104 protein-coding genes (1 of these 104 only partly in view) are annotated in these 112,166 nt (G+C 73.2%); 54 read left to right on the top strand and 50 right to left on the bottom strand.

The genetic code is table 11. The annotated features are described in order from the left end of the window. A protein-coding gene (locus tag ACFYM2_RS00910) for a quinone oxidoreductase (protein WP_358994593.1) crosses the window boundary here: on the top strand, nucleotides 1-311 show its 3' portion. Its footprint begins 700 nt before the window's first position; the window shows 311 of its 1,011 coding nt (coding positions 701-1,011); its start codon lies off the left edge, out of view; its stop codon occupies nucleotides 309-311. Between the two features lie 168 nt (nucleotides 312-479). Here the strand turns inward: ACFYM2_RS00910 and ACFYM2_RS00905 are convergent, their stop codons facing one another. Next, nucleotides 480-854: a VOC family protein gene (locus tag ACFYM2_RS00905; protein WP_388459766.1), complete on the bottom strand. Its 375-nt coding sequence runs from the start codon at nucleotides 852-854 to the stop codon at nucleotides 480-482. A gap of 153 nt (nucleotides 855-1,007) precedes the next feature. Between ACFYM2_RS00905 and ACFYM2_RS00900 the strand changes: the two genes are divergently transcribed. Then, a complete protein-coding gene (locus ACFYM2_RS00900) occupies nucleotides 1,008-1,988 on the top strand; it encodes a WD40 repeat domain-containing protein (RefSeq protein WP_388832260.1) in 981 nt (326 codons plus the stop codon). 102 nt (nucleotides 1,989-2,090) lie between these two features. Here ACFYM2_RS00900 and ACFYM2_RS00895 read toward each other — a convergent pair whose 3' ends face one another. Continuing rightward, on the bottom strand, nucleotides 2,091-2,744 hold the full coding sequence (locus tag ACFYM2_RS00895; protein ID WP_388832257.1) for a DUF4360 domain-containing protein: 654 nt from the start codon (nucleotides 2,742-2,744) through the stop codon (nucleotides 2,091-2,093). Between the two features lie 305 nt (nucleotides 2,745-3,049). Between ACFYM2_RS00895 and ACFYM2_RS00890 the strand changes: the two genes are divergently transcribed. Together ACFYM2_RS00890 and ACFYM2_RS00885 are read left to right on the top strand one after the other, a co-directional pair. Beyond that, nucleotides 3,050-3,205, top strand: coding sequence for a hypothetical protein (locus tag ACFYM2_RS00890; protein ID WP_388459768.1), 156 nt, complete (start codon nucleotides 3,050-3,052; stop codon nucleotides 3,203-3,205). An 87-nt stretch (nucleotides 3,206-3,292) separates the two neighbouring features. Continuing rightward, complete coding sequence (locus ACFYM2_RS00885) at nucleotides 3,293-3,838, top strand: EF-hand domain-containing protein (RefSeq protein WP_388459769.1); 546 nt, start codon at nucleotides 3,293-3,295, stop codon at nucleotides 3,836-3,838. Between the two features lie 55 nt (nucleotides 3,839-3,893). Here ACFYM2_RS00885 and ACFYM2_RS00880 read toward each other — a convergent pair whose 3' ends face one another. The 3 genes from ACFYM2_RS00880 to ACFYM2_RS00870 all read right to left on the bottom strand — a co-directional run bounded on the left by ACFYM2_RS00880 (nucleotide 3,894) and on the right by ACFYM2_RS00870 (nucleotide 7,005). Then, a complete protein-coding gene (locus tag ACFYM2_RS00880; RefSeq protein WP_388832254.1) occupies nucleotides 3,894-5,534 on the bottom strand; it encodes an AMP-binding protein in 1,641 nt (546 codons plus the stop codon). Continuing rightward, nucleotides 5,531-6,646, bottom strand: a complete 1,116-nt coding sequence (locus ACFYM2_RS00875; protein ID WP_388832251.1) for a cytochrome P450 — start codon at nucleotides 6,644-6,646, stop codon at nucleotides 5,531-5,533. Before ACFYM2_RS00875 ends, ACFYM2_RS00880 begins: the two co-directional genes overlap by 4 nt. 83 nt (nucleotides 6,647-6,729) lie before the next feature. Beyond that, nucleotides 6,730-7,005, bottom strand: a complete 276-nt coding sequence (locus ACFYM2_RS00870; protein WP_388459772.1) for a phosphopantetheine-binding protein — start codon at nucleotides 7,003-7,005, stop codon at nucleotides 6,730-6,732. Between the two features lie 89 nt (nucleotides 7,006-7,094). Here ACFYM2_RS00870 and ACFYM2_RS00865 point away from each other — a divergent pair, with 89 nt between their 5' ends. Then, complete coding sequence (locus tag ACFYM2_RS00865) at nucleotides 7,095-7,823, top strand: SDR family oxidoreductase (protein ID WP_388459773.1); 729 nt, start codon at nucleotides 7,095-7,097, stop codon at nucleotides 7,821-7,823. A gap of 166 nt (nucleotides 7,824-7,989) precedes the next feature. Here ACFYM2_RS00865 and serC read toward each other — a convergent pair whose 3' ends face one another. The 7 genes from serC to ACFYM2_RS00830 all read right to left on the bottom strand — a co-directional run bounded on the left by serC (nucleotide 7,990) and on the right by ACFYM2_RS00830 (nucleotide 14,825). Further along, nucleotides 7,990-9,108, bottom strand: a complete 1,119-nt coding sequence (serC, locus tag ACFYM2_RS00860) for a phosphoserine transaminase (protein ID WP_358994604.1) — start codon at nucleotides 9,106-9,108, stop codon at nucleotides 7,990-7,992. A 410-nt stretch (nucleotides 9,109-9,518) separates the two neighbouring features. Continuing rightward, a complete protein-coding gene (locus tag ACFYM2_RS00855; protein ID WP_388459775.1) occupies nucleotides 9,519-10,760 on the bottom strand; it encodes a cytochrome P450 in 1,242 nt (413 codons plus the stop codon). Beyond that, on the bottom strand, nucleotides 10,757-11,986 hold the full coding sequence (locus ACFYM2_RS00850; protein ID WP_350231065.1) for a cytochrome P450: 1,230 nt from the start codon (nucleotides 11,984-11,986) through the stop codon (nucleotides 10,757-10,759). The genes ACFYM2_RS00855 and ACFYM2_RS00850 overlap by 4 nt, the downstream gene beginning before the upstream one ends. Next, nucleotides 11,983-12,600, bottom strand: a complete 618-nt coding sequence (locus ACFYM2_RS00845; RefSeq protein ID WP_350231064.1) for an ATP/GTP-binding protein — start codon at nucleotides 12,598-12,600, stop codon at nucleotides 11,983-11,985. The genes ACFYM2_RS00850 and ACFYM2_RS00845 overlap by 4 nt, the downstream gene beginning before the upstream one ends. After that, entirely contained in the window at nucleotides 12,581-12,928 is a 348-nt protein-coding gene (locus tag ACFYM2_RS00840) for a DUF742 domain-containing protein (RefSeq protein ID WP_358994610.1), read from the bottom strand. Before ACFYM2_RS00840 ends, ACFYM2_RS00845 begins: the two co-directional genes overlap by 20 nt. Further along, on the bottom strand, nucleotides 12,925-13,326 hold the full coding sequence (locus tag ACFYM2_RS00835) for a roadblock/LC7 domain-containing protein (protein ID WP_350231062.1): 402 nt from the start codon (nucleotides 13,324-13,326) through the stop codon (nucleotides 12,925-12,927). The genes ACFYM2_RS00840 and ACFYM2_RS00835 overlap by 4 nt, the downstream gene beginning before the upstream one ends. Continuing rightward, the gene (locus ACFYM2_RS00830) at nucleotides 13,323-14,825 is read right to left on the bottom strand and encodes a sensor histidine kinase (protein ID WP_388459777.1); all 1,503 of its coding nucleotides are present in this window, start codon (nucleotides 14,823-14,825) and stop codon (nucleotides 13,323-13,325) included. The genes ACFYM2_RS00835 and ACFYM2_RS00830 overlap by 4 nt, the downstream gene beginning before the upstream one ends. Nucleotides 14,826-15,088: 263 nt before the next feature. Here ACFYM2_RS00830 and ACFYM2_RS00825 point away from each other — a divergent pair, with 263 nt between their 5' ends. Together ACFYM2_RS00825 and ACFYM2_RS00820 are read left to right on the top strand one after the other, a co-directional pair. Further along, nucleotides 15,089-17,965: an FAD-binding and (Fe-S)-binding domain-containing protein gene (locus ACFYM2_RS00825; RefSeq protein ID WP_388832246.1), complete on the top strand. Its 2,877-nt coding sequence runs from the start codon at nucleotides 15,089-15,091 to the stop codon at nucleotides 17,963-17,965. A gap of 158 nt (nucleotides 17,966-18,123) precedes the next feature. Beyond that, a complete protein-coding gene (locus tag ACFYM2_RS00820; protein ID WP_388459779.1) occupies nucleotides 18,124-19,074 on the top strand; it encodes a DMT family transporter in 951 nt (316 codons plus the stop codon). A 710-nt stretch (nucleotides 19,075-19,784) separates the two neighbouring features. Here the strand turns inward: ACFYM2_RS00820 and ACFYM2_RS00815 are convergent. Further along, nucleotides 19,785-20,462: a DUF4232 domain-containing protein gene (locus ACFYM2_RS00815; RefSeq protein WP_358994620.1), complete on the bottom strand. Its 678-nt coding sequence runs from the start codon at nucleotides 20,460-20,462 to the stop codon at nucleotides 19,785-19,787. 440 nt (nucleotides 20,463-20,902) lie between these two features. Between ACFYM2_RS00815 and ACFYM2_RS00810 the strand changes: the two genes are divergently transcribed. The 8 genes from ACFYM2_RS00810 to ACFYM2_RS00775 all read left to right on the top strand — a co-directional run bounded on the left by ACFYM2_RS00810 (nucleotide 20,903) and on the right by ACFYM2_RS00775 (nucleotide 31,843). Further along, nucleotides 20,903-21,730, top strand: a complete 828-nt coding sequence (locus ACFYM2_RS00810; protein WP_388832242.1) for a TIGR03084 family metal-binding protein — start codon at nucleotides 20,903-20,905, stop codon at nucleotides 21,728-21,730. After that, nucleotides 21,727-23,481 (top strand): acyclic terpene utilization AtuA family protein, encoded by a 1,755-nt coding sequence (locus ACFYM2_RS00805; protein ID WP_388832239.1) that lies wholly within the window; start codon nucleotides 21,727-21,729, stop codon nucleotides 23,479-23,481. The genes ACFYM2_RS00810 and ACFYM2_RS00805 overlap by 4 nt, the downstream gene beginning before the upstream one ends. Before the next feature lie 521 nt (nucleotides 23,482-24,002). After that, the gene (locus tag ACFYM2_RS00800; RefSeq protein WP_388832236.1) at nucleotides 24,003-25,604 is read left to right on the top strand and encodes an acyl-CoA carboxylase subunit beta; all 1,602 of its coding nucleotides are present in this window, start codon (nucleotides 24,003-24,005) and stop codon (nucleotides 25,602-25,604) included. A gap of 41 nt (nucleotides 25,605-25,645) precedes the next feature. Further along, nucleotides 25,646-27,532, top strand: coding sequence for an acetyl/propionyl/methylcrotonyl-CoA carboxylase subunit alpha (locus ACFYM2_RS00795; protein WP_388833055.1), 1,887 nt, complete (start codon nucleotides 25,646-25,648; stop codon nucleotides 27,530-27,532). Beyond that, on the top strand, nucleotides 27,529-28,662 hold the full coding sequence (locus ACFYM2_RS00790; RefSeq protein ID WP_358994631.1) for an acyl-CoA dehydrogenase family protein: 1,134 nt from the start codon (nucleotides 27,529-27,531) through the stop codon (nucleotides 28,660-28,662). The genes ACFYM2_RS00795 and ACFYM2_RS00790 overlap by 4 nt, the downstream gene beginning before the upstream one ends. A gap of 141 nt (nucleotides 28,663-28,803) precedes the next feature. Further along, entirely contained in the window at nucleotides 28,804-30,474 is a 1,671-nt protein-coding gene (locus ACFYM2_RS00785) for an AMP-binding protein (RefSeq protein ID WP_388832233.1), read from the top strand. Continuing rightward, nucleotides 30,471-31,205 (top strand): enoyl-CoA hydratase family protein, encoded by a 735-nt coding sequence (locus ACFYM2_RS00780; RefSeq protein WP_358994637.1) that lies wholly within the window; start codon nucleotides 30,471-30,473, stop codon nucleotides 31,203-31,205. Before ACFYM2_RS00785 ends, ACFYM2_RS00780 begins: the two co-directional genes overlap by 4 nt. Further along, the gene (locus ACFYM2_RS00775) at nucleotides 31,193-31,843 is read left to right on the top strand and encodes a TetR/AcrR family transcriptional regulator (protein ID WP_388832230.1); all 651 of its coding nucleotides are present in this window, start codon (nucleotides 31,193-31,195) and stop codon (nucleotides 31,841-31,843) included. Before ACFYM2_RS00780 ends, ACFYM2_RS00775 begins: the two co-directional genes overlap by 13 nt. Before the next feature lie 90 nt (nucleotides 31,844-31,933). Here the strand turns inward: ACFYM2_RS00775 and ACFYM2_RS00770 are convergent, their stop codons facing one another. After that, on the bottom strand, nucleotides 31,934-32,341 hold the full coding sequence (locus tag ACFYM2_RS00770) for a rodlin (protein WP_388832227.1): 408 nt from the start codon (nucleotides 32,339-32,341) through the stop codon (nucleotides 31,934-31,936). 169 nt (nucleotides 32,342-32,510) lie between these two features. Between ACFYM2_RS00770 and ACFYM2_RS00765 the strand changes: the two genes are divergently transcribed. Continuing rightward, on the top strand, nucleotides 32,511-32,705 hold the full coding sequence (locus ACFYM2_RS00765) for a hypothetical protein (RefSeq protein ID WP_358994646.1): 195 nt from the start codon (nucleotides 32,511-32,513) through the stop codon (nucleotides 32,703-32,705). Nucleotides 32,706-32,846: 141 nt separating this feature from the next. On the opposite strand, the gene ACFYM2_RS00760 is transcribed toward ACFYM2_RS00765, so the two are convergent. Further along, a complete protein-coding gene (locus ACFYM2_RS00760; RefSeq protein ID WP_358994649.1) occupies nucleotides 32,847-33,257 on the bottom strand; it encodes a rodlin in 411 nt (136 codons plus the stop codon). Between the two features lie 319 nt (nucleotides 33,258-33,576). Here ACFYM2_RS00760 and ACFYM2_RS00755 point away from each other — a divergent pair, with 319 nt between their 5' ends. The 4 genes from ACFYM2_RS00755 to ACFYM2_RS00740 all read left to right on the top strand — a co-directional run bounded on the left by ACFYM2_RS00755 (nucleotide 33,577) and on the right by ACFYM2_RS00740 (nucleotide 37,364). Beyond that, the gene (locus ACFYM2_RS00755; RefSeq protein WP_350231047.1) at nucleotides 33,577-33,987 is read left to right on the top strand and encodes a rodlin; all 411 of its coding nucleotides are present in this window, start codon (nucleotides 33,577-33,579) and stop codon (nucleotides 33,985-33,987) included. A 286-nt stretch (nucleotides 33,988-34,273) separates the two neighbouring features. Next, the gene (locus ACFYM2_RS00750) at nucleotides 34,274-34,498 is read left to right on the top strand and encodes a chaplin (RefSeq protein ID WP_358994812.1); all 225 of its coding nucleotides are present in this window, start codon (nucleotides 34,274-34,276) and stop codon (nucleotides 34,496-34,498) included. Nucleotides 34,499-34,655: 157 nt separating this feature from the next. Next, nucleotides 34,656-35,855, top strand: coding sequence for a chaplin family protein (locus tag ACFYM2_RS00745; protein ID WP_388832224.1), 1,200 nt, complete (start codon nucleotides 34,656-34,658; stop codon nucleotides 35,853-35,855). Nucleotides 35,856-36,131: 276 nt separating this feature from the next. Beyond that, a complete protein-coding gene (locus ACFYM2_RS00740) occupies nucleotides 36,132-37,364 on the top strand; it encodes a glycoside hydrolase family 26 protein (protein ID WP_388832221.1) in 1,233 nt (410 codons plus the stop codon). Here the strand turns inward: ACFYM2_RS00740 and ACFYM2_RS00735 are convergent. The 8 genes from ACFYM2_RS00735 to ACFYM2_RS00700 are packed head-to-tail and all read right to left on the bottom strand — an operon-like array spanning nucleotide 37,350 to nucleotide 46,719. After that, complete coding sequence (locus ACFYM2_RS00735) at nucleotides 37,350-38,480, bottom strand: GNAT family N-acetyltransferase (RefSeq protein WP_388832218.1); 1,131 nt, start codon at nucleotides 38,478-38,480, stop codon at nucleotides 37,350-37,352. The two genes, ACFYM2_RS00740 and ACFYM2_RS00735, sit on opposite strands and share 15 nt — an antisense overlap. After that, nucleotides 38,480-39,145, bottom strand: coding sequence for a lipopolysaccharide biosynthesis protein (locus tag ACFYM2_RS00730; RefSeq protein WP_358994660.1), 666 nt, complete (start codon nucleotides 39,143-39,145; stop codon nucleotides 38,480-38,482). Before ACFYM2_RS00730 ends, ACFYM2_RS00735 begins: the two co-directional genes overlap by 1 nt. Beyond that, nucleotides 39,142-40,368, bottom strand: a complete 1,227-nt coding sequence (locus ACFYM2_RS00725; RefSeq protein WP_388832215.1) for a glycosyltransferase — start codon at nucleotides 40,366-40,368, stop codon at nucleotides 39,142-39,144. The genes ACFYM2_RS00730 and ACFYM2_RS00725 overlap by 4 nt, the downstream gene beginning before the upstream one ends. Further along, entirely contained in the window at nucleotides 40,365-41,150 is a 786-nt protein-coding gene (locus ACFYM2_RS00720) for a polysaccharide deacetylase family protein (RefSeq protein ID WP_388832213.1), read from the bottom strand. The genes ACFYM2_RS00725 and ACFYM2_RS00720 overlap by 4 nt, the downstream gene beginning before the upstream one ends. Next, a complete protein-coding gene (gene murJ, locus ACFYM2_RS00715; protein ID WP_388832210.1) occupies nucleotides 41,140-42,756 on the bottom strand; it encodes a murein biosynthesis integral membrane protein MurJ in 1,617 nt (538 codons plus the stop codon). Before murJ ends, ACFYM2_RS00720 begins: the two co-directional genes overlap by 11 nt. Next, on the bottom strand, nucleotides 42,753-44,066 hold the full coding sequence (locus ACFYM2_RS00710) for an O-antigen ligase family protein (RefSeq protein WP_388832207.1): 1,314 nt from the start codon (nucleotides 44,064-44,066) through the stop codon (nucleotides 42,753-42,755). The genes murJ and ACFYM2_RS00710 overlap by 4 nt, the downstream gene beginning before the upstream one ends. 2 nt (nucleotides 44,067-44,068) lie before the next feature. After that, nucleotides 44,069-45,502, bottom strand: a complete 1,434-nt coding sequence (locus ACFYM2_RS00705) for a sugar transferase (RefSeq protein WP_388459793.1) — start codon at nucleotides 45,500-45,502, stop codon at nucleotides 44,069-44,071. 50 nt (nucleotides 45,503-45,552) lie between these two features. Further along, the gene (locus ACFYM2_RS00700) at nucleotides 45,553-46,719 is read right to left on the bottom strand and encodes a glycosyltransferase (protein WP_388832204.1); all 1,167 of its coding nucleotides are present in this window, start codon (nucleotides 46,717-46,719) and stop codon (nucleotides 45,553-45,555) included. Between the two features lie 645 nt (nucleotides 46,720-47,364). Here ACFYM2_RS00700 and ACFYM2_RS00695 point away from each other — a divergent pair. From ACFYM2_RS00695 to ACFYM2_RS00665, 7 genes are all read left to right on the top strand, one after another. After that, complete coding sequence (locus tag ACFYM2_RS00695) at nucleotides 47,365-47,604, top strand: chaplin (RefSeq protein ID WP_358994678.1); 240 nt, start codon at nucleotides 47,365-47,367, stop codon at nucleotides 47,602-47,604. Between the two features lie 231 nt (nucleotides 47,605-47,835). Then, nucleotides 47,836-48,621 (top strand): hypothetical protein, encoded by a 786-nt coding sequence (locus tag ACFYM2_RS00690; RefSeq protein ID WP_388832201.1) that lies wholly within the window; start codon nucleotides 47,836-47,838, stop codon nucleotides 48,619-48,621. Between the two features lie 273 nt (nucleotides 48,622-48,894). Next, on the top strand, nucleotides 48,895-49,203 hold the full coding sequence (locus tag ACFYM2_RS00685) for a hypothetical protein (RefSeq protein ID WP_388832199.1): 309 nt from the start codon (nucleotides 48,895-48,897) through the stop codon (nucleotides 49,201-49,203). A gap of 246 nt (nucleotides 49,204-49,449) precedes the next feature. Beyond that, the gene (locus ACFYM2_RS00680) at nucleotides 49,450-49,950 is read left to right on the top strand and encodes a DUF5949 family protein (protein WP_350231034.1); all 501 of its coding nucleotides are present in this window, start codon (nucleotides 49,450-49,452) and stop codon (nucleotides 49,948-49,950) included. Between the two features lie 37 nt (nucleotides 49,951-49,987). Beyond that, a complete protein-coding gene (locus ACFYM2_RS00675; RefSeq protein ID WP_388832196.1) occupies nucleotides 49,988-50,638 on the top strand; it encodes a vitamin K epoxide reductase family protein in 651 nt (216 codons plus the stop codon). A 398-nt stretch (nucleotides 50,639-51,036) separates the two neighbouring features. Further along, a complete protein-coding gene (locus ACFYM2_RS00670) occupies nucleotides 51,037-51,576 on the top strand; it encodes a tyrosinase family oxidase copper chaperone (protein ID WP_388832193.1) in 540 nt (179 codons plus the stop codon). Further along, the gene (locus ACFYM2_RS00665; protein WP_358994693.1) at nucleotides 51,560-52,429 is read left to right on the top strand and encodes a tyrosinase family protein; all 870 of its coding nucleotides are present in this window, start codon (nucleotides 51,560-51,562) and stop codon (nucleotides 52,427-52,429) included. The genes ACFYM2_RS00670 and ACFYM2_RS00665 overlap by 17 nt, the downstream gene beginning before the upstream one ends. A 106-nt stretch (nucleotides 52,430-52,535) precedes the next feature. Here ACFYM2_RS00665 and ACFYM2_RS00660 read toward each other — a convergent pair whose 3' ends face one another. The 6 genes from ACFYM2_RS00660 to ACFYM2_RS00635 all read right to left on the bottom strand — a co-directional run bounded on the left by ACFYM2_RS00660 (nucleotide 52,536) and on the right by ACFYM2_RS00635 (nucleotide 56,373). Beyond that, complete coding sequence (locus ACFYM2_RS00660; protein ID WP_358994695.1) at nucleotides 52,536-52,814, bottom strand: chaplin; 279 nt, start codon at nucleotides 52,812-52,814, stop codon at nucleotides 52,536-52,538. 54 nt (nucleotides 52,815-52,868) lie between these two features. Continuing rightward, entirely contained in the window at nucleotides 52,869-53,216 is a 348-nt protein-coding gene (locus ACFYM2_RS00655) for a hypothetical protein (RefSeq protein ID WP_388832190.1), read from the bottom strand. 161 nt (nucleotides 53,217-53,377) lie between these two features. Then, nucleotides 53,378-54,334 carry a glycoside hydrolase family 26 protein gene (locus ACFYM2_RS00650; RefSeq protein ID WP_388832188.1) on the bottom strand — a complete coding sequence of 319 codons (957 nt, stop codon included), beginning with the start codon at nucleotides 54,332-54,334 and terminating at the stop codon, nucleotides 53,378-53,380. A 74-nt stretch (nucleotides 54,335-54,408) separates the two neighbouring features. Beyond that, nucleotides 54,409-54,672, bottom strand: a complete 264-nt coding sequence (locus ACFYM2_RS00645; protein WP_358994704.1) for a hypothetical protein — start codon at nucleotides 54,670-54,672, stop codon at nucleotides 54,409-54,411. A 58-nt stretch (nucleotides 54,673-54,730) separates the two neighbouring features. Further along, on the bottom strand, nucleotides 54,731-56,011 hold the full coding sequence (locus ACFYM2_RS00640; RefSeq protein WP_358994707.1) for a cytochrome P450: 1,281 nt from the start codon (nucleotides 56,009-56,011) through the stop codon (nucleotides 54,731-54,733). Between the two features lie 83 nt (nucleotides 56,012-56,094). Beyond that, nucleotides 56,095-56,373, bottom strand: coding sequence for a hypothetical protein (locus ACFYM2_RS00635; RefSeq protein ID WP_350231026.1), 279 nt, complete (start codon nucleotides 56,371-56,373; stop codon nucleotides 56,095-56,097). Between the two features lie 165 nt (nucleotides 56,374-56,538). Here ACFYM2_RS00635 and ACFYM2_RS00630 point away from each other — a divergent pair, with 165 nt between their 5' ends. The 3 genes from ACFYM2_RS00630 (at nucleotide 56,539) to ACFYM2_RS00620 (ending at nucleotide 58,287) form a co-directional block, all read left to right on the top strand. Beyond that, nucleotides 56,539-57,039, top strand: coding sequence for a hypothetical protein (locus ACFYM2_RS00630; RefSeq protein WP_388459800.1), 501 nt, complete (start codon nucleotides 56,539-56,541; stop codon nucleotides 57,037-57,039). A 77-nt stretch (nucleotides 57,040-57,116) separates the two neighbouring features. Then, a complete protein-coding gene (locus tag ACFYM2_RS00625) occupies nucleotides 57,117-57,746 on the top strand; it encodes a hypothetical protein (RefSeq protein ID WP_388459801.1) in 630 nt (209 codons plus the stop codon). A 244-nt stretch (nucleotides 57,747-57,990) separates the two neighbouring features. Further along, nucleotides 57,991-58,287, top strand: coding sequence for a hypothetical protein (locus tag ACFYM2_RS00620; protein WP_388459802.1), 297 nt, complete (start codon nucleotides 57,991-57,993; stop codon nucleotides 58,285-58,287). Between the two features lie 114 nt (nucleotides 58,288-58,401). Here ACFYM2_RS00620 and ACFYM2_RS00615 read toward each other — a convergent pair whose 3' ends face one another. Next, entirely contained in the window at nucleotides 58,402-58,623 is a 222-nt protein-coding gene (locus ACFYM2_RS00615) for a hypothetical protein (RefSeq protein WP_358994719.1), read from the bottom strand. 120 nt (nucleotides 58,624-58,743) lie between these two features. Further along, entirely contained in the window at nucleotides 58,744-59,889 is a 1,146-nt protein-coding gene (locus ACFYM2_RS00610; RefSeq protein WP_388832185.1) for a citrate synthase 2, read from the bottom strand. Nucleotides 59,890-60,193: 304 nt separating this feature from the next. On the opposite strand from ACFYM2_RS00610, the gene pdxH reads away from it, so the two are divergent. Together pdxH and ACFYM2_RS00600 are read left to right on the top strand one after the other, a co-directional pair. Next, nucleotides 60,194-60,817, top strand: a complete 624-nt coding sequence (gene pdxH / locus ACFYM2_RS00605; RefSeq protein WP_388833052.1) for a pyridoxamine 5'-phosphate oxidase — start codon at nucleotides 60,194-60,196, stop codon at nucleotides 60,815-60,817. 459 nt (nucleotides 60,818-61,276) lie between these two features. Further along, on the top strand, nucleotides 61,277-62,638 hold the full coding sequence (locus ACFYM2_RS00600) for a PAS domain-containing protein (protein WP_388832182.1): 1,362 nt from the start codon (nucleotides 61,277-61,279) through the stop codon (nucleotides 62,636-62,638). Nucleotides 62,639-63,160: 522 nt separating this feature from the next. Here the strand turns inward: ACFYM2_RS00600 and ACFYM2_RS00595 are convergent. After that, a complete protein-coding gene (locus ACFYM2_RS00595) occupies nucleotides 63,161-63,916 on the bottom strand; it encodes an SIS domain-containing protein (RefSeq protein WP_358994731.1) in 756 nt (251 codons plus the stop codon). Nucleotides 63,917-64,127: 211 nt separating this feature from the next. On the opposite strand from ACFYM2_RS00595, the gene ACFYM2_RS00590 reads away from it, so the two are divergent. Both ACFYM2_RS00590 and ACFYM2_RS00585 read left to right on the top strand, forming a co-directional pair. Then, nucleotides 64,128-64,820: a metal-dependent transcriptional regulator gene (locus tag ACFYM2_RS00590; protein WP_350231018.1), complete on the top strand. Its 693-nt coding sequence runs from the start codon at nucleotides 64,128-64,130 to the stop codon at nucleotides 64,818-64,820. Between the two features lie 644 nt (nucleotides 64,821-65,464). Beyond that, nucleotides 65,465-66,325, top strand: a complete 861-nt coding sequence (locus tag ACFYM2_RS00585) for an alpha/beta hydrolase (protein WP_358994734.1) — start codon at nucleotides 65,465-65,467, stop codon at nucleotides 66,323-66,325. Between the two features lie 524 nt (nucleotides 66,326-66,849). On the opposite strand, the gene ACFYM2_RS00580 is transcribed toward ACFYM2_RS00585, so the two are convergent. The 3 genes from ACFYM2_RS00580 to ACFYM2_RS00570 form a co-directional block, all read right to left on the bottom strand. Next, nucleotides 66,850-68,442 (bottom strand): transporter, encoded by a 1,593-nt coding sequence (locus ACFYM2_RS00580; RefSeq protein ID WP_388832179.1) that lies wholly within the window; start codon nucleotides 68,440-68,442, stop codon nucleotides 66,850-66,852. Further along, nucleotides 68,439-69,263 (bottom strand): ABC transporter ATP-binding protein, encoded by an 825-nt coding sequence (locus ACFYM2_RS00575; RefSeq protein ID WP_350231015.1) that lies wholly within the window; start codon nucleotides 69,261-69,263, stop codon nucleotides 68,439-68,441. The genes ACFYM2_RS00580 and ACFYM2_RS00575 overlap by 4 nt, the downstream gene beginning before the upstream one ends. A 64-nt stretch (nucleotides 69,264-69,327) precedes the next feature. Beyond that, nucleotides 69,328-70,035 carry a bifunctional DNA primase/polymerase gene (locus tag ACFYM2_RS00570; RefSeq protein ID WP_388832176.1) on the bottom strand — a complete coding sequence of 236 codons (708 nt, stop codon included), beginning with the start codon at nucleotides 70,033-70,035 and terminating at the stop codon, nucleotides 69,328-69,330. 258 nt (nucleotides 70,036-70,293) lie between these two features. Here ACFYM2_RS00570 and ACFYM2_RS00565 point away from each other — a divergent pair, with 258 nt between their 5' ends. Next, on the top strand, nucleotides 70,294-71,676 hold the full coding sequence (locus ACFYM2_RS00565) for a transcriptional regulator (protein WP_358994742.1): 1,383 nt from the start codon (nucleotides 70,294-70,296) through the stop codon (nucleotides 71,674-71,676). 112 nt (nucleotides 71,677-71,788) lie between these two features. Next, nucleotides 71,789-73,432: a hypothetical protein gene (locus ACFYM2_RS00560; RefSeq protein ID WP_388832173.1), complete on the top strand. Its 1,644-nt coding sequence runs from the start codon at nucleotides 71,789-71,791 to the stop codon at nucleotides 73,430-73,432. 63 nt (nucleotides 73,433-73,495) lie between these two features. Here ACFYM2_RS00560 and ACFYM2_RS00555 read toward each other — a convergent pair whose 3' ends face one another. Beyond that, nucleotides 73,496-74,875, bottom strand: a complete 1,380-nt coding sequence (locus ACFYM2_RS00555; RefSeq protein ID WP_388832170.1) for an ABC transporter substrate-binding protein — start codon at nucleotides 74,873-74,875, stop codon at nucleotides 73,496-73,498. A 182-nt stretch (nucleotides 74,876-75,057) separates the two neighbouring features. Between ACFYM2_RS00555 and ACFYM2_RS00550 the strand changes: the two genes are divergently transcribed. Together ACFYM2_RS00550 and purU are read left to right on the top strand one after the other, a co-directional pair. Further along, nucleotides 75,058-75,495 (top strand): hypothetical protein, encoded by a 438-nt coding sequence (locus ACFYM2_RS00550; protein ID WP_388832167.1) that lies wholly within the window; start codon nucleotides 75,058-75,060, stop codon nucleotides 75,493-75,495. Nucleotides 75,496-75,574: 79 nt separating this feature from the next. Then, entirely contained in the window at nucleotides 75,575-76,426 is an 852-nt protein-coding gene (purU, locus tag ACFYM2_RS00545; protein ID WP_358994748.1) for a formyltetrahydrofolate deformylase, read from the top strand. 66 nt (nucleotides 76,427-76,492) lie between these two features. Here the strand turns inward: purU and ACFYM2_RS00540 are convergent, their stop codons facing one another. Further along, the gene (locus tag ACFYM2_RS00540) at nucleotides 76,493-77,875 is read right to left on the bottom strand and encodes a zf-HC2 domain-containing protein (RefSeq protein ID WP_388459825.1); all 1,383 of its coding nucleotides are present in this window, start codon (nucleotides 77,873-77,875) and stop codon (nucleotides 76,493-76,495) included. Nucleotides 77,876-77,883: 8 nt separating this feature from the next. After that, complete coding sequence (locus ACFYM2_RS00535) at nucleotides 77,884-78,462, bottom strand: sigma-70 family RNA polymerase sigma factor (protein WP_350231010.1); 579 nt, start codon at nucleotides 78,460-78,462, stop codon at nucleotides 77,884-77,886. A 210-nt stretch (nucleotides 78,463-78,672) separates the two neighbouring features. On the opposite strand from ACFYM2_RS00535, the gene ACFYM2_RS00530 reads away from it, so the two are divergent. Together ACFYM2_RS00530 and ACFYM2_RS00525 are read left to right on the top strand one after the other, a co-directional pair. Further along, a complete protein-coding gene (locus ACFYM2_RS00530; protein WP_350231009.1) occupies nucleotides 78,673-79,047 on the top strand; it encodes an STAS domain-containing protein in 375 nt (124 codons plus the stop codon). 111 nt (nucleotides 79,048-79,158) lie between these two features. Next, nucleotides 79,159-79,707, top strand: coding sequence for an EF-hand domain-containing protein (locus tag ACFYM2_RS00525; RefSeq protein WP_350231008.1), 549 nt, complete (start codon nucleotides 79,159-79,161; stop codon nucleotides 79,705-79,707). A 43-nt stretch (nucleotides 79,708-79,750) separates the two neighbouring features. On the opposite strand, the gene ACFYM2_RS00520 is transcribed toward ACFYM2_RS00525, so the two are convergent. Together ACFYM2_RS00520 and ACFYM2_RS00515 are read right to left on the bottom strand one after the other, a co-directional pair. Next, entirely contained in the window at nucleotides 79,751-80,695 is a 945-nt protein-coding gene (locus ACFYM2_RS00520) for a phosphatidylinositol-specific phospholipase C domain-containing protein (protein ID WP_358994753.1), read from the bottom strand. 58 nt (nucleotides 80,696-80,753) lie between these two features. Then, entirely contained in the window at nucleotides 80,754-82,298 is a 1,545-nt protein-coding gene (locus ACFYM2_RS00515; RefSeq protein ID WP_388832164.1) for a class I adenylate-forming enzyme family protein, read from the bottom strand. A 216-nt stretch (nucleotides 82,299-82,514) separates the two neighbouring features. Here ACFYM2_RS00515 and ACFYM2_RS00510 point away from each other — a divergent pair, with 216 nt between their 5' ends. The 3 genes from ACFYM2_RS00510 to ACFYM2_RS00500 all read left to right on the top strand — a co-directional run bounded on the left by ACFYM2_RS00510 (nucleotide 82,515) and on the right by ACFYM2_RS00500 (nucleotide 85,494). Next, nucleotides 82,515-83,678 (top strand): acyl-CoA dehydrogenase family protein, encoded by a 1,164-nt coding sequence (locus ACFYM2_RS00510; protein ID WP_388832161.1) that lies wholly within the window; start codon nucleotides 82,515-82,517, stop codon nucleotides 83,676-83,678. Beyond that, on the top strand, nucleotides 83,678-84,535 hold the full coding sequence (locus tag ACFYM2_RS00505; RefSeq protein ID WP_358994759.1) for an acyl-CoA dehydrogenase family protein: 858 nt from the start codon (nucleotides 83,678-83,680) through the stop codon (nucleotides 84,533-84,535). The genes ACFYM2_RS00510 and ACFYM2_RS00505 overlap by 1 nt, the downstream gene beginning before the upstream one ends. A gap of 437 nt (nucleotides 84,536-84,972) precedes the next feature. Beyond that, nucleotides 84,973-85,494, top strand: coding sequence for an ATP-binding protein (locus ACFYM2_RS00500; RefSeq protein WP_358994762.1), 522 nt, complete (start codon nucleotides 84,973-84,975; stop codon nucleotides 85,492-85,494). A 275-nt stretch (nucleotides 85,495-85,769) separates the two neighbouring features. Here ACFYM2_RS00500 and ACFYM2_RS00495 read toward each other — a convergent pair whose 3' ends face one another. Beyond that, on the bottom strand, nucleotides 85,770-86,696 hold the full coding sequence (locus ACFYM2_RS00495) for a cyclase family protein (RefSeq protein WP_358994765.1): 927 nt from the start codon (nucleotides 86,694-86,696) through the stop codon (nucleotides 85,770-85,772). An 85-nt stretch (nucleotides 86,697-86,781) separates the two neighbouring features. On the opposite strand from ACFYM2_RS00495, the gene ACFYM2_RS00490 reads away from it, so the two are divergent. The 3 genes from ACFYM2_RS00490 (at nucleotide 86,782) to ACFYM2_RS00480 (ending at nucleotide 90,260) form a co-directional block, all read left to right on the top strand. Next, nucleotides 86,782-87,693 (top strand): SDR family NAD(P)-dependent oxidoreductase, encoded by a 912-nt coding sequence (locus ACFYM2_RS00490; protein ID WP_358994767.1) that lies wholly within the window; start codon nucleotides 86,782-86,784, stop codon nucleotides 87,691-87,693. Between the two features lie 315 nt (nucleotides 87,694-88,008). After that, nucleotides 88,009-89,148, top strand: coding sequence for an acyl-CoA dehydrogenase family protein (locus ACFYM2_RS00485; protein WP_388459813.1), 1,140 nt, complete (start codon nucleotides 88,009-88,011; stop codon nucleotides 89,146-89,148). Continuing rightward, nucleotides 89,145-90,260 (top strand): Zn-dependent alcohol dehydrogenase, encoded by a 1,116-nt coding sequence (locus ACFYM2_RS00480; protein ID WP_388832156.1) that lies wholly within the window; start codon nucleotides 89,145-89,147, stop codon nucleotides 90,258-90,260. Before ACFYM2_RS00485 ends, ACFYM2_RS00480 begins: the two co-directional genes overlap by 4 nt. Here ACFYM2_RS00480 and ACFYM2_RS00475 read toward each other — a convergent pair. Further along, nucleotides 90,224-91,213, bottom strand: coding sequence for a GlxA family transcriptional regulator (locus tag ACFYM2_RS00475; RefSeq protein ID WP_388832154.1), 990 nt, complete (start codon nucleotides 91,211-91,213; stop codon nucleotides 90,224-90,226). The two genes, ACFYM2_RS00480 and ACFYM2_RS00475, sit on opposite strands and share 37 nt — an antisense overlap. A gap of 166 nt (nucleotides 91,214-91,379) precedes the next feature. Here ACFYM2_RS00475 and ACFYM2_RS00470 point away from each other — a divergent pair, with 166 nt between their 5' ends. Further along, the gene (locus ACFYM2_RS00470; protein WP_358994779.1) at nucleotides 91,380-92,684 is read left to right on the top strand and encodes an MFS transporter; all 1,305 of its coding nucleotides are present in this window, start codon (nucleotides 91,380-91,382) and stop codon (nucleotides 92,682-92,684) included. 525 nt (nucleotides 92,685-93,209) lie between these two features. Beyond that, entirely contained in the window at nucleotides 93,210-93,485 is a 276-nt protein-coding gene (locus tag ACFYM2_RS00465; protein WP_358994782.1) for a hypothetical protein, read from the top strand. A 45-nt stretch (nucleotides 93,486-93,530) separates the two neighbouring features. Here the strand turns inward: ACFYM2_RS00465 and ACFYM2_RS00460 are convergent, their stop codons facing one another. From ACFYM2_RS00460 to ACFYM2_RS00445, 4 genes are all read right to left on the bottom strand, one after another. Continuing rightward, entirely contained in the window at nucleotides 93,531-94,121 is a 591-nt protein-coding gene (locus ACFYM2_RS00460) for a flavin reductase family protein (protein ID WP_388833050.1), read from the bottom strand. Between the two features lie 69 nt (nucleotides 94,122-94,190). Further along, nucleotides 94,191-95,000 carry an enoyl-CoA hydratase/isomerase family protein gene (locus ACFYM2_RS00455; protein ID WP_388459816.1) on the bottom strand — a complete coding sequence of 270 codons (810 nt, stop codon included), beginning with the start codon at nucleotides 94,998-95,000 and terminating at the stop codon, nucleotides 94,191-94,193. Nucleotides 95,001-95,057: 57 nt separating this feature from the next. Next, entirely contained in the window at nucleotides 95,058-97,283 is a 2,226-nt protein-coding gene (locus ACFYM2_RS00450; protein ID WP_388832151.1) for an acetate--CoA ligase family protein, read from the bottom strand. Nucleotides 97,284-98,464: 1,181 nt separating this feature from the next. After that, on the bottom strand, nucleotides 98,465-99,607 hold the full coding sequence (locus ACFYM2_RS00445; RefSeq protein ID WP_358994785.1) for an NAD(P)/FAD-dependent oxidoreductase: 1,143 nt from the start codon (nucleotides 99,605-99,607) through the stop codon (nucleotides 98,465-98,467). A 190-nt stretch (nucleotides 99,608-99,797) separates the two neighbouring features. On the opposite strand from ACFYM2_RS00445, the gene ACFYM2_RS00440 reads away from it, so the two are divergent. Beyond that, nucleotides 99,798-100,250, top strand: coding sequence for a DoxX family protein (locus ACFYM2_RS00440; protein ID WP_388832148.1), 453 nt, complete (start codon nucleotides 99,798-99,800; stop codon nucleotides 100,248-100,250). A gap of 92 nt (nucleotides 100,251-100,342) precedes the next feature. Then, a complete protein-coding gene (locus tag ACFYM2_RS00435) occupies nucleotides 100,343-100,768 on the top strand; it encodes a Zn-ribbon domain-containing OB-fold protein (protein ID WP_388833047.1) in 426 nt (141 codons plus the stop codon). Between the two features lie 21 nt (nucleotides 100,769-100,789). Here the strand turns inward: ACFYM2_RS00435 and ACFYM2_RS00430 are convergent, their stop codons facing one another. The 3 genes from ACFYM2_RS00430 to ACFYM2_RS00420 form a co-directional block, all read right to left on the bottom strand. Continuing rightward, a complete protein-coding gene (locus ACFYM2_RS00430) occupies nucleotides 100,790-101,446 on the bottom strand; it encodes a pyridoxal 5'-phosphate synthase (RefSeq protein WP_358994793.1) in 657 nt (218 codons plus the stop codon). Nucleotides 101,447-101,622: 176 nt separating this feature from the next. Then, the gene (locus ACFYM2_RS00425) at nucleotides 101,623-102,810 is read right to left on the bottom strand and encodes an alpha/beta hydrolase family protein (RefSeq protein WP_388459820.1); all 1,188 of its coding nucleotides are present in this window, start codon (nucleotides 102,808-102,810) and stop codon (nucleotides 101,623-101,625) included. A gap of 226 nt (nucleotides 102,811-103,036) precedes the next feature. Beyond that, nucleotides 103,037-104,185, bottom strand: a complete 1,149-nt coding sequence (locus ACFYM2_RS00420) for an acetyl-CoA acetyltransferase (protein ID WP_388832145.1) — start codon at nucleotides 104,183-104,185, stop codon at nucleotides 103,037-103,039. Between the two features lie 231 nt (nucleotides 104,186-104,416). On the opposite strand from ACFYM2_RS00420, the gene ACFYM2_RS00415 reads away from it, so the two are divergent. After that, complete coding sequence (locus ACFYM2_RS00415) at nucleotides 104,417-105,607, top strand: acyl-CoA dehydrogenase family protein (RefSeq protein WP_388832142.1); 1,191 nt, start codon at nucleotides 104,417-104,419, stop codon at nucleotides 105,605-105,607. Between the two features lie 844 nt (nucleotides 105,608-106,451). On the opposite strand, the gene ACFYM2_RS00410 is transcribed toward ACFYM2_RS00415, so the two are convergent. Beyond that, nucleotides 106,452-107,099, bottom strand: coding sequence for a TetR family transcriptional regulator (locus ACFYM2_RS00410; protein ID WP_388462097.1), 648 nt, complete (start codon nucleotides 107,097-107,099; stop codon nucleotides 106,452-106,454). A 348-nt stretch (nucleotides 107,100-107,447) separates the two neighbouring features. On the opposite strand from ACFYM2_RS00410, the gene ACFYM2_RS00405 reads away from it, so the two are divergent. The 3 genes from ACFYM2_RS00405 (at nucleotide 107,448) to ACFYM2_RS00395 (ending at nucleotide 111,667) form a co-directional block, all read left to right on the top strand. Continuing rightward, a complete protein-coding gene (locus ACFYM2_RS00405) occupies nucleotides 107,448-108,224 on the top strand; it encodes a VOC family protein (protein WP_359008028.1) in 777 nt (258 codons plus the stop codon). Nucleotides 108,225-108,463: 239 nt separating this feature from the next. Next, complete coding sequence (locus tag ACFYM2_RS00400) at nucleotides 108,464-110,842, top strand: PQQ-binding-like beta-propeller repeat protein (protein ID WP_388832139.1); 2,379 nt, start codon at nucleotides 108,464-108,466, stop codon at nucleotides 110,840-110,842. 33 nt (nucleotides 110,843-110,875) lie between these two features. Continuing rightward, on the top strand, nucleotides 110,876-111,667 hold the full coding sequence (locus ACFYM2_RS00395; protein ID WP_388832136.1) for a putative protein N(5)-glutamine methyltransferase: 792 nt from the start codon (nucleotides 110,876-110,878) through the stop codon (nucleotides 111,665-111,667). Nucleotides 111,668-112,166 lie beyond the last annotated feature (499 nt).

Genomic DNA, 112,166 nt, shown 5'->3' with positions numbered 1-112,166 from the left:
TGCTCTTCGGCGCGGCAAGTGGTGCCGTGCCGCCGTTTGATCCGATTCGGCTCGCCCACGGCGGTTCGCTGACCCTGATCCGCCCCAGCCTCGGGGACTTCATCGCCGATCGGTCCGAACTGCTCCGACGGGCCGCCGATGTGTTCGAGTGGGTGCGCTCCATGGCGCTTGAGGTCGCCATAACGGGCCGCTACGCATTGTCCGAGGCCGCCCAGGCCCACAGCGATCTGGAGGCTCGGCGTACCACCGGCAAGCTGCTCCTCGTACCCGATGCAGCCGCTCCTGGACGCCGCGAGGAGACGCAGAGCTGATCGCGGGTGACGAGGTCGGGGACCTTGGGGGCTGGGATGTCGAGGGCATGGCCGACCGTCATCGCCAAGATCCCCGACAGCGTCAGGCACCGACCTCGGCGTACGTTGTGCAGGGCCGGGAAGTGACTGACCCCGAGGCCCCGACCCCGACCCAGGTGTCGGTCCCTGTCAGTCCCGGACGAGACAGAACGGGTGACCCGCCGGATCGGCGAAGACGCGCCAACTGCGCTTCTCGTCCCCCTCATCGAGCAGCGAGGCGCCCAGATGGAGAACGTCCTCCTGGGCTCGGTTCAGGTCCTGGACACCCAGGTCGAGATGGAACTGCTGAGGCCGAGCGGGATCCGGCCACCGTGGCGGCTGATGGTCTTCCACCCGCTGGAAAGCCAGCACGAGCCCGTCGGTGTGCAGCGTCGCCCAGCCGTCGTCGAGAGACCACCGCGGATCCGGCTGGTTCACTACGCCGCCGAGAAGCGACTGGTAGAACCGGGACAGTTCAACGACGTCGGCACAGTCCAACACCACACACTGCAGCTTGGCGATCATGAAGGGCAGCGTCTCACGGCGCCCGATCACGATCTACAGCTCGAGTGCTGGTGCGTGATCGCCTCCCCGGGTCTTCAGGGCCTCCTCCCGCACGAGGGGGCCCTTCGTGATGTGCGGGCGCGGCGTGGCGGCGTCGCCGGGGACACTGGGGGGATGCGTTCGCTTCTGAGGGTGTGTGGGATGGCTGGGGTCGTCCTGGTGTGGGCGGCGGGGGCCGCGGTGGCCGATGACGGTGGGTTCACCATCAAGGATCCCCGGATCAAGGAGTCCAGCGGGCTTGCCGCGAGCCGCATCCACCCGGGGGTCTACTGGACGCACAACGACAGCGGCGACGGCCCCTATGTGTACGCCGTGGACGCGAAGACCGGGCGGACCGTCGCGCGGGTCACCCTGGAGGGGGTGGGACGGCCGCGCGATGTGGAGGCGATCTCGATCGGGCCCGACGGCGACATCTATGTGGGCGACATCGGCGACAACCTGGACGGTGCCTGGAGCCACGTCTGGATCTACCGCTTCCACGAACCGGCCCGCCTTCAGGACCAGACGGTCAAGGCCACGCAGTACGTCGTCCAGTACGCCGACGGGCCGCGCAACGCGGAGGCGCTGATGGTGCATCCGAAGACCGGCCGCGTCTACATCGCCTCCAAGCGCGAGAGCGGCGGCAACCTCTACGAGGGCCCGGCCACGCTGTCGGCCTCCGGTACGAACGTCTTCCGCAAGGTCGGTGAGGTGCCCTGGGTGACCGACGGCGCGTTCTCGCCCGACGGGACCAAGCTCGCCCTGCGGGGCTACTTCGCGCTGGCCGAATACGCCTGGAAGGGCGGGAGCGGGGACCCCCTGGGCGACTGGCACGCGGTGCCGGGCACGCCGGTGCAGCGCCAGTCCGAGTCGGTGACCTACACCCCCGACGGCGCCGCCCTCATGGTCGGCTCGGAGGGCGAGAACAGCCCGGTGGCGCGCGTCCCTCTTGGAGAGGGCGGCGCCAAGTCGCCTTCGGCGGGCGCGAGTTCCACCGGATCGGGTGATGGTGGCAAGACGGGGAACTTCGCGCTCGGCGCGATGGTTCTGGCGCTGGCCACGGCGCTCTGCCTGGGCGCGAAGCGCGTGCTGCGGCGGCGCGGGCGCGGCGCCTGAGGGCCGGGAGTGCCGGGAGTGCCGGAAGTCTGAAACACGGGCGGCCCGTTGGGGCACGCCGCCGAGGGGCCCACGCGTGGGGCGCGGGCCCCCCTCGTGCGCTCAGCGCTGTCCGGGGCACTCCTTCCACGCCAGGTGGTAGATGGTCTGGATGTCGCCGTCGGTGGAGTCCATGGTGATGAAGCTGTTGGTGTGCGGGTCGGAGGTGCCGGCGCTCGCGCGCAGCTCGGTGTTGATGTTGAAGTTGCGCTGCACGCCGCAGGGGGCCCAGACCAGCTGGCCCCAGTCGGTGGAGTCGGTGGCCTCCCAGTTGTCGTCGTAGGGGCCGGTGAAGGGGTGCGATCTGCTCGCCGTGTCCGGCGAGCCCTGGAAGTAGTACGAGGCCTTCTGGGTGGCACTCGCCCCGCTCTCCAGGTGGGCGTAGCCGCGGTAGTCGGCGCTCGCGACGGCGTAGGTGAAGCCCGATGGGACGTGCACGATCAGGTTGAGCTGGCAGTTCTTGCGGAAGTCGGTCGGCTTGGAGCCGGTGCCGACCTGCGCGAGGTACTGGCTGTAGGTGACGGTGAAGGCCGTGTTGTCCGGCGAGACGGCGACCGCGGCGGTGCCGAGCGGACAGCCCGAGCCGTTGACGGTGGCGATCTCGATCACGATCTTGTCGGGCGGTGCGGTGATGCCGGACGCGGCGGGTGTGGCGATGAAGAGCGAGGACGCGAGGAAGGCCGCGGTCGCGGCGCCCCCGAGAAGTGCACCGGGCATGATGCTCCGATCGGTTGTCGATGTCGGTGGCCGTGCGTCAGGTGGGGGGTCCAGCCGCATGTCCCTGCCGCCGCTGTGACCTGGTGGTCCAGTTGAGGCATGAACATGTCAAACGCCGTCGATCGGTCCGGCCCGTGGTGCGGAGCGCGCCGGATCGCTTTGGATGGTAGGGACCAAGGGGCGTACGCAATAGAGCGGTTATCGGCCGTGACGCGGGGCCCGGCGCGGGGGTGCGGCGGCGGCTTACCGGGTGCCGGGTGCGGGCCGGGGTGCGGCGGTGGTGCGCCGGGTGCCGGGTGTGCGACGTGCACGACGCGGAGCTCGCGATCCACGCGGCGGTGAACGTGGCCTGCCCGTGCGGCACCGGCCACGCCACCCATGACGTCGATGCCCTCGGGCGGCCGTTGTGTCCGCGCCGGGGCGGCCGGTTCCAGGCGGCGGTTCGCGAACTCCCCGGCTGACGCTATGCGTTCATGCATGTACTCTGCGTGATGACCTGGTTTGTTTCCGCAGCAATTCGCAGCACATCGCAGCAAGGAGAGCGTTCTATGTCCGCTGACGTCTTGACCCGCAAGATCTCCCGGCACTTCGACCTCATCGACACCAATGGTGACGGCAGGATCAGCCAGGAGGACTTCGACCTGATCGTCACCCGCATGGGGAAGGAGTTCGCGCAGACGCCGGAATCGCCGAAGTACCGCGCGCTCAGCGACGCCTACCGGGCGCTGTGGGAGGGGATGAGGCAGAGTCTCGACGCCGACGGTGACGGTTCGGTCAGCCGCGAGGAGTACGTGGCCGGGCTGCGCTCGGACGCCGCGAAGGGGGAGAGCTACCGGCAGCTCATCGAGCCGGTGGCCAAGGCGATCATCAGGCTGTGCGACACCAACGGCGACGGCAAGCTCGACAGTGAGGAGTTGGCCAAGGCGCACACCGGTCTGGGCATGGGGGACAAGGACCACAAGGCCGCGATGGCGCGCATCGACCTCGACGGCGACGGATACGTCAGCGAGGCCGAACTGGCGAAGGCCATCGAGGAGTTCTTCCTGAGCGAGGACGAGGACGCCGGCGGCAACCACCTCTTCGGCAAGATCTGACGCCCTGTGCCGTAGTGCTGCGCCTGTCGCTCATGCGGCAGGCGCAGCAGCGTTCTCACTCCTTGGCCGCTTCCCGGGCGACGAGTGCACGGGCCAGGTCGCGCTGCCATTTGCCGCTGGTGGTGCGGGGAAGGCGGCCGGGGCGCAGCGGGTGGACGCGTACGGCGGCCAGGCCCAGGCGGTCGGAGAGCATGCGGTGGAGCTGTCCGGTCACGGTGGCGGGATCGCCGCCCGGGGTGATCTCGACGGCGAGGGTGAGGTGTTCACCGGCCGTGTCCGCGTAGGCGACGCACCGGCCCTGGTGTACTCCTGGCTGTTCGCGGGCCAGGTTCTCGGCGTCTTCGGGGAAGTGGTTCTGCCCGTTCACGATGATCATTTCCTTGCGGCGTCCGGTGACGAAGAGGTCGCCGTCGAGCTGGAGTCCGAGGTCGCCGGTGCGCAGCCAGCTGCCGTCGAAGGCCTCGGCGGTGGCGGCCGGGTCCCCGTAGTAGCCGGTGGTGACCGCGGGCCCGGCGATCTGGATTTCGCCCAGCCGGCCCGGCTCGCACACCGTTCCGGCCGCGTCCACCAGCCGCAGCCGCATGCCCTGGACCGGCCGGCCGACGCTGACCAGGGACTTCGCCCGGGGGTGGTCCGCCGGCACGGCTACGGCGAGCTGGTCGTCGGCCAGATGACGGCGGTCCAGGTGCACGGTACGAGGGGCGGTGCCGGGGGGCGGGAAGGTGATGGCCAAGGTGGCTTCGGCCATCCCGTACACGGGGTACATCGTCGAGGGGGCGACGTGTGCCGGTGCCAGGCGGGTGGTGAAGGCGTCGACGGTGTCGGCCCGGACGGGTTCGGCCCCGTTGAAGGCCAGCCGCCACCGTGACAGGTCCAGTTGTGCGGCGAGTTCGGGGGTGGCCGCGGCGGCCAGGCGCTGGTAGGAGAAGTTCGGCCCGGTCAGCAGGGTGGCGCGGGTCTGGGCCAGCAGCCGCAGGACGTTGCCCGGGCGACGGACGAACTCCAGCGGCGAAAGCACGTACACGCTGCCGCCCGCGGCGAGGACCGCCAAGGGGCCGAAGAGGCCCATGTCGTGGAAGTGCGGTACCCAGGTCACCATCACGTCGTCGGCGTTCATCCGCGCGGAGGCGGTGATCGCGCGCAGCCCGGCCAGCACGGTGGCGTGCGTGAGCATCACCCCCTTGGGCGCCGACGTGCTGCCCGAGGTGAACTGGACCACCGCGAGATCATCGGGTGCGACGGGCGGCAGGGGCCCGGCGGGTGCCGGCCCGCGGGGCGTGTCGGTGTCCAGCACGGTCAGCGCGGGGCGCAGGTGCTCGAGGGCCCGCGCCGTGTCCGCGCAGTCCGGGTGCACGACGAGGTGGCGCATCCGGGCGGTGTCGACCGCGGGGGCCAGCCGCTGGGCCTCGCGCTCGGGCACAGCCCCGGTGGTCGGGAACAGGCTGGCCGCGGCCCCGGCGCGCATGATGCCCAGCAGACCCGCGAGGACCTGGGGGCCGGTCGGGGACAGCAGACCCACGACGTCCCCGGGGCGTACCCCGGCCGCCACCAGGCGGTGTGCGACATGTGCCGAGGCGGTGTCGAGGCCGGTGGCGTCCAGCCGTTCGCCGGTGCGCGGGTAGACCACCGACGACTGGGGGGCCAGGGCGCGCAAGGCGTCGCAGAGGGTGGGGTGGTCGAGCGTGTTCATGGTCATCCGCAGATCCGGTCGAGCCGGGCCAGGAGCGGCGCGGCGGGGGTGACAGTGGAGCCGTTGGAGGAGAGGTCGCCGATGTAGGGGCCGGGCGTGGCACTGAGCCGAAACTCACGGACCGTGCGGGAGACGATCAGTTTCGTCTCCAGGGTGCCGAGGTGGATGCCGACGCAGATCCGCCGTCCGGCGCCGAACGGCGTGAGCGCGAAGCGGCCGTGCCGCTCGCCGTCGGCAAAGCGCTGGGGGCGGAAGGCATGCGGTTCGGCGAAGAGGTCCGGATCACGCTGGGTGTCTGTGACGGAGTAGAAGGCCTCGGTGCCGGCCGGGATGCGCGTGGCGCCCAGGACGAGATCGGCGGTGGCCCTGCGGGGCAGCCAGGCCAGCGGCGGGTGCAGGCGGGCCGCCTCCTGGAAGGCCGCGTCCAGCCTCGGCGCAGCCGAAGGGTCGCCCGGCTCCGCACGGATGGCCTCCTGCTCCCCCGGATGGCGGGCCAGCAGCCACAGCAGCCGGGCGCTGAGGTATCCCGTGGTCTCGTACCCCGCGAGGATCAGGATGGCGATGTTCTCCCCGATCACGTCGTCCGGCGGCGGATCGGGCAGTGCGCGCAGCCGCCGCACCGGCCCGTCGGTGTGCTCCAGGCGGCCGACGGCACCGCGCAGCAGCTCGCGCACCCGGCGCCGCGCACGGCCCACCCGGCGGGCCGCGGCGTTCCCGCCGGGCGTGCCGAGATCTCCCGCAGGCGGTGTACGCAACTGGCCGAACAGGCCGTGGAGTTCCTGGGCCTCGTGCTCGTCCATCCCGGCGAACACACGCGCGGCGACCTTGAAGGCCAGCAACTGGGTGAAGGCGTGCAGGTCCACCGGCGTGCCCAGGGGCAGCGACAGCAGCGAGCGCTCCAGCAGCTCCGTGATGGTTCCCTGATGGCAGGTCACCGTGTTGCGGCGCAGCAGCGGCACGAGCGCCTGCCGGTAGGCGCGGTGAGGTTCACCGTCGAGATTGAGAACCCCCCGGCCAAACCTTCCTCCGAAGACCACGTCCCAGCCCTGCGCGTGGGACAGCTCGTCGTCCCCCGCGCCGAAGAACGGCTCCGCCGGCTCGGTTCCGCGCAGGTACACCCGCCGCTCGCCGCGGGGGCACCCTCCCCCGGGACCGGTCCGTTCCTCGCCTCCCCCGGCGGGGACGGTCACCGCCGCGGACGTCACGGGCAGACGTCCTCGGTGACCACGATCTGCTCGACCAGGGCGTTGATGGTCGCCGGCGTCATGAAGATCCTCGGGTCCACCTCGTCCTCGATCCCGAACTCCTCCTCCAGCACCACCAGCAGTTCCACCCGGGCCACCGAGTCCAGCCCCAAATCGGCGCTGAGGTGCTCGTCACCGGTGAGCGCGAGGCCGGCGAACTCGGGCTTCAGCTCCCGCACGGCGTCCACGAGAACGGCCCGGACCGCCGTCCTGCTCATCCGTCGATCGCTCAACGTGCGCTCCCCGTCCGTGAATTGTCCCGACCCCACGAATGCTACTCTATGCAACTCTAAGTCAACGCAGTGTAGTTGAGTGGGGTGTCATGGGAAGCCTGCAAGGGCGCACGGCCCTGGTCACGGGCGGCTCGCGTGGAATCGGCCGGGCCATCGTGGAACGGCTCACCACCGACGGCGCCCACGTGGCCTTCGGCTACCACCAGGCCGAACAGGACGCGAAAGAGGCGGCGGCCGCCACCGGCGCGTACCCGGTCCGCGCCGACCTCGCCGATTCGGCCCAGGTGGCCCGGCTCTTCGCCGAGGCGGAACGCGTCACGGGCGGCCTCGACATTCTCGTCGCGAACGCGGCGGTCTGGCTTCCCGACGCACGCATCGAAGAAGCCAGCGAGGAAACCTACGACCGCGTGATGGCCGTCAACACCAGAGGCACCTTCCTCGCTCTCCAGCACGCAGCCACCCGCCTGCGCGACGGTGGCCGCGTCATCACGATGTCCTCCATCGGTGTACGCCGCCCCACCCCCGGCAACGCCGTCTACGCTGCCAGCAAAGCCGCCGTCGAACAGTTCACCGCAGTGGCGGCCCAGGAATTCGGCCCCCGCCGCATCACCGTCAACTGCGTCGCCCCCGGCGCCACCGACACCGCGATGCTGCGGCAGTCCCTGCCCCCGAGACTCCTCGAACGCGCCGCCCGCAACACCGTCCTGGGCCGCCTGGGCACCGGAGGCGACATCGCCGGCATCGTCGCCTTCCTGGCCGGCCCCGACTCCGGCTGGATCACCGGACAGACCATCTCCGCCACCGGAGGAATGCTCTAGGTTCGTGTCTGCGCTTCGAGGACACGCTCGGCGACTGCGAGGACGTCGAGCTCGGCCCGCACTGCGGCCGGCTGCTTGGCCAACTCCGCTTCCCGTGGTGGCGCCGGGCCCTGCGCGGCGCACGCGCGGATCCGCTCGCGGCGGTCCCTCGCGTACGCCGGGATGCCTACAGCTGCTCGATGACGTAGTCCACGCAGGCCGTCAGGGCCTCGACGTCCGACGGGTCGATCGCCGGGAACATCGCGATACGCAGCTGGTTGCGGCCCAGCTTGCGGTACGGCTCGGTGTCCACGATGCCGTTGGCGCGCAGCACCTTGGCGACCGCGGCGGCGTCGATGCCGTCCGCGAAGTCGATCGTGCCGATGACCTGCGAGCGCTTGGCCGGGTCCGTCACGAACGGGGTGGCGTGCTTGGAGTCCTCGGCCCAGCCGTACAGGGCCTGGGAGGACGCGCGGGTGCGGCCCGTCGCCCAGTCGAGACCGCCCTGGCCGTTGATCCACTTCAGCTGCTCGTTGAGCAGGAACAGGGTGGACAGGGCGGGGGTGTTGTACGTCTGGTTCTTCAGCGAGTTGTCGATCGCGGTCGGCAGCGAGAAGAACTCCGGCACGTGCCGGCCGCTCGCGTGCACGCGCTGGGCGCGGTCCAGTGCGGCCGGCGAGAACGCGGCGAGCCACAGGCCGCCGTCCGATGCGAACGACTTCTGCGGGGCGAAGTAGTAGACGTCCGTCTCGGTGATGTCGACGGGCAGGCCGCCGGCGCCGGAGGTCGCGTCCACCAGGACCAGGGCGCCCTCGTCGGCGCCGGCCACGCGCTTGATGGGGGCGGCGACACCGGTGGAGGTCTCGTTGTGCGTGAACGCGTACACGTCCACGCCCGCTTCGGCCTTCGGGTCCGGGTGAGTGCCCGGGTCGCTGCTGATGACGGTCGGCTCGGCCAGCCAGGGGGCGGCCTTGGCGGCCTTGGCGAACTTGGAGGAGAACTCGCCGAAGTTCAGGTGCTGGGACTTGTTCTCGATCAGGCCGTGCGTCGCGACGTCCCAGAACGCGGTGGAGCCGCCGTTGCCCAGGATCACCTCGTAGCCCTCGGGGAGGGAGAAGAGGTCCCGGATGCCCTGGCGCACCTCGCCGACCAGGTTCTTGACCGGGGCCTGGCGGTGGGAGGTGCCGAGGAGGGAGGTGCCGGTGGCGGCCAGGGCGTCCAGCGCCTCCGTACGCACCTTGGAGGGGCCCGCGCCGAAACGGCCGTCGGCGGGCTTCATGTCAGCGGGAATCTGGATCTCAGCCACGTGCGCGAGCGTAGCGGGTCCTGCCGACCCCGGTCCCCCGGGTCCGCCCGATGAGACGGCCCCCCACCCCCCGGGGCTCCGCCCCAAACCCTGTTCGCACCCAAAGGGCGCTCGCCCTCAAACGCCGGGCAGGCTGAGGTATGCCGGTGTGGGCCAGCACGGACCCTGGCAGGGGCGCGGGGAACTGCGCGAGGAGCGACCACGGCCCGCAGCCGGGGTACCTGGGGCTCCGCCCCAGACCCCGTTCGGCCTGAAGGGCCTCGTCCTCAAACGCCGGACGGGCTGGGTATGCCTCAGCAGGAGCCCTGCCAGGGGCGCGGGGAACTGCGCGAGCGGCCACGCACGGTCCGCAGCCGGGGCTCCTGGGGCTCCGCCCCAGGGCCGTTCTCGCAGGGGGCCGGGGACCCGGGTCAGGTCAGGTGGACTGGGAGGGTGTGGAGGTCGTTCTGGGTGACTATGGGCTTGTTGCGCAGGGACGACGGGGGGACCGCGAGCCGCAAAGAGGGGAAGCGGGCGTACAGGGCCGGCAGGGCCACCCCGGCCTCCAGGCGGGACAGGGCCGCCCCGGGGCAGACGTGCGGGCCGTGGCCGAAGGAGATGTGGCGGTTCGGGGTGCGGGTCACATCGAAGTCGCCCGCCGTCGGCCCGTGCTGCGCCTCGTCCCGCCCGATCGCCCCGAAGGAGACGATCAGCGCCTCGCCCGCCGGCAGCACCCGGTCGCCCACCGGCACATCCTCCGTCGCGAAGCGGAACAGGACGTGCGACGTCGGCGTCGACCAGCGCAGGGTCTCCTCGATGACGTTCTCCCACGCCACCTTCCCCGCCAGCACCAGCGCGCGCTGCTCGGGATGCGTCTCCAGGGCCACCACCGCGTTCACGATGAGGCTGATCGTCGTCTCGTGACCCGCCGCGATCATCAACTGGAGCGTGTTGGTGATCTCCTCCGTGGTGAGGTGGTCACCGTCCTCGGACGCCGCGATCAGCGCGCTGGTCAGGTCGTCGCCCGGCGCCCGCCGCTTGGACTCCACGATCCGCCCGAACAGCTCGCTCAGATCCGCCATCATCTGCGGCACCTCCTCCGGCGGCGTCTGCGTGGAGAAGAACTTCTCGAACAGGGCCTTCAGGCGCGGGTGGTCGGCCGCGTCCACACCCATCAGCTCGCTGATCACGTTCATGGGGAGCGGATAGGCGAACTCCGCCTTCAGGTCCACCACTTCGCCCTCGGGGAGGGCCGCGAGGCGGTCCAGCATCGACGTCGTCAGCGCCTCGATGCCCGCCCGCAACCGCTCCACCCGCCGCACGGTCAGCGCCTGCGCGACCAGGGTGCGCAGCCGGCGGTGCTCATCGCCGTCGACGGTCAGCATCGAGCGGCCCGGGTTGGCGAGCCCGATCAGGGGCCAGTCCAGCGGGATCTCGCCGCGCCCCCAGGCACCCCAGCTGTTGATGTCCTTCACCAGGCGCGGATCGGTCAGCAGTGCCCGGGCCTCGGCGTGGTGCGTCACCGAGTAGCAGCCCACCCCGCCCGGCAGCACGACCCGTACCAGCGGACCCGCCGCGCGCAGCGCCGCGCTCTCCGCGTCCAGGTCGCCGACGAACGGGTCGAGGGTGATGGCACCGCTGTGGTCCACGGGGCACTGCGACGGTCTGCTCATCTGGCTGCTCCAAGGGCGGGAGTGGGCGTGAACGTGACGGGAAGCTCGGACAGGCCGCGCAGCCACGGCGACGGGCGACGCGCCAACTGCCCCTCGGGCACGGCGAGATCGACGTCGGGCAGCCGGTCGAGCAGCACCTCGATCCCGGTGCGCGCGATGACCTCGGCGACCTCCTGCGCGGGGAAGGGGCAGCGGTGCTCCCCGTGCCCGAACGAGAAGAACGCGCTGTTGCCGCCGGTCAGGGCGCCCGCGTCGGTGCGTATCTGGGGGTCGCCGTTGGCCGCCGCGAGGCCAAGGAGCAGCAGGTCGCCCGCGCGGATGTGCTGGCCGCCGAGCCGGGTGTCGCGGGCGGCCCAGCGGCCCGCCACGTTCTGCGTGGGGGTGTCCTCCCACAGCACCTCGTTCATCGCCTCGCCGACGCTGTGCCGCCCGCCCGCGAGCGAGGCCGCGAACCGGTCGTCGGTGAGCATCAGACGCAGCGAGTTGCCGATCCAGTCGGCGGTGGGCTGGTGGCCCGCGGCCATCATCACCATGAGGTCCTGGCCGACCTCCTCGACGGTGAAGCCGTACGGGTTGGCGAGCATCCGCGACGCCACGTCGTCACCCGGCTCCACCTGCTTGGCGGTGAGCAGCGCGTACATCGACTCCGCGAGGTGGCGCTGGCCCTCGAGGGCGCCCTCCCGGCCGTTGATCATGTCGTTCATCGCGGTGACCAGGCCGGGACCCTGCTCGTCGGCGAACCCGTACAGGCGCGCCAGGACCCGGACCGGCAGGAGCATGGCGTACTGGCCGACGATGTCGCAGCTGCCCGCGCCGCACAGCGCGTCGATGAGTTCGTCCGCGAACCGCTCGGCGTGGCGGCGCAGTTCGAAGGGGTCGACGGCCTCAAGGGCCTCGGAGACCATCGCCGCCCGCTCGCGGTGGCGCTCGCCGACGGTGTAGAGGATCGACGGCTGCTTGCGGCCGATCATCGGGAGCAGCGGCCAGTCGGCGGGGATGCGGTCCCACTGGTTCCACAGGTCGGAGTCGCGCGAGAAGAGCATCGGGTCGCTGGTGACCTGGTGCAGCTCGCGGTAGCCGAGCACCAGCCACGCCGGTACGTCGCCGTCGAGCACGACGGGCGCCACGGCGCCGTGGTCGCGCCGCAGGTCGCGGTAGAGCGCGTTCGGGTCGGTCTGGAAGCGGGGGCCGCTCAGCGGGACGGGGGCGGGGATCGGGCACGTCACGGTATGAGCTCCGGTGCTTGTCGCAGGCGCGCGAGATGTTCCACGAGGGTGATCAGGACGGTCTTGCTCGACTCGCGCGAGCGGGCGTCGCAGCGCAGCAGCGGCACCTCGGGCGGCAGGTCGAGCGCTTCGCGCACCTGCGCCTCGGTGTGCGCGGGGCCGCCGAAGTCGTTGCAGGCCACGACGAAGGGCGTGCCGTGGTGCTCCAGGCGGTCGATGGCGTACCAGGAGTCCGCCAGGCGCCGGGTGTCCACGAGGACGACCGCGCCGAGCGTGCCCGCGAACAGCCGGTCCCACAGGAACCAGAACCGCTCCTGCCCGGGCGCGCCGAACAGGTACAGGACGTTGTGCGCGTCCAGGGTGATGCGCCCGAAGTCGAACGCGACGGTGGTGGCCGTCTTGGTGCGCACCGCGTCGAGGTCGTCGACGGCCTCGCCCGCCTTCGTCATGGTCTCCTCGGTGTTCAGCGGACGGATCTCGCTGACCGAGCGCACCATGGTCGTCTTTCCGACGCCGAAACCACCGACGACGACGATTTTCAGGCCGTTGTCCGCGGTCCCCGCGAGGGCGGGCCGTTCGGAGCGTGCGGGCCGTTCAGAGATTTCGGAGGCCAACGAGCACCTGCTCCAGGATGTCGGAATCGGGAAGGCGGTGGCCGGCGCGCGGATGGCGGGCGCTGATCCGGCCGGTGTCGTGCAGGTCGGCGAGCAGGATGCGGACCACCGTGACGGGCAGGCGCAGCTCGGCGGCGATCTCCACGACCGCCGTCGGGAAGCGGCACATCCGCAGGATCGCCGCGTGCTCGGACTGCATGCCGGGCGTCGGGTCCGACTCGGTGACCACCAGCGTGACCAGGTCGAAGGCGGCCGAACCGGAGCGGCTGCGTCCGCCGGTGAGCGTGTAGAGCCGGTCCGGCGAGTCGTCCCGGCCCGGCCGGCTCATGCCCGCGGCTCGGCGCTGAGGTATTCGCCGAGCTGTTCCACCAGCTCGGACATGTTGTGCCCGACGAGCCCCGCGTCCGCGTCCTCGGCGGCGACCACCGCGAGATGGGCGCCCTCCCCGGCCTCGACGATGAACAGGATGCCGCCGTAGAACTCCGCCATCGCGGAGCGCACCCCGCCGCTGCCGTCGCCGAACTCCATGGACGCGCCGTGCGACAGGCTCTGAATGCCGGCGGAGATGGCGGCGAGCTGGTCGGCCTGGTCGACGGAGAGCTCGGGGGTGCGGCACAGCTTGAGGCCGTCGCGCGAGAGCACGAGGGCGTGGCGGGCGCCGGGGGTGCGCTGGAGCAGGTTCTCCAGCAGCCAGTTGAGCTTCTCGTCGGTGGTGGTGCCGGTCATTCTGTGGTGCCTTCCGGGGAGGGGGACTTCGCGCGTACGGCCTGGCGGAAGCTGCTGAAGCGGGCGGCGGCCTCGGATGCCGGGGCCGGCGTGGCGCGGGCCGGGGCGGCGGGGGCGCCGGGTCCCTGGGGATGGGCCGCGGCGAGGGCGCGGCCGCGCTTGCGCTTGGGCAGCCCGCTCTCGCCGAACTGCGGGAACTCACCGCTGGTCTCGGAACCGGAGCCGGAGCCCGAGCCGGAGCCCGAGCCGGAGCCCGAGCGCGAGCCGGACTCGGATTCGGCTGCTGTCTCCGCGGCCTCCGGGGCGTCCGGGGCGTTGGCCGGGGGCGCGGCCGTGACGGGCTCGGCGGCCGTCTCGTGCGTGGCCTCCGGCTCGGTGGAGCCGGTCCGCGCCGCGCGCTCTGCCGTCGCCAGGTCGTGCGGTACGTCGAGGACGGGCGCGACCGGGGCCGGGGCCGGCGCGGCGGTGACGTGCGAGATCAACTCGTGCGGCAGCAGCATCAGGGCGCCGGTGCCGCCGCGCGCGGAGGGCCGGAACGACACGGTGAGCCCGTGCTTGCGGGCCAGCCGCCCCACGACCGCGAGCCCGAGCCGGGTGCCCGAGAGCCCCGCCAGGTCCAACGACCGCCCGGACACGGCCTGTTCGGCGCGGCGCTGCTGCACCTCGCTCATGACGAGACCGCTGTCCTCGACGGTGATGATGACGCCGGCCGGCACTTCCTCCACGTACACATGGACCTCGGCGGTCGGCGGCGAAAAGTTGGCCGCGTTGTCGAGGAGTTCGGCCAGCGCGTGCATGACGCCCTCGGCGGCGTGACCGGCGACGGCCGCGTCACTGGTGGAGTGCAGCCGCACCCGCTGGTAGCCGCCGATGCGCCCCATGGCGCCGCGCAGAATGGACTCCATGACGATGGGCCGCGACCAGCGCCGGCCCGAACGCGCTCCGGTCAGCACGGCGATGGAGTCCGCGAGCCGGCCCGCCTGCGCGGTGCGGTGGTCCAGGTGGAGCAGGTCGCCGAGCACATCCTCGTCGGCGTGCCGGTGCTCCATCTCGCGCAGGTCGGCGAGCATGCCGGTGGCCAGCGCCTGCATGCGGCCCGCCGCGTTGGCGGTCGCGGCGAGGGCGGCGGCCCGGGCCGACTCGGCGCGGCGCAGCTCGGCGGCGTGCGCGGCGACCAGCGCCTTGCGCTCGGCGGCCCTGGCCGCGTCCAGGCGTACCGCGTCGGCGCTGCGCCGGGCGGCGTTGGCCTCCTGGGCGCCGATCTGGGCGTTGAGCGCGGCGAGCCGGTCGCGCAGGACGCGGTTGCGCACCGCGAGGTACGTCATGGCGTACGCGCCGGCGCTCAGCAGGACGGCCGCGGTGGCGAGGCTCCAGCCGACCAGGGCGCGGGAGGCGGGCTCTGCCGAGACCACCGCCGCCACGCAGAACGCGCCGGTGACCACCGCGGTGATGAGCAGGGCCAGCGCGGAGGGGCGGGTGGGAGAGGGCGACGCCGTCATTGATCAATGCCTTACAGCGCTTATGGCGGGCGAAGGGGGCGGGGTCGAGGGTCGGGCGAGGGGGAAGGACGCATTCCCGTTCACGGGGAACGAGGGGCAACTATAGGAGAGTTGGTGATCGAATTGGATAGTTCTTGGTGAACATTCCCGCTCATTGGGAGCGTTGACCAGCCGCATTCAGGTCAACAAGGCTTTTTCAGGACACGTTGGAGACAGTATCGCGACACCGTCCCCTTCCCTCACGGCAGGGGCATCCTGGGTCCATGGCTAAGCGTGCGCAGGGCCGAGGAAGCGATCGTGAGCTGTCCCGCGAGCTGGGACGCGAGCTGTCCCGTGCGGTGCGCGGCCGGGTGGACCTCGGGGTCACGGCCCGCGCCCTGACCACCATGGACGCCTCCAACTACCGCCGGGTGCCGCTGGGTGTGGTGGCCCCGCGCGACGCCGACGACGTGGCGGCGGTCCTCGCGGTGTGCCGGGCCCACGGGGTGCCGGTGGTGCCGCGCGGTGGCGGGACCTCGATCGCGGGCCAGGCCACCGGCGCCGGGATCGTCCTCGACCTCACCCGCTTCATGCGGTCGCTGATCGCGGTGGATACGCAGGCCCGAACCGCCGTGGTGCAGCCGGGACTTGTGCTGGACGTCCTGAGGGAGGCGGTGGCGCCCCACGGGCTCACCTTCGGGCCCGACCCCTCCACCCACAGCCGCTGCACGCTCGGCGGGATGATCGGCAACAACGCGTGCGGGGCGCACTCGGTGGCATGGGGGACGACAGCTGACAACATCTGTGATCTGAAAGTGGTCAGCGCACAAGGCAAACTTCACCATCTGTCACGCGGCTGGCAGAACTCGACAGCGCCCGAAGGCCTGCGCGCCTTCGTCGACCGCCACCTCGCGACGCTGCGCACGGGATACCCGCAGGACCTGCCGCGCCGCATCTCCGGCTACGCGATGGACGCCCTGCTCCCCGAGCGCGGCGCCGATCTGGCGCGGGCGTTCTGTGGCAGCGAGGGGACCCTAGGCGTGGTCACCGAAGCCACCGTACGCCTGGTGGAGACGCCGCGCGCCCGGGCGCTCGCGGTCCTGGGCTACCCCGACGAGAGCGCGGCGGCGGAGGCCGCGCCCGGCCTGCTTGCGTACCGGCCGCTGACCGTCGAGGGCATGGCCGCCGATCTCGTACGGGTGCGGGGCGGGGCCGGGCTGCCGCGCGGCGGGGCCTGGCTCTTCGTCGAGACCGGCGGGGCCACGGAGGCCGAAGCGCGCGCCAGGGCGGCCGAGTTGGTGCGCGCCGGCGCCGCCCAGGACAGCGCCGTGGTCGGCGACGCCGCCGGGATGCGCGCGCTGTGGCGGATCCGCGAGGACGCGGCGGGCACCGCGACCCGGATGCCCGACGGCACCGAGGCCTGGCCCGGCTGGGAGGACTGCGCGGTGCCGCCCGCCCGGCTCGGCGCGTATCTGCGGGAGTTCCGCGCCCTGCTGGCCTCCCATGGGCTGCGCGGCACCCCCTACGGGCACTTCGGCGAGGGTTGCGTCCACGTGCGCGTCGACTTCGACCTGGTGAGCGCGCCCGGCGTCGCGCGCTTTCGCGCGTTCTCCGAGGACCTGGCCGCTCTGGTGGTGGCGCACGGCGGTTCTCTCAGCGGCGAACACGGCGACGGCCAGGCCCGCGCCGAACTGCTTCCGAAGATGTACGGGCCCGAACTGGTGGACCTGTTCGGGCGGTTCAAGGACGTGTGGGACCCGGACGGCCTGCTCAACCCCGGCATCCTGGCCCGGCCGGCGCGGCTCGACGAGAACCTGCGCTTCGAGGTGCTGCCGAAGCGTGCGGTGGACGTGGCGTTCGGCTACCCGCACGACGGCGGCGACTTCAAGGCGGCGGTGAGCCGGTGCGTGGGGGTCGCCAAATGCCGTACGGCGAGCGATGGTTCGGCCGATGTCATGTGCCCGTCCTTCCGGGCCACGGGGGAGGAGGAGCACTCCACGCGCGGCCGGGCCAGGCTGCTGCACGAGATGCTGGCGGGCGAGGTGGTCACGGACGGGTGGCGTTCGCGCGAGGTACGCGACGCGCTCGATCTGTGCCTGTCCTGCAAGGGCTGCCGCAGCGACTGCCCGGTCGGGGTGGACATGGCCACGTACAAGGCGGAGTTCCTGGACCACCACTACCGGGGGCGCCGGCGCCCGGCCGCCCACTACGCCCTCGGCCGGCTCCCCGAGTGGCTGCGGCGGGCCGCGCCGCTGGCGGGCCCGCTGAACGCGGCCGCACGCGTCCGCCCGCTTGCGGCGCTGGCGAAACGGCTCGCGGGGATCGCGCCGGAGCGTACGATCCCGCCGCTCGCGCCGCGCACGTTCCTGGCCGGTCTCAAGAACCGGCCGGAGCCCGACGCGGCGGCGGTACTCCTGTGGCCGGACACCTTCACCAACCACCTGTCCCCGGGGGTCGGCCGGGCCGCGCTGCGGGTGCTCGCGGACGCGGGCGTGAGCGTGGCGCTCCCCTCCGGGCGGGTCTGCTGCGGGCTCACCCATGTCACCACCGGGCAGCTCGACCGTGCCAAGGCGGTGCTGCGCCGCACCCTGGACGTCATGGAGCCGCACCTGACCGGCGCAGGCGGCCCCGGTGTTCCCGGCCGCCCCGGTGTTCCCGGTGGCCCCGGTCTTCCCGTCCTCGTACTCGAACCGAGCTGCGCGGCCGCCCTGCGCACGGACCTGCCGGAGCTGCTGCCCGACGACCCGAGGGCCGCTCGCCTCGCCGCGTCGGTACGCACCTTCGCCGAGGCCCTTGAGGAGTGCGCGCCGCACTGGACGCCGCCGCGCCTGGACCGCCCGGTGGCCGGGCAGACCCACTGCCACCAGCACGCCGTCCTCGGTGACGCCGCCGAACGCCGTCTGCGCGAGCGGGCGGGCCTGACGGGCGAGCTCAGCGGCGGGTGCTGCGGTCTCGCCGGGAACTTCGGCTTCGAGCGCGGCCACTGGGAGGTGTCGCTGGGCTGCGCGGAGGACCAGCTGCTCCCCTCGGTACGGGCGGCGGCGCCCGGTACGGAGCTGCTTGCCGACGGCTACTCCTGCCGTACGCAACTGGCGCAGCTGGCGGGCCGGGAGGCCAGGCATCTGGCGGAGGTGCTGGCGGAGGGGCTGGGACGGTCATGACGGGGATGGGGGTGAGGGGCAGCGGGCACGGGCGCCGCTTACATTGGATGGACTGAGGCATTCCGGTTGGGGTCGGGAAAATGCTTGCGCGCGGCGAGCGCAGTGCAGAATACTGACCTGGAAAGTCCAATGTACTGATCTGACGGAGGTGGACGCGGGTGAATCCGGTCAAGGGCACGGGTACGGCCGAGCCGGTCGCGGCGGCCGCCGTCGCCGTACCGGAGGCGGCCGGCGCGCTGAAGGGGTCGGGGCGCGAGCGGCGCGGGGCGGCGTTCGCGCCGGTCGCGCTCGTGGTGGCGGGCGGCATGTCGGTGCAGTTCGGCGCGGCTCTCGCGGTGACGCTGATGCCGAGGGCGGGCGCGGCCGGAGTGGTGACGCTGCGGCTCGTCGCGGCGGCGGTCGTCCTGCTGCTGATCTGCCGGCCCGGGCTGCGGGGGCACTCGCGGGCCGACTGGGGCACGGTCGTCGCGTTCGGCGTGGCGATGGCCGGCATGAACGGGCTCTTCTACCAGGCGGTCGACCGCGTCCCGCTCGGTGTCGCCGTCACACTTGAGGTCCTCGGTCCCCTGACGCTGTCCGTGTTCGCCTCCAAGCGGCTGGTCAACGTGGTGTGGGCCGGACTCGCCCTGGCCGGTGTCGTCCTCCTGGGGGGCGGCGGCTTCGGCGGCCTCGACCTGGTGGGCGCGGCCTACGCCCTGGGGGCGGGGGTGTGCTGGGCGGTGTACATCCTGTTCAGCGCGCGTACGGGGCGCAGGTTCCCGCAGGCGGACGGGCTGGCGCTGGCGATGGCGGTGGGCGCGGTCGTGTTCCTGCCGATCGGTGTCGCGCAGGCCGGCACGGCGCTGCTCGTGCCCTCGACGGTGGCGCTGGGCGCGGCCGTCGCCGTCCTGTCGTCGGTCCTGCCCTACACCCTGGAACTCCTGGCCCTGCGGCGCCTGCCCGCCTCCACCTTCGCGATCCTGATGAGCCTGGAGCCGGCGATCGCGGCGGCGGCGGGCTTCCTCATCCTGGACCAGTCCCTGTCCTGGCCTCAGGCGCTTGCGATCGGGCTTGTGATCGGGGCGAGCGTGGGGGCGGTGCGGACGCAGATCCGGGTTGGCGGGGGGTAGGTGGCTGCGGGTGCGGCCGGGCGGGGTGGCTCCCTGACCCTGGGGGTCGCGCTTGGCCCGGGGTGGGGGTGCGGCTGCCTGGTTGCTCGTGGCCCGGGTTGGAGAGTGGCGGGTCCCTGGGGCTACGCCCCAGACCCCGGGGTTTTCCCACCCGCCCGCCCGTGCGGCGGGGTTGGAGGGTGCGGGTCCCTGGGGCTTCGCCCCAGACCCCGGGGTTTTCCCACCCGCCCGCCCGTGCGGCGGGGTTGGAGGGTGCGGGTCCCTGGGGCTGCGCCCCAGACCCCGGGGTTTTCCCACCCGCCCGCCCGTGCGGCGGGGTTGGAGGGTGCGAGTCCCTGGGGCTGCGCCCCAGACCCCCCGGAGGTGCCTCTGGCCCGGGTTGGAGGTTCCGCCCCCGCGACCTTGACCCCGGGGGTTGCTCGCGGCCCGGGTTGGAGAGTGCGGGTCCCCGGGGCTGCGCCCCAGACCCCGGGGCTGCTCATGGCCCGGGTCGGAGGGTGCGGGGCCTTGGGGCTGCGCCCCAGACCCCCGGGGGTTGCCTCTGGCCCGGGTTGGAGGGTTCCGCCCTCGGGGCTGCGAACTACCCGCCCCGGGCCGCGCGGGCTGCCCCGCCGGGCCGCGCAGGCACCCCGCCGGGACGGGGGCCGGGATCCGGGCCCGGGGTGCGAAAAGGGCCGGGGCTTCTGCCCCGGCCCTCACTTGTGCGGGGCTCAGTTGCCCTGGCCCGCGCTGCCGATCGGGCCGACCTTCACCTGGGACGTGGTGTCGTCCGTCACGGGCAGGGTCGCCTCGCCGGGCCAGGGGAGCGAGACCGTCTTCGTGTCGCCGGGCGGGGTCACCAGGAGGCCCGTGACGCGGACGCCCGAGCCGCCCGTGTCGTTGTGCGGGTAGGTGACCCCGAAGTACACCGACTTGCCGCTCTTGAGGGTGTAGGGGCTGGCCGGCTCGCCCGTGCGCTTGGCCGGCAGGGTGCCCTCGGCGAGCTTCAGGTCGACGCCCGCGAAACCGGCCACCGAGCAGTCGCGGCCGCTGACGTTCTTGAACTCCACCGCCACCGTGCGGTCCTTGTCACCGCCGACCGTGGCGTCCGTCGCCGAGATCTTCAGGTCCGCCGCGGTGCACTTGCCACCCTTGGCGCCGCTCCCCGAGCCTCCCGTGCCGCTCGCCCCCGTACCGGCGGTCGTGCCCTTGCCGCCGCTCTGGGCGCCGCCCGTCCCCGTACCCGTACCCGCGTTCGCGCCCGCCGAGCCCGAACCGCCTCCCGTCGACGCGCTGGAGGCGGACGACGGGTCGCTCTGTGCCGTGGAACCGTCGTCGTTCTGGCAGGCTGTGAGCGAGAGGCCCGCGGCGACGGCCAGGGCGGCGAAGGTGAGCTTGCGAACGCGCATCGGTTCTTCCCTCAGGATCGGTTGGCGGTGCGGGCCGCTCGGTACGGTCCGGCACGAGCGGGCGTCGGTATGACCATCAGGACCCCATGGCCCGGTGAACCGTTCCTCCATGCCGCGCCCCAGGACATTCCTGTTACACGCACAGACGGCGCACAGCGGGCCGCGCCCCCGGCCGCACTCCCGTCGAGCCGTGCCCCGGCCCGCCGGGGTGCCGGTTGCCGTGTCCCTGACGACCGGACGGGCGCCCGCCGTCCGCCGGTACGGACCCGTGACGCCGGAGGCCTTGACCGAACCAAGTCCCGCAGCCCCGCAGCCCCACCACCCCGCACGCAGCCACACCGCCCCGCAACGGCCAGAAAATACATGCAAGCACGCTTGCTTGTTTTCCGCGCCGCTGCCATGCTCCGTGGCACACCCGCTGTCCCGGAGGGGAGCGCACCGTGTCCGAACCGGCCGGTCCGACCGACGCCGTACTCGACGTGCTGGACGACCTGCGCGCGGAAGGGGGTGAACTGGACGTCCTCGTCGGCGAGTTGAGCCCCGCACAGTGGAGCACGCCGACCGCCGCGCCGGGGTGGACCATCGCCCATCAGGTCGCCCACCTCGCCTGGACCGACACCGCCGCCCTGCTCGCCGTCACCGACCCCGAGGCCTTCGCCGACGAGGCCGAGAAGGCGGCGGCGGCCCCCGACCGCTTCGTGGACGACGGGGCAGAGGCGGGCGCGCTGCTGCCGCCCGCCGAACTGCTCTCGTGGTGGCGCGACAGCCGCGTACGGCTCCAGGAGGAGTTGCGGGCCGCGCCGGCCGGGGCGCGTTTTCCCTGGTACGGGCCGCCCATGTCCACCGCGTCGATGGCGACGGGCCGGCTGATGGAGACCTGGGCGCACGGGCAGGACGTGTTCGACGCCCTGGGCCGCACCCGCAGGCCCACCGCCCGGCTGCGCCACGTCGCCCGCATCGGCGTCCGCGCCCGCGACTACGCCTTCGCCGTGCGCGGACTCGCGGCGCCGGACGAGGAGTTCCGGGTCGAGCTGACCGCGCCCGACGGCGACGCGGTGTGGACGTACGGGCCCGAGGTCGCCCAACAGCGCGTCACCGGGCCCGCGTTGGACTTCTGCCTCCTGGTCACCCAACGGCTGCACCGCGACGACACCGCCGTACGGGCCGAGGGCGCCGACGCCGACCGCTGGCTCGACATCGCCCAGGCCTTCGCTGGCCCCGCGGGACCCGGCCGCCCGCCCCGCGACGCGGCCGAGGACGCCTCATGAGCCGGGGCGGACCGACGGACCGGGCGGACCGGAGCGTACTGCGCGTCGGGAACGCCTCCGGGTTCTACGGCGACCGCTTCGACGCGATGCGCGAGATGCTGACCGGCGGCCCCCTGGACGTCCTCACCGGCGACTACCTCGCCGAACTCACCCTGCTCATCCTCGGCCGCGACCGGCTGCGCGACCCGAGGCTCGGGTACGCCAAGACGTTCCTGCGCCAACTGGAGGAGTGCCTGGGGCTCGCGCGTGAGCGCGGGGTGCGGATCGTGACCAACGCCGGAGGGCTCAACCCGGCCGGACTGGCCGACGCCATACGGCAGTTGAGCGACCGGGTCGGCGTTCCGGCGCGGGTCGCGCACGTCGAAGGGGACGCGCTCGCGCTGCCCGAAGGCGCCCTCACCGCCAACGCCTACCTCGGCGGCGGCGGCATCACGGCCTGCCTGCGGGCCGGCGCGGACATCGTGGTCACCGGACGCGTCACGGACGCGGCGCTCGTCACCGGTCCTGCGGCGTGGTGGTTCGGCTGGGGGCCCGAGGAGTACGACGCGCTCGCGGGCGCGGTCGTGGCCGGGCACGTCCTGGAGTGCGGCACCCAGGCCACCGGCGGGAACTACGCCTTCTTCACCGACTTCGCCCCCGGCGACCTGCTGCACCCGGGCTTCCCCCTCGCCGAGATCCACGCCGACGGCACGAGCGTCATCACCAAGCACCCCGGTACCGGCGGGGTCGTCGACACGGGCACGGTCACCGCGCAGCTCCTGTACGAGACCTCCGGCGCGCGGTACGCGGGGCCCGACGTCACCGCGCGGCTCGACACCGTACGGCTCGACCAGGACGGGCCGGACCGGGTGCGGATCAGCGGGGTGCGGGGCGAGGCGCCGCCGCCCACCCTCAAGGCCGGGATCACCCGGATCGGCGGGTGGCGCAACGAGGTCGTGTTCGTGCTGACCGGGCTCGACGTGGAGGAGAAGGCCGCGCTGGTGCGGGAGCAGGTCGAGGCGGCGTTCGGGCGGGCCAAGTCCCGTCCCCAGTCGGTGTGTTGGGAGCTGGCCCGCACCGACCGGGCGGACGCGGACACGCAGGAATGCGCCAGTGCCCTGCTGCGGCTCGTCGTGCGGGACGCCGATCCCGAGGCGGTCGGGCGGGTGGTGAGCGGCGCGGCGGTCGAGCTGGCGCTCGGCAGCTACCCCGGCTTCCATGTCACGGCGCCGCCGTCGAAGGGGGCGCCGTACGGGGTGTTCTCGGCGCGGTACGTGGACGCGGGGGACGTGTGTCAGGTGGCCGTACTCCCCGACGGCGTAGGGGAGTTGATACCCCCGGCGCCGCGCACATCTCCTCTGCGGCCCGTTCCGGAGCCGGTGCTGTCCGCGGTTGACGCGGCGGCGTTCGGTGTGGGGGCGTTCGGTGGGGGTGGGGTGGTTCGGCGGGTGCCCTTGGGGGCGGTGGCGGGGGCGCGGAGTGGGGACAAGGGTGGGGATGTGAACGTGGGGGTGTGGGCGCGGTCTGAGCGGGTGTGGGGGTGGCTGGCCGGGGCGCTGACCGTTGGGCTTTTCCGTGAACTCCTGCCGGAGTGCGGGGAGTTGCGGGTCACTCGGCATGTGCTGCCGAATCTGCGGGCGTTGAATTTCGTGGTGGAGGGGTTGCTGGGGGAGGGGGTTGCGGCGCAGGGGCGGTTCGATCCTCAGGGGAAGGGGGTGGGGGAGTGGTTGCGGAGTCGGGTGGTGGGTGTGCCGGTGGGGTTGGTGGGGTGAGTTTTCGCCCCGCCCCGCCCCTTCCCGAAACCCGCCGGGGGAGTGGGGCGGGGCCGGGCTGGCCGACGCCGGGAGTGAGCCGCGCAGTTCCCCGCGCCCCTTGAGGTGCCGGTGCGCGTGCGGGTGGTGCGTGGCTGGTCGCGCAGTTCCTCGCGCCCCTTGGGGTGCTGGTTCGTGTGCGGGTGGTGCGTGGCTGGTCGCGCAGTTCCTCGCGCCCCTTGGGGTGCTGGTTCGTGTGCGGGTGGTGCGTGGCTGGTCGCGCAGTTCCTCGCGCCCCTGTAGGGCAGCCCGGGTTGGGCAGAGTGCGGCCCGTTCCGCTGGCCGCGCCCTGTAGGGCACCCGGCGTCGCCCGGTGGCGGCTGGCTCTGGCTCGCTCTCACCCCCGGCGGGTTTCGGGAAGGGGCGGGGTGGGGGAATGCCCGCCGCAGGCGCCCCCACCCGCACCCGAATCGCGACCCACCCGCACCCGAATCGCGACCCCCTCCCCGGCCCTCCAACCCCCTCCTCAAGGAGCGCGTCCCATGCCGACCCTTCCCTCCGCTCTCGACCCCACCGCCCCCGCGTTCCGCCGGGCCGCCGAGGCCATGCGGGGAAAGCTCGACGAGCTGGCGGGCGAGCATGCCCGTGCCATCGCCGGCGGGGGTGAGAAGTACACCGAGCGCCACCGGCGACGTGGCAAGCTCCTGCCCAGGGAGCGCGTCGAGCTGCTGCTGGACGAGGACACCCCGTTCCTGGAGCTGTCGCCGCTCGCCGCCTGGGGGAGCGACTACCCCGTCGGCGCCTCGATGGTCACCGGCATCGGCACCGTCGAGGGCGTCGAGTGCCTGATCACCGCCAACGACCCCACCGTCCGGGGCGGCGCGTCCAACCCCTGGACGCTGAAGAAGGCCCTGCGCGCGAACGAGATCGCGTACACCAACCGCCTCCCCTGCGTCAGCCTCGTGGAGTCCGGCGGCGCCGACCTGCCCTCGCAGAAGGAGATCTTCATCCCGGGCGGCGCGATCTTCCGGGACATCACCCGGCTCTCCGCCGCCGGCATCCCCACCGTCGCCGTCGTCTTCGGCAACTCCACGGCCGGCGGCGCGTACATCCCCGGCATGTCCGACCACACCGTGATGATCAAGGAGCGGTCCAAGGTGTTCCTCGGGGGGCCGCCGCTCGTCAAGATGGCCACCGGCGAGGAGAGCGACGACGAGTCGCTGGGCGGCGCCGAGATGCACGCCCGCACCTCCGGGCTCGCCGACCACTTCGCCGTGGACGAGCAGGACGCGATCCGCCAGGCCCGCCGCATCGTCGCCCGCCTCAACCACCGCAAGGCGCACCCCGATCCGGCGGGGCTCGCCGAGCCGCCCAAGTACGACGAGGAGGAACTGCTCGGCATCGTCCCCGAAGACCTGAAGACCCCCTTCGACCCGCGCGAGGTCATCGCCCGCATCGTGGACGCCTCCGACTTCGACGAGTTCAAGCCGCTGTACGGGACGAGCCTGGTCACCGGCTGGGCCGCGCTGCACGGCTATCCCGTCGGCATCCTCGCCAACGCCCAGGGCGTGCTCTTCTCGGCCGAGTCGCAGAAGGCGGCCCAGTTCATCCAGCTCGCCAATCAGCGGGACATTCCGCTGCTCTTCCTGCACAACACCACCGGCTACATGGTCGGCAAGGAGTACGAGCAGGGCGGCATCATCAAGCACGGCGCGATGATGATCAACGCGGTGTCCAACTCCCGGGTGCCGCATCTGTCCGTCCTCATCGGCGCCTCCTACGGCGCCGGGCACTACGGGATGTGCGGGCGCGCCTACGACCCCCGGTTCCTCTTCGCCTGGCCCAGCGCCAAGTCCGCCGTGATGGGGCCCCAGCAGCTCGCCGGCGTCCTCTCGCTGGTGGCGCGCGCCTCCGCGGGGGCCAAGGGGCAGCCGTACGACGACGACGCGGACGCCGCGCTGCGCGCGATGGTGGAGCGGCAGATCGAGACCGAGTCGCTGCCGATGTTCCTGTCCGGGCGGCTCTACGACGACGGCGTCATCGACCCCCGTGACACCCGGACCGTCCTTGGCCTGTGCCTGTCCGCGATCCACACCGCCCCCGTCGAAGGCGCCCGTGGCGGCTTCGGCATCTTCCGGATGTGAGGGCCATGACCGAGCCGAAGACCATGACCGAACCGAAGACCATGATCACGTCCGTACTCGTCGCCAACCGGGGCGAGATAGCCTGCCGGGTCTTTCGCACCTGCCGTGAGCTGGGCATCGCCACGGTCGCGGTCTTCTCCGACGCCGACGCGGGCGCCCTGCACGTGCGGGAGGCCGACGTCGCCGTACGGCTGCCGGGGTCCACGCCGGGCGAGACGTATCTGCGGGCGGGCCGCGTCGTCGCGGCGGCGCTGGCGGCGGGCGCCGACGCCGTGCACCCGGGGTACGGGTTCCTCTCCGAGAACGCGGATTTCGCGCGGGCGGTCACCGCCGCCGGGCTCACCTGGATCGGGCCGCCCCCCGAGGCGATCGAGGCGATGGCCTCCAAGACCCGCGCCAAGGAACTCATGGGCCTTACGCCCCTGGAGCTCGCCGACGTCACGCAGAGCGATCTGCCGCTGCTCGTCAAGGCGTCGGCGGGCGGCGGCGGGCGCGGCATGCGCGTGGTGCGTCAACTGGAGGCGCTGGAAAGCGAGTTGGCGGCCGCTCGCGCCGAGGCGTTCGGGGCGTTCGGGGACGGGGACGTGTTCGTCGAGCCCTACATCGAGGGCGGCCGCCACGTCGAGGTGCAGATACTCGCCGACGCCCACGGCACGGTCTGGGTGCTCGGCACGCGCGACTGCTCCCTCCAGCGCCGCCACCAGAAGGTCATCGAGGAGGCCCCCGCGCCCGCGCTCGCCCCCGAGACGGAGGCGGAGCTGTACGCCCTCGCCGTGCGGGCCGCGAAGGCCACCGACTACCGGGGCGCGGGCACCGTGGAGTTCCTGGTCGCCGGCGGCACCGTCCACTTCCTGGAGATGAACACCCGCCTCCAGGTCGAACATCCCGTCACCGAGGCCGTGTTCGGCCTCGACCTCGTCGCCCTCCAGCTGCGGATCGCCGAGGGAGACGCCCTCGCGCCGGCCCCGCCCGCACCGCGCGGCCACGCCATCGAGGCCCGCCTGTACGCCGAGGACCCGGCCGACGGCTGGGCGCCCGGCACCGGCACCGTGCACCGTCTGGCCGTCGGCGGGGTGCGCCTGGACCGGGGGTACGCGGACGGCGACACCGTCGGCGTCCACTACGACTCCCTGCTCGCCAAGGCCGTCGCCCACGCGCCGACCCGCGCCGAAGCCGCCCGCAGGCTCGCCCACGCCCTGGAACGTGCCCGCGTCCACGGCCCCGCCACCAACCGCGACCTGCTCGTACGCTCCCTGCGCCACCCCGACTTCACCGAGGGCCCGGCCCAGGGGCGCCTGGACACCGCCTTCTACGACCGCAACCTCGCCGAGCTCACCGCGCCCCTGCCCGGCGCCCACCACGCCGCGCTCGCCGCCGCCCTCGCGGACGCGAGCGCGCGGACCGGACGTCTGGGCGGCGGCTGGCGCAACGTGCCCTCGCAGCCCCAGATCAAGCGGTACGGCGACCACGAGGTCCGCTACCGGCTCACCCGCCACGGCCTCGAAGCCGAGGACCACCCCGGCGTGCGGCTCGTGGCCGCCGCGCCCGATCGCGTACGGCTCGAAATCGAGGGCGTGGTACGGGAGTTCGCGGTCTGTCGTCATGGCGACACCGTGTACGTCGACTCCGCGTCCGGATGTCACGTCCTCGCCGTCCGCCCCCGTTTCACCGACCCCGGCGACCTGGTCGCGCCCGGCTCGCTGCTCGCCCCCATGCCGGGGGTCGTCGTGCGGGTGGCGGACGGGGTCGAGGAGGGCTGCCGCGTCGTCGCGGGGCAGCCGCTGCTGTGGCTGGAGGCCATGAAGATGGAGCACCGCGTCACCGCTCCGGCCTCCGGCACGCTCACCGCGCTCCACGCCGTCCGCGGCCGCCAGGTCGAGGTCGGTGCCCTGCTCGCCGTCGTCACATCGGAGGCCGAAGAAGCATGAGCGGTGTCATCGAAAGCCAGGAGAACCAGGACCTGCGGGCCGCCGTCGCCGCGCTCGGCGCGCGTCACGGACGCGCCTTCGACCGTCCGGCGCTGTGGGCGGAGGCCGCCAAGCTCGGCTACCTCGGCGTCAACCTGCCCGCCGAGCACGGCGGCGGAGGCTGCGGCATGGCCGAACTGTCCATCGTTCTGGAGGAGTTGGGGGCGGCGGGCTGTCCGCTCCTGATGATGGTGGTCTCGCCCGCCATCTGCGGCACGGTCATCGCCCGCTTCGGCACCGAGGAGCAGAAACGCACCTGGCTGCCGGGGCTCGCGGACGCCACGCTCACCATGGCGTTCGGCATCACCGAGCCCGACGCGGGCTCCAACTCGCACCGCATCACCACCACCGCGCGGCGCGACGGCGACGACTGGGTCCTGAACGGCCGCAAGGTCTTCGTCTCCGGCGTGGACATCGCGGACGCCACCCTCATCGTCGGCCGCACCGAGGACGCCCGTACGGGCCGCCTCAAGCCCTGCCTGTTCATCGTTCCGCGTGACACCCCGGGCTTTGAGCGCTCGATGATCGACATGGAACTTCACGCCGCCGAGAAGCAGTTCGAGCTGGTCCTCGACGAGGTGCGGCTGCCCGCCGCGTCCCTGGTCGGGGACGAGGACGCGGGTCTGCTCCAGCTCTTCGCCGGGCTCAACCCCGAGCGGATCATGACGGCGGCGTTCGCGATCGGCATGGGCCGCTACGCGCTCGCCAGGGCCGTCGAGTACGCCACCACCCGGCAGGTGTGGAAGCAGCCCATCGGCGGCCACCAGGCCATCGCCCACCCGCTCGCCCAGGCCCACATCGAGCTCGAACTGGCCCGTCTGATGATGCAGAAGGCGGCCGCGCTGTACGACGCGGGCGACGACGCCGGGGCGGGCGAGGCCGCCAACATGGCCAAGTACGCGGCGGCCGAGGCGTGCGTGAAGGCGGTCGACCAGGCCGTCCACACCCTGGGCGGCAACGGCCTGACCCGCGAGTACGGTCTGGCCGCGCTCATCACGGCCGCCCGGGTGGCCAGGATCGCGCCGGTCAGCCGCGAGATGATCCTCAACTACGTCTCGCACCAGACCCTGGGGCTCCCGAAGTCGTACTAGGCCCGGGCCTGGGCGGTCGGCCCGTGCGCGCCCGGCGTGCGTGCTTGCCGTGCGTGCTTGCCGGCGTGGGGCTCCCGCGCCCGCGCCCTCGCGCCCTCGCGCCCTCGACAAGTCCTGTCCGTCGTACTAGGAGACCCCTGCATGGACTCCCCTGACGTTCCCGCGCCCCAAGCGCCCCGTGTCCACCGCAGCGAGTACACCGATGTGCCCGTCCTCGACCTGCCCATCCACGAGGCGGTCCTCGCCCGCTCCACCGCCACCCACCCCGACGCAGTCGCGCTCATCGACGGCACCGATCCGACCGGCGCCGCGGCGATCACGTACGGCCAACTCGACGCCTGGCACCGGAGGTTGGCGTCCGCGCTCGCCGCCGCCGGGGTGCGCAAGGGTGATGTGCTCGCCCTGCACAGCCCCAACTCGATCCTGTACCCCGTGGTGCTCTACGGCGCGAGCCGCGCCGGTGCCGCCGTCACCACCGCCCACCCGCTGTGCACGGCCGAGGAGTTCGCCCGGCAGCTCACCGACTCCCGCGCGCGCTGGATCGTCACCGTCGCCCCGCTCCTCGCTACCGCCCGGCGGGCCGCCGAGCTCGCGGGCGGCATCCAGGAGATCTTCGTCTGCGACCGGGCGCCGGGACACCGCTCGGTCGCCCACGACCTGCTGGCCACGTACACCCCTGCGGACGCGGACACCACTGCGGGCGTCACCGCCGACCCCCGCGTCACGATCGACCCCGGCGAGGACATCGCCGTCCTGCCCTACTCCTCCGGCACGACCGGCGTCCCCAAGGGCGTCATGCTCACCCACCGCGGCATCGCCACCAATCTGGCGCAGCTCCACCCGCTGGTCCCGATGGCACCCGGCGACCGCATCCTCGCGATACTCCCGTTTTTTCACATTTACGGGATGACCGCCCTCATGAACGCCCCGCTGCGGGCCGGCGCCACCGTCGTGGTGCTGCCCCGCTTCGATCTCGACCTGTTCCTGCGGGCCATCGAGAAGCACCGCGTCACCGGCCTATACGTCGCCCCGCCCATCGTGCTCGCCCTGGCCAAACACCCCGCCGTCGCGCGCTACGACCTGTCCTCGGTCGAGTACGTCCTGAGCGCGGCCGCCCCGCTCGACCCCCACCTGGCGCAGGCCTGTTCGGACCGGCTCGGGCTGCCGCCGGTGCGCCAGGCGTACGGCATGACCGAGCTGTCACCGGCCACCCACGTCGTGCCCCTGTCCGCCCCGCACCCTCCGCCCGGCGCGGTCGGCAAACTGCTGCCCTCCACGGAGCTGCGGATCCTGCGCCTGGACGACCCGGCCCGCGACGCGGACCCCGGCGAGGCGGGCGAGATCGCGATCCGGGGGCCGCAGGTCATGAAGGGCTATCTGGGCCGGCCAGAGGCGACCGCCGAGCTCATCGATGCGGACGGCTGGGTGCACACCGGCGACGTCGGGCGCGTGGATGAGGACGGCTGGCTGTACGTCGTCGACCGGGTCAAGGAGCTCATCAAGTACAAGGGCTTCCAGGTCGCCCCGGCCGAACTGGAAGCGCTCCTGCTCACGCACCCGGCGATCGCGGACGCCGCCGTCATCGGGGTCACCGACGGGGACGGCAACGAGGTGCCGAAGGCGTTCGTGGTGCGCGCGCCCGGGGCGGGGGAGCTCGGCGCGGACGAGGTGATGGCGTACGTCGCCGAACGCGTCGCCCCGTACAAGAAGGTCCGCCGGGTGGGGTTCGTCGACCAGGTGCCACGGGCCGCGTCGGGCAAGATCCTCAGACGCGAACTGCGCGCACGCGACCAGAAGGAGAGCCAGGCGTGACCCTCGTCAAGGACACCCACGAGCGGGGCGTCACCACGCTCGTCCTCGACTCGCCCGCCAATCGCAACGCCCTGTCGGCGGACCTGGTGGCCGAGCTGGGCGCGGCGCTCGCGCGGTGCGCGGAAGATCCGGGCGTACGGGCCGTGCTGCTCACCCACGCCGGCGGCACGTTCTGCGCGGGCGCCGACCTGAAGGCGCCGCCCGACCCCGAGGCCTTCGTCGCTCTGATGCGGGCCGTGGTCGACCTGCGCAAACCGGTGGTGGCGCGGGTGACGGGACATGTCCGCGCGGGCGGCCTCGGGCTGCTCGCGGCCTGCGACATCGCGGTCGCGGGGCCGGCGTCCACGTTCGCGTTCACCGAGGCACGCCTCGGTCTCGCGCCCGCGGTGATCTCCATGCCGGTCCTGGTGCGCATGGACCCGCGCGCCGCGAGCCGCTACTACCTGACGGGGGAGCGGTTCGACGCGGCGGAAGCGGCCCGCAGCGGCCTTGTCACGGTGGCCGCCGACGACGTCGACGCGGCCCTCGCACCGGTCCTCGACGGGCTGCGCAGATCCTCGCCCGAGGGCCTGGCGGCGTCGAAGGCTCTGGTCACGGCTACCGTGGCGGAGACCTTCGACCGCTGGTCGACGGAGCTGACCGCCCGCTCGGCGTCCCTCTTCGCCTCCGCCGAGGCGCGGGAGGGAGTGACGGCCTTCCTCGAACGACGGGACCCCGCATGGGTGTTGTGACCCCACCGAATACCCCCGCGCTCCCACCGGCCACCCCCGCGCCCCCGCCGAAGACCCCGAAGCCTCCGCCGAAGACCCCCAAACAGGACCGCAGCCGGGCCACCCGGCAGCGCCTCCTGGAGGCGGCCGTCGCGTGTCTGGCCGAGCATGGCTGGGCGGGCTCCACGGTGTCGGTGGTCGCCGAGCGCGCCGGGGTCTCGCGGGGCGCGGCCCAGCACCATTTCCCCACCCGCGAGGACCTGTTCACTGCGGCGGTCGAGTACGTCGCCGAGCGGCGCTCCCACGCGCTGCGGGCCCTTGACCGCAGTGACCGCCGCGAGGTGGTCGCGGCCCTCGTCGGGCTCTACACGGGCCCGCTGTTCCGGGCCGCGCTCCATCTGTGGGTCGCCGCGTCCAACGAGCCCCAGCTGCACGCGCGGGTGACCGAGCTGGAGGCGCGGGTGGGCCGCGAATCGCACCGGATCGCGGTGGAACTGCTCGGCGCCGACGAGTCCGTGCCGGGTGTGCGCGAGACGGTGCAGGGCTTCCTCGACATGGCGCGGGGTCTTGGCCTGGCCAATGTGCTCACCGACGACGCGGCGCGCCGGGAGCGGGTCGTGGCGCAGTGGGCGGTGCTCCTGGACGAGGCGCTGCGCTGAGCCTGCCGCTCGGGGCCGGCCACGCGAAACGGCCGGACACGCCAAACGGCCGGCCCCGGGTGACCCGGGGCCGGCCGTCGAGGGGACTGCTCAGCTGCCGGCGGCGCCGTTGCCGGAGAGCACCGGGATGTCGTCCAGGATGTGCGACAGGGCCTCGTCGCGCTTGGCCTGGGTGGAGTTCTCGGTGCACTGCTGCGTCTGCGGCGAGGACAGGACGGGGATGTCCTGGACGCCGACGTTGACCAGGGCGACGATGTTCTGGATGTCGGCCTTGACCGGGAGGCCGACACACAGCTTGTTCAGGGAGCCCTGGACCAGGGTCATCTGGGGGCTCATGTCGCCGTCGGTCTTCGAGTTGCCGAAGGCCTGCTCGGCGCCGTTGCCGCTGAGCGACGTCGTGCCGCTGTCGTTGCCAATGGCCATCGCCTGCGGCGCGGCCATCATCGCGACACCGGAAACGGCGGCGGCGACGGCTGCGGCCGACCACAACTTCTGCATGTCTACTCCTGTTGGTCTGATTCCACTGATGGGGATCTGTGAAGAGAACGGTAGGAAATTCTTTTGGTTGCGCCCTGTCCCCCGGACAGAGCATTGCGGAATCGACTCCGCCCGGCCGTGGTAATGCCTTGTTAATGAGGCAGTGACCGCGGACCGATGGTGAGGAAACATGACCGAGACGCAGGGCGCCTGGCGCCGGGGGGCATTCGTCCCGATCACTCGGCGACGATTCGAGAGCCAGGCGGCGGCCGAACCCGTCTACGCGGACCTGGTGCGTTCCTGGGCCGCGGAAAAGCGTACGGTGCCTGGCCGGCCCGACTGGGAATGGAATGCGCTGGTCAACGGTTTTCACTGGCCGGACTGAAAAGCCGCGACGCCACCTTGTCGGGTGGCGGGCGTGAAAAAGCCGGATCGTCGGAGTGCGCCGGCGATCCGGCCTAGGACATCAGGGCGTCGGACCCCCGAAGGGATTGACAGCGGCCCGGCCGTCCTGACATCCCTGAACTCAGCTGTGCGAGGCGCCGTTCCCCGAGAGGACCGGGATGTTGCTCAGGATGTGCGACAGCGCCTCGTCGCCCTTGGCCTGGGTGGAGTTCTCGGTGCACTGCTGCGTCTGCGGCGAGGACAGGATCGGGATGTCTTGGATTCCGACGTTCACCAGGGCGAGGATGTTCTGGATGTTGGCCTTGGCAGGCAAGGCGATGCAGGGCTTGTTGAACGAACCCTGGATCAGTGCGATCTGCGGGCTCATGTTGCCGTACGTGGCGGAGTTCCCGTACGACTGCAACGCGTTGTTGCCGCTGACCGACGTGGTCCCGCTGTCGTTGCCGATCGCCATCGCCTGCGGCGCCATCGCCGCGGACGCGCCGACCACGGACACGCCGACGGCCGCTGCCGCCATAGCCTTCTTGATCACGCTGGTCCCTTTCTGGTGGATGCCCCAGACGGAGCCTCCTGACCAACGGCCCGCACGGCGGATCGGTTTCTTCCCTTCACTCTTTCGGCCGTACGAAAATAGGGCCGAACACGTCCCCGCGCCTGTGCGGTTTGGGATTGTATGGAGATCGTATGACGGTGTCCGCGGCGGGGTGTTCGGCATTCTCCGTCCCGCCTGAGAACCGTTCGGGTGATGTGGCGGAACCAAACCAGTTCGGTGAAGTTGACCAGGCAGTAGTACGGCGCAGTGGATATGGGCGCGGTACTGCACGTGCTCTCCACCAAGAAAAGGGAAGACCATGCTCAAGAAGGTTATGGCCGCGTCCGCCGCCGCCGTTTCGATTGTGGGCGCCACCGCCATGCTGGCCCCCCAGGCCATGGCCATCGGCAACGACACCGGCACGACCTCGCTCAGCGGCAACGGCGCGAAGCAGGCCTTCGGCAACTCGAAGACCGAAGGCGACATGAGCCCGCAGCTGTCGCTGGTCCAGGGCTCCCTGAACAAGCCGTGCATCGGCCTCCCGCTCAAGGCCGACATCCAGAACATCGTCGCCCTGGTCAACGTCGGCGTCCAGGACATCCCGATCCTGTCCTCGCCGCAGACGCAGCAGTGCACCGAGAACTCGACCCAGGCCAAGCGCGACGAGGCGCTGTCGCACATCCTGGACGACATCCCGGTGCTCTCGGGCAACGGCGCCTCCGGCAGCTGAGTCCCTGCCGCCGCTCGGGCCGCCGCGGTCCTCACATTGGGGCCGCGGCGGCCCGGATTCTTCGGCGCGCATCGCACGACGGCCGAGGGGGCGTGGCGCGAACAGCTGGTGCTCCTGCCATTTGGGTGAGGAAAGCGGCAGTGATGTTCCGTTTCGGTTTCCTTTGCCGGAATCAATCGTTACCAAGTCGTCAGCGGCTCCTTGGGCGAAAGCTCTGGCAACGCGCCGTGAGCAACGACTGGTTGCGCGACTTTTTGACTGAGGGAAGGAAAACCACGTGAAGTACATGAAGACTGCGACGGTTCTGACCGGCCTTGTCATCGCCGCGGGCGGTGCCGCCCCGGCGTTCGCCGACGCCGGTGCCGAGGGTGCGGCTGTCAACAGCCCGGGCGTTCTGTCGGGCAACCTGCTCCAGGTCCCGGTCCACGTCCCGATCAACGTCTGCGGCAACACCATTGACGTCATCGGGCTGCTGAACCCCGCGTTCGGCAACACCTGCATCAACAAGTGATGTAGCGCCAGGACTCTCCACTCTGATTTTGGGGCGTGCCCACCGCACGCCCCAAAGTCGGTTTCCCCCACTTTTCTCCGCGACGGAAGACAGTCCATTGCGCCAGGTCCTCAGTAAGACCCTGTTCACTGCCGTGGCAGCCACGAGCGTCCTTTCGATGAGCGCGAATTACGCGCAGGCCGCAGGCGCCGAATCCGAGAACGTGGGCTCGCCAGGTATCCTTTCGGGGAACACGATCTCGGCGCCCGTGGATGTCCCGGTCCAGGCGTGCGGGAATTCGGTGAACCCGGTCGGAGCGCTCAACCCGACCTTCGGGAACAACTGCGCGACGGTCTCGTCGTCCGCCGAGCGCGCGGCCGAGGCCGCCGAGACCGCCGAAATCGCCGCCGACCACGCGGGCGTGGGCGCCGACGACGGCCCGGGCGAGGACGCGGGGCGCCCCGGTGCCCCGTCGCAGGAGGCGTACGGCGACTTCCACGCGCGGGAGTACGCCGGGGCGTACGCCCCCGAGCGCCACCACCACCATCACCACGCGGGCGGCAGTCAGGCGCACAGCGTGACCAGCGGTTCCCCGGGTGTGGCGTCCGGCAACTCCGCGTCGGCGCCGGTCGATGTGCCCGTGCAGGCGTGCGGGAACACGGTGAACGTGGTGGGCCTGCTCAACCCGGCGTTCGGCAACCACTGCGCGACGCGGCCCGAGACCCCGCCCATGCACCGGTCCCACCACGCGTCCCCGCCGGTACGCCACGCCGCCCCGCCGGCCCACCGCGCGGCCCCGCCGGTCCACGCGGCCCCGCCCGTGCACCACGCGGCCCCGCCGGTTCACGCGGTTCCGCCCGTGCACCACGCGGCCCCGCCGGTCCACGCGGCACCCCCGGTTCACGTGGCCCCGCCCGTCCACGTGGCCCCGCCCGTGCACCACGCGGCTCCGCCCGTTTACCAGGCTCCGCCGGTCCGTCACGCGCCCCCGGCGCAGCACGCGCACCACGCGCCCCCGGCGTACGAGGTGGCCCCGCCCGCTCACCACGTGCTGCCGCCCCACCACTGCCCGCCGGGCCACGAGGTGCACCACGCGCCTCCGGAGCGGCACCTTCCGCCGGTTCACCAGGCCCCGCCCGTGCACCACGCGCCCCCCGTCCACGCGGCGCCCCCCGTGCACCACGGGACCCCGCACCACGCGCGGCACGCCGTGCCCGCGCAGCCCGTCGCCCGGGTCGTCGCGCCCGTGGCCGCCGCGCATCTGGCCGACACCGGGGCCGACCCCGCGCTCCTCGCGGCGGCCGCCGCCGGGGCTGCCGGGCTCGTGCTCGGCGGCGGCGTCCTCTACCGGCGCGGCCGGGCGATGGCCAAGGCCTGACCCGAGGCGTCCACCAGGACACCCGCACCGCGGCACATGACGGCCAAGGGCCCGGCTCCTCCCCAGGAGCCGGGCCCTTCGGCGTCCCCGCACGCACGCACGTCCGCACGCCCGCAACGCGCCCTGATGGCCCATCAGAGACAGTTTCCGCGGCGGCACATGGCGTACAGCCGTTCGGGGGGCTTCCGGCGTGGGCTGCTTAGCTTCCCTATCGGCGCAATAAGAATATTTTCCAACCGGGAACCCGGGGAGGTCCTTCGAACCAAGGGAGCGCGCATGCGTCGACGACGTCATCGAGCGGCCACCTTCACGACGAGCGTTCTGGTGGCGGGTGCTCTCTTCAGTCTCGCTCTGGCGCCCACGCCCACGCCCACGCCCACGCCCGACGCCCCGCCGCCGGCCCACCCCTCCGTCCAGAACTTCGGCGCGTTCCTGGACTCCGGCGTCCTCGGGGTGCGCCGGATCGCCGCCCTTGAGCAGTGGCTCGGCGGAGTGGACATCCGGGTCGGGCACACGTATCTGCCCGGCAACACCTGGAACGACATCGAAGGACGGGCCGGGTTCCTCGACGCCTGGGCCTCCTGGCGCAGGGAGCGCGACGACCGCACCCTCGTCCTGAACGTGCCGATGCAGGCGCTCAACGAGGCCGGGGTCCCCGACGTGCGGGTGCGGCGGCTGCTGGCCATGGGCGCGGAGGGGCAGTTCGACGAGCACTTCAAGCGGCTGGCCCAGCGGCTGGTCGACCTCAAGATCCCCGACACGGTGATCGTGCTCGGCTGGGAGATGAACGGCACGACGTACACCCACCGCTGCGGGCCCGACCCGGCGGCGTGGAAGGCGTACTGGAAGAACGCCGTGGCCGCCATGCGGTCGGTCCCGGGTCAGAAGTTCCGCTTCGACTTCGCGCCGAGCCGGGGCCGGGACGCGGTGCCGTGGACCGAGTGCTATCCGGGCGACGACGTCGTCGACATCATCGGCATGGACTCCTACGACCAGCCGCCGGGCCAGGACTTCGACCGGCAGGTCAAGGAGCCCTACGGCCTCCAGGAGCACGTGGACTTCGCCGCCGCGCACCACAAGCCCATCTCGTATCCGGAGTGGGGGCTTTTCCGCAACGGCGACAACCCCGAGTACATGCGCCGCATGCTGGCCTGGATGGACGCGCACAAGCCCGTCTACAACACCATCACCGACTACTGCCCGCACGGCGTGTGGGAGTGCGAGGACAACCCCCGTTCCGCCGAGGTCTACCGCACGCTCCTGTACGGCCGCCCCGCCGCCACCACGCAGCCTTCGGCGCCCGCGAGTGCGCAGCCCGCCGCCCCCGTGAGCCCGCCCTCGGCGCCGGCCAGCCCCCTGCCCTCGACCGCGCCGAACGCGAAGCCGGCCGCGCCGACGGCTCCCGAGGCGCCCGCCAAGTGCGCGCCGGTCGATCTCGGGTCGTGGGCGGAGTACTGGATCGGGGGCAAGCTGTGCCTGCGCTTCGACTGGTTCTCACGCAGGAGCTGAGGACCCGGCGGCGGGGCGGCTCCGCTCGTCCCGCCGCCTGCGCCAGGCGCGCGCCGCATCGCCCGCGCGGCGCCGCAGCCCCGCGTGCAGCGCGGCGGCCCACAGCAGCGCGACGGTGCGCCGCCGGGCGAGCAGGAAGCGCTGGTTGACCCGGACCTCGGGCCGCCAGTGCTGCTTGTACGGTTCGTTGCCGCGCAGCATGCTCAGCGCGCTCCGGCCGCTGCCGTCGACGCGCCGGGCGCCCGCTCGCAGCAGCATCGTGGCCACGTCCACCTTGCGGCCGCGCAGATCCGGGTGGGCCCCGTACAGGTAGCCGCCCGCGAGCGCGGGCGAGAGCAGGGTCAGATCGGATGCGACGACCTCGCCGTCGAGGCGGAACTCGGTGACCACCGCGTCCCCGTGCCGGGTCATCTCGCCCACCGCACGCGCCAGGTGCTCCTCGAAGCGCGGGCGGGTGTGCTCGGGGGTCACCCCGCGCCCCTGCCACTGGAGCCCGTGCAGGGCGAGCAGGGTGCGCAGGGCGCCGGGCACCTCGTCGGCCGGCACCTCGCGCTGCTCGATGCCCAGCGCGTCGATCTTCCGCAGCTTGGCGCGGGCGCGCTGGGCGCGGTTGGCGGGCAGCCGGGAAAGGAGGACGTCCATGCCGGCGGCGGGCAGTTCGAGACAGCCCGAATCCGTCAACCGGCGTTTGGGTCCTGGCCAGTTGGCGTGGACGCGTTCGGCTCCGGCGCCCTCGCGGACCTCGCCCAGGTCGATCAGGGCGCCCCGGGCCGAGCGCGCCAGGGCCTTCGTGAGAGCGGCCGCGGCCTCGTCGGCGTACGCGTCGTGCAGGAGGACGTCCGTGAAGTCGGAGATGGGCCCGCCGAGCGGCACCAGGGCGGGCAGCGGGCGCGGCACCCGCATCAGTGGCGCCGCGCCGACCAACTCCTCGCCCCGGTAGACCAGATGGACCCGAAGGCGCCCGGGCGTTCCGTACGAGAGCCACCACGAGTGCAGCCAGGCGTGACTCTGGAAAGGGGTGGCGGCGGCGCAACTGCGGTGCAGGCGGAGCCAGTTGGGCGCCAGGTCGGCGAAGGGCAGCTCCCCGGTGCACACCTCCACGCGGAGCTCGGACACTAGCCGACCTCCTGCGGTACGCAGGCCGCGCCGGCCGGTCCCGGGACCGACGCCATGAGCCCGGGCCCGGCGTCGTCGCGACGGCGGGGCCCGGTCAGCAGCGCGAGCCCGCCGAGCAGACCGCCCGCGCAGCCGCCCACCAGGGCGGTGAGCGAGGCCGAGGGGGAGGAGGGGGCGAGCGGCTTGGCGGCGCGCGAGAACTGCACCACGCGGACCCCGGTCTGCGCCTGGTTGTGCGTGCCGTTGACGCTCAGGGCGCGGGCCACCGCGTTGGCGATGCCCGCGGCGTCCGTGGCGCGCTCCGACGTGGCGGTGATCGCGATCATCGGCGCGTCGGGCGACGTCGCCGTCTGCACACTGTCGCGCAGGGTCGCGGCGCTGACCCCCGCCCACACCTGGGCGTCCCCGATGAGGGCGACCTCGGTCGCGACGCGTCCGTAGGCCTGCGCGAAGCCGAGCGCGACCGAGGGGTCCGCCTTCTGCGTGGGGGTGACCACGACATAGCTGGTCGCGCTGTACTCGGGCGTCTTCACCAGGCCGTACACGCCGCCCGCCATCGCACCGAGCAGCGCGCACACCGGCAACGGCCACCAGCGGGGCAGCGACCGGGCGCGCGGCCGGCCGCCGGTGCCGTGCGGCGGGCGCGGGCCTAGGGCTTGGCTCATCGGGTCTCTTCTTTCTCCGAGGTGTTCGTCGTGGGGTGCGCCGCGCCGGGAGCGGGCCCGGGCGCCGTGTCGTACGCCGTGTCGTACGCGGGTCGTGGCAGCGGCACGCGGGCCGCCGCCGCCTCGTACACCCGCACCAGCTGGGCGGAGGTCGTGGTGACGCAGTAGCGGCGCACCGCGTCGGGCACGGGCAGCCGGCCGGGGCCGGCCCGGCGCAGCTCGCGCAGGGCGCCGGTGAAGGCGGCGGCCGTGCGGCCGGTGCGCAGGGCGCCGGGCACGGATCCGGCCGGCAGGTCGTCGACGGCCGGGCAGGTCACGTACGCCACCGGGAGCCCAGCGGCGATCCCCTCCAGGACCGCGAGCCCGAACGCCTCGTCGCCCGAGGGCGAGGCCAGGCAGTCCACGGCGCTGAGCAGCCCGGGCAGGGCGGGGCCCGCACCCTCGGGGCCCGTGTCGTCCTGGGGGCACTCGCCCGCGAAGACCACCCGGCCGGCCACGCCGAGCCGGTCGGCGCGGGCCCGCAGGGCCTGTTCCTGGTCGCCGCCGCCCGCCAGCACCAGCCAGGCGCCGGGGAGTTCGGCGAGCGCGTCGAGCAGGACGTGGAAGCGTTTGCCCGCCGCGAGCCTGCCCACCGCGCCGATCGCGAACGCCCCGTCGGGCAGGCCCAGTTGATGGCGTACGGCCGTGCGCGCGGCGGGATCGAAGGCGAAGCGCGCCGCGTCGATGCCGTTCGGCACCACCTGGACGCGGTGCCGGGGCACGCCCCAGCGGACCAGGCGCCGGGCGATGGTGGGGGAGACCGCGACGGTCGCCGTGCCGAGCCGTTCGCTCGCCAGGTAGAGACCGCGCACGCCGGGGCCCAGCGGGCGGCCCTCCATGCGGGTCTCGCCCAGGGAGTGCTCGGTGGCCACGACGGTACGCACCCCGGCCAGCCGGGCCGCGAGACGCCCGTACAGGCAGGCCCGGTAGAGATGGGTGTGGACGACGTCGTAGTGGCCGCCCGCGATGAGCCGGGTCAGCCGGGGCAGCGCGGCCAGGTCGCGGTTGCCCGCCATGGCCAGGTCGCGCACCCGGCCGCCGTCGGCGACGATGGCGCGGGCCACGGCGCCGGGGTTGGTGAGCGTCACCACGTCCGCCTCGTAGGGCAAGTGCCGCAGCAGCAGCCGCAGTTGCTGCTCGGCGCCGCCGACGCCGAGGCCGGTGATGACGTGCAGGACCTTCACGAGCCCTCCGGCAGGTCGGTGGGGTCCTCGCGGCGCCAGCGGTGCAGACCGCGCTTGAGGCGCAGCCGCCAGGCGGTGTCGCGTTCGCCGACGTGGACGCGGGGCAGCGCGTAGCGGCCGGTGAGCGGGCCCGGGTCGATGGCGCAGGCGTACCGGTAGCCGGCCGCGCGGACCGCGTCGATGGCGCGTACGTCGACCGCGCCGTAGGGGTAGCAGAAGCCCGTCACCTCCTGCCCGGTGAGCTCCCCGAGCAGCCGGCGGCTGAGCTGGACCTCGCGGCGCAGGCTCTCCTCGTCGATGTCGGTCAAATCGAGGTGGCGCAGGCCGTGCGAGGCGACCTCCATGCCCCAGGTCGCGGCCCGCTGGATGCCGCGCTCATCGAGCAGGGGGCGGCGCGGGCCGAGCGGGTCCCATTCGTTGGTGGCGCCGAGCAGGCCCGGGAGCACGAACACCGTGGCCGTGTACTCGTAACGGCGCAGCAGCGCGAGGGCGTCGCCGGCGAAGTCGGCGTACCCGTCGTCGAAGGTGAGGCCGACCAGGCCCCGGGCGGTGCCGGCGGCGCGGGCCCGCAGCAGTTCGGCCATGCTCACCCCCCGCAGGCCCCGGTGGCGCAGCCAGCGCAGCTGGCGCTCGAAGCGGGGCGGCGAGACGGTGATGTGGTACGGATCGTCCGTGGTGTGGGACACCGAGTGGTACATGGCCACCCACAGCGGCGATGCGGGGCGGGGTCTCGAACCAGTCAGTGGACCCCGTGGGTCGCCGACTGCCGTGTCAACGGGCATGCCAGAGCTTTCGTGTGACGGGACGGAACAGCAGACAGAACTCCCTGACCCGCAGCAGACGGGCCACGACGGCGAAGGTGAGGACGGCGGCCGGCGCCCCGAGAGCGAGCGCGGCCAGCGGGTCGGACGAAGCGGACGCGCCCCACCAGCACGCGGCGGTCGCGCCGCACGCGGCCACCAGGAGACGGGCGAGCCCGCCGCCCACCCGGCGCACGGACAGAGCCGTACGGCGCCGCCCGCTGCCCCACAGGAGCAGCAGCGCGGTCAAGGTGATGCCGAGCGCGTTGGCGGCGGCGATGCCGGGCGCGCCCCACGCCGGGACGGCGAGCGCGCCGGCCACGGCGGTCGAGGCGAGCCCGGCCAGCATCGCGCAGGCCGGGAACCACAGGGGGCGCGCCTCGGAGAAGTAGGAGCGCGCCAGGACCCCGACGAGGGTCTGGCCGAGCAGACCGAGCGCGTAGACCCGCATCACGGCGGCGGTGGCCGCGGTGTCGTGGGCGGTGAACGCGCCGCGCTGGAACAGGAGATGGATGATCTGCGGCGCGCAGGCCACCACCACGGACGCGCCGGTCAGCACGATGGTGCCGGCCACGACCAGGTCGCTCTCCACGCGGCGCCTGGCCCGTTCGGTGTCGCCTGCGGCCAGGGCGCGCGCGATGACGGGGAAGGTGACCGTGCACAGCATCAGGGAGAGCACCATCGGCATCTGCGCCACCTTCTGCGCGTAGTTCAGATGCGAGATGGCTCCGGCGGGCAGCGGCGCCGCGAGGAAGCGCTCGATGAGGACTTGCGTCTGGCGGCTGAGCGCGAACACCACCACGGGCGCGACCAGCGCGAGCCGCAGAGCCCGCGCGGCGCTGTCGCCGGGCTCGCGGCGCGCGGCGGGCACAGCGGGCGGGCGCTCGCGGCGGCGCCAGCTGCGCCACAGCGCCGGGAGCTGTACGAGGATCATGAGGACGCCGCCGAGCGCGACCCCGGCGGCGGCGGCCCGCACCCCCCACACCCCGCCGAGCAGCAGGAGCAGCGCGATGATGCCCACGTTGTACGCGACGTAGATCGAGGCGGGCGCGAGGAAGCGGCCGTGGCCGCGCAGGGCGGCGCTCGCGTAGCCGGTGAGTCCGAAGGTGAACACGCAGGTCGCGGTCGCGCGGGTGCAGTCGACGGCGAGGTCGGCGCGGGGCAGCCCCGGCGCCAGGACCGCCACCACGGCGGGCGCGGCCGCGATCAGGGCGGCGGCGCCCACCATGAGGGCGAGCGTGAGCCGGGGCAGGGTGGCCGCGACCAGGGCGCGGACCGGATCGGGCCCGGGCCGCCCGCGCCGGACCAGGGCGAGGCTGAAGGCGGGGACCAGGACGAAGGCGAGCCCGTCCTCGATCAGCAGGGTCGCGGCGACCTCCGGGATCGTCCAGGCCACCAGGAAGGCGTCGGTGTCGGTGTCGGCGCCGAAGACGTGCGCGAAGGCCTGGTCGCGCAGGAGACCGAGGACGGCCCCGGCGACGGTGAGGGCGGCGGTCAGGAACGCGGCCCGCGCCAGCAGCCGCCCCGACGCGCCGGGTTCGGGGGGCGCGGCGGGCGCGGGAAGCAGCGGGGGAGCGGTCTCCGTCACGGCCGGGCCGCCTCTCGCGCCGCGAGCGCCCACCAGGCGGCGAGGCCGAGGACGAGCGCGGTCAGGGCGGTGGAGGGGCCGCCGATGTCCCCGTAGAAGAAGTCCACGAGGAGCCAGGTCAGCAGACCGGTGGCGACGAGCGCGCAGTCCAGCGGGGCGCCGTCGCGGCGCGCCAGGCGCAGCCGGCGCACCCCGGCGACCAGGAGCGCCGCCCAGCCGCCGACCAGGGTGACGACGCCGATGAGGCCCTGCTCGCTCAGGACCAGGAGGTACATGTTGTGCGGCGAGAGCAGGGGCTGGCGCTTGAAGGCGGCGCCGGCGCCCGCGGTGTCGCTTCCGGAGGACAGGGCGAGCGAGGAGTTCGCGTCACGGTGGGCGGGAAAACCCTTCAACCCGACGCCGGTGAGCGGAGATTGACGCCACATCAGTTCTGCCGCCGCCCACATCGTGTACCGGTCGGTGACGGACTGGTCGGGGGCGCTCTCGACCTGGGTGATGCTGGAGAGGCGTTCTTGGAGCATGTGGCTGCCCGAGCCGCTGGCGCCGACGAGGACGACGAGGGCGGCGGCGAGGGCCGCCAGGACGACGAGGGCGCGCCGGGCGCCGGAGAGGAACAGCGTCGCGCAGGACGCGAGGGCCGTGGCGATCCAGGCGCCCCGGCTGAACGACACTGCGAGCGGCAGGAGCAGCAGCGCGGCGCAGCTGAGCGCGGCGCCCCGGTGGGCGCGGCCGGCGCCGGGGTCGAGGGCGAGGCCGACGGCGCAGAGCAGCCCGCAGGAGACGACGGTGGCCATGCCCATGATGTCGGACGCGCCGAAGGTGCCGACCGCCCGGATGTCCTCGCCCATGTAGGAGGCGCCGGTGGACGTCAGGTACTGCTGGACGCCGATGCCGCCCTCGAACAGGGCGAGCGCCACCACGGCGCGGGCCGCGAGGCGGAAGTCGTCGCGGTCGCGCAGCAGGAGCAGCACGGCGAGCGGGACGAGCACGAAGATCTGGAGGTAGCGGCCGAGCCCGGCGACGGCGGTGGAGGCGTCGGCGGCGCCCGTCGCGGCGACGCAGATCCCGGTCACCGGGAGCCCCATGACGAGCGCGGCCCGCCGGCTCAGCGGCCGCTGCCCGCGGCGGACGACCTGGACCAGCGCCCACACCACGAGGACCCCGCACGCGGCGTCGGCGGCCGTCGCCGAGCCGTCGCCGCCCAGCGGTGGCGTGGCGAGCAGGACGATCACGGCGAGCAGGGGCAGCAGGCGCACGGCCCGGCGCGGGATCCTCGGGGAGAGCGGCGGCGCGGCCGCGAGGGCGTACACGCTCAGCTCCCGGTGGGACGGACGAGGCAGGCGGCGGTGCGCAGCAGGATGCACAGGTCCTGCCAGAGCGACCAGTGGTCGATGTAGTAGTTGTCGTAGCGGGCCCGGTCCTCGATGGAGGTGTCGCCGCGCAGCCCCTGGACCTGGGCGAGTCCGGTGAGGCCGACCGGCATCCGGTGGCGGGCCGCGTAGCCGGGGTGTGCGTTGCTGAACTGGGCGACGAAGAAGGGCCGTTCGGGGCGGGGGCCGACCAGGCTCATGTCGCCCCGGATCACGTTCCACAGCTGGGGCAGCTCGTCCAGGGAGGTGCGCCGCATGAACTGCCCGGCCCGGCTCATCCGGTGGTCGTCGGCGATGTTCCAGCGGGTGGCGGCCTCGTGCACGGTGTCGGGGCGCAGCGTACGGAACTTCAGAAGCGTGAACGCCTGCCCGCGCAGCCCGATGCGCTCCTGGCGGAAGAGGACCCCGGGCCCGTCGCTGCGGCGCAGGACCAGGGCGCACACCAGCAGGACGGGCGCTGCCGCGATCAGGGCGGGCACGGTGAGGGCCAGGTCGAGCAGGCGCTTGAGGCCGAGACCGACGGCGCCTGCGGGGCTGCTGGTGAGCGGCCGGCAGGGGAAGGCGGCCACTTCGTCGCTCTGCGTTCCGGGCGCGGTGTGGCCGGGGGCGCGGGTGTCGAGCTGCCACAGCGCGCAGCCCATGGCCTCAAGGAGCGCGGGCGCCACGGGAGTCGGCCCGCCCGCCTCGACGGCGTACGTGAGCAGGCAGTCCCGTACGCCGTTCTGGATGACGGCGCGCTGGACCTCCTCCACGCTGCGCAGGACCGGCACGGCCCCGGCCTCCACGCCCGTCTCGGACGGCGGCACGACGACGCCGACGGGACGGATGCCGCCTCGGGCCTGGCGCACCAGGGCGGCGCTGACGCGTACGGCGGTGGACGCGGGGCCCACCACCAGGGCGGGGCGCGGCCTGCGGGCCGCCTTGCGCCGCCGCAGCCACAGCGCGGCGCCGCGCCCGGCGCAGCTCGCCAGGATCTGCACCGCGCACCCGGCCGCCACCGCCGAGACCGCGAGCGGCACGTCGTCCGGCTCGCGCACCAGGACGCTGCGCTGGGTGAGCACGGCGGCCAGGACGCACCAGCCGGTCAGGGCGCGCGCGCAGAGCGCGGGCACGTCGCCGAGCACACCGCCCGCCATCACCGGCCGGTAGAGCCCGGCCTGGGCGTTGAGCGCGAGCACGGTGGCCACGAGCAGCCCTGCGGGCCCGGGCGGCAGTCCGGAGTAGGGCAGGACGAGGATGCCGAGCAGTCCGGCGGCGCAGTCGACGGCGAGCAGGACGGACACGAACGTGCCGCCCGTGCGCGGCCGTCCGGCCGGGGGGACGAAGTGGTCCGGCGCCTCGCGGGGCGTGACCACCGAGACGGTTCCCGTTGACATCCCGGTGCCGTGGGGCGGCCCCCCGGCGGACGGGACGATGCTTTCCGCGGTCACTGGCTGATGGGTTCCCTGTGCTCGGAGTGGAGCGGGGCGGCCACGTCGCGGTACACCTGCGCGATGCTCCGGGCCGTTCGCCGCACGTCATGGGTGGTGGTCACGTGCTCGTGCCCCTGGCGGGCGAGGCCGGCGCGCAGCGGGGCGTCCGCGAGCAGGCGGGTCAGGGCGCGCGCCAGCGCCCCCGGATCCTCGGGCGGTACGAGACAGAGCGGGGCGTGGCCCGGCGCCAGGCTCTCGGCGGAGCCCCCGACGTCGGTGACCACCACCGGCGTGCCGCACGCCATCGCCTCAAGCGGGGCCAGCGCCATCCCCTCCCAGCGAGAGGGCAGCACCACCAGGTCGGCCGCGCGGTACCAGGCGGCGGTGTCGGTGACCGGGCCGACCAGGGAGACCGAGCCGGGCGCCGCCGCGCGCAGCGCCGCCAGGTCGGGGCCGTCGCCGACCAGGACCAGATGGGCGCCGGGCACCGCGCGGCTCACGTCCCGCCAGGCCCGCAGCAGGACGTCCTGCCCCTTCTGACGGCACAGCCGCCCCACGCACACCACCAGGGGCGCGTCCGTGGCGGCGCGTGCCGTCTCGGGGGCGCGGTAGTGGTCGAGGTCGACGCCGTTGGGGACGACCGCGAACGACGCGAGGACCCCGGCGCGCTCCCCGGTGGCCCGCTCGCCCTCGCTGACGCACACCACGCGTGAGGTCCAGCGCACCGCCGCCCGCTCCCAGCCGCGCGAGAGCCACGCGGTGAGGCCGCCGACCGCCTCGAACGACCAGGCGTGCGGCTGGAAGACGGTGGGGACGGCGCCGCGCGCGGCCAGACGCCCGGCGACGCCGGCCTTGGCGCTGTGCGCGTGGATCACGTCGGGGCGCACCCGCCGGATGAGCCGGGCCGCCCGCCACGTCTCGCCGAGCAGCGCGGGGCCGGGCGAGCGCGTGGCGCGCCAGGCGCACACCCGGGCGCCCAGGCGCGACAGTTCGGTGCTCAACGGGCCTCCCTCGGGGCATGCCACGGTGACCCGGAATCCGCTGCGCAGCTGGTCCCGTACCAAGTCCGTGACGACTCGGGCTACGCCCCCTTCAACGGGCTGGACCAGGTGCAGGACACTCAAGTCGTCTGCGGGCCCCGGCCCATCGGGTCCGCCGGGGGCGTTGGCTCTCGTGGGCATGCGCGCTCACTCCGGTCCTCGCGCTCGAAATGAAAGCTGGACAAAAGCCTGACAAAGGTGACAAAGCTGGCAAAGGTGCTGTGGGACTCACGCGCAGAGCGGTCCCGCTCTTGAATTCCGCTTTACCGGTCGTGCGATTGCCGCGCAGTCACCGGGGGCCCCACGCGTCGAACGGCCCCGGGGCGAGGAGCACTGTAACCGTATTTACGACCCGGTCCTGTCATGAATGCGTGAACCGGAGTGTCCCTTCGGGCGATCTGCCGTATCTCATTGACGACCGGCTCGTTGTATCGGTGGCCGCTTTTCTACCCGGAATCTTTATTCGAATAGGAAAGGGCGGCACCGGGCATGGCCTGGCCTGCTCGGGCGGCGTCCTGGCAGGCCGGCGCCCCGGCAACACCCGCGTGAAGAGATGACCCGAAAGGGTGAAGTCCGCGGCGGGGGCCGCCATCCGTGGGTCCGGTACGAAACAAGCCGGTACGAAACAAGGCTCATGACCATCTTTTCGCCACCGGAAACCCGGGTTCACCCGTTAGGGGCAAAACCGGGCGCCTGGGGGCGCGTTGAGGTGTAGGTCGAGTGACACCACCCGGTCAGTGCCTTGCTCCCAAGGCCCATGACTTCCCGAACTAGGAGTGCTTCTCCATGTCGCGTACCGCGAAGGCCCTGGTCCTGTCCACCGCTGCCGTTGCCGCCATTGCCGGCGGGGCCGGCGTCGCCGCCGCCGACGCCGGCGCGCAGGGCGCGGCCACCAACTCCCCCGGCGTGCTGTCCGGCAACATGGCGCAGATCCCCGTGCACGTTCCGGTCAACGTCTGCGGCAACACGATCAACGTGATCGCCCTGCTGAACCCGGCCTTCGGCAACACCTGCGTCAACAAGTAGTAACCGCCACGGCCCCGGCCGCCCCTGCCAAGGGGGTGCCGGGGCTCTGTGCTGCCCGGTGCCGCTCGGATGGCGCAGAGCGCGCGACCGCGCCCGTGCCCGGGGTTGTGCCAGCTCCACGCGGCGCGTCGCGCGTGGCCCGGGTGCGTGGAGCGGCCGTGCGGTTGCGGAGGGTGATGGGTCCACGCACGGTGAAAGGACCGCCTGTCCCAGCGAAGGAGAGACCCTTTCATGCGCGCACGCACACCGCGGCGGCTGGCCGCAGTGGCCCTGTCGACCGCGATCGTCATCGCCACGGCCGGGTCGGCCGCGGCCGCCGACCCCGCGCCGCCGTCACCGGCCGCCACCCAGAAACCGGCGCAGGGCACCGGCGCACTGCTCCAGCAGGTCACGGCGCTGGCCGGCCTCGGGGGCGTGCTCAAGCCCGTCACCGATCTGCTGTCCGGTGTGCTGGGCGGCAAGTCGGCGTCCGACGTCTCGGCGCTCGCGGGCAAGGCGACGGAAGCCCTGGACGCCTCGAAGACGGCCACCCCGGCCATGATCGTGCCCTCCACCCCGGCCATGCCGTCCGCCCCGGCCGCCCCGTCCACCCCGGCCGTCCCCGCGAGCCCGGCCGCGCACGCCAAGCCCGCGACCCCGGCCGTCCCCGCCGTCCCCGCGACGCCCGCGACCCCGGCCAAGCCCGCCACCCCGGCCGCCCCCGCCGCCCCGGCCACTTCCGTGCTCTCCACCCGGCCCTCGGCTCCGCTGGGCGGGCCCGAGGAGGCCGCCGGTCCTGCGGACGTCAGGGCCGAGGCCGTCTCCGCGCTCAGGAAGTCCGTCGACGACCTGGTCAAGGCCGCCACGAGCACCGACGCCGCCCGTGTCGTACCGGCCGCGAACTCCGTGGTCAGTGGCCTCGTCGGTGTCGTCGTCGCCACGGTGCTCGGCGCGGGGCTGCCCGTGCCCGACCTCCCGGGCCTGCCCGAGCACCCGGCGAGCGCACAGCCGGCGGCGCCGCCCAAGCTGCCCGCCTGAGTCGTTCGCCCCTGAGCCGTACCGCACAAGCGCCGGACCGGAAACGGATCCGGCGCTTTCCGTTGTGCGGGTTCCTACGGAAATCGATGAACGTACGCCAATGAGAACTGTCGGGGAATCCCGCCCCAATCCGGGCCGAAAGGGTTTCCCGACTGTCCGGGAGTCGTTACCCAGAGCGAAGCATCGCAAAGCGATCAGGGATACGTGCGGCACCGCCAAGGCGCGTGTCATACGGCCGATTCGGCGATCGAACTCGCCGCGGAAGGATTGATGATGAAGTCGATGAAGGCAGCCGCGGCGGTTGCCGGTTCCCTCGCGGTCATGGGCGCGGCGGCTCCGGCCTTCGCCGCCGGCGCCACGCCCCCCATGCCGCCCATGAGCCTCAACGCCGGGCTCGACGCGCTGACCGCCCACATGGCCAACGACCCCCTGGCCGACGCGGCTCCCGTCCAGACCAACCTGCTCGACCCCAAGTCGGACGGCTCGCTGCTGCACTCGGCGGCCGGCGCCGCCAAGGACCTCAACAAGACCCATGGCCATTCCGGGCCCGGCAAACTGCTCGGCGGCCTGCCCATCGGCTAGCCGACGCCACCCGGGGTGCCGCAGGTGCCCTCGCGGCCAGCGTCATGGCTGGGCGGCTCCGGGGAGTTGGGGATTCCCGGGGCCGCTCACGCATGTCCGGGCCCGGCCGTGGCAGCCCGGCGCTCCAAGCGGCTTCCCCGTGATCCGCCGCGCCCTGCGGCGTCCCGCCGCGCCCCGCAAAAGGCGTTTCATCCGGATGAGTGACAGCTGCGAAGGGCTCGGCCCGTAATGTCCTAGAGTCCCGCCATGACTTCATCCACCAGTGCCGTACAGCCTTCCAGGGCCGCCCTGTTGGGCTCGCTCATCGTCATCGCGTGGAGCGGCGAGCACCCCGACGAGTCCGGCGACGTGCCCTTCCTCATGGCGTACCCCCTCGGCGACGGCGTCCAGGGCCCCGAGGGCGCCGAGGTCGCGGCGCGGTCGTTCCTCGACGAGATCGGCATGCCGGCCGGCAGTGTGGTCGACCAGAGTCACGGCGGCTCGTTCCCGCTGACCCTGATCGTGCAGGCCGGCCGGGCCGTCCTGACCCTGCCGACCATGACCGTCCAGTGCCCCGTGCCGCCCGAGTGGCTGGTGGCCGCCGAGGCGCGCGGCACCGTCCAGTTCATGTTCGCCACCCGCTCCTGGCCCGAGGCCGTGCCGGGCGTCGCCGTCAGTGACGAGCAGTTGAGGGCGTTCGCGGGCGACGAGGCCACCATCACCACCGCCGGCCACTGCCTGCTCCCCATCCGCCGCCTGCGCGGCTGAGCCCCGCCGGACGAGAACGGAACGGAAGACGACACCGATGCCCTTCCCCGGGACGCTCCAGGAGCCGGCGGCGGTCACCGACTCGTCCGGACCGCCGCCACCGGCCGGCGCCGCCTTCGGTGCCGGCCGCGGCTTCGCCTGGCTGGTCGTGCTCACCGGCGCGGCGGGCCTGCTGGCCTCGTGGGTGATCACGCTCGACGAGTTCGAGCTGCTGCGTGACCCCGGCTTCGTCCCCGGGTGCAGCCTCAACCCGGTGATCTCCTGCGGCAACATCATGAAGAGCGCGCAGGCGTCCGTCTTCGGTTTCCCCAATCCGATGCTGGGCCTGGTGGCGTACGGGATCGTGTGCTGCGTGGGCATGAGCCTGCTCGGTGGCGGCCGGTTCGGACGCTGGTACTGGCTGACGCTGAACGCGGGGGCCGCCCTCGGCGTCGCCTTCGTCAGCTGGCTCCAGTTCGAGTCGCTGTACCGCATCGACGCGCTGTGCCTGTGGTGCTGTCTGGCGTGGGTCGCCACCATCGTGCTGTTCTGGCGGGTCACCACGCTCAACGTCGTCAAGGGCGCGCTGCCCGCGCCGAGTTGGGCCCGCGGCCTGTGCGCCGAGTCCGGCTGGGCGGCGCCGGTGGTGCACATCGGGGTGATCGCGATGCTGATCCTGACCCGCTGGTGGGACTTCTGGACGGGCTGAAGACAGGTTGAGACGGGTTGAGACGGGCTGAGACGGCATGGGATGTCACGAGACGGCCTGAGACCGCACGAGAGGGGCTGATCCGGGCCGAGCAGGAACGTTGGGCCAACCGCGTGAAAACAGGTCCCGCCCCCGACACGCGTACCCACCTCGGGCGTTGACCCCAGCGACCAGTCGCATGGTTGAAGCCTCCCCGGGCCGTGCGCCCAGTACCGGCCCGGGGAGCGCCGGCGGCTCCGATGGGCGCGCGGCGGCCGTTTCCTGCGCCGGGGGGCCTCGTTGAACCCGGCATCGGACAAGGAGAGCGGACGCTCGGACGGGCCCCGGAACCAGGACGGTTTCCGGGGCCGACGCATGTGCCGGCCCCGTCCGCGCGAGCGAGCACGAGGGAGACGCCCATGAACGACGCGACACACTTCTGGCGCGCACGACGGACCGGCCGCACCCGCCCCCGGGGCCGCGCCCCCGAGCCCACGAGGCCCGGCGCGCCCCCGCCCCGTACCACCTGGCGCATCGCCCGGCGCGGTCTGCTGCGCGCCCTGTTCGCCTCGGCGGCCGTCGCCTTCACCGGCGCGGCGCTCTCCCGCATCCCCTCCGCCACCACGGCCGACGCCACAGCCGACGCCACGGACCCCGGTTCCGCCGCCCCGGTGCCCGAGGGGACCCTCTTCGACGAGATGTACGCCGGCCACCGCATCCAGGGCCGCCCCCTCGGGGCGGACGGCTCCGAGGCCGCCGTGTTCGTGGACGACCGCCAGCTCATGCTGATGCGCCGCGCCGACGGCAGCTATCTGAGCTCCGTCGACCACTACGAGTCGTACGCCACCGCACGCGAGGCCGCCCGCGCCGCCGCCGCCGAGCTGGGCCGCGCCCGGCTGGCGGCGGTGCCCGTGCACGCGGGCCACGAAGGGGGAGCCGTCCGTGGTGTACACGCGTAAGAACCAGCGGAACCTGACGAGCGCCGAACGCAGGGCCTTCGTGAACGCCGTGCTCGAACTCAAAAGGCGCGGCGAGTACGACACGTTCGTACGCACGCACATCGACTTCTACGTCTCGGACGGCGACCGGGGCCTGCGGGTGGCGCACATGGCGCCGTCCTTCCTGCCCTGGCACCGCCAGTTCCTGCTGGAGTTCGAGCGGGCCCTGCGCAAGGTCAACCCCCACGTCACCGTGCCCTATTGGGACTGGACCCGCGACAGTTCGCCCGCGTCGTCGCTGTGGGGCGAGGACTTCATGGGCGGCAACGGCCGCCGGGGCGACCTCCAGGTGATGACCGGCCCCTTCGCGCACGCCCACGGCGCCTGGGACGTCACCGTCAATGTCACCGAGGAACGCTTCCTGACCCGGGACCTGGGCCGCCCCAAGGACCCCATGAAGCTGCCAGCCGCCGCCGACGTCGCCCACGCGCTCGCGGACCCCGTGTACGACGTCTCGCCCTGGAACTCGATGAGCGGGACCGGGTTCCGCAACAAGATCGAGGGCTGGACCAACGCGTCGGGCAACGCCCGCTTCCGTACGCACAACCAGGTGCACCGCTGGATCGGCGGGCTCATGCTCGGCGGCGCCGCCGTCAACGATCCCGTGTTCTGGCTCCACCACGCCTTCGTCGACAGCCTCTGGTCGCGCTGGCAGGCCGCCCACCGCCGCTCCAAGCGCTATCTGCCGGACGCGCCGCCGCCGTTGGGCGACCCCCAGCACGGCCGGGTGGCGGCCCTCCACGACCCGATGCCCCCGTGGAACGTGGCGCCGGCGGCGCTCTTGGACCACAGCCGCATCTACCGGTACGCCTGACACGGCGACGGCCTCCCGGGGGGAGAAGTCCGGGAGGCCGCAGGCACCGTTGGATCAAACGCCCGGCCGGGCCGTCACGAGGACGGCCGGCCGGGACCGGGAGGCGTCAGCCCCCGTAGCCGCCACCGTGGTGGTGGAGGAGGTGGGAGTCGTTGACGCAGGTGGTGCCGAACACCGGGTTCAGCAGCCCGATGACGTTGATCGAGTTGCCGCAGAGGTTGACCGGGATGTGCACCGGCACCTGGAGCACGTTCCCGGAGAGGACACCGGGGGAGCCGGACGCGACGGCCTCGGCGCCGGCGTCGGCAGCGGCCATACCCGCACCGGCCAGCGCCACCGCGCCCGCTCCGGCGACGACGGCGGCCGTCTTCGCGATACGAGACATCAAAGTTCTCCTTGAATGGACACGCGACCGCAGACACGCAGTCGTCATGTCACTTCAACGTGTCGATCGGCCATAGGTAACGGACACCAAGGAGCAAATCGGTTCCTCCGTGAGCGGAACCGGGACCGGCCGCCGCGCGTCGGGCCGAGCGCTGTGCTCCTCGCCGTACTTCCCGCGTGCGGCGCGCCGGGACAGCGCGACCGCCGCCGCCCCCGTGACGACCGCGCCCACGCTCAGGGCGCCGAGCAGCGAGGCGTTCGCGTCGGCGCCGGTGTCGGCCAGGGTGGGCCGCTGGGGCGCCGCGCGGTGGCCCGCGGCGTGCGCCGTGTACCCCGTGCCCAGCGTGGCGACCAGCCCCGCGACGACGGCGGCCCGCGCCACGGGACCTGAGAACTTGTCCATGCCTGCGACCCTTCAACGGGAAATCCAAAGGGGGGATCAGATGCTGATACGCATAATTGGGATCCGCCTCCCGGGGATGCCCGGGCCACGCGAGCCGCACGGCGGGGACCACCCGTCCGGCCCACCCCGCGCCCCCGCACGGCCCAGCGCGCGGCCCGCGCTCACCGCGTCCGGTAGGCGCGCGCCGCCTCGGGGTGGCCGGGGCACTCCCACACGCCGTGCGGGCAGTAGTCGGTCAGGGTCTGGTAGACGGGCCGGTAGCGGCGGAACCAGGCCGTCATCCCGCGTACGTACCGCGCGTCGTCGCCGTTGCGGAAGAGCCCCCACTCCGGGTAGGACACCGGCTTGCCGTGCCGGGCGGCGAAGTCGACCTGGGCGCGCAGCCCGTACGGCTCCTCGACCTGCTCGCGGAAGGACATGCCGGCGGGCTGGTCGTAGGAGTCCATGCCGAGGATGTCGACGAAGGCGTCGCCGGGATAGCACGTGGTCCACGGCACGGCGTCGCGGCCCCGGTTCGGGGCGAAGTCGAAGCGGAAGCGCTGCCCCGCCACCGAGCGCATCGCGCTCACCACGCGCCGCCAGTACGCCCGCCACGCGGCGGGGTCGGGCGCGCATCGGTGCGTATAGGTGACGCCGTTCATCTCCCAGCCCAACACTACGACGGTGTCGGGGAGTTGGAGGGAGACAAGGCGCTCGGCCAGGGTGGTGAAGTGGCCGTCGAAGGCGCCCCGCGCGCCCTGCCCGAGCAGGTCGCGCACCTCGGTGTCGGGCAGGCCGTCCTCGTTGCGGGCCAGCATCGGCACGTTGAGGACGAAGACCCGGTCGGCGCGCCCGTGGCGCCAGCGGGCCCAGGGCGCGAGCAGCTGCGGCGGGCCCTCGATGCCGCTCCAGGTGTCGCCCGGCAGATAGGTGTGGCCCGCGCGCAGCTGCCCGTGGCCGCGCCACTTCTCGACCGCCGCGAGCTTGCCGATGCCCTCGCTGCCGGAGCCGGTGAAGACGCCCGCCGCCGTCCTGGCCCCGGTCGGCATCGGTCCGTGCGGCAGGTCGCCCGGCAGCTGGACGAGCGCGGAGACCAGCAGCACGAGCGCGCAGAGCGCGGCCTTCCACGAGGCCGGCACGCAGCGGGACGCCGCACCCGCCCGGGGCCGGCGCCCGGGGACGGCGGCCCCGGCCGGCCGGCGCGTCCTGGCCGTCAGCGGCCCCCGGCCGCGCCGTCGTGCTGGAGGGCTTCGCCGAGCGTGGCGACGCCGGAGGTGAGCGTCTGGGCGATCTCGCCCTGGCCGCCGAGCACCTTGGGCCGGCCGTACTCGCTGACGCTGCCCTCTCCCGCGCCCGTGCCGGCCGCCGCGATCCCGGGCGCGGCGAGGAGCAGGAGGGATGCCGCGGCGGTGGCGGCCCGCAGGCGGCGCCGTGTGTGCTGTGCGTGCCGTGTGTGCCGGGTGTGGATGGCGTTCATGCCCGGTACAACGCCGCTCGCGCGAGGAGGGTACGCGCGCGGGACCGGGCGCCCGGACTCAGCGCCCCGGCACATCGAACGCGAAGTGCTGCCTGCGGACGCGGTGGTCGAAGTTGGACGTGCCGAGTTCGGGCTCGCCGAGCGCGCGTACGGCCAGCGGGCGGGTGAGCAGTTCGCGCAGGACGGCCTTGATCTCCAGGCGGGCCAGATGGGCGCCGAGGCAGTAGTGCGGGCCGCCGCCGCCGTACCCGAGGTGCGGATTGGGGTCGCGGGTGATGTCGAAGGCGTCCGGGTCGGTGAACACCGACGCGTCACGGTTGGCGGAGGCGTAGAGCAGCATCACCTTGTCGCCGGGCAGGAAGGTGTGGCCGGAGAGGGTGTAGCGCGTGGTGACGGTGCGGCGGAACTGGATGATGGGCGTCGAGTGCCGCACGATCTCGTCGACGGCGCCGTCCGCGTACCGCTCGAAGTCATCGACTAGCAAAGCCAGTTGATCCGGATTGCGGGTCAGGAGCGCGAGCGCGTGGGCGATGGCGTTGCGCGTCGTCTCCACGCCGGCGACGAGCAACAGCGAGAAGAACGAGCCGAGTTGACGGTAGGTCAGCGCCTGCCCGTCCATGTCGGCGGTCACCAGGGCCGAAATGAGGTCGCCGGTCGGGCGTCGGCGCCGCTCGCGGCCGAGGCGCGCCACCGTCAGCTCCATCCGGGCCAGCGCCCGCAGCCCCTTGCCGGGGCTCAGCAGACGGGCGGCGAGAGAGCGCCGTACGCCCGCGTGCTCGGAGGCCCGGTCGATCTGGCGGGCGATGCGGCGCCGGTCGGCGTCGGGCACGCCGAGCATCGCGCAGATCACCTCGAACGACATCCGGGAGGCCACGGACGAGACGAACTCGTCGGGCCGCTCGGCGACCATGTCGTCCACGATGCGTACGGCGAGCTCGCGGATGTGCGTCTCGGTGGCGGCCAGCAGGCGCGGGGTGAAGGCCTGCTGGACGATGCGGCGCAACCGCGCGTGGTCGGCGCCGTCCAGGTTGACCATCGAGTCCCCGAACAGGGCCCGCACCCAGCGGGCCGGCTCGGGCGAGGTGACCCCGGGCGCGCTCGCGAACACCTTGGGCAGCCGGCTCGCCTTGAGGACGTCGGCGTGCCGGACCAGCGCGTAGAAGCCCCGCTCGGGGCGGCGCCGGGTGGCCCGGCGCTCGGCGAAGAACACCGGGCGCGGCTCATGCCGCAACTCGGTGAAACGCGCGAGGCGTTGGGCGGCGGGCAGCCGCCAGAACGCCGGGTCGGCGAGGTCGGCGCCGGCGCCGCTGGGGGCCGGGACCACCGGGGTGTGGGTCACGCTCGCACCGTCCTGACCGCCGCGCGGCTCTCGGTTGCCGCTGTCGACGCTGGGGGATGACACGCTCGGGCAGGGGCGGGCGGTCAGCTCATCAGGTCGTGCCCCGCCTTGACCGCGTCCTTGGCGGCCTTGACCGCGTCGCGGCCGGCCTTCACGCCGTTCTTGACGGCGGTTACCTTCTGGTTCAGCTTGTCCCCGACGACGCTCTCGGCGGCGGGCTTGACCTGGGCACCCACGGCACTGGTGGTGGTGGCCGCCTTGCTCAGGGTGCCGCCGAGGTCGAGGGCGTGCGCGGAGGGGGACAGAGCGGCGGCGAGCGCGGTTCCGGCTGCTGCGGCGGCAAAGTATCGGCGTACGTTCATGTCGGCTACAACGCACGAGCCGGGCCAAGGGCACGCCCGGGGGGCGCGCGCCGCGCGGACGGGCTCCAGGTTGCTGCAAGCAGGGGAACTTTGCAGTGATACCGCCGCCGGGATCGTTCTAGCAGGACGACACGGCCGAAGAGGCCAGGGAAGGAAAGAACATCCATGGGAATCACCTCACGCGCGGGCCTGGCGAGCGTACTGACCTGCATCGCGACGGCGGCGGCTGTGGCGCCGGCCGCGGCCGCCCCGGCCGTCCCGGTCGACCTGCCGCTCGGCGGTCTCAACACCGTCCTTCCGTTCGACGCCCCCACCGTGCACACCGGCATGCCGCTGCCCGTCCCCGGCACCCCCGACGGCCCGCGTTACGTCAAGGGCAACCTGCTGCCCCACAACATGGTCCCCGCGCTCCCCATCGAGACCGCGCTGCCCGACACCCACATCGGTACGCCGCTGCCCGACCCGCTGAGCCCCCGCAACCTCGGCACCCCCGACCTGGTCGCCCCCGGCACCGGGCTGCACGCCGTCACCCCGGGCGCCGACCTCGGCGCCCCGCTGAGCCAGCCGCGCGCCGCGCTGTTCGGGCTGCCCGCCGTCACCCTGCCGGAGGCGGGCCTGACCGCGCCCGAGGTCCAGGGCGCCCCGGCCGCCACCGCGACCTTCTGAGCCGAGCGCCCGCCCGGGGCGCCGCGCCCCGCCACGAGGACGCGGCCAACGCTCCTCATCCGTCCAGGAGTTGATCGATGTCCCGTACGTCAGGGAACGCCCTCGCCGGCTCGCCGCCCGGTCGGGTGCTCGCGGCGCTGGTCGCCGTCGCCGCCGTCACCGCGCTCGCGGCCCAGGGCGCGAGCGCGGCGCCCGGCCGCCTCGACCCGCACGGGCCGGGGGCGGGCCAGGGCGCGCCGCCGTGGCCCGCGCCCGCCGACCCCGAGGCGGCGGCCCACGCCGCGGGCCTGGAGATGATGTCCGCCGAGGGCATGGTCCAGCACACCCACACCCACCTGGACGTCCTCGTCGACGGCCGGGCCGTCACCGTCCCCGCCTCGATCGGCATCGACGCGCCGCGCGGGCTCATCAGCCCCCTGCACACCCACGACACCAGCGGCGTGATCCATGTCGAGTCGCCCAAGCGGGCCGACTTCACGCTCGGCCAGTTCATGGCCGAGTGGGGCGTCCCGCTGAGCGCCGACCGCATCGGGGGCCTCCACGCGGGCGCCGGGCGCCGTCTGAGGGCGTACGTCAACGGCCGCGCGGTCGCCGGGAATCCGGCGGCGATCGTGCTGCGCGAGCGCGACGAGGTCGCCCTCGTCCTCACCCGGGACACCGACACCCGCCCGGTGCCCGCGAGCTACGCCTGGCCGAGCGGACTCTAGGGCGCCGTCGGCGCGCACGGGGGCGCCGGGAGGGCGGGCAGAACACTCCTTTGAAGGCGCGCCGGGCCCCGCGCGACAGGTCCGTGCCGCGGTACGGACAGCACACCGGCAGCTCCTGTCCGGGGATCCACTCCCCCCGGACAGGGGCTGCCGCACTGTGCGGCGGGGACGGCGGGCAGGTACGCCTGTCGGGTGAGAGCGGGAGGCGGCCGTGTCCGGCGCCGCCGCTCCCCGTTGTGCAGGCGTGATCTCAACACGACGCATCGCCACTGTCCTCGCCGTCGCCGCCGGTGTCTCGGGCCTCGCCGTCTCGTCGGCGAACGCGGTGGGCCCCCTGGACCACCTGGGCGGCCACCCGCTGAACCCCATCAGCGAGCTCGACAACCTCGCCTCCAGCAACATCCCCGCCCCGTACGCGGCGCAGCTCCCCAGCGTCAAGAGCCAGCTGGCCGGGCTCAACCACCTCAACGACCTCAACCAGCTGCACCAGGCGACCGACCCGGTCGCCCCGGTGCTCAATCTCGTACCGGTGGCGGGGTAGCGGGGCAGGCGGCGTCCGGCGCCGGACACGGGTGCGCGCCCGGAACCCTGGGGTCCCGGGCGCGCACCCGTGCGACTTCGGTCCGGTGCTCGGTCCTCGGTCCTCGGTCCTCGGTCAGAGGAGGATCAGGAGCAGGCTGGTCAGCAGACCGTAGTGACGCTGCCCGTTGTTGTTGCCGTTGTTGTAACCGTTGCCGTAGCCGTTGCCATAGCCGTGGCTGTCGTGGGCGACGACGCCCACGGGCGTGCGCGGGGCGGCCTGGGCGGTCGCGGAGGCGGGAACGATCACGGCGGCGGACAGTGCCGCCACAACGGCGGCGCGGCGGATGAGGCTCACAGAGAACTCCACATTCTGGGGGAAATAGGACGATTGCGACCGTAGATCCCTCTCTGTGCGCCGTGTGTTCGACGCGCGCAATCACCAGTCGAGATTGCGCCATCCGCCACGCGCCCGGCCTCAGCCCGCCGCGTTGTCGCCGCCCGGCCTGCCTGAGGTGTTCGTAATATCTGTGATGTTTAGGAACCCCTCGATCGACCGCGGGTCGCGCGAGCCGGGCCCCACATACCGCGCCGAGGGGCGCACCAGACGGCCCGTGCGCTTCTGCTCCAGGATGTGCGCCGACCAGCCCGCCGTGCGCGCGCAGGTGAACATCGAGGTGAACATGTGCGCCGGCACCTCGGCGAAGTCCAGCACGATCGCCGCCCAGAACTCGACGTTGGTCGCGAGCACCCGGTCGGGCCTGCGCGCGTGCAGCTCTTCGAGCGCCGCCTTCTCCAGGGCCTGCGCCACCTCGAAGCGCGGCGCGGCGAGCTCCTGGGCGGTGCGGCGCAGCACCCTCGCGCGCGGGTCCTCCGCGCGGTAGACGCGGTGGCCGAAGCCCATCAGGCGCTCGCCGTTGTCGAGGGCGCGCTTGACGTACGCCGTCGCGTCGCCGGTGCGCTCGATCTCCTCGATCATGCCGAGCACGCGCGAGGGGGCGCCGCCGTGCAGCGGGCCCGACATCGCGCCGACCGCGCCCGACAGGGCGGCCGCGACGTCCGCGCCGGTGGAGGCGATCACGCGGGCGGTGAACGTCGAGGCGTTCATGCCGTGTTCGGCGGCGCTCGTCCAGTACGCGTCGACCGCCTTGACGTGCTTGGGGTCCGGCTCGCCGCGCCAGCGGATCATGAACCGCTCGACGACGGACTCGGCCTTGTCGATCTCCCGCTGCGGCACCATGGGCAGGCCCTGGCCGCGCGCGGACTGGGCGACGTAGGACAGCGCCATGACGGCGGCGCGGGCCAGGTTGTCGCGGGCGGTGCGCTCGTCGATGTCGAGCAGGGGCTTGAGCCCCCACACCGGCGCCAGCATGGCCAGCGCGGACTGCACGTCCACCCGGATGTCACCGGAGTGGACCGGGATGGGGAACGGCTCGGCCGGGGGGAGGCCGGGGTTGAACGCCCCGTCCACCAGAAGGCCCCACACGTTCCCGAACGAGACGTGGCCGACCAGGTCCTCGATGTCGACGCCCCGGTAGCGAAGGGCGCCGCCCTCCTTGTCCGGTTCGGCGATCTCCGTCTCGAACGCGACGACTCCTTCAAGTCCGGGTACGAAGTCGGACATCAGGCGGCTCCTCAGGGTGGATGCGACGGGGTACGGGCGGGCCGTGCCGCCCCGGGTCCCTCGGTCATGCCCCGTACGACGGCCGGGAATCCCGCAGGGGGCCGGCCGCGTGTAGGGAGGCCACAGCGGCCCAGCCGAGAGTTTGGCGGGTCCCGACGGCGCGGGGAAGCGTGACATCCGGCACACTGCCCCCTTTCGGCGGCGCGGGGTTGGCTCCCCGCCGTCGCGGGCAGACTGGGGCCCCGGCGGGCCGGCGGCGCGGTGCGGCAGGATGGGGCACGTGACCGACCTGGACCCCGCAGCGATGCGTGAGCAGTACCGCACCACTGTCCTCGCGGAGGAGGACCTGGCCCCCACGCCCGTCGGGCAGTTCGCCCGCTGGTTCAAGGACGCCGTGGCAGGCGGCCTGCACGAGCCCAACGCGATGGTCGTCGCCACCGCCACCCCCGACGGGCGCCCCTCCACCCGCACCGTGCTCCTGAAGTCCTATGACGAGCACGGCTTCGTCTTCTTCACCAACTACACCTCGCGCAAGGCCGCCGAGCTCACCGCGAACCCGTACGTCTCGCTGCTCTTCCCCTGGCACCAGCTGGCCCGCCAGGTCATCGTCACCGGCACCGCGTCCCGGGTCCCGCGCGAGGAGACCGAGCGCTACTTCCGCAGCCGCCCGCACGGCTCGCGCCTCGGCGCCTGGGCCAGTCCGCAGTCCGCGGTGCTCGCCTCACGGGCCGAACTGACCGCGCGCTACGAGGAGTTGGCGGCCCGCTACCCCGAGGGCAGTGATGTGCCGGTGCCCGATCACTGGGGCGGGTTCCGGGTCGCGCCGGGGAGCGTGGAGTTCTGGCAGGGGCACGAGAACCGGCTGCACGACCGGCTGCGGTACGCGCCGGAGGGCTCGGGCTGGCGCGTGGAGCGACTGGCACCCTGACCGCGGGCGCCGCTTCTGGCCCGGGCGCCTCCCGGGCACCCGTCCCGGGCACGCGGAAACCCGCGGGCTCGGGTTCCTCCGGAGAGGAGCCGGCCGGACGTACCGGCGAGCCCGCGGGTCGGTGACTGCTGGAGATTGGCCGGCGCCAGGCCGACACCGCACAAAGAGTGCGACTGGGGCGTCAGCCCGCAGTCACCTCACGCGTCCGGTTTGCGTACATCTGTCAAACCACCTCCCTTCTCGTGTGCCCCACACATTAGGCAGCGCTCCGACACCCCTCAACCCATTTATTCGCCCCCCAAGAACGCCGGGTCGAAGTGGCCGGTTGGCAACGTTGGCCGGAACGGATTTCCGCGAAGCCGGTGTGGGCTGCGTCACGTTCGAGTTGAATGATCCGACGTGCGTGACTGAGCACGTAGGCCGCGTCATGCGGCGACGACGTCCTGTAGGGGGTCCAGGATGACTGCTTCCCGGAGCGAGACCACCAGGATGACCGGCCCGGACGGGCCGGGCGCGGAGCCCGGCGGACCGCCCCTGCCCGGACCCGGCGACGACCTGCTGGCCGCGCTGCTCGACGGGATGGACGCCGCGCTCTGCGCCTTCGACGCGGACGGCGTTCTCACCCACTGGAACCGCGAGGCCGAGCGGATCCTCGGCTGGCCGGCCGAGGAGGCCGTGGGCCGGCACGGGTTCGCGGGCTGGGCGGCGCGGGCCGCCGACGCGGAGGACATCCAGGGGCGGCTGATGGCGGTGATGGACGCGCCGGGCCGCCAGGTGCACGAGTTCGCGCTGCTGCGCAAGGACGGCGGCCGGGTCCTGGTCCGTACGCAGTCGGCGGCCGTGTGGGACGCGGACGGGGCGGGCGCCGGGGTGTACTGCGCGTTCGGCGAGGTGCACGCGCAGATCGACCTGGAGCGGTCCATCGCGCTGAGCGAGGCGCTGTTCGAGGACGGCGCCTGCGGGGTCGTCCTGGTCGACGTGGACCTGCGCCCCACCGTCGTCAACGCCCGCGCCGCCCGGGCGCTCGGGGCCGCGCGCGCGAGCCTGCTCGGCCGCCCGCTCGGCGAGCTGATCGCACAGGGCGTGGAGGATCTGGAGGGCGCGCTCCAGCACGTACTGTCCGAGGGCACGCCGGCCGGGCCCGTCGAGGTGTGGGTGACGCTGCGCACCGCCGAGGGCGAGCGGCGGCGCTGCTGGCGCAACGGCTTCGTGCGGCTGTCCTCGCCGCTCGCCGAGGAGCCCGTGCCGCTGGGGGTGGGCTGGCTCTTCCAGGACGTGACCGACCAGAAGTGCGCGGAGCAGGAGGCGGACCGGCTCCGCTTCCGCTCGAGCCAGCTGCACCGGGCCGCGTGCAACGCGGCGGAGTACGAGGATCCGATGGAGGCGGTGACCTGCCACCTGGACTACGCCCTGGCCGGTTTCGCCGACCACGCGCTGGTCGACCTGGTCGTGGGGGAGCGGTTGGTACGGGCCGCCGCGACGCCCTCCGACGCGCCGGGGCCGACGGCGCTGGTGGCGGGCGGGGGCATCCCGGTGCGCTATCCCCCGGGCCACCCCGCGCTCCAGGCGGTCGACAGGACGGGGTCGGTGCGGGCCAGTGCGCGGGGGGAGGGGGACGGGTGGGCGCGGGAGCGGCAGTGGCCGCCGGACGCGGCGCACGCGCTGTGCGTGGTGCTGCGCAGCCGTGGCCGCACGCTCGGCGTCCTGACCTTCCTGCGGGGACCGTCCCGGCCGGCCTTCGAACGCCTCGACGCGACGTACGCGGAAAGCGTCGCCTCCAGAGTCGCCACCGCCACCGACCTGGCCCGCCTCTCCCCCTGACCCCGCCCTCCCGTTTGCGCCGGGCGCGGGGTGCGCTTTCGGCCGCGGGCCGTGCGTGGCTGGTCGCGCAGTTCCCCGCGCCCCTGAGTACTCGGCCCTGGCCAGCACGGGCATACCCAGCCCGTCCGGCGTTTAAGGACGGGTCTGGGGCGGTGCCCCAGGGACCCTGGCTTCAACCTCAGCCTGTCCGGCGTTTGAGGACGAGCGCCCTTCAGGCGCGAACGGGGTCTGGGGCGGAGCCCCAGGGAGCTCGGCTGCGGGCCGTGCTGGGCTGGTCGCGCAGTTCCCCGCGCCCCTGGCGGGGTTGGTGCTGGCCCGCACCGGCAACCTCAGCCTGTCCGGCGATTGAGGACGAGCGCGTTAAGCGCGATCCGGGGTCTGGGGCGGAGCCCCGGGGGCTTCGGGTGCGGGCCGTGCTGGGCCGGTCGCGCAGGTCCCCGCGCCCCTGGTGGGGTCGGTGCTGGCACGCACGGGCATACCCAGCCCGTCATGGGGGTCCCCTGCGGAGCCCCGCCGTGGGGGTCAGTGGCGGAAGAAGATGCGGTCCGCGTACTCCGTCATGACGCGGCCATTCCACTCATGCCCCCCATCAACGTTCCCCGAACGAAGAAGCGGCGGCTCGACCCCCCGAGCAACAAGCGCCTCCGCCGCCGCAGCCATCACCGCCTGCACCACCGCACTCGTAACCACCGTGGACGCCGGCGCGAACGGCGCCTCGATCCCGTCGTGGGTCAACTCCGCGTCCCCGACCCCGATCTTGCTGTCGAGCACGATGTCGCAGTGGTCGCGCAGAAACGTACCCGAGACGTGCCGCGACCGCGTCCCCTCCGCGTACGCCACCGACGTGACCCCGATGACCTTGAGCCCGAGCGCCCGCGCGTTCATCGCCATCTCCACGGGCAGCGCGTTGCGCCCGGACAGCGAGATGATCACGAGGGCGTCACCGGGCTTGGCGGGGCTGGAGTCGAGGACCGCGCCGGCCAGCCCGTCGACCCGCTCGAGCGCGGAGCCCAGCGTCGCCGGCATGACGTCGACGCCGACCACGCCCGGCACCGCGAGCAGGTTCATCAGGGCGAACCCGCCGGCCCGGTAGACCACGTCCTGGGCCGCGAGCGAGGAGTGCCCGGCGCCGAAGGCGAACAGCCGCCCGCCCGCCTCCACGGTGTCGGCGATCACCGCGCCGGCGGCAGCGATGTTCAGCGACTCCTCGTCCCGCACCCGCCCGAGCAGCCCGATCGCGGCGTCGAAGAACTGACCGGCCAGCTTGCTCTCGCTCATCGCCGAGGACCCTTTCCGGGGTGGGGGAACGACCGTGCGCCGATCACGGTGCGGTCTGTACCTTTCCCCTGTCAATACGGTGTCCACGCGCGAGCGGTCAAGCCGTCGGGACGGCGAACGCTCGCCGGGGCACGGTTGTCAGTCCGATGCGTCAGAATTGGACGAGGGCCAGCGGCACGACGTTTTTATGTCACAGCATCGAGGGGCACGTATGTCCGGACTGATCGACACCACGGAGATGTATCTCCGCACCATCCTCGAACTTGAGGAGGAGGGTGTGGTCCCCATGCGCGCCCGCATCGCCGAGCGGCTCGACCAGAGCGGCCCGACGGTGAGCCAGACGGTGGCGCGCATGGAGCGCGACGGCCTGGTGCAGGTGGCAGGGGACCGCCACCTGGAGCTGACCGACGAGGGTCGCCGCCTGGCGACGCGCGTGATGCGCAAGCACCGGCTCGCCGAATGCCTGCTGGTCGACGTGATCGGCCTGGAGTGGGAGCAGGTGCACGCGGAGGCCTGCCGCTGGGAGCACGTCATGAGCGAGGCGGTGGAGCGCCGCGTGCTGGAACTGCTGCGCCACCCGACCGAGTCTCCGTACGGCAACCCGATCCCGGGCCTTGAGGAGCTGGGCGAGAAGGCCGAGGCGGACGCCTTCCTGGAGGACGGCATCATCAGTCTGGGTGAGCTCGACCCGGGCCCTGAGGGCAAGACGGTGGTGGTGCGCCGGATCGGCGAGCCGATCCAGACGGACGCGCAGCTGATGTACACGCTGCGACGGGCGGGCGTGCAGCCCGGCTCCGTGGTGAGCGTGACGCAGTCGCCGGGCGGGGTCCTGGTGGGCAGCAGCGGCGAGGCCGCCGAGCTCGCGGCCGACGTGGCCTCGCACGTCTTCGTGGCGAAGCGCTGAGCGAACGGTTGGCGGGAGCGGGATCACCAGCCTTTACCCGCGCGGGAGTTGACGCCTGCGGGTGAAGGGGGCGGAAGCTTGCGGGAAAGGCCGGTTTCCGGCCGGAATGGCAGCGGCCGGGCGGATCGCGTGCGAGGCTGTGGCTCGAGGCATATGACCGTACGGGCGAGCGCACGGGTGAAGGCACGGGTGCGCGGCAGGGGAGAGGGGCGGCAAGGCATGACGCCTTTCGGACCACGCGTCGGACTACGCGCACCACGTGTGCCACTCGCACGACGCGCACTACCTGTGCCACGCGTACCACTCGCACCACCGGCGGCGCCCCGCCGTGCCCGGACGCCGCGGCCCGCCGGCTCGCCCGGAGAGAACGAGGGCCCCGGCGCCTTCCGGCGCCGGGGCCTGTCCTCCCCGGTGTCGACCCGGAGCCCCGAGCTCCCAGGGTCGACCCCCGCGGACCGTCTTCCCCGAGCGGCCCGCCTCCCGCAGAAGATCTCCCCTCGGCGTGAGACGTCAATCCTTGAGCGTGGTCACTCGAACGAGCGGTGTTGCCGGAGATATCTGAGTTTTCGAATAGGGGTTCGATACTCTGCCGTCAACTGACCACGCAGTGGGAGCCGTCGGGGGCTGAAGGGGGTGCCAGGCACATGGTGCGGCGCATCGATGTGACGGGGACCGGAGGGGTCCGCCTCGCGGCCTGGGAGTTCGCGGAAGCGCCCAAGGGCCGCGCGGAGGCGGACGGCGCGCCCGGGGTCCTGCTCCTGCACGGCCTGATGGGCCGCGCCTCGCACTGGGCGTCCACGGCCCGCTGGCTCGCCGAACGGCACCGCGCCGTCGCCCTCGACCAGCGGGGCCACGGCCGCAGCGACAAGCCGGCGGACGGGCCGTTCACGCGGGAGGTCTACGTGGCCGACGCGGAGGCCGCCGTCGAACAGCTGGGCCTGGCGCCGGTGACGCTCATCGGCCACTCCATGGGCGCGCTCACCGCCTGGCAGCTCGCCGCCAAGCGGCCCGATCTGGTCCGCGCCCTGGTCATCTGCGACATGCGGGCGTCCGCGCTGGGCGCGGCGTCGCAGCGGGAGTGGGAGGACTGGTTCGCGTCGTGGCCGGTTCCGTTCGCGACGCTGGCCGACGTACGCAAGTGGTTCGGCGAGGACGACCCGTGGGTGGAGCGGCCGAGCCCCGCGCGGGGCGAGTTCTTCGCGGAGGTGATGGCCGAGCGGGCGGATGGCTGGCGCCCGGTCTTCTCGCGCCGCCAGATGCTGACGTCCCGGGAGACGTGGGTGCACGACGCGCACTGGGAGGAACTGGCCCAGGTCGAGTGCCCCACGCTCGTCGTCAGGGGCCTGGACGGGGAGCTGGGCCGTGCGGAGTCCCAGGAGATGGTCCGGGTGCTGCCGCGTGGGCGGTATGCGGAGGTGGCGGATGCGGGGCACCTGGTCCACTACGACCAGCCCGCCGGCTGGCGCGAGGCGCTGGAGCCCTTCCTGACCACCCTGGCCCCGTGACCCGCCGGGGTCGCCTTCCACAGCACGAGCCGCGCCCCCACCTCGCGCAGTTCCCCGCGCCCCTGGCTGGGCCGGTGCTGGCCCGCATGGGCATACCCGTCTGGGGCGGTGCCCCCGGGGCCCTGGCTGCGGATCGTGCGTGGCCGGTCGCGCAGTTCCCCGCGCCCCTGGGCGGGGTCGGTGCTGGCCCGCATGGGTATACCCGTCTGGGGCGGTGCCCCAGGGACCTCGGCTGCGGATCGTGCTGGGCTGGTCGCGCAGTTCCCCGCGCCCCTGGGCGGGGCGGGTGCTGGCCCGCATGGGCATACCTCAGCCCGTCCGGCGTTTGAGGACGAGGCCGTTCAGGCCGATCGGGGTCTGGGGCGGAGCCCCAGGGAGGTGCGCCTTTTGACCCGGTGTACGGGCGGGCGGGTGGGCAACCGCGACGGGGTCTGGGGCGGAGCCCCAAAGGCCCTGGGCGCGGGCCGGGGGTGTTGGGGGTGGAACCCCTGGCCGGGTTGGAGGGGCCGGGCACCTCTGGGATTTCAGCCCGTGCTGACGGCCGCCAGAATCTCCGGCAACCGCCCAGCCATCCGAGGCGCGGCCACCCGCAACCCCACCCAGCACACCAGCCCCCCGTACCCCGCCCCCAGCGGCAACAGCAACCACAACGCCCCCTGCTGCCCCGCCGTATGCAGCCAGATCGCCAGCGCGATCATCGGCGCGCACAGCAGCGTCCCCACCACCACTCCGCCGAGCATCGACAGGAACGCGATGCCCCCCTGCCCCGGCGCCACGTTCCTGCGGCTGTCCTGCGGAATGGAGTACGCCAGCGTCGCCGACGCCACCGCACCCGTCGCCAGCATCGCGCCGAGCAGCGAGAGCGCGAGCCCGACCACCTCAGGCAGCGCCTCCCACGCGCCGAGCATCCCGGCCGTCACCGAGGCCACGAGCACCGTGTACGGAAGCGTCACGAGCAGCAGCGCCAACGCCCGCGCCCGCAGCTCCAGATAGGCGTCCCGGGCCGAGGTGATGGTCAGGAGCACCATCCAGAACGCCGAGGTGTCCTGCCCGAACTGGTTGTACATCTGCATGCCGAGCATGCCGGTCGCGAAGCACGCGAGGTAGACCGTGCCGGCACCCTGCAAGGCGTTGAAGACCGGCACGATCAGGCCGATCGCGAGCGAGGTGATCCACGCGGCCTTGGTCTTGGGGTCCCGCCAGGCGTACCGCAGCGTACGCAGCATGACGGTGCCGGTGCGGCCCTCGGGCAGCAGCGAGCCGAGCCCCCGGCGCCCGGACTTGTCGCGGGAGGCGTCGGCGGCGGCGAGCGTCGATCCGTCCGGCGTGGTCATCAGCTTCACGAGCGAGCGCTGCCAGGCGTACAGGAGCAGCCCCAACGCGGCCAGAGAGATGAGGAGTTGGACGCCGGCGCGCCCGTACGCCCCCTCGCTCGCCGCGTCCACCGCGCCGATCGCCGAGGCCGGCGGCAGCCAGCGCACCACGTCACCGGCCGGCCGGAGCGCGGACAGACCGCCGGAGTCCCCGAGCCGCCGCATGCCGAAGTTCACGAACTGCATGCCGACCGCGACGATCAGGCCGCTCAGGACCGCGAGGTCGCGCCCTTTGCGGGAGGTCAGCAGCCGGGTGTTGGCGGCGGCCACGGCCCGGGCGAGCGCGACGCACACGAGCAGTGCCAGCGGTACGGCGAGCACCGCGACCAGGACCGCGCCCGTCCCGTGTGCGACCGCGAGCACCGAGCCGAGTACCAGGCAGAGCGTGAACAGCGGCCCGATCCCGACCAGGGAGGCCACCAGCAGCGCGCCGACGAGCGGACGCGGCCGCAGGGGCAGCATGACGAGCCGGGTCGGATCAAGCGTCTCGTCGCCGCTCGGGAAGAACAGCGGCACGACCGCCCAGCCCACCGCGACCAGGGCCACGGCGAGCACCGCGAGGGTGGCGGCGTCGGGGTTGCCGCGCAGCATGACAAGGCCGAGCAACTGGAGCGCCGCGAAGAGCAGTGCGAGGACGGCGGAGGTGATGAAGGCGGCTCGGCGGCCGCCGGACTGGCGCAGCCCGTTCTTCAGGAGCGACAGCTTGAGCCGGACGACGACCGGGGTCAGGGCGGAGGTGTTCATCGGCTGCCACCGCCGAGCCAGTCGAGGGAGGCGCCCGCGTCACGGCCGCGCGCGCCGACGAGTTCGAGGAACGCGCTCTGCAACGAGGAGGCGTCCCCGCGCACCTCGGCCAGGGTGCCCTGGGCGCGGATGCGGCCCGCCGCCATCACCGCGACCCAGTCGCACAGCGACTCGACGAGCTCCATGACGTGGCTGGAGAAGACGACGGTGGCACCGGAGCCGGTGTAGCGCTCAAGGACGCCCCGGATGGTCTGCGCGGACACCGGGTCCACGCCCTCGAACGGCTCGTCCAGGAAGAGGACTTCGGGGTTGTGCAGCAGGGCCGCCGCCAGCCCGATCTTCTTGCGCATGCCGGTCGAGTAGTCGACGACAAGCTTGTGCTGGGAGCCCGCGAGGTCGAGGATGTCGAGGAGCTGGGCGGCCCGCTTGTCGACCTCGGCGCCGGGCAGTCCGCGCAACCGGCCGCAGTAGCCGAGCAGTTCACGCCCGGAAAGCCGCTCGAACAGGCGCAGACCCTCCGGCAGTACGCCGATGCGGGACTTGACCGCGACCGGGTCGCGCCACACGTCGTGCCCGACGACCTCGACCTTGCCCTGGTCGGGCCTGAGCAGCCCGGTCACCATGGACAGCGTCGTGGTCTTGCCCGCTCCGTTCGGCCCGACCAGACCGATGAACCTGCCCGCCGGCAGCTCCAGATCGACGCCCGCGACCGCGACCTGCTCGCCGAATCTCTTCCACAGCCCCTGAACGCGGACGGCGGGCGGCGCCGTCCGCGCTCCGCCCGCCGTGTCCGCCGTTCCCGCTTCCGACTGGTCCGGCATGGTGAAGCCCCTTCGTCCCCGTGATGGTGTCTTCCCCACCATAGGAGCCGGGGCGTCGTCCGCCCTAGGGCCGGCGGTCCCTGGCGTCGGCGGCCTCGCGTCCGCAGGCGTAGGCGAGCGGGCTGATCAGCTCCTCCGCGTCCGGCAGCCAGCGGTTGGCGGGGGTGGGGCGGCACGCCCACTGCACCGCGCCCGATCCCCCGACCCGGGTCGGCGGCGCCGCCACGTAGTCGCCCTCGCCCCGGGTGACCAGGTCGACCGAGGCGGGCGACCACCCCAGCCTCCGTACGAGATCCGGCACTTTGGCGCCCGCGCCCGGCAGCACGAAGAACAGCATCCGGCGCTCGGGCGTGCGGGTGACCGGGCCGAGCGTGAGCTCCATCCGCTCCATGCGGGCCAGGGCGAGGAAGCCGGCCGACTCGGACACGTCGATGGCGTCGAAGGTGCGCCCGGTGGGAAGCAGGATGGAGGCCTTGGGGTGCTTGGACCACATGCGGCGGGCGGCGACCGCGCTGCCGGTGGCCTGCGTCGCCCAGTCGGGCCGCGCGGGGTGCGCACCCGGCTTCGGGCACGCCGTGTCACCACAGGAACAGCGCTCGACCCCGTGGTCGGCTTCGAGGAAGGCGCCGGGGAAGACGTCCCAGTGCCGCTCCTCCGCGTACCGTACGGCGCTGTCCAGGAGCTGTTCGCCGCGCTGTTGGGGGATCCGCGCGGATTCCGTGTCCGTGTCCGTACCCGTTCCCGTACCCGTGCCTGTGCTGGTTTCTTCCACGACGCACTCAACTGTGGCCACCACCGCGGGTTACGGGCGTGGCGGCCGTGGGATCAGCGGTGTCGCTCCCGCATATGGGGCGCATGGGTGCATGGGCGGGGGCGCGCGTGCGGCTCCGCATCGGTGAGGGGGTAGCCATATGCGGGGAAGCAACCGGGAATGGTGACAATGACGCCATATTCCGGATTCCCCTCGTTTCTCTGCATATTCGCAGGGCAAAGATCAGGGTGCTGATCACAGCCGCACCAGGGGGTTCACATGGCAGCCAGGCCTCTCGTCGCCCGCCAGCCCAACGAGCGACTTCAGACGCTCATTCAGGAAGCCGGATGCTCCAACGCCGGTCTCGCCCGCAGGGTGAACATGGTCGGCGCGGAACGCGGTCTCGACCTCCGTTACGACAAGACGTCCGTGGCGCGGTGGTTGCGCGGACAGCAGCCCAGGGGGAGGGCGCCCGGCATCATCGCGGAAGCGCTCGGCCGCAAACTGGGCCGTACGGTCACGATCGACGAGATCGGGATGGCCAACGGCAAGAACCTCGCGTCGGGGGTGGGGCTCCAGTTCTCGCCCACCGTGCTCGGCGCGATCGAGCAGGTCTGCGAGTTGTGGCGCAGCGACGTGGGGCGCCGCGACTTCCTGTCCGGTTCCACCGTGGCGGCCTCGGCGCTCGTCGAGCCGAGCCGCGACTGGCTGATCACCGGCACCGACAGCCAGGTCGCGCGCAGCGCGGGACAGCGGGTCGGCGGGGCCGACGTCGAGGCGGTCAAGGCGATGACGTCCGCGCTCGTCGACCTGGACCACCGGTTCGGTTCCGGCCATGTGCGGCCGGTCGTCGTCCACTACCTCAACAGCGTCGTGTCGGGGCTGCTCGCCGGGTCCTACCGGGAGTCCGTGGGGCGGCAGTTGTTCGCCGCGGTGGCCCGGCTCACCGAACTCGCGGGGTACATGGCCATCGACACCGGCCAGCCGGGTCTCGCCCAGCGCTACTACATCCAGGCGCTGCGGCTCGCCCAGGCCGCCGACGACCGGGGTTACGGCGGCTATGTGCTCGCGGCCTCCATGAGCCACCTGGCCGCCCAGCTCGGCAATCCGCGCGAGATCGCCCAACTGGCGCGCGCCGCACAGGAAGGAGCGCGCGGCCGCGTCACACCGCGCGCCGAGGCGATGTTCTACGCCGCCGAGGCGCGCGGGCACGCGCTGCTCGGCGACGCGCGCACCTGCCAGGCCGTGGCGGGCCGCGCGCTCACCGCGCTGGAATCGGCGGACCCGGACTCGGGCGACGACCCGCCCTGGATCGCGCACTTCGACCACGCCTACCTCGCCGACGAACTCGCGCACTGCCACCGGGACTTGGGGCAGGCGGACGCCGCGGCCCGGTGTGCGCGCGAGTCGCTGGCCGGCCACCCCGAGACGCGCGCGCGGCGCCGCGCCATCGGGCTGATCCTGCTGGCCACCGCGCAGGTGCAGCAGCGCGAGGTCGAGCAGGCGTGCGCGACGGGCACCCGGGCGGTGGACCTGCTGTCCACGCTGCGCTCCAACCGGGGCGCGGACTACCTGGAGGACTTCCAGGAGCGGCTTGAGCCGTACGCGGACGAACCGGCGGTGCGGGAGTTCGGGGAGCGCCTGGAGGTGCAGGCAGCCTGAGCGCGTGACGTCAAGGGCGCCTGAGCAGGGGGTTGTGGGAGGGCTTGGCAAGGGCGTGGGGGGACCCGGTAGCGTGAACCGACGATTCCTAGGTCCACGTACAGGAGTTCCGGTGACGCAGCAGAGCCGACAGGGTGACGAGCCGCAGCATCCGGCTGTGCGGCCCGTGCACGAGGGTGTCGTGCTGCCCGCCGACCAGAGCGCTCCCCACGCCGGGGAGCCGCTGCCCGCCCCGACCGGAGCCCAGTCGTGGGAGCAGCCCTGGGGCCCCCAGGGCCAGGCCTCGCCGCCGCCCGCCGCGCCCCCTCGGGGGCCGGCCACCTTCGGGCAGCCGCTGCCGCCCGAGAGCGGTGGCCGCGACGCGGAGGCGACGCGGTTCATCCCACCGGTGCCGGGCGGTCACGGCGGTCACGGGGGTCACGGCGGCTCGGGTGACGCCACCCAGTACCTGGCGCCCGTCCCGGCCGGGTCCGGGGACTCAGAGGCGACGCAGTACATCGCTCACGCGCCGGGCGGCGCCGGGGCCTTCGGCGGCGAGGCCACGCAGTTCATCGCGCCCGTGCCGGGTGGTCACGGCGGCCACGGCGGTCACGGCGGCTCGGGTGACGCCACGCAGTACCTCGCGCCGGTCCCGGGCGGTTCCGGGGACTTCGAGGCGACGCAGTTCATCGCGCCGGTGGCGGGCGACGGACCCGGCGCCCCGGGCGGTCCGGGCGGCGAGGCCACGCAGTACCTCGCCCCCGTCCAGGGCGGCGCGGGCGCGCTGCCGCCCGAGCACTCCGGCGGCCCAGCCCACTTCCCCGGCGCCCAGGGCCCCGGCCGAGGCGCGGACCCTACCCAGGTCATGGCGCCCGTGCCGGCGGCCCCGCAGGACGCCCCGTACGGGATACGGCCGGGCGAGCCGGGCGAGCGGCAGCCCCCGGCCGAGTTCGACAGCCTCTTCCGGGCGGACGGCTCGCCCCAACAGGGCGCCGAGAGCGCGCAGTTGCCCCGATTCGGCCCCTCCGTGCCCCTCAACCGGCAGCAGCAGAGCCCCTACCAGCCGCCGCAGCCGCAGTTCGGCGCGCAGCCCCCGCAGCACGACCCGGCCGGGCAGCACTCCGCGTACGAGCCGGATCCGCCCCGGCGCAAGGTACCGGTCGGGCTCATCGCCGGTGTGGTCGTGGGCTGCGCCGTCATCGGGCTCGGCGCGGGCGCCCTGCTGAGCGGCGGCGACACGAAGGACGACAAGCAGCCCGCGGGCGTCAGCTCGCCCGTCAACGGCGCCACCGGCGCCAAGGGGGACGACGCCGACCCGGCCAAGGCGCAGGCCCAGGCGCTCGACAAGGTGCTCGCCGACAGCGGCAGCAGCCGCGACGCGGTGATCGGCGCGGTCGCCGACATCCGCAAGTGCGACAAGCTCGACCAGGCGTCCTCCTCGCTGCGCGGCGCCGCCAAGCAGCGCGGCGACCTGGTGACCCGGCTCGGCGCGCTCTCCCTGGACAAGCTGCCCGACCACGACAAGCTGGCGGCGGCGCTCAGCAAGGCCTGGCAGTCCTCGGCCGCCGCCGACAACCACTACGCGGCGTGGTCCGACGCGGTCGCCGCCGACAACGGCAAGGGCTGCAAGGACGGCCACGCCAAGCGCACCAAGGACGCGGGCGAGGGCGACAAGGCGAGCGGCGAGGCGACGAAGTCCAAGCAGGAGGCCTCCGGGCTCTGGAACGCGATCGCCACCAAGTACGGCCTCACCAAGCGCGGCGCCACCCAGCTCTAGGGCGCCGCCCGGGGGCGCGGACCGCCGCCCGGGGGCGCGGACCAGCGCCCCGCCCCGCCCGGCTCAGCCGTTGGCGGCGGACGCCTCCAGGGTCGAACTCACGTCGGTGAAGCCCTTCTTGACGGCGACCAGCCGCCCCTCGCGCACCACCTGGAAGGTGACCTGGCGGTTGATGATGCGCGGGAAGTCCGCGGCCGCGAGCATGTCCTCGAAGCGCCAGCGCAGCACGGGCGTGAGGCCACCGGTGTCCACGGTGACGCCCTTGTTGAGCGCGCGCACCAGATCGACGGCCCGCACGGAGTCCTTGTGCAGGGACTCCACCACCGTCTTCAGGGCGGTGTAGGCGATCCACGTCGTCTGCACCCCGGCGTCGGCGGCGTCGATCGCGTCGTCCCCGAAGGCGTGCTCCCTGATGACCTTCTTCATCGGCTCCCAGCGCGGATCGTCGGACTCCGGGTACCAGCCGGTGACGTACGCGCCCTCGAAGGGGCCGTCCTTGCCGCCGGTGCGGTCGAGCAGCGGCTGGCCGACCGAGCCGATGACGGACGCCACCCGAGGCAGCTGCCCGTCGCTCGCCACGCGCCGGAAGGAGTCGAAGAACGTCTCGGTGCGGTCGCCGAGCACGGCCGTCACACAGCCCCTGCCCGCCTTCTGCCCCGATCCCTTGCGTCCGGCGCCGCTGTCCGCCGCCCCCGCCCGTTCGAGCGCCCGGCGCGCCTCCGCGGTGTAGTCGCCCGCGTCCTCGGCGGTGGGGATGTCGGCGGCCGCCTCGTGGTGCGCGGCGAGCAGCCCGGCGTTGAGCAGCGTGGGCAGGACGTCACCGGCGAGGGTGTCGGGCCGTACCAGGGAGACCGGCCCGCACTCGGCGGCGAGCTGCTGCCCGCTGCCCGCGATGAGCGCGGCCTGGCCGCCGTTGACGGGGTAGGAGAGCGCGCTGGTGAACTCGCGGTCGGAGATGCCGTATCCCCCGAGGTAGGGGATGCCGGCGACTTCGAGCGGGGGGATGAAGGCGTTGTCGTACTGGCTGTAGGAGCCGACGACGGCGACCGCGTGCTCCTTCACCGCGCGCCGCGCGCAGTCGGACGCGCCGTCGTCGGTGTTGTGCTCGTTGCAGGTGAGCACGGTGAGCCGGTGGCCGTCGATGCCGCCGGCCGCGTTCACCCAGCGCGCGAAGGCCTCGGCCATGGCGGGCATGCCGGGGGCGTTGGTGGCGGAGGTGCCGTCGGGGGCCCAGGTCATGACGGTGATGGGCTCCCTGGAGCCCCCCGAGACCCCAGGGAGCACACCGCAGCCGGCCAGCAGGGCGGCGCCCACCGCCGAGCACGTGACGAACACGGTGGCCGTCGTGCCGGACGAACGCGCCGGGCCCGGCCGGGCCGACGAGCTGATCGAGCGGCGGGGCCGGTCCGGACCCCCACGGCGCCGCCATCCGTAACCGGTCATGGGCCCGCACCCTTCCGGGCCAGGGGTAACGCAGTTGTGAGCGTGCCTCAACGCAGGGTGAGGAACGGGTGAATTGCGGGGGCCGATCGAGCGGACGTCGGGGGGAACGTACGATCGAAAACGTGCAGCAAGGTTCAGCAGGCTCTTCCCGTCGCGGCCGTCGCTCCTCCACCATGGGCGGCATGCCGTTGAATGACATGCCGTGGTGGCGCTGGCGTACGCACGTACGGTCCGCGCTGCACATGCTCTCCGACCCCGTCTTCCACGAGGAGACCTGGCTGGCCGGGCGCGAAGGGTTCGGGGACGTCACCGACGCCGTGTACCGGCTCGTCGAGGACACCTGGCTGGACAACTGGTCGGCGGAGAAATACGTCGGCACGATCTTCCGCGACTCCGGGGAGGCGGCCCTGGTGGACGCCGCCGTGCTGCGGGTCCTGCGGATCATGCACCAGGTCGGCGCGGACGCCCCGGTCTCCGCCTACCTCGCCCACGAGGCCTGGCCGGAGGCCGTGCGGGCGGCGCGCGAGGCGCACGTACGGCTCGCGGAGAGCGACGGCGAGGACCCCGACGCGCCGCCGCGCTCGCTCGACGTGCTGAGGATCCTGACCCGCTCGGCCTGATCCGTTCCGCCCGGGGCCCGAGGGGTCCGGATCCTGGTCGGCCAGGAGCCGGAGGGCGCTGGTGTGGCATCCTTCCTGGATGACTGACCAGTACGTCCTCACGCTCTCCTGTCCGGACAAACAGGGCATCGTGCATGCCGTGTCGAGCTATCTGTTCATCACGGGCTGCAACATCGAGGACAGTCAGCAGTTCGGCGACCGTGACACCGGTCTGTTCTTCATGCGCGTCCACTTCTCGGCCGAGGCCCCGGTGACCGTCGACAAGCTGCGCGCCAGCTTCGCCGCCGTCGGCGACTCCTTCCAGATGGACTGGGGGATCCACCGCCCCGAGGAGCGGATGCGGATCATCCTGATGGTGTCGAAGTTCGGACACTGCCTCAACGACCTGCTGTTCCGCGCGCAGTCGGGCGCGCTGCCCGTGGAGATCGCGGCGGTCGTCTCCAACCACACCGACTTCGCCGAGCTCGTCGCCTCCTACCACGTGCCCTTCCACCACATCCCGGTCACCAAGGACACCAAGGCCGCGGCCGAGGCGCGCCTGGTGGAGCTCGTGCGCGAGGAGCGGGTGGAGCTGGTGGTGCTCGCCCGGTACATGCAGGTGCTCTCGGACGACCTGTGCAACCGGCTCAGTGGCCGGATCATCAACATCCACCACTCGTTCCTGCCGAGTTTCAAGGGCGCCAAGCCCTATCACCAGGCGCACGCGCGCGGCGTGAAGCTGATCGGCGCGACCGCGCACTATGTGACGGCCGACCTCGACGAGGGGCCGATCATCGAGCAGGAGGTGGAGCGCGTCGCGCACGACGTCACTCCCGCCCAGCTCGTCGCGATCGGCCGCGACGTGGAGTGCCAGGCCCTCGCGCGGGCGGTGAAGTGGCACGCCGAGCACCGCATCCTGCTCAACGGGCGCCGTACGGTCGTCTTCGCCTGACGCGGCGCCCGGCGGCGGGGGCGGGGGCGGACGGGCGCGGCCTTCGGCCCCGGGCCGCGCCCCCGCTCACAGCCGGCTCAGTGACGCGGCCGCGAACAGGACGTCGCTGATGGCTTCGCGGTCGCCCAGCTGACCGGCCGCCGCCTCCTCGGGCGGTACGTGGCCCGCGGCCAGCTTGCAGAACTCCACGCCGTCCAGGGCCACATGGGCCACCTCGTGCGCGGGCGAGGCCAGGGCGGCCGGCGAGTCGAGCGCGATGTGCCAGTCGCCGCCGCCCACGCCCTCGATCTCCAGACGCAGCGAACGCCCCGGGGAGCCCGCCGCGACAAGCCCGCGCGGCGGCGAGGCGAGCCCGGCCCTGCGGCGGCCCGCGAGCGTGGCGGGCAGGACCCGTACCGCCAGGTCGATCATGCGGTGCAGATGCGCGCCGGACGGCGGATCGTAGGGATAGTCCACGGCATCGGCGATGTCACCCGCGTGGATCCAGCACTCGAAGGCCCGGTCCAGCATCGCGTCCCGCACCGGCAGGGCGAACTCCCCACAGGCGACGTCCGGTTCGGCCGAGCCGCCGCCCGCGAAGGACACCGTGCGGATCAGCGTGTGGGACTGCTCGCGCCAGGGCTCGCGGACCGTGCGGGTCAGCGGGTACCGCGCGGCCCGCCACAGTGCCTCGGTGCGCGCGGTGGGCCCGGCCGCCGACGCCGCGTCCTCGGGGTCCATCGGCACCGGCTCGTCAAGACCGAGCGCGGTGGCGACCATCGCGTCGACGGTCATCAGATGCCCGATGACCCCGGCGACCGTCGTCCTGCGGCTGGCCGGCCGGTCGTCCTCGAACCATTTCAGGCGCACCGGCGCGTGCCATTCGGCGTCCCCGAAGTCGTTGAGCAGCGCGTCGAGCCGGGCGGTCTCGGCGTCGTACGGCGCCGCCCAGGCCGGCACCGGGATACGGGCCGGACGCCGGCCCAGGCAGTTCTCCAGGACGCGGGCGCGCAGCATCGGGTCCAGGTCGAGGCTCCGCTCGGCCTGGAGCAGGCCCACCGCGTCCCGCAGCCGCAGCGCCTCGTCCGCGCAGGGCGCGCACTCGGTGAGGTGCGCTTCCACGGCGTCGGTCTCCTCGGCGGAACACGCGGCGAGCGCCCAGGCCCCGAGCAGCGACTTGAGCACGGTGTGCGAGGGCGGCCCCTGGCTCACGCCCAGGCTCTTGGCCCCGATCCCGGCGTCGGCCACGCCCCCGGCCCCGGCGTCCGCCTCGGCCCGCGCGGGGGCGGGCTCCTGAGCGCGGCCGGGCCCCGGGTCATCGGCCCGCACCGGGGCGGCCCCCGCCCCGGCGTCCGGATCGCGCGGTGCGGGGACGAACGTGCCGGGGCCCGTGAGGTCGTCGCCGGCCGAGCGCGGTGCCGGTATGCGCGGGGTGTGCCCGTCGTCGGGCACCGGCTCGCCCTGCTCCATGGGCCCGGTCACAGCGCCCGTCCGTATCCGGGCGGCGCGGCTCCCTGCGGCGGCCGGGTGTTGGCCGAGGACAGCAGCTGAAGCCCGAGCCGCAGGCGCCGGCGCGCCTCGTCCTCGGTGATGCTGAGGTCGGCGGCCGCCTGCCGGTAGTCGCGGCGCTGGAAATAGGCCAGCTCAAGGGCGGCCCGCAGCGGCGCGGGCATGGACGTCACGATGTAGTCCGCGCGCGCCGCCGCCGACGCGCGCCGCACCTTCAGCTCAAGCTCCTCCGTCGAGCACCCGCCCTCGCCGCACGAGGACGCCTCCGCCTGGCGCAGCCGCCGCACGGCCTGGCGCTGGGTGAGCTTGGCGACCCAGGACCGCATCGAGCCCAGCTTGGGATCGTAGGCGTCCGGGTTCTCCCAGACGTAACCGAAGACCTCGCGGGTGATCTGGTCCGCCGCGTCCTCGTCGCTGAGCACGCGCTGGGCGAGGCTGTGCACCAGGGAGGCGAACCGGTCGTAGAGCTCACCGAGCGCGGCCGCCTCGCCGCGCGCGAGCCGCTGCTGCATCCGGCGGTCCCACCGAGGTGGTGCGTCCTTCGGCATAGGCTCCCCCACCCTGTCGTCCGCGTGCTGTGCCCCTGTGCGCCCGTCTGTGCGTACCTACGAATGTAATGCGACGGGCTGACAATGCGCGGAGGTTTGCGCCAAGTGCGCCCCCGACGAGCCAGTTGGTGGTAATGGCCGCGTTTCGCGTGGGTGGGCATGGGCAGCCGCGCCTGGGGGGACAGGGCAGCACAGAGAGGGACCAGTGGCGTGACGCTGAGAGTGGACGAGTCCGAGCAGGGCACGTGGACGGTGCTGCGGGTCAGCGGTGAGCTGGATCTGGTCACCTCGCCCCGACTGCGCCGCCAGGTGCACGAGGCGGTCGCCGAGGGCCGCAGGGATCTGGTCCTCGACCTGTCGGGGGTGCGTTTTTGCGATTCGAGCGGTGTGGGCGTGCTCATCGCGGCGCGCCGCCTGATGCGTTCCTGCCAGGGCCGGCTCCGGCTGATCCTGCCGGCCCGCGGCGCCCTGGACGGCAGCCATGTGAACAAGGTGCTCGCCGCGCTGGGTGTACGCCGGCTGTTCGCGGTGTACGGGGACGTGAACTCCGCCTCCGACGACCTGGCCGAACCCCTCTCCGCGTAAGCCGGACGCGGCGACGCGGGCCCCCCAGCGCCGCAGCGCCGCCGTCCCCCGCCCGTGGCACACGTCGCCGTATCCCCCGCGCGCGGGCACCAGGAGTCGTACGCTCTGGCCATGGCCAGTATGGACAGCCCAGACAGCGCAGCAGGTCCCGACAGCGGCGAGTACGAGCGGAGGGTGGCGGCCCGCTTCGCCTCCTTCGACCAGGACGGCAACGGCTGGATCGACCGCGAGGACTTCTCGACCGCGGCGGCGGCCCTGCTCGCCGAGTTCGGCACGACCGCCCGCTGCGACAAGGGGCAGGCCCTGTACGGCGGCGCGGAGGCGCTGTGGCAGGGGCTCGCCGGGATCGCGGACGTGGACGGCGACCAGCGGGTCACGCGCAAGGAGTTCGTGGGGGGCGCGCTCAAACGGCTGCGGGACCGCACCAGCGGCTTCACCGAGATCGCACGCCCCTTCCTGCACGCCGCGTTCGCGGTGGCCGACACGGCGGGCGCCGGCACGGTGGCCGTGGCCGACGCCGAGCGCGCGCTGCGGGCGCTCGGCGTCGAGCCCGGGGTCGCGGCGGAGGTCGCCGTGACCCTGGACAAGGACGCCGACGGCCGCGTCACGGAGCCGGACGCGGTGGCCGCCTTCGCCGCCTACTTCACGACGATGCCCTGAGCGGGGGCCGCGCCCGGTTCGGCCCGGACCCGGGGCGCGGAGGTCAGTGCCAGTTCCAGTCGATCAGGGTGCGCAGCGTGTCCGCGTGGAAGTCGGGGAAGTCCATCGGGACGACGCCCAGATGGGTCCGCTCGCTCAGGCGCGCGTTCAGATAGCCCTGCACGCCCGGCATGATCGCGTCCGCGTTGACCTTGGGCCAGCCGCCGCCCGCGTAGCTGGTGAAGTTGATGTACAGCTGCGCGGAGTCCTGGTCGTAGAAGGCGTTGTCGAACTGCTGGGTGACCTTGGCGGTCTTCTTCGACGGCCAGGACAGGCCCTGGTAGACGTCCTGGAGCTTGATGTACTGGTTGGACAGGAAGTCGTTGTCGCCGCCGGGCCATTGGAGCACCGGCCAGTCGTTGTCGAACTGGGCGATGAGGACGATCTTCCCGCGTGCCTCACCGAGCGTGGGCACCCGGTCGGTGAGCAGGAAGCGGGAACGCCAGCCCTTCTGGTCCAGATAGACGTTCAGTACGTTCTTGAAGTTGGCGCCGACCTCGTTCTTGGTCCCGCTCTCCTTCTTCAGCCGCATCAGCAGGACTTCACCGGGGTGGCTGTCGAGGAAGGCCGCGCTCTGGGTCAGGACGTCGCCGAACGTCATGCCCTGGTAGTAGCCGGCGTGGTAGATCCCGAACGCGTCGTCGAGATGGCCCTGGAGCCCGTTGGCCCGGATGTCGAAGAACCGGATGCCCTCCTGCAACTGCTGGGTCAGACCCCAGTTCTGGGTGTGCGACCACTCGGTGCCGTTGTTCGGGTCGGTGCAGCACGAGTCATGGGTGCCGGGGATGGTCATCCGCAGCAGGGAGAGGCTGTCGGGCAGCGCGGCCATCCAGTGGGCCGGGTCCGCGCTCGCGCGGGGGCGCACGGCGGCGCGCGCGGTGCCGGGCAGGAGCGCGGCGGCGGAGACCGCGCCGGCGCCGAGTATGAGGTGTCTGCGAGTGAGTTCCATCGGTCCGTCCTTGGGGGAGAGCGGCAGGGCCACCCCAGAGGGGTGGCGGGCCCCAGGGTCATGCCCCGCCGAACCGCCGGCGCAACGTGGATTTCACCACCTTCCGCAGCGTCTCGTTCCTCGGCAGCGCCTCCACTACCTCAAGCCGCTCGGGCAACTTGTGCGCCGAGAGCCCCTGGGCCCGCAAGTGCGCAGTGATCCCGGCGAGCGTCAACTCCCGTGTGCCCGGCGGCTGTTCGACGACCGCGCACACCAATTCCCCCCGCTCGGCGTCCGGCAGGCCTATCACAGCGGCGTCCCCCACGTCCGGGTGCGTGTGCAGCAGGTCCTCGATCTCCTTCGCCGAGATGTTCTCGCCCTTGCGAATGATGATGTCCTTGATCCGCCCGGTCAGGACGAGGTGCCCCGACTCCCGCACGTGCCCCACGTCCCCGGTGAGCAGGAACCCGTCCGCGTCGAAGGCCGCCCTCGACTGGGCGGGGTCGAGATAACCCCGGCACACGGCGTCGCCGCGCAGCCGCACCTCGCCGTCCACCCCGGGCGCGAGCGGCCCGCCCGCCCGGTCGGTGACGCGGATCTCCATGCCGGCCGGGGGCCGGCCCTCGGTGGCGGCCAGGTTCTCGGGGGTGTCCTCGGGGTCGCCCATGGTGATCATCGGGACCTCGGTCATGCCGTACCCGTGGGTGAGCTGTACGCCCATCTCGCGTACGACCGCGTGGTAGACCTCCGGCGGCTTCGGCGCCCCGCCGCCCGCGAGCAGCCGCAGGGTGGGGATGATCCGCTCACCGGGCCGCTTGCGCTGCTCGGCCAGGAACATCGAGTAGAACGCGGTCGAGCCGCCGGCCACGGTGACCCCGTGGCGCCGGTACTCCGCCAGCGCGTCCGGCAGCGCGAAGTGTTCGAACAGGACGGCGGGGAAGCCGTGGAGCAGCAGCATCACGGTGTAGTCGGGCCCGGCTATGTGGGCGAAGGGGAACGCCATGGAGCCGACGTCGGCCTCCGACAGGCGCAGGGCGCCCGCCAGGCACGAGCCGCCCGCGATCAGCGAACGGTCGGTGTGCAGCACGCCCTTGGGGTCGGACGTCGTCCCCGACGTCCAGTAGATCCACCGCACGGACGTACCGTCCCGTGGCGCCGGCGGCAGCACCCCCGGGTCGCCGTCGGGCAGGTGGTCGTACGCCTCGAACACGCCCCGCGCGCCGAGCCGGCGTGCCATCGCGGTGTGGTCGAAGCCGCGCCAGACGCCGGGCACCGCGAAGAACTCCGCCCCGGACTCCCGCAGCGCGAAGCCGGCCTCGCGGTCGCGGGAGAAGGGGATCAAGGGCGACTGCACCGCGCCGAGCCGGGCGAGCGCGAACGACAGGATCACCGTCTCGATACGGGTCGGCAGCTGCCAGGCCACCACGGTCCCGGGCCGCACTCCCATGCCGTACAGGCCGGCCGCCGCCCGCTCGCAGCGCTCGCGCAGGGCGCCGAAGGTGAGGACGCGGTCGCCCTGGAGCAGAGCCGGACGCCGAGGGGTGAGTGCGGCGCGGCGCTCGATCAGCTCCCAGAGCGTGCGCGAGGACTCCAGTGCCTGTGCGGTGCCGGTCACGACGCTCATGTCCGCCCCTAACTGACGTACCGTCAGATCTGCGCAGAGCGTAGGCCCCCACTCCTTGCTGGTCCAGAGGCGCGGAGGCTAGCCTGCTGCCTGACGGCCCATCAGGTCAGCGGAGGAAATCCCCATGACTGAACTGCCCGGACTGACTGAACTGCCCGAACCGCGCGTGTCCGGACTGCCGCGCGCCATGGCCCCCGGCACCGCCCACGCCCGCTGATGGACCTCACCTACACTGAGGAGGAAGAGGCCTTCAGGTCCCGCCTGCGTGACTGGCTCGCGAAGGCGCTGCCCCGGCTGCCGCCCAGGCCCGACCCGTCCGACTGGCCGGCCCGCAGGGCGTACGACACGGGCTGGCAGCGGATGCTGTACGACGCCGGGTACGCGGGGCTGCACTGGCCCGTGGCGGCCGGGGGGCGGGGCGCCACGCCCACGCAGCACCTCATCTACCTGGAGGAGACCGAGAGGGCGGGCGCCCCCTACGTGGGCGCGAACTTCGTCGGGCTGCTGCACGCGGGCCCCACCATCGCCGCCGAAGGCACCCCCGAACAGCGGGCCCGCTGGCTGCCGCCGGTACTGCGCGGCGACGAGATCTGGTGCCAGGGCTTCAGCGAACCCGACGCGGGCTCCGACCTGGCCGCGCTGCGCACCCGGGCGGTCCGCGACGGCGACGACTACGTGGTGACGGGCTCGAAGATCTGGACCTCGCACGCCGAAGTCGCCGACTGGTGCGAGCTGTTGGTGCGCACCGCGCCCATCGACGCGTCCGTGCCCAAGCACCGGGGCATCACCTGGCTCGCCCTGCCGATGGACGCGCCCGGCATCACGGTCCGTCCGCTGCGCACCCTGGCCGGCTCGGCGGAGTTCGCCGAGGTGTTCCTGGACGAGGTGCGGGTGCCCGTCGCCCACCGGGTCGGCGCGGAGAACGACGGCTGGCGGGTCACCATGGTGACGCTGGCCTTCGAACGCGGCACGGCCTTCGTGGGGGAGGTGGTCGCCTGTCGCAGGACGCTGACCGAACTGGCCGCGACCGCCAAACGCAACGGCGCCTGGGACGACGACGAGACCCGACGCCAACTGGGCGCCCTGCACGCCGAGTTCACGGCGTTGTGGCGGCTCACCCAGTGGAACGTGAGCGCGTCCACACGCGCCGGCGGCGCCCCGGGGGTCGGCGGTTCCGTCTTCAAGCTCCGCTATTCGCACGCACGTCAGGAGCTGTACGAAACCGCGGCCCGCGTCCTTGGGCCCGACGCGCTCGACCTCGGCCGCGCCCTGACCCTGGACCGGCTCTCCTCGCTCTCCTACACGATCGCCGCCGGCACCTCGCAGATCCAGCGGAACATCGTCGCCGAGCGCATCCTCGGCCTCCCCAAGGGGCGCTGATGGACTTCCAACTCACTGCGGAGCAGCGGGCGTTGCAGGCGGCCATGCGCGACCTCCTGGCGGCGCGCCTGGACCACGCGGCGCTGCGCGCGGCCGTGGAGCGGCCCGCGCTCGACCGGGAGCTGTGGAGGGCGCTGGGGGAGGCGGGCTTCTTCGCGCTGCGGCTGCCCGAGCGCGAGGGCGGCGTCGGCCTCACGCTCGCCGACGCGGCACTCGTGTTCGAGGAGGCGGGACGGGCCCTGCTGCCCGGCCCGCTGGTGGCGACCCATCTGGCCGCCGGCACCGAACCCGGCGCGGCCACCGGGGAGTCCGTGGTGACCCGGGTGGACGGCCCCCTCGTCGGCTGGCTCGCGGAGGCCGACCACGTCCAGGGGGACGCCGAGGGCGCCGTCGCGCTGCGTTCGGTCGACCCCCTGACCCCCCTGCACCGTACGCGCGGAACCCGTACGTACGTGCCCGAAGCGGCCCTGCTCGCCGCCGCCGAACAGGTGGGCAGCGCGTCCCGAAGCACCGAGCTCGCGGTGCAACACGCCAGGAGCCGCGCCCAGTTCGGGCAGCCGATCGGCGCGTTCCAGGCCGTGAAACACCTCTGCGCCGACATGCTCGTACGCACGGAGGTGGCGCGTGCGGCGGTGTACGCGGCGGCCGTCACCCAGGACCCGTACGAGATCGCCGGGGCCAAACTCCTCGCCGACGAGGCGGCCGTGCGCGGCGCGCGCGACTGCCTCCAGGTGCACGGCGGCATGGGCTTCACCTGGGAGGCCGAGGTCCATCTGCACCTCAAGCGGGCCTGGGTGCGGGCCGAGCAGTGGCAGTCGGCCAAGGAGGCGGCCGAGGTTCTGGCGGCGGCCCTGTAGGGCGCCCGCAGGCGCCGGGGGTCAAGTGCCGGAGTCGCCCGGCTGCGTACGGTGAGTGGTCACGGTGCGTGGGCGGCCGGGGGCCCGGCGCACTCGTCACGAGCCGGAGCCGGGGCGCTCTCCGGTACTCTCCGTGGGATGCGAGTGGTGGTGTGGCGCGGTTCTCCCGGTGGTGCCGGTGCGGCGGCCCCGGGCCTGGGAACGCACGCCGCAGACACCGCGCGGAGGCGTCCCGCGCGCCCCCGTTCGGTACCCCGCGACGTGAGCCGCACAGTATGCACCACGCATACTCCTTCGCGCTGGAATATGCCCGAAGCGCTTGTTGCGGTGACTGTACGTCAACCATGCTGTCTCGCACGGGAATCACGTTCCGTGACCCCGTTGGTGGTCCTGTGAGGCGCGAGGCGATGTGTCCGCCGGTTCGGATGGTGTGAACGGTGCAGGTGCTTCAGGTTCAGTTGGAGGTCGGTCCCGATCCCGCCGAGGTGGGCCGGGCCCGCAGGTGGGCCCGCTCACGGCTGGCGGGCTGCGGTATAGGGCTCGACGAGCCGGTCGCCGAGACGTTGATCCTGCTGATCTCGGAACTCGTCACCAACGCCGTGGTGCACACGGGCCGGCCGGCGGTGCTGCGGATGCGGCTGGGTCCCGCCGAGTGCGGCACCGTACGGGTCGAGGTGTGTGACGTCAGCTGTCGGCCGCCCGAGCCGCGCCACGCGCAGGGCGACGACACCAACGGGCGCGGCCTCGAACTCGTCGACGGGCTCGCCGACCGGTGGGGCTGGCGGCCCGAGGGGGTGGGCAAGTCCATCTGGTGCGAGGTGGACCGCGCCACGCCCGGCAGACAGCCGGGTCCGGAGCTTTCGAGGCATTCGGGGCTCAAGGAGCACACGGGGCGCACGGACGGGGCGTGCGAGAACATGACGTATGTGCCCCCGCGCGCCGTCACCAATAGGGCATAAGTGGTGAAGTGCCCGGCAGGTGTTGACGGGTGGTGGCACTCTGATCACCCTGGGATGAGCGATTCGACGCGAGGGGACGCCGAGGACTCCGCACGGCCTCGGCGAGTGCGGGTCGCGGCACGGCGTCGGCTCCACCAGGGCGAGGCTCCTCGCGCACCAAGTGGGGAGCGGAGCCGGTCCGCCGGTGCCGGGGTGGCGGCGTCGGTGCCGTGCTCGGGGCGCGCACCCGCCGCCGCCACCCGTGAAGGCCCCGCCCCGGCCGTCGGGGAGCCCGGCTACAGGATGGCCACCGGGGCGACGGGGGTCCCCGTGCCGCCGACGAACGGCTCGGGCATGGCGCTCAGCAGGAAGGTGTGGCGCGAGGCCTGCGCGCAGGCCCGTGACAGCTCCTCCAGGTTCCAGTTCTGGCCCTGCGGCATGCCCATCTCGACCAGGTCGAGCGCGTGCACCGGCAGCCACAGGTCCTCGATCTCCGGCGGGAAGATCTCGAACGTGAGGGTGTCGTTGGCGACCGCCGCGACATCGCGCGCGTGGAACCACTCGGGCGTGCGCACGGAGAGCCCGGGCGAGGGGTAGCCGTACCCGTGCCGGTCCCCGGCCAGATACACCTGGACCTGCCCGGTCCGTACGAGGACGATGTCGCCGGCGCGCACCGTGACCCCCGCGAACTCCTCCGCATCGGCCAGGTCCTCGGGGGTGACCGCGTGGCCGCCGTCCAGGCGGTCGAGCCCCTTGGCGCGGGCGACGTCGAGAAGCACCCCGCGCGAGACGACGGGGCCGAACTTGTCGATGCCGCTGAACTCGGCGCCGCCGTGCGGGGTGATGGTGGCGGCGGGGCGGCCGTTGTAGAGCTTGCCCGAGTGCGAGACATGGGTCAGCGCGTCCCAGTGCGTGGCCGCCTGGAGCCCGAACGTCACCGCGTCGTCGCTGCACGCGACGGTGTCCGGGCCGAAGAGTTCCTGGTTGATCTGCACCATGGTGTGCAGCGGGTTGATCCGGCCCGGGATGACGCCGGTCTGCACGCCGTCCTGCCGCAGCGGCAGCGCGAGCGGGACGCGTCGCCCGTCGCGCACGCCCGCGACGGCCTCGCGCACGACGGCGTCGGTGATGAGGTTGAGCGTGCCCCTCTCGTCCTCGGCCCCCCAGCGCCCCCAGTTGTTCACGCGGCGGGCGATCTCGTGGAACTCGGGCGGCAGTGGCATACGCGTCCCTCCCGGGGGCTTGTGGTGGGGTATCCGGCCGGACAAGAATCTAACGGTCCGTCAGAAACCGCGGGAAGGGGCCGGCGTGGGGAACTTCTTGGCAGGCGGGGTCGTCGCCGTGACGGGGGCGGGCCGGGGCATCGGGCGCGCCGTCGCGCTCGCCGCGGCCGCCGAGGGGGCGAAGGTCGTCGTCAACGACTACGGCGTCTCGGTCGAGGGCGGCGAGCCCAGCAGTGAGGTGGCCGACGCGGTGGCGAAGGAGATCGTCGCGGCGGGCGGCCGGGCGGTGGCGGTCGCCGACGACATCTCCACGATGGCGGGGGGCCGGCGGGTCGTGGACACCGCGCTCGCCGAGTACGGGCGGATCGACGGGGTGGTCTGCGTCGCGGGCATCCTGCGCGAACGCATGCTGTTCAACATGTCCGAGGAGGAGTGGGACCCGGTCATCGCCACGCACCTGAAGGGGACGTTCACCGTCTTCCGCGCGGCCTCGGCGGTCATGCGGCGCCAGGGCTCGGGCACGCTGATCGGCTTCACCAGCGGCAACCACCAGGGCAGTGTGGCCCAGGCCAACTACAGCGCGGCGAAGGGGGGCGTCATATCGCTGGTCCGCAGCGCCGCGCTCGGCCTGCACAAGTACGGGGTGACGGCCAACGCGGTCGCGCCCGTCGCCCGCACCCGGATGTCCGCGAACGTGCCCATGGAGCTGGCGGAGATCGGGTCGCCCGAGGACGTGGCGGCCCTCGTGGTGTACCTGCTGTCCGGCCGGGCCCGCGAGGAGGGCATCACCGGGCAGGTGTACACCGTCGCCGGGCCCAAGATCGCGGTGTGGGCACAGCCGAGGGAGCTCCGCGCGGGGTACGCGGAAGGGGGTTGGACCCCGGAGCGGATCGCGGAGTTCCTTCCCGGCACGGTCGGGACGGACCCGATGCCGATGCTGGCCCACCTGGACCGCATGGCCCGGGCCGCGGCGTCAGGCTCCCGCCCCAACACGTAACCCCCTGGGGCTCCGCCCCAGACCCCGTTCGCGCCTGAAGGGCGCTCGTCCTCAATCTCCCCCAAGGCCTTAAGGGCCAGGGGGACCCCCATGACGGGCTGAGGTTGCCGCTGCGGGCCAGCACCAGCCCCGCCAGGGGCGCGGGGAACTGCGCGACAAGCCACACACGACCCGCACCCGACCACGAAGCCCTTAAGGGGCGCGGGGAACTGCGCGATAAGCCACGTACCACCCGCAGTCGCAAGGCAACGGCTCCGCGCCGGCCGGCCGGGGTTGGAAGGGGCGCGGGGAACTGCGCGAAAAATGGAGGCAACCGTGGACTTCCGATTCGGCCCCGCCGACACCGCCTTCCGCCAGGAGGCCCGAACCTGGCTCACCACGCACCTTCCCGCCCAACCACCCCATTGGGAAAGGGAGTTGGGCGCAAGCGGATGGATCGGCCTGGGCTGGCCGGACCAGACGTACGGCAACCGCACAGCCACCCTCACCCAGCAGGTCGTCTGGGCGGAGGAGTACGCCCGCGCCGCCGCCCCACCCCGCACCGGCCACATCGGCGAAAACCTCCTCGCCCCCACCCTCCTCACCCACGGCACCCCCGCCCAGAAGGCCCGGTTCCTGCCCCCGATCGCCCGGGGCGAGGAACGCTGGTGCCAGGGCTACAGCGAACCCGGCGCCGGCTCCGACCTCGCCGGCATCCGCACGGCCGCCCGCCGCGAAGGCGACACCTACCGCGTCACGGGCCAGAAGATATGGACCTCCCTGGCCCACGAGGCCGACTGGTGCTTCGTCCTGGCCCGCACCGAACCGGGCTCCCGGCGCCACCACGGCCTCTCCTTCCTGCTCGTACCGATGGACCAGCCCGGCAGGATCGAGGTCAGGCCGATCCGCCAGCTGACGGGGACCAGCGAGTTCAACGAGGTGTTCTTCGACGGCGCGATGGCCCGCGCCGAGCACCTGGTGGGCGGCGAGGGCAACGGCTGGGCGATCGCGATGAGCCTGCTCGCCCTGGAGCGCGGGGTCTCCACGCTGGCCCAACAGATCGGATTCACCGCCGAGTTGGAGCAGGTCGTCGCCCGGGCCCTCGCGGACCCCGCGCCCCTGGACCCCGCCCTGCGCGCCCGTATCGCCACCCAGTGGGCCGAACTGAAGGTCATGCGCTGGAACGCCCTGCGCACCCTCGGCAGCGCCCACGACCCGGGCGCGCCCAGCGTCGCCAAGCTGCTGTGGGGCGGCTGGCACCGGCGGCTCGGGGAGCTCGCGATGGCCGTACGGGGCGCATCGGCCACCGTGACGTCCGCCGACTGGGACGCGTCGAATCCGTACGAACTCGACGCCTTCCAGCACCTGTTCCTGTTCTCCAGGGCCGACACGATCTACGGCGGCTCGGACGAGATCCAGCGCACCATCATCGCCGAGCGCGTGCTCGGCCTGCCCAGGGAGGTCCGGGTTCCGTGAGAGGTGTCCTTTTCGACGGAGAGCGGACCCAGGTCGTGGACGACCTGGGGATACGGGACCCGGGCCCGGGGGAGGTGCTGGTGGCGATCGCGGCGGCCGGGCTGTGCCACTCGGACCTGTCCGTCATCGACGGAACGATCCCCTTCCCCGTGCCGGTGGTGCTCGGGCACGAGGGCGCGGGCGTGGTGGAGGCGGTGGGCCCGGGCGTGACGCACGTGGCGCCGGGCGACCACGTCGCGCTGTCCACGCTGGCAGGCTGCGGCGCGTGCGCGGAGTGCGACCGGGGCCGGCCCACGATGTGCCGGGAGGCGATCGGCACGCCGGGCCGCCCGTTCACGCGCGCGGGCCGGCCGGTCCACCAGTTCGCCGCCAACTCCGCCTTCGCGGAACGCACCCTGGTCAAGGCCGTCCAGGCGGTGAGGATCCCCAAGGGCGTGCCGCTCACCTCGGCGGCCCTGATCGGCTGCGGGGTCCTGACCGGTGTCGGCGCCGTCCTCAACCGGGCCCGGGTGGACATCGGCGAGAGCGTCGTCGTCATCGGCACCGGCGGCATCGGACTCAACGTCATCCAGGGCGCGCGTATCGCAGGCGCCTCGGTGATCGTCGCCGTGGACACCAACCCGGCGAAGGAGCCGCTGGCCCGCCGGTTCGGCGCGACCCACTTCCTGTCCTCGGCGCAGGGCGTACGCGACATCCTGCCCACCGGCGCCGACCACGCCTTCGAATGCGTGGGCCACCCCGCCCTGATCCGCGCCGCCGTCGACCTCCTCGACCGGCACGGCCAGGCCGTTCTGCTCGGCATGACCGCCCCCGGCACGGAGGCGTCCTTCCTGCCCGCCGCACTCTTCCTCGACAAGTCCATCCTCGGCTGCCGGTACGGGAGTTCACGCCCCCAGCGCGACATCCCGCGCTACTGCGAGCTCTACCTCAAGGGCGCCCTGCTCCTGGACGAACTGGTCACCAGGACCTACTCCGTGCGGAACTCCGACGACTTCGCCGAGGCCGCGCGGGACCTGCGCGAGGGGCGGGTGGCACGCGGGGTGCTGACCTTCCAGACCACCGGCGCGGGACCCGCTCAGCCCGCCGCCCCGGCGCGGAAGGTGCGGCGGTAGGCGGTCGGCGGCACACCCAGGGCGGCCTGGAAGTGCTGGCGCAGCGACGTCGCCGTACCGAATCCGGCCGCGCGCGCCGTCGCGTCCACCGACAGATCGGTCGTCTCCAGCAGCTGGCGCGCGTGCTCAACGCGCTGCTGGGTGAGCCACTGGCCCGGGCTCAGACCCACCTCCTCGCGGAAGCGACGCGTGAAGGTGCGCACCGACATCGCCTCGCGCTCGGCCATGTCCCGCAGCTGGATCGGCTCGTGCAGCCGTCCCAGCGCCCAGGCGCGCGCGGCCGTCGTGGTCGCCAACTGGAGTTCGGGTACCGGCCGTTGGATGAACTGTGACTGCCCTCCGGCCCGGTGCGGGGGGACCACCATGCGCCGTGCCACGTCGTTGGCGACGGCCGCGCCGTGGTCGCGCCGCACGATGTGCAGGCACAGGTCGATCCCGGCGGCCACCCCCGCCGACGTCAGCACGTCACCGTCGTCGATGAACAGCACCTCGGGATCCACGTCCACGCCGGGATGCAGACGCTGGAAGTGCTCGGCGTGGGCCCAGTGCGTGGCGGCGCGGCGCCCGTCGAGATATCCGCCCGCCGCCAGCACGTACCCGCCCGTACAGATGGACACCAGACGGGCGCCGGGGCGCACCAGGGCGAACGCGGCGGCCAGTTCGGGGGTGAGGACGCCCTCCTCGAAGACCGGGCCAAGCTCGTACGAGGCCGGGACGACCACCGTGTCCGCGCCGGCCAGCGCCTCGGGCCCGTTCTCTATCAGGACCGAGAAGTCCGCGTCGGTACGCACCGGACCCGGTGGCCGCACCGAGCAGGTGACCACCTCGTACAGCGGCCCGCCCGCCGGGTCGTTCGCGCGGCCGAATATCCGCTGGGGGATGCCGAGCTCGAAGGGGAGCAGCCCGTCGAGGGCGAGCACCACGACGCGGTGGCTGGTGCGGTGGGCGTTCATCCTGGCGCTCCATGGGCGGGGGTGGGCGGCGCTGCGGTCCTGTGACGCACAAGTCCGGGCCCGCGCGCGACATTCCCGCGCGGCCCGGGCCCCCTGGCCCGATCCCTGCGAAGGGTGACCTCCCGGCCACTCGTACGACCGTCGGCATCCGGCCAGTCTGGGTGACGTGACCCAGACAACCAACCGGCCCGCAGGGCCCGCCCGGCCGCGTCAGGCCGCACCCCGCATCCACCGCGCCTGGTCCGTGGCGGCCGTCGCCTTCGTCACGATCATCGGCGCCGCCGCCTTCCGATCGCTGCCCGGACTGCTCATCGACCCCCTGCACCAGGAGTTCCAGTGGTCGCGCGGCACCGTCGGCGCGGCGGTCTCGGTGAACCTCGCGCTGTACGGACTGACCGCGCCGTTCGCCGCCGCCCTGATGGACCGCTTCGGCATCCGCAAGGTCGTCGCGGTCGCCCTGACCGTGATCGCGGCGGGCTCCGGGCTCACCGTGTTCATGCACGCGGCCTGGCAACTCATGCTGTACTGGGGCCTGTTGGTGGGCCTGGGCAGCGGCTCGATGGCGCTCGCGTTCGCCGCGACCGTCACCAACCGGTGGTTCACCGAGCGCCGGGGCCTGGTCACCGGCATCCTCACCGCCGCCTCCGCGTCCGGCCAGCTGATCTTCCTGCCGCTGCTCTCCTGGCTGGTGGAGGCCCACGGCTGGCGCCCGGCCGCCATCACGGTGGCCCTCGCCGCGCTCGCGGTCGTCCCCTTCGTCTGGCTGCTCCTGCGCGACCACCCGGCGGACGTGGGCCTCGCGCCGTACGGGGCGAGCGCGCCGGTGCCAAGGCCCGCCCCCGTCAAGGGCGCGGCCCGCCGCACCCTGACCGTCCTCGTCAAGGCGGCGCGCACCGGGCCGTTCTGGCTGCTCGCGGGCACCTTCGCGATCTGCGGCGCCTCCACCAACGGCCTCGTGCAGACCCATTTCGTGCCGGCCGCCCACGACCACGGCATGCCGGTCACCGCGGCCGCCGGGCTCCTCGCCGTCGTCGGTGTCTTCGACGTCGCCGGCACGATCTTCTCGGGCTGGCTCACCGACCGCTTCGAATCGCGCCGCCTGCTCGCCACGTACTACGCCCTGCGGGGCATATCGCTCCTGTTCCTGCCCATGCTGCTCGCGCCCGCCGTGCACCCGCCGATGATTTTCTTCATCGTCTTCTACGGGCTCGACTGGGTCGCCACCGTGCCGCCGACCATCGCCCTGTGCCGCCGCCACTACGGCGAGGACAGCGCGATCGTCTTCGGCTGGGTGCTGGCCTCCCACCAGGTCGGCGCGGCCGTCGTCGCCTTCCTCGCGGGGGTGGCCCGCGACGCGTTCGGCAGCTACGACGTGGTCTGGTACGCCTCGGGCGCGCTGTGCGCGGCGGCCGCGCTGATGGCCCTGGTCATCCGGCGCGTGGGCCCGGGCGGGGAACCGCTTGCCGCGTGACCGCCTCTTCCTGTGCGGGGAACGCCGTTCCCGTACCGGGAGGGTCCCCCGGCACACCGAGGGGGAGTGTCCGTGAAACCGAACGACAGACGGGGCGCCGTCCTGGTGGCGGCCCTGCTCTGCGCCACCGTGACCGCGTGCGGCACGGCCCGCCCGGGCGACGCCCCGGCCAGGCCGGCGGCCGCGTCGAGGGACAACTGCGCCGACCGCACGACGGAGCGGCCCGGCCCCACCGGCACGACCCCGGCAACGGAGGACGACCCGGGCACTCCGGGTCCGCCGACGGATGCGGATGCGGGTACTCCGGGCCCGCCGACGGATGCTGACCCCGGCACTCCGGGTCCGCCCACGGATGCGGACCCCGGCACTCCTGGCCCGCCCACGGACGCGGATGCGGGCACTCCTGGCCCGCCCACGGATGCGGACCCCGGCACTCCTGGCCCGCCCACGGACGCGGATGCGGGCACCCCGGGTCCGCCCACCGATGGCAGTGCCGCGCCCTGTCTTCCGGCCGGGTGGTTCGACATGACCCGGGACTTCACCGACTACTACGCCCACCACCTCACCAAGGCGGACGACGGGATGTGGCCCTCGGTCGTGGCGGTGCGCGTGCGCAAGCACCGCGAGGCCGAGGAGGCCGTGGTGACGGTCGCCTTCGACCCGCCGCCGGGCACCAGCGACTGGGAGGGCCGCCGGGTGGCCGAGGTCTTCGCCGACTGGCGCCGCGAGGTGTACGACGACCGGGGAACGGTGCGGGTGGAGACCAGGGGCGCCCGGCTCATCACCGCGTCGTCCTGGTGAGCACCCCGGCGTACGGGGCACGTACGCCCCCGGGCCCGGGCCGTCTCAGTCGCTGAGGCGCCCGAACCCGCCCCGGTGGAAGAGGAGCGGGCCGGTGTCGCCGGTGGCGCCCAGCGCCTCGACGCGGCCGACCACGATCAGGTGGTCCCCGCCGGTGTGCACGGCGTGGACGCGGCAGTCGATCCACGCCGGTACGCCCGCCAGGAGCGGCGACCCGGTCACGGGCGCCGGACCATGGGCGACCCCGGCGAACTTGTCGGCCCCGCTGACCGCGAACCCCCGGCACAGCGCGCCCTGGTGGTCCCCCAGCACGTTCACGCAGAACGCTCCGGCGCGGGCGATGCGCGGCCAGGTCGTCGACGTACGCGCCACCATGAACGCGACCAGGGGCGGATCGAGCGAGAGCGAGACGAAGGACTGGCAGGCGAAACCGGCAGGACCGGCCGCGTCCTCGGCGGTGATGACGGTGACCCCGCTCGCGAACTCCCCGAGCACACGCCGGAATTGGCCCGGGTCGACGGGCGCCCGCTCGTCGTCCCGTACGGCCCGCAGGTCCGGCCGGGGCAGGAGCTCGACGGGTTCGGCGGCCGTGGCGGCGCCGACGGACCTGAGGTATCGGACGACGGTGGCCGCCATCCCTGCGTGTCCCATCACACCCGTCATTGAACCTGACGGTGCATCAGATGGGAAGAAGTGCCAAGTCCCTCACAACCCCCGGTATCGGGGGGTGCGGCGCGCCACGAAGGCGGCGACACCCTCGTTCGCGTCCTGGGTGGTCATGTTGATCTCCTGCGCCCAGGCCTCGGCGGCGAAGGCGGTGGCGCGGTCGCCGTCGAGGGAGGCGTTCACCAGGTGCTTGGTGAGGGCGATCGCGCGGGTCGGCCCGGCCGCAAGCCGCTCGGCCCACTCCTTGGCGGTGGCGGCGAGGTCGGCGTCGGCGACCACGCGGTTGACCAGGCCCATGCGCTCGGCGTCGGCGGCCGTGAGCGCGTCCCCGAAGAACATCAGCTCCTTGGCCCGCCTCGGCCCCACCAGGCGGGCCAGCAGATAGGCGCCCCCGCCGTCCGGCACGAGACCGCGCCGTACGAACACCTCGATGAACCGGGCGGATTCGGCGGCCAGGACGAGATCGCAGGCGAGCGCGAGGTGGGCGCCGAGACCGGCGGCGGTGCCGTTGACCGCCGCGATGACCGGCTTCTCGCAGTCCAGTACGGCGCTGATCAGGCGTTGGGCGCCCTGCCGTATGACGCGGGCGACGTCGCCGGCGACGCGTTCGCTGTTGGACGCCGCCGCCGACGACGCCGCGCGCAGGTCGGCGCCCGCGCAGAAACCCCGGCCGGTGGCGGTGATCACGACGGCTCGTACGGCGGGGTCGGTACCGGCCGCTTCCAGCAGAGAGATGACGCGTTCGCGCTGGTCGGGGGTGAGGGCGTTCATGGCGTCCGGCCGGTTGAGCGTGATCCACGAGACGCCGTTGTCAGTGGCGTGCAGTACCAAGGAGTGCAGGGGGTCCATGGCGGGCTCCAGGCGGGTCGGGGCGGCTCAGCGGCGGAGGCCTTGGCGGCGGAGGCCTCAGCGGCAGACGGCGAGGGCGTCGAGCGCGACGGCGCCCTGCCCGCGCGGCAGCACCATGATCGGGTTGATGTCCAGCTCGGCGAGGTCGTCGCCCAGTTCGAGAGCCATGCGCTGCACGCGCAGGACGACCTCGACGAGCGCGTCCACGTCCAGCGGGGGCCCGCCGCGTACGCCGTCCAGGAGGGCCCGCCCCCTGAGCTCGCCGAGCATGTCCCGCGCCTGCCGCTCGCCGAAGGGCGGTACGCGCACGGCACAGTCGCCGAGCACTTCCACCAGGACCCCGCCGAGCCCGACGGTCACGGTGGGCCCGAACAGCGCGTCGTGGGTGACGCCGACGACCATCTCGACCCCGCGCTGGACCATCTGGCAGACCAGGATTCCGTCGAGCTCGACACCTTCGTAGCGGGCGATGTCGGTGAGTTCGCGGTAGGCGTCCCGGATCTGGCTGGCCGACGTCAGTCCCACCTTGACGAGGCCGAGGTCGCTCTTGTGGGCGATGCGCGTGCCGGAGGCCTTCATGACGACGGGGTAGCCGACGAGCCCCGCCGCGCGCACGGCGGCCGCCGCGCTGGTCACCAGCTGCTCGCGCGGCACGCGGATGCCGTACGCCCGCAGGAGTTGCTTCGCCGCGTGTTCGCTGAGCTGCTGGCCGGGGCGCATCAGGGCCCGCGCCTTGCGGAAGGAGGGCGAGGGCACGCGGGGCGCCTCGTCGAAGGGCGAGCGGTAGCCGGTGGTGAACCGGTGGTGGGAGAGGTGGGCGCGGACGGCGGCTATGCAGTTGGCGAAGGTGCGGAAGGTGGCGACCCTGCTGGAGCCCAGCAGCGTCTCGCGGTAGGCGGCCTCGGTGCCGAGCGGGGAGCCCCACACCACGCACACCAGCTTGTCGGTCTGCTCCGCCGCGTCCACGAGGTCGCGCGCGAGTCTGTCGCTCATGGGCGGGAAGGGCCCGGTGATCGGGCAGATCAGCACGCCGACGGCGGGATCGGCGAGGATCGCGTCGATGATTTTGCGCCCGCGCCAGTCGCCGACGGGGTGTCCGCCGTTGTCCACGGGGTTGGCGACGCTGAGGTAGGGCGGTATCCACTCGTGGAGCTCGGCCTGCTTGGCGGCGGACAGGACGGGCAGGTCCAGCCCGGCGGCGGTGGCCAGATCGCAGAAGTGCGCCCCGGTGCCGCCGGAGATCGAATACACCACGACGCCCTCGGCGTGGGGCGGCCGGGCGCGGGCCAACAGGGCGGCGGTGTCCTGGAGTTGGTCGAGTCCGTCGACGCGGATGACGCCGTACTGGCGCATGGCCGCGTCCACGACGTCGTCGGCGCCGGTCAGTTTGCCGGTGTGGGAGGCGGCCGTGCGCGCCCCGGCCTCGGTGCGGCCCACCTTGACGGCCACCACGGGGACGCCGGCGCGGGCGGCGCGGTCGGCGGCGAGCAGGAAGGACCGGCCGTCCTTGAGCCCTTCCACGTAACAGGCGATGGCGCCGACCTCGGGCCGCTCGGCGAAGTAGGAGATGAAGTCGGCGGTTTCGAGGTCGGCCTCGTTGCCGGTGGGCGCCCAGTGCGACAGCCGCACGCCCAGCTCCTGGAGGGTGAACACGGGCCGTCCCTGGTGCCCGGACTGGGTGATCAGCGCGATGGCGGGTCCTTCCAGGTCGTCCCGGAAGTTCTCGAAGGCGTTGAGGTTGGTGTTGGGCCCGAGCAGCCGCAGCCCGGACCGCTTGACGGCGGCGGCCAGCTGTTCCTGGGCGGCGGCGCCGCGCTCGCCGGTCTCGGCGAACCCGGAGGCGAAGGCGACGGCGAACTTCACCTTGGCCTCGGCGAGCTGTTCCACGACGGGGAGCGGGTCGCCGACGAGCAGCACGGCCAGATCGACCTGATCGGGCAGGTCGGCCACGGCGGCGACGCACGGCAGCCCGAAGACGGTGTCGCGGGTGGGGTGGACGGGGTGGACGCGGGCGCCCACGCGCCGGGCCCAGTCGATGAGCTGGCGGGTGATGCCGGTGTTGGGCCGGCCCTCGGCGTCGGAGGCGCCGACGACGGCGACGGACTCGGGCCGGAAGAACCTGTCCAGGTCCGGTACGTCGGCGTACAGCGGGCGGCCACTGACGTCCAGGTCGCCCTGGCCCGCCGTCCTGCTGTGTACGGCGCCGGGTCCCGGCTGCTCGCCGCAGGCGACCACCCGTGCGCGGAAGTCGGTCGTGAGGGTGCCGTGAGTCGATCCGAGCATCGTTCCGCCCGCCCCTGGTCGATGGCCAACGTGACTGAGCCGTACCGGTGGTAACTGACGCATAGTCAGATTACCGAACTGACGGGCTGTCAGGAACCGGCGTGCGGGCAAAGCCTGGGCCCTGCGGGGCGAGCGGGGTATCGACCCCGGCCCCGCTCTTTGGGGGTGCGCAGGACCTGCCCACCCCTGGCCCCTCTCAAAACGCCCCCTTCCAGCCATCCCCGGCAGGCCGAGGGTGCCAGTGCGGGCCGGCACGAGCCCCGCCAGGGGCGCGGGGAACTGCGCGACCAGCCACGCACGGCCCGCAGCCAGGGTCCCTGGGGCTCCGCCCCAGACCCCGTTCGGCCTGAACGGCCTCGTCCTCAAGCGCCGGACGGGCTGAGGTTGCCGGTGTGGGCCAGCACCGAGACCGCCAGGGGCGGGGGGCTGTATGTACGGGCCCGCACCAGCCCCGCCAGGGGCGCGGGGAACTGCGCGACCAGCCACGCACGGCCCGCAGCGGGGGTCCCTGGGGCTCCGCCCCAGACCCCGATCGCGCTGAACGCGCTCGTCCTCAATCGCCGGACGGGCTGAGGTTGCCGGTGTGGGCCAGCGCCGAGACCGCCAGGGGCGGCGGGCTGTATGCGCGGGCCAGCACGGACCCCGCCAGGGGCGCGGGGAACTGCGCGAGAAGCGCCCACGGCCCGCAGCCGACGCCCCTGGGGCTCCGCCCCAGACCCCCTTCGGCCTGAACGGCCTCGTCCTCAAGCGCCGGACGGGCTGAGGTTGCCGGTGTGGGCCAGCACCGAGACCGCCAGGGGCGGCGGGCTGTATGTACGGGCCCGCACCAGCCCCGCCAGGGGCGCGGGGAACTGCGCGCCCAGCCACGCACGATCCGCAGCGGGGGTCCCTGGGGCTCCGCCCCAGACCCCGTTCGGCCTGAACGGCCTCGTCCTCAAGCGCCGGACGGGCTGAGGTTGCCGGTGTGGGCCCGCACCGACCCCGCCAGGGGCGGCGGGCTGTATGTACGGGCCGCCACCAGCCCCGCCAGGGGCGCGGGGAACTGCGCGAACAGCCACGCACGATCCGCACCCGACGGCGGGGTTGAAAGGGGCGCGGGGAACTGCGCGACCGGGCACCCGTGGCCTGCACGTAGGGTCACGCGCAGGCGGGCCGGCCGGGGCCGTGGGGGCCCGGGTTGGTCAGGGGGACAGGGCTCGGGCGATGCGCGCGGCGTCGCGGCGCAGTTCGCGCAGCATCCCACTGATGGGGTTCGTGAACCCCGTGAAGTACAGCCCCCCGACCCCCACAACCACCCGCTTCCCATGGGCCCGAGGCCGCCCAACCGCATCCAGCACCCCCAAATGCCCCACCAGCCCCTCAAGCCCCCGCCGATACCCCGTCGCACAGATCACCGCATCCGGCGCCACCCGCGTACCGTCCGCAAGGACCACCTTGCCGTCGTCGAAGGACTCGACCGCCGCCACGATCTCCACCCGCCCACGACGGACCGCGTCGATCAGCCCCACGTCCTGCACCGGAATCGCCCCCTCCCGCACCCGCGAGTACAGCCCCTTGGCCGGCCGGGGCAGCCCGTAGGGGGCGAGGTCCGGCACGGACAGGCGCGCGGTCAGGGAGGCCGCCGCGTCCACGAGGCGTACGGGGAGCCGCCGCACCAGGATGCCCGTGGCCTGCGCGGGCCACCCCGCCGTGGACCGGCGCACGATGTGCGGCGCGGTCCGCACCGCGAGCCGCACCCGCGCGGCCCCGCCCTCGGCGAGGTCGGCGGCGATCTCCGCCCCGGTGTTGCCGGCCCCGACCACGAGCACGTCCCGCCCCACGTACGACCCCGGGTTGCGGTACAGACCCGCGTGCACCAACTCCCCGGTGTACGTCTCCACCCCGGCCCACTCGGGAACGTACGGCGTGTGGTTGTACCCGGTCGCCACCACCACCGCCCGCGTACTCAGCCGGCGCCCACCCGTCGCGTACAGGACCCACCCCTCACCCCCGGGCCCGCGTTCGACGCGCTCGACCTCGACCCCCGTGACGATCTCCAGTTCGTGGACGGCGGCGTACGTCTCCAGGTACCGCACCACGTCGTCGCGGGCCACCCACCGCCCGAACCGGCGGGGGATCTTCAGCCCGGGCAGCGCGGAGAGGCGCCGCGTGGTGTGCAGGCGCAGCCGGTCGTAGTGGCGCCGCCAGGAGGCGGCCACGGCGTCGGACTTCTCCAGTACGACGACCCGTACGCCTCGCGCGCGCAGGCACGCGGCGACGGCGAGGCCGCCGGGCCCGGCGCCGATCACATAGACGGGGCTCGCGGGATGGGTGGTGTCGGCCATGAACGCTGAGCGTAACGGCGTGACCACTTGATGGGTCTCGGTCAAGCCGGGAATGGATTCCGATCTGATCACGCGGGCGGCCCGCCCCCTCGGGCCCACCCGGGGACGGCCGTACCCACCCCTTGCGCGCGACCCCCCGATCCGCTGAACTGACGTACCGTCAGAAACGTGGAAGCGGAAGGAGTCCGGCGTGGACTCGATCTGGCTCAGCGGCGCCGAGTGGCTGGCCGTCCTGCGCGTCGGGCTCGGCCTGTGGTGGCTGGAGAGCTGGCGCCACAAGGACAAGAAGGACTGGTTCGCGCAGGGCAGTGGCATCGCCTGGGCCGGCGACATCGCCGCAAGGCACAAGTGGCACGCGGTCCGCAGCGGCTACGACACGGTGGTCCGGCCGCGCCCGCGAGTGATGGCGTACGTGGTCGTCTACGCCGAACTCGCCCTGGGATTAGGCCTGGTGGCCGGGTTCCTCACACCCGTCGCCCTCGTGTGCGGCCTGCTGCTCAACCTCGTCTACTTCGTGCTGATGATCCACGACTGGGCCGAGCAGGGCCAGAACGCGATGATGGCGCTCATCTCGCTGGTCGCCCTCGGTGCCGTGTCCTGGGAAACCTGGTCGCTCGACAACGCGCTGGGCCTTTTCACATGACCGGCCCGGCGGACGGCACGGGGCCCGGCGCCCGCCCGGGTGTCCCGACGGAGGCCGGCGCCCGGCCGGGTGTCCAGACGGCGGCGGCGCCCGTGGCCCGGCGCCCCGACGCGGCCACGCCCGACATCGACGCCTTCACCCGTACCTACTGGGACGCCGCCGCCGAGGGACGCCTGCTCATCCGGCAGTGCGCCGCGTGCGCCCAACCACACCACTACCCGCGCGAGTTCTGCCCCTACTGCTGGTCCGAGGACGTCACGTGGCACCCCGCGAGCGGCCGCGCCACCCTGTACACCTGGTCCGTCGTGCACCGCAACGACCTGCCGCCCTTCGGTGAGCGCGTGCCGTACGTCGCCGCCGTCGTCGATCTCGCGGAGGGGCCCCGGATGATGACCGAGATCGTCGGGTGCCAGGAGGACGAACTGCGGATCGGGATGGAACTGGAGGTGACGTTCCGGCCGGGCGCCGAGGGCGGCGTGACCGTCCCGGTGTTCACCCCGCCCAGGGACGCCGACTGATCTCCGCCCGCACCTTCCTCGTCAAGGCCACAGAAGTTCCCGGGTCCAGGCGGCGGCGGAGTCTTCGCGCCGGTAGCGCAGCCGTACGTGCCGGCGGCGCGCGTCACCCTGGAAGAACTCGACCTCCGCCGGGGCCAGGACGTACCGGGTCCAGGTCGGCACCGGGGTGTCCGGCTCGGCCCGCGCCCGCTCCCAAGCGGCATCCGAAACCGCCTCCAACTCCCGCCTGGACGCCAGCACTTCACTCATCCTGCCGGTGAGGGCCGCCGCCAGGGCGCCGGTCGAGCGGGCGTGCAGATCGGCCTGCGACGCCTCCTGCCCGGCCGGGGTGACAACCCCGCGCACCCGCACCTGCCGCCCCACCGCCGGCCAGTAGAACCCGAGCGCGGCAACCGGGTGCTCGGCGAGCTGACGCCCCTTGGCGCTGGTGGAGTGCGAGGCGAAGTGCCAGCCCGCGTCGTCGGCGTCGTGCAGCATGAGCGTGCGGATGTCGGGACGGCCGTGGGAGTCGACCGTCGCCAGCGACATGGTGTGCGGTTCGAGCTGCCCGGCCCCGGCGGCGTGGACCAGCCAGGACTGGAAGAGGGGGAGCGGGGCGTCGGGTGCGGTGTCCGGGTCGAACGGGGGCAGGGGCGTGTCCCAGACGCGGAGGGTATGCAAAAACGCACGGAATTCCATCCCCCCATCCTCCCGCCCCGGCCCACCCCTGCGGGTGGCGCGGCACCACCAGGACGAGCCGTCGCCCACCTCGACCCGCCGTCACTGGTCGCTGGACGGCGCGCAACACAGCCTCGGTGCGATCGCGGGCCTGGATCAGCCGCATGAACCCTCCGAAGGATCAACGCGGCGCTGCACTAGGACTGGAAGAGTACTTCCGGATTGTTCGGCGAGGGGCCGTCCAGCAGCGGACTGTGGATCCCCTTCAGCGTCTGGTCGAAGAACGCCGTCACGTACTCGCGGGTGATCACCACCCCGCGTGCCGGGGAGAGGGGCGGCGTCGGGAACCCGGCCTCCTCCAGAAGCAGGTCCAGGTCGCTGAAGCTGAAGTGGTCGGCGCCGGCGACCGTCAGCCACTTCTTGTAGCCGCCGAGGGCGGCCATGGCCTGCTTCCACGTGTAGTCGTCGCCGTTGACGGCCGCGCCCAGCATGAGGAAGGGCCGGTCGATCTGACCGGGCATCGGGGCCGGGTGGAAGGTGCCGTCCATGTTCACTCCGGCCCGTACGCGCGGGTCGGCGATCATCGTGGTGGCGGCCGCCGCTCCGCCGATGGAGTGTCCTGCCATGCCGATCTCGTGCTTGTCGATGAGGTGTGCCAGGGGCCACGCGGTATTGCCATGTGTCAACTGGTCGATCACGAAGGACACGTCCAGCGCGCGGCCGGCGGTGACCTTGTCCATGTCGAGGTTCGGGTCGTCGCAGATCGCGCACGGCGGCGTCCGGCCGTTCGCCAGCGTCTCGCCGCTGTCCTCGTAGGTGTGGCCGACGAGCGCAACGACGTAGCCGTGACTGGCCAGGTCGGTCGCGAGCGAGGTGAGCACCATGCGCGGGTCCTCGTGCGCGGGTGAGAGGACCACCAGGGGGTGCTTGCGGTGTTGCGGTCGCGCGCCGTCGAAGGCGTGAGTGGTGACGCCGGCAAGGTTCTGCGGGGTGACGCCGGAGCTCTCCGGCAGCTTCCGGTGCTGGATGGCTCCGGCTGCCTCGGCGAGGGTCATATACGGGGCCGGAGTACCGGTCCCGGGGACGGCCGGGTAGACCATCGTGACGGTCAGTTGGCGGGGGCCGGACGACGGCACCCACGGGTCGAGGCGGCTCGCGTCGGTGAGGTGGATGACGTCCTCGCCGGCGGCGTAGGGGCCGGTCGGCGCGGGGAGCGTGCCCTGGAAGGACCGCGTGGGCGCGGCGGCGGCTGTGGAGGAGGTCGCGTGCACGGTGGACGGCGGGGTCGTGGCGGCGAGTCCGGTGCCGGTCGCGGCCACTGATACGGCGAGACCCAGGAGGGCGACAGCGCTGATACGGCGCTTGCGGTTCGAGGTTGCGTTCACGGGCACGATCCTGCCCGGCCCCACCCTGACGCTCGATCATGCAGGCTCCCGTCTTGCGGTGGTGCCAGCTACACACTGAGATCCCCTGCGGCGCAAGGTTCCCTTCGCCGGCATTCAGCCACATGGCCAAGAGTCCCTGGCAGGTGACTCGGGTGATCACAAGGAACCGCAGCGCCCTGCCCACTCCCGCTGTCGAGTGGGTTGCACCAGCGTGCACGAGCCGCCCTCACCCCCGCCCCAGCACCACCGTCCCGGAGGAGCAGAACCAACCCCCCGTGCCCGACGCCACCGCGATCTCCGGCAGGGTGCCGCCCGGTCTGCGTACCTGGCCCGCGCCCGCCTCTCCGCGTAGCTGCCGTACCGCCTCCACCAGCAGGAACAACCCCCGCATCCCGGGATGGCACGCCGAGAGTCCGCCGCCGTCCGTGTTGACCGGCAACGCCCCGTCCCGCAGCAGCCGGCCCTTCTCCACGAACGTGCCCCCCTCGCCCTTCGCGCAGAACCCCAGATCCTCCAGCGTCACCAGGGTCATATAGGTGAACGCGTCGTAGATCTCGGCCAGGTGCACGTCGCCCGGCCCCACGCCCGCCCGCTCGAAGGCCAGGCGTCCCGACACCGCCGCCGGTGACACCGTGAAGTCCGGCCACTGCGACATCGTCGTGTGCGAGACCGATGTGCCCGAACCCAGCACCCACACCGGCGACTTGGCCGTGTCCGGTACGTACTCCTCCGCCGCGAGCAGCACCGCGCACCCCCCGTCGGAACGCACGCAGCAGTGCAGCTTGGTGAACGGGTCCGCGATCATCGGGCCGGACAGCACCTCGTCCACCGTGATCGGGTCGCGGAACATCGCGTCCGGATTGGTGGCCGCGTTCGCCCGCGCCTGCACCGCCACCTCCGCCAACTGCCCCAGTTTTGTGCCGAATTGGTGCATGTGGCGGCGCGCGGCCATCGCGTACTTGGCGATCAGCGTGTGACCGTACGCCACCTCGAACTGGAGCGGGCCCCGGCTGCCGAAGGAGAGGTTCGCGGTGCGCCGGGCCGCCTTGATGTCGGCGCGCGCGGTCGACCCGTACACGAGGAGCACGGCGCGCGCGTGGCCCGCGGCGATCGCCTCGGCGGCGTGCGCGGCCATGACCTCCCAGGTCGCGCCCCCGACGGCGGTGGAGTCCACCCAGGTCGGCCTGAGCCCCAGGTACTCGGCGACCTCCACCGGCGCGAGGGTGCCGAGCCCGGCGGAGCCGAACCCGTCGATGACGCTCCGGTCCAGCCCCGAGTCGGCGAGCGCGCGCCGGGCGGCCTGGGCGTGCAGGGCGTACGGGGTCGCGTCGTCCACCCGCCCGCTGTCGGACAGCGCGACACCGACGATGGCCACCTTGCGCGGGTGGCGCGCGGCGTGCGGCGATGGCCGGGGTGGTGGCGGTGGCGGTGGTGGTGGCGTCGGCTGTGCTGGCGGCCGGGGCATGGAGCTGACGGTACGTCAGGTTGCGGTGCGTACGGAAGTGGGCGGCCAACCGCCGTTCAGCCCTGTGCATTTGGGGTGGTCACCCCTAGCATGACGGCCCGTCAGATCAGAGGCTGTCGCCTCTGGGGGAGGAGCCCGCCGATGGACGCCGCCTTCACCGCGGAGCAGGACGAGATCCGCCGCACCCTGCGTGAAGTGCTCGCCAAGCACTGCGGCCCACAGGACGTCAAGAACGCGGTGCGCACCCCGGCCGGTCATGACGCCGCGCTCTGGAGACGGCTCTGTGGTGAGCTCGGGCTCGTGGGGCTCGCGCTGCCCGAGGAGTACGGGGGAGCGGGGTGCACGCCGACCGAACTCGCCCTGGCCTGCGAGGAGACGGGCCGCGCTCTGCTGCCGTCCCCGCTGTTCGCCACCGCCGTGCTCGCCGCGCCGCTCGTCGCGGCCCTGGGGAGCGGGGCCCAGAAGGCCGCCCTGCTCCCCCTGATCGCCCGGGGCGAGCGGACCGCCACCCTCGTGGTGCCCGGCGCCGGGCTCGCGCCGGCGCTCGGCCTGACCGGCGGGGGCGCGGACGGCGCGTGGGTCGGGGGCGGTCGGGCCGGAGGCATCCAGGCCGGGCGCTCGCCGGACGGCGGCTGGCGGCTGTACGGGGAGGCCACGCAGGTGCTCGACGGGCACAGCGCCCAGTTGCTCGTGGTAGCCGCGCACGCCGGCGGATACGCCCGCAGCCGCATCCTGTTCTTCCTCGTACCCGGCGACGCGGCCGGCCTGCGCCGCATCCGCCAGACCACTCTGGACGAGACGCGTACCCAGGCGCGGGTTCAACTGCGGCAGGTTGAGGGCGAGTTGCTGGGCGGCGCGGACGGGCCCGATCCCGCCGTCGCGCTCGCCGACGTCGGGCGCACCGCCGCCGCCTGCCTCGCGGCCGAGGCCGTCGGGGCCGCGAGTGAGGCGCTGGGGCGGACGGTGGCGTACGTCAAGGAACGCGAGCAGTTCGGGCGGGCCATCGGGTCCTTCCAGGCGGTCAAGCACCGGTTGGCCGACCTGTACGTCCAGGTGCAGGCGGCGCGGTCGGCGGCGTACTACGCGGCCTGGGATCCCGGCGCGGGCGCGGGCGCTCTCGCGCTGGCGCAGGGGCTGGACGCGTTGCGGTCCGCCGCGGGTGAGGCTGTGCAGTTGCACGGGGGGATCGGCTTCACTTGGGAGCACGAGGCGCACCTGTACTTCAAGCGGGCTGCGGCGGACGACTTGCTGTTCGGGCCCGCGCATCGTCTGCGCGGGTACGCCGCCGAGCGGGCCGGCCTGTTCGACGGCGCGCGCCGCCGGGCGGGCTGAGGTTGCCGACGTGGGCCCGCACCGACCCCGCCAGGGGCGCGGGGAACTGCGCGAGAAGCGCCCACGGCCCGCAGCCGACGTCCCTGGGGCTCCGCCCCAGACCCCCTTCGGCCTGAACGGCCTCGTCCTCAAACGCCGGACGGGCTGAGGGTGCTTGTATGGGCCAGCATGACCCCTGCCCCGGGGTTGGCCCGCGCGGGCCAGCACGGACCCCGCCAGGGGCGCGGGGAACTGCGCGAGAAGCGACCGCGGCCCGCAGCCGACGCCCCTGGGGCTCCGCCCCAGACCCCGTTCGCGCCTTAAGGGCGCTCGTCCTCAATCTCCCCCAAGGCCTTAAGGGCCAGGGGGGACCCCCATGACGGGCTGAGGTGTGCCGGACGGGCCAGCACGAACCCTGCCAGGGGCGCGGGGAACTGCGCGAGAAGCGCCCACGGTTCGCAGCCGGGGTCCCTGGGGCTCCGCCCCAGACCCCCTTCGGCCTGAACGGCCTCGTCCTCAAACGCCGGACGGGCTGGGGATGCGCATGGGGCCCGCACCAGATGCTCAGCGGCACGGGCTGAGGTTGCCCACGCGGGCCGGCACGCACCCCGCCAGGGGCGCGGGGAACTGCATCAGAAAGGGGCACATTTCGCACCCAGGGCGGCGCGCACGCGGCCCGCGCCGAACACGGGAATGCCGACGGCGGTCGCACCCCTACCCGGGGCGAACCACCGTCGGCGCGACAGGACTTGCCGGGCGAACGGCAAACGGCCAACGGTCAGCTGCGAACGGTCGACGGGCGAGGGGCGACGGGCCCCGGGCGACGGGCCCGGGCGACGGTCAACGGCGCATGCCCGTAACGCAGTTACTTCGTCGGCCTCTTCCCCGTAATACCCAAGTGCACCAACAGCGCCAAATTGGGCCGCAGTTCCGCCTGCTTGACACCCCACGTCTGGAACCCCTTCTGGTGCGACGCCACCGACGCCAGCATCGCGACGAGGGAACCCGCCATCGCCGCAGGGCTCACGTCCTTGTCGACCTTGCCCTTGGACTGGAGTTCGGTGACCGCGTCCGTAAGGGAGTTGGTGACGGAGTTCAGGATCTTCATGCGGATCTTGTAGAAGCGCTTGTCGCCCTCGGCGGCACCCAGATCGACGACCCTGAGGATCGCGTCGTTCTTGCGCCAGAAGTCGAGGAAGCCCTCCACCAGCTCCTCCGCCGTCTGCCAGCCGGCCCGCCCGACCCAGGAGCGGCCCTCGACCAGCGCGGTCAACCCGGCGCCCTCCTTGGCCATTTCCTCCGCGATCTCCAGGACGGCGCCCTCGACGTCGGGGAAGTACTGGTAGAAGGTCGCGGGTGAAGTGCCCGCCTTCCGGGCCACGTCGATGACTTTTACGTCCCGGTAGGGCGACGAGCTGAGCATGTCGCTGAGGCAGTCGAGCAGCTTCTGCCGTGTCGCCTGGCCGCGTCGGCCGGCCACGCGGCCGTCGACGGTGCGTACTTGTCCTGTCATGCCGTCAGCTTACCGAGGGGTGATCGGAGCGCTATTCGGCCGAGTGCAAATGGGGGCCGGGGCGTGAGCCCCGACCGGCGCCGCCCCGGCGGTCTCCTCGGTGGCCTGATCTCGTCCACCACCCGAATGGTGTTATCAACAGCCTGTGGACAACTTTGGTGGACAAGCCGTGCGGGGCCTGGGTTCGGCGACCGTCCCGTGCCGGAAAAGCGGCATATTGGCGCATTGTCCGCCCGCGCCGGACCCGACCCGGCATTAATTTGACCCCGACGCGGCGCGAGGCGGCCCCGCGCCGGAACGACTCGGGGAGAAGCCCTCGGCGAGGCACCTCAGGAAGGAATCAGGCGCATGGGCGGATATCCGGAAGGCGCGCCGTGCTGGGCCGACGTCTCGCTGTCCGACGTCGCGGCCGGCAAACGGTTCTACGGAGGACTCTTCGGCTGGACCTTCGACGAGAACACCGGCCGGGGGCAGTACACCAACGTCTACCTGGACGGCCGCCGCGTCGCCGCCCTCCAGCCCAAACGGGACGGCCGGATGCCGACCACCTGGACCGTCTACTTCGCCACCCCCGACATCCGCGCCCTGGCCGCCCGCATCCGCGAGGCCGGCGGCCGGATCATCACGGAGCCGATGCCGGTGGAGCCGCACGGGATGATGGCGCTCGCCGCCGACCCCGGCGGCGCCGTCTTCGGCGTGTGGCAGGGCGCGGCGCACGCCGGGTTCGAGCGGGTGCGCCGCCCCGGGTCCTTCTGCTGGACCGAGGTCTACACCCGCGACAAGGACCAGGCCGACGCGTTCTACGCCGCCGTCTTCGGCTACCGGGGCACCGACGCGGGCAGTGACGCGGGCCTCGGGGCCGACATCCGCTCCTGGTCGCTGCCCGGCGCGGAACCCGGTCCCGAGAGCGCGGTCGGCGCCCGCAGCCTCATGTCGGACGCCTTCCCCGCGGCCCTGCCCGACCACTTCCTCGTGTACTTCCTCGTCGAGGACTGCGATGTGACGGCCGCCGCCTGCGTCCGCCTGGGCGGCCGGGTCACGACCGAACCGTTCGACATCCGTTACGGGCGGGTGGCCGTCCTCGTCGACGACCAGGGCGCCACCTTCGGGGTGCTGAGCACGTAGCCGGGCGGCCTCGGGCCCGAGGACTCCGGCTGCCCCCGACCCCGCCCGGTCTGCCCCGCCCGGCCTGCTCCACCCCCCGGGGTCCCGGCCCGCCCGGCCTGCCCGGGTCCGCTATGAGACATCCCGTTCTGGGCCCGGGTTGGCCACCGGCCACCTCCGGCAGGGAGAATCGGGGTGCCGCGTGAGACGCTGCACGGGGCCGCATTCATGCACGGCCCGTACGGGGAGGTGGCAGGCAAGTGGAGCAGCTGACGCAGCACGACCCGAGGCGGATCGGGCCCTTCGAGGTGCTGGGACGGCTCGGCGCCGGCGGCATGGGCCTGGTCTATCTGGCACGCTCGGCCTCGGGACGCCGCGTCGCCATCAAAACGGTGCGCACCGAGCTCGCCGAGGACCAGCTCTTCCGGGTCCGCTTCACGCGCGAGGTCGAGGCGGCCCGCGCGGTCAGCGGGTTCTACACCGCCGCCGTCGTGGACGCCGACCCGCGCGCACCCGTCCCCTGGCTCGCCACGGCCTATGTGCCGGCGCCCTCGCTCGAAGAGATCGTGAACGAGTGCGGGCCGCTCCCGGCGCAGGCGGTGCGCTGGCTGGCGGCGGGCATCGCGGAGGCGTTGCAGTCCATCCACGGCGCGGGCCTCGTACACCGCGACCTGAAGCCGTCCAACGTCCTCGTCGTCGAGGACGGGCCGCGCGTAATCGACTTCGGTATCGCGTCGGGGGTCTCCAACACCCGCCTGACCATGACGAACGTGGCGGTCGGCACCCCCGCGTACATGTCGCCCGAGCAGGCCAAGGACTCCCGCAGCGTCACCGGCGCGTCGGACGTCTTCTCGCTCGGTTCGACCCTCGTCTTCGCCGCGACCGGGCACGCGCCCTTCCACGGCGCCAACCCCGTCGAGACCGTGTTCATGCTGCTGCGCGAGGGCCCGGACATCACGGGTCTGCCCGACGAGCTGCGCCCGCTCATCGAGTCCTGCATGCAGATGGAACACCCGAACCGGCCCACCCCCGAGGACTTGCAGGCCCAGCTCGCGCCCCACCTGTTCGCCTCCGGCTCGGACGACAGTGGCACTGCCTCGGCCTGGCTGCCGCCCCGTTCCGTCGCCATGATCGAGCAGCGCAGGGGCGGCGGCCGCATGCAGCTCCTCGCGCCGCCCACCGACCCCGCGCCGAACCCGAACCGGAACCCGAACCCGGCCCCGCGCTCCGGCGGCCCCACCGCGCCGCCCCGCCCCGCCGACCCACCCCCCTACGCACCCCGGCACGGCGGCTCCTCCGTCACCTATCCGCCCGCCCACACCGACGACCCGGTCCGGCTGCCGGGCGTCAAGGTCCCCATCGGGCCGGGGCCGCGCGTCGCCGACGCCGTCCGCGTCTCCGTGGACGCCGGGTCCGCCACCGGCTGGATCCGCAGGCCGGGTGTCCCCGCCGCGACCGGCGCGGGGGCCGCGCCCGTACCGCCGCCCGCCCTCCCGCCGGAGGCGCCGGGCCGCTGGCGGCCCTGGCGTTTTCGCATGTCCAACGACGTGTGGGGCACCCCCGCCGTCGCGGGCGACCTGCTGTACGTGACCTCCTTCGAGGTGCACGCCCTGGATGTGGGCACCGGCCGCCGCCAGTTCAAGACGCGGGACGTCGCCTGGGCGATGGCCATCGAGGCCGGCCGTATCCACGCCTCCGACGGACCCACCCTGTACGCCCTCGACGCGAGCGACGGCGGCGAGCTGTGGCGCCTCCAGGCCGACGCCTGGGTGTACTCCCTCAAGGCCGACCGTGGCACCGTCGTCACGGGCACCCGGGGCGGCGGCGTACAGGCCTGGGAGGCGGCCAACGGCGAGAAGCTGTGGGAGCTCTCCGGCGCCCAGAGCGACTTCGAGACCCCCGAGGCCGGGCCCCTCGTCCACGACGGCACGGTCTACGTCTGGCAGGACGCCCGGCTGCGCGCCCTCGACGCCCGCACCGGCGTCGAGCGCTGGTCCTACCCGATCGGCGACGCGGCCTCCTGCGGCGGCGTCCCGGTCCGCGTCGCGCCCGCGCGGGACGGTTACGTGTACGTCAGTGCCGGCACCCGCGTCCTCGCCGTCGACATCGCATCGGGCCATGTGCGCTGGCACTTCGAGGCCCCCGCCGTCTTCCTGTGCCCGCCCACGTTCGCGCCGGGCCCGGCGGTCGCGGGCGGCGGGGTGTACCTCGCCGACTACCTCGGCACCGTGTACGCCCTGGACGCCTCGACCGGCAAGGACCGCTGGCGCATCGCCACCGAGGCACGCAACTCCGTCGAGCCGGTCCTGGTGGCCGACGGCAACGTCCACGTGGGCAGCGGCAACGCGCTCTACACCCTGGACGCGGTCACCTCCACCCCCAAGTGGCGCTTCGCGGCGGGCGGTCCGGTGGTCGGCACCCCCGTCGTCGCCGACGGCCGCATCCACTTCGGCTCGGCCGACCACTGCCTCTACACCCTGGACGCGGCCGGCGGCCAGCTGCGCTGGAAGCTCGCGACCGGCGGCGAGATCAGCGGATCTCCCGTGGTACGCAACGGAGTTGTGTACGCGTGCAGCAAGGACCGCTGCGTGTACGCTCTGGACGCGGTGAAGGGGACGGCCACATCGGGCTCCCGCTGAGCGCGCTTCGGCACCCGAAAGGCCGCGTATTCCATGACAGTTGAGCCGCTTTCCCCCGCCACGGTCGTGACCCGGCTGCGCGCCGCCGGGTGCGTGTTCGCCGAGGACGAGGCGGAGCTGCTGCTCACCACCGCGCGGGATCCGGCCGAACTCGCCGCGATGGTGGAGCGCAGAAGCTCCGGTCTTCCCCTCGAACACGTCCTGGGCTGGGCCCAGTTCCACGGGCTGCGGATCGCGGTGGACCCCGGGGTCTTCGTCCCGCGCCGGCGCACTGAGTTCCTGGTCCAGCGGGCGCTGGCCGTCGCCGACGCGTCCCGGCCAGTGGTCGTGGTGGACCTGTGCTGCGGCTCGGGGGCGCTCGGCGCGGCCCTGGCGTCGGCGCTGCCGCTCGCCGAACTGCACGCCGCCGACATCGAACCCGCCGCCGTGCGCTGCGCTCGGCGCAATGTGGCCGCGCTGGGCGGCCGCGTCCATGAGGGCGACCTGTTCGACCCGCTTCCGCCCGGGCTGCGCGGCCGCGTGGACATCCTGGCGGCGAACGTTCCCTATGTACCCTCTGGCGAGGTCGCCCTGCTGCCGTCGGAGGCCCGCGACCACGAGCCGCTTGTGGCCCTGGACGGCGGGGCGGACGGGCTGGACATCATGCGCCGGGTGGCCCGCGCGGCGCCCGGCTGGCTCGCTCCCGGCGGAACGGTCCTGATCGAGACCAGCGAGCGCCAGGCGCGGGGTGCGCTGTCCGCGCTGGAGGCGGCGGGCCTTGAGGCGGCCCTGTTCACCTCCCCGGCCCTGCACGCCCACGTAGTAACCGGAACCCACACCCCCTGACGCTCCGCCCCCAACGCCGGACGGCCTGACTGTGCCCGCGCGGGCCGGCACCAGCCCCGCTTCGTCCCCAACGCCGAACGGTCTGACTGTGCCCGCGCGGGCCGGCACCAGCCCCGCCAGGGGCGCGGGGAACTGCGCGAGGAGCGCCCACGGCCCGCACCCGAAGGCCCCTGGGGCTCCGCCCCAGACCCCGTTCGGCCTGAACGGCCTCGTCCTCAAACGCCGGACGGGCTGGGGATGCCTATGGTGGCCCGCACTAGATGCTCAGCGGCACGGGCTGAGGTTGCCCATGCGGGCCGGCACGAGCCCTGCCAGGGGCGCGGGGAACTGCGCGAGGAGCGCCCACGGCCCGCACCCGAAGGTCCCTGGGGCTCCGCCCCAGACCCCGTTCGCGCTGAAGGCGCTCGTCCTCAAACGCCGGACGGGCTGGGGATGCCTATGGTGGCCCGCACTAGATGCTCAGCGGCACGGGCTGAGGTTGCCCATGCGGGCCGGCACG

It is taken from the genome of Streptomyces sp. NPDC006711, assembly GCF_042869775.1.
Classification (GTDB): domain Bacteria; phylum Actinomycetota; class Actinomycetes; order Streptomycetales; family Streptomycetaceae; genus Streptomyces.
This window is presented reverse-complemented; position numbering and strand designations above follow the sequence as displayed.

Coding starts and splice junctions, on each gene's coding strand:
- ACFYM2_RS00540 (WP_388459825.1), bottom strand. CDS start 77,875: ATGGAGCAGGGCGAGCCGGTGCCCGACGACGGGCACACCCCGCGCATA.
- ACFYM2_RS00705 (WP_388459793.1), bottom strand. CDS start 45,502: ATGTCAACGGGAACCGTCTCGGTGGTCACGCCCCGCGAGGCGCCGGAC.
- ACFYM2_RS00495 (WP_358994765.1), bottom strand. CDS start 86,696: ATGCCACTGCCGCCCGAGTTCCACGAGATCGCCCGCCGCGTGAACAAC.
- ACFYM2_RS00815 (WP_358994620.1), bottom strand. CDS start 20,462: ATGCGCGTTCGCAAGCTCACCTTCGCCGCCCTGGCCGTCGCCGCGGGC.
- ACFYM2_RS00575 (WP_350231015.1), bottom strand. CDS start 69,263: ATGCCGGACCAGTCGGAAGCGGGAACGGCGGACACGGCGGGCGGAGCG.
- ACFYM2_RS00520 (WP_358994753.1), bottom strand. CDS start 80,695: ATGGAACTCACTCGCAGACACCTCATACTCGGCGCCGGCGCGGTCTCC.
- ACFYM2_RS00635 (WP_350231026.1), bottom strand. CDS start 56,373: ATGAACGTACGCCGATACTTTGCCGCCGCAGCAGCCGGAACCGCGCTC.
- ACFYM2_RS00720 (WP_388832213.1), bottom strand. CDS start 41,150: ATGCCCGTTGACACGGCAGTCGGCGACCCACGGGGTCCACTGACTGGT.
- ACFYM2_RS00740 (WP_388832221.1), top strand. CDS start 36,132: ATGCGTCGACGACGTCATCGAGCGGCCACCTTCACGACGAGCGTTCTG.
- ACFYM2_RS00775 (WP_388832230.1), top strand. CDS start 31,193: ATGGGTGTTGTGACCCCACCGAATACCCCCGCGCTCCCACCGGCCACC.
- ACFYM2_RS00900 (WP_388832260.1), top strand. CDS start 1,008: ATGCGTTCGCTTCTGAGGGTGTGTGGGATGGCTGGGGTCGTCCTGGTG.
- ACFYM2_RS00745 (WP_388832224.1), top strand. CDS start 34,656: ATGAGCGCGAATTACGCGCAGGCCGCAGGCGCCGAATCCGAGAACGTG.
- ACFYM2_RS00600 (WP_388832182.1), top strand. CDS start 61,277: ATGACTGCTTCCCGGAGCGAGACCACCAGGATGACCGGCCCGGACGGG.
- ACFYM2_RS00785 (WP_388832233.1), top strand. CDS start 28,804: ATGGACTCCCCTGACGTTCCCGCGCCCCAAGCGCCCCGTGTCCACCGC.
- ACFYM2_RS00730 (WP_358994660.1), bottom strand. CDS start 39,145: ATGAGCCAAGCCCTAGGCCCGCGCCCGCCGCACGGCACCGGCGGCCGG.
- ACFYM2_RS00595 (WP_358994731.1), bottom strand. CDS start 63,916: ATGAGCGAGAGCAAGCTGGCCGGTCAGTTCTTCGACGCCGCGATCGGG.
- ACFYM2_RS00835 (WP_350231062.1), bottom strand. CDS start 13,326: ATGACCGGCACCACCACCGACGAGAAGCTCAACTGGCTGCTGGAGAAC.
- ACFYM2_RS00510 (WP_388832161.1), top strand. CDS start 82,515: ATGGACCTCACCTACACTGAGGAGGAAGAGGCCTTCAGGTCCCGCCTG.
- ACFYM2_RS00755 (WP_350231047.1), top strand. CDS start 33,577: ATGCTCAAGAAGGTTATGGCCGCGTCCGCCGCCGCCGTTTCGATTGTG.
- ACFYM2_RS00505 (WP_358994759.1), top strand. CDS start 83,678: ATGGACTTCCAACTCACTGCGGAGCAGCGGGCGTTGCAGGCGGCCATG.
- ACFYM2_RS00630 (WP_388459800.1), top strand. CDS start 56,539: ATGGGAATCACCTCACGCGCGGGCCTGGCGAGCGTACTGACCTGCATC.
- ACFYM2_RS00645 (WP_358994704.1), bottom strand. CDS start 54,672: ATGAACGCCATCCACACCCGGCACACACGGCACGCACAGCACACACGG.
- ACFYM2_RS00800 (WP_388832236.1), top strand. CDS start 24,003: ATGCCGACCCTTCCCTCCGCTCTCGACCCCACCGCCCCCGCGTTCCGC.
- ACFYM2_RS00880 (WP_388832254.1), bottom strand. CDS start 5,534: ATGACCATGAACACGCTCGACCACCCCACCCTCTGCGACGCCTTGCGC.
- ACFYM2_RS00475 (WP_388832154.1), bottom strand. CDS start 91,213: ATGAACGCCCACCGCACCAGCCACCGCGTCGTGGTGCTCGCCCTCGAC.
- ACFYM2_RS00415 (WP_388832142.1), top strand. CDS start 104,417: ATGGACGCCGCCTTCACCGCGGAGCAGGACGAGATCCGCCGCACCCTG.
- ACFYM2_RS00450 (WP_388832151.1), bottom strand. CDS start 97,283: ATGCTCGGATCGACTCACGGCACCCTCACGACCGACTTCCGCGCACGG.
- ACFYM2_RS00690 (WP_388832201.1), top strand. CDS start 47,836: ATGCGCGCACGCACACCGCGGCGGCTGGCCGCAGTGGCCCTGTCGACC.
- ACFYM2_RS00830 (WP_388459777.1), bottom strand. CDS start 14,825: ATGACGGCGTCGCCCTCTCCCACCCGCCCCTCCGCGCTGGCCCTGCTC.
- pdxH (WP_388833052.1), top strand. CDS start 60,194: ATGCGTGAGCAGTACCGCACCACTGTCCTCGCGGAGGAGGACCTGGCC.
- ACFYM2_RS00535 (WP_350231010.1), bottom strand. CDS start 78,462: ATGCCGAAGGACGCACCACCTCGGTGGGACCGCCGGATGCAGCAGCGG.
- ACFYM2_RS00525 (WP_350231008.1), top strand. CDS start 79,159: ATGGCCAGTATGGACAGCCCAGACAGCGCAGCAGGTCCCGACAGCGGC.
- ACFYM2_RS00765 (WP_358994646.1), top strand. CDS start 32,511: ATGACCGAGACGCAGGGCGCCTGGCGCCGGGGGGCATTCGTCCCGATC.
- ACFYM2_RS00700 (WP_388832204.1), bottom strand. CDS start 46,719: ATGCCCACGAGAGCCAACGCCCCCGGCGGACCCGATGGGCCGGGGCCC.
- ACFYM2_RS00460 (WP_388833050.1), bottom strand. CDS start 94,121: ATGGCGGCCACCGTCGTCCGATACCTCAGGTCCGTCGGCGCCGCCACG.
- ACFYM2_RS00610 (WP_388832185.1), bottom strand. CDS start 59,889: ATGTCCGACTTCGTACCCGGACTTGAAGGAGTCGTCGCGTTCGAGACG.
- ACFYM2_RS00550 (WP_388832167.1), top strand. CDS start 75,058: ATGCCGTTGAATGACATGCCGTGGTGGCGCTGGCGTACGCACGTACGG.
- ACFYM2_RS00430 (WP_358994793.1), bottom strand. CDS start 101,446: ATGGAATTCCGTGCGTTTTTGCATACCCTCCGCGTCTGGGACACGCCC.
- ACFYM2_RS00565 (WP_358994742.1), top strand. CDS start 70,294: ATGGCAGCCAGGCCTCTCGTCGCCCGCCAGCCCAACGAGCGACTTCAG.
- ACFYM2_RS00855 (WP_388459775.1), bottom strand. CDS start 10,760: ATGAGCAGACCGTCGCAGTGCCCCGTGGACCACAGCGGTGCCATCACC.
- ACFYM2_RS00825 (WP_388832246.1), top strand. CDS start 15,089: ATGGCTAAGCGTGCGCAGGGCCGAGGAAGCGATCGTGAGCTGTCCCGC.
- ACFYM2_RS00680 (WP_350231034.1), top strand. CDS start 49,450: ATGACTTCATCCACCAGTGCCGTACAGCCTTCCAGGGCCGCCCTGTTG.
- ACFYM2_RS00670 (WP_388832193.1), top strand. CDS start 51,037: ATGAACGACGCGACACACTTCTGGCGCGCACGACGGACCGGCCGCACC.
- ACFYM2_RS00555 (WP_388832170.1), bottom strand. CDS start 74,875: ATGACCGGTTACGGATGGCGGCGCCGTGGGGGTCCGGACCGGCCCCGC.
- ACFYM2_RS00515 (WP_388832164.1), bottom strand. CDS start 82,298: ATGAGCGTCGTGACCGGCACCGCACAGGCACTGGAGTCCTCGCGCACG.
- ACFYM2_RS00695 (WP_358994678.1), top strand. CDS start 47,365: ATGTCGCGTACCGCGAAGGCCCTGGTCCTGTCCACCGCTGCCGTTGCC.
- ACFYM2_RS00590 (WP_350231018.1), top strand. CDS start 64,128: ATGTCCGGACTGATCGACACCACGGAGATGTATCTCCGCACCATCCTC.
- ACFYM2_RS00805 (WP_388832239.1), top strand. CDS start 21,727: ATGAGCCGGGGCGGACCGACGGACCGGGCGGACCGGAGCGTACTGCGC.
- ACFYM2_RS00580 (WP_388832179.1), bottom strand. CDS start 68,442: ATGAACACCTCCGCCCTGACCCCGGTCGTCGTCCGGCTCAAGCTGTCG.
- ACFYM2_RS00685 (WP_388832199.1), top strand. CDS start 48,895: ATGAAGTCGATGAAGGCAGCCGCGGCGGTTGCCGGTTCCCTCGCGGTC.
- ACFYM2_RS00790 (WP_358994631.1), top strand. CDS start 27,529: ATGAGCGGTGTCATCGAAAGCCAGGAGAACCAGGACCTGCGGGCCGCC.
- ACFYM2_RS00405 (WP_359008028.1), top strand. CDS start 107,448: ATGGGCGGATATCCGGAAGGCGCGCCGTGCTGGGCCGACGTCTCGCTG.
- ACFYM2_RS00410 (WP_388462097.1), bottom strand. CDS start 107,099: ATGACAGGACAAGTACGCACCGTCGACGGCCGCGTGGCCGGCCGACGC.
- ACFYM2_RS00770 (WP_388832227.1), bottom strand. CDS start 32,341: ATGCAGAAGTTGTGGTCGGCCGCAGCCGTCGCCGCCGCCGTTTCCGGT.
- ACFYM2_RS00455 (WP_388459816.1), bottom strand. CDS start 95,000: ATGGACCCCCTGCACTCCTTGGTACTGCACGCCACTGACAACGGCGTC.
- ACFYM2_RS00905 (WP_388459766.1), bottom strand. CDS start 854: ATGATCGCCAAGCTGCAGTGTGTGGTGTTGGACTGTGCCGACGTCGTT.
- ACFYM2_RS00585 (WP_358994734.1), top strand. CDS start 65,465: ATGGTGCGGCGCATCGATGTGACGGGGACCGGAGGGGTCCGCCTCGCG.
- ACFYM2_RS00660 (WP_358994695.1), bottom strand. CDS start 52,814: ATGTCTCGTATCGCGAAGACGGCCGCCGTCGTCGCCGGAGCGGGCGCG.
- ACFYM2_RS00865 (WP_388459773.1), top strand. CDS start 7,095: ATGGGAAGCCTGCAAGGGCGCACGGCCCTGGTCACGGGCGGCTCGCGT.
- ACFYM2_RS00750 (WP_358994812.1), top strand. CDS start 34,274: ATGAAGACTGCGACGGTTCTGACCGGCCTTGTCATCGCCGCGGGCGGT.
- ACFYM2_RS00675 (WP_388832196.1), top strand. CDS start 49,988: ATGCCCTTCCCCGGGACGCTCCAGGAGCCGGCGGCGGTCACCGACTCG.
- ACFYM2_RS00795 (WP_388833055.1), top strand. CDS start 25,646: ATGATCACGTCCGTACTCGTCGCCAACCGGGGCGAGATAGCCTGCCGG.
- ACFYM2_RS00625 (WP_388459801.1), top strand. CDS start 57,117: ATGTCCCGTACGTCAGGGAACGCCCTCGCCGGCTCGCCGCCCGGTCGG.
- ACFYM2_RS00840 (WP_358994610.1), bottom strand. CDS start 12,928: ATGAGCCGGCCGGGCCGGGACGACTCGCCGGACCGGCTCTACACGCTC.
- ACFYM2_RS00885 (WP_388459769.1), top strand. CDS start 3,293: ATGTCCGCTGACGTCTTGACCCGCAAGATCTCCCGGCACTTCGACCTC.
- ACFYM2_RS00465 (WP_358994782.1), top strand. CDS start 93,210: ATGACCCGGGACTTCACCGACTACTACGCCCACCACCTCACCAAGGCG.
- ACFYM2_RS00395 (WP_388832136.1), top strand. CDS start 110,876: ATGACAGTTGAGCCGCTTTCCCCCGCCACGGTCGTGACCCGGCTGCGC.
- ACFYM2_RS00895 (WP_388832257.1), bottom strand. CDS start 2,744: ATGCCCGGTGCACTTCTCGGGGGCGCCGCGACCGCGGCCTTCCTCGCG.
- ACFYM2_RS00445 (WP_358994785.1), bottom strand. CDS start 99,607: ATGGCCGACACCACCCATCCCGCGAGCCCCGTCTATGTGATCGGCGCC.
- purU (WP_358994748.1), top strand. CDS start 75,575: ATGACTGACCAGTACGTCCTCACGCTCTCCTGTCCGGACAAACAGGGC.
- ACFYM2_RS00655 (WP_388832190.1), bottom strand. CDS start 53,216: ATGGACAAGTTCTCAGGTCCCGTGGCGCGGGCCGCCGTCGTCGCGGGG.